Origin of the sequence: Streptomyces sp. NBC_00620, from assembly GCF_026341825.1 — a bacterium.
Lineage (GTDB): Bacteria > Actinomycetota > Actinomycetes > Streptomycetales > Streptomycetaceae > Streptomyces.
Genome location: NZ_JAPENY010000001.1, coordinates 1886730 through 2000979, shown reverse-complemented (window position 1 = coordinate 2000979; position 114250 = coordinate 1886730). Strand labels below are relative to the sequence as shown.

Here is a 114250-nt window from a genome sequence, read left to right as displayed (position 1 = left end):
CATCCGGGGACGGTCGCGTGACGGAGAACCGGGCCCGCGCCGCACCGGCGCGGGCCCGGCCCGGGCCGGGCCGCTCGTACGCGGGTCAGACGATGCCCAGCTGTCGCGCCGCGGTCACCCAGCCCGGGAACTGGGACAGCAGCCGGTCGTACAACTCCGGGTCCGGAAGGCCGGCGATGTCGTCGACGGCGAAGAACCCCACGTTGTCGACGCGCCTGCCCGGCAGCTCGTCGAACCGCTCCAGCACGCCGTAGTTGGACCGGCCCAAGCCCACGAACTGCCAGAAGACCGGCTCCTCCACCGCCTCCCGCAGCTCCTTCTCGATCTCCTTGTTGCGGTAGACACCGCCGTCGGAGAAGAACAGCACCAGTGTGGGATCGGCGGCCGGGTGCTCGCGGACGTACGCACGGACCTCGGCGATCACCTTCTGCTCCTCGTTCTGGATGCCGACCGCCCGCATGTCCACCTGCCCCGGCCGCAGACCCTTGCGTGGCTTCTTGCTCCGCCGGAACAGGGTCAGTTCACCGACCCGGACATGAAGCTCCAGCCACTCCGGCAGTTCCCCCGGGCTCAGATCCGGCAGCCGGGCGGCGTGGGACGCGAACGTCCATGCCTGCATCACCCCGTCGTCGTCCAACTCCGCGGCGACCGCGACCATCCGTTCCACTACGTCGGCCACGACGCCCTTGTAGTACAGCCCTGACATGGATCCGGAGGCGTCGAGGACCAGAATGACGCGCGCCCTGACCCCCGCCGCGCCGTGCTTCTTCAGACTGACCGCCACCTGCTCCTTGCGCAGGGAGAGCCGCTTGCGCATGTCCAGGGGCAGCTGCTCCTCGCCCTTGGTGAGGCGGGGGCTGCTCTGCGGAGGGGGTGCGGGGGCTGAGGGCGTTGGCGCAGGCGTGGGAGCCGGAGCGGCCGCCGGGGCGACGGTCGGCGAGGCTACGGCGGCCTCAGGCTCCTCGTCCACACTGATCCCGAAGTCGGTGGCCAGGCCCGCGAGTCCGGACGCATACCCCTGTCCGACCGCACGGAACTTCCACCGACCACCCCGCAGATACAGCTCACCACCGATGAACGCCGTCTCCGTCGTGGCCTCCATCTCGAAGTACGCGAGCTCGTCCCGCGTACCGGCATCGAGCAGCCGCAGCGTCAGCCCGGACAGCTCACCGAAGGTGCCCCCGTCGGCCGAGGCGCACAGGACGACCCTCTCGATGTCCGGCTCCAGGGCACGCAGGTCCACCTCGACCGTGTCCGTCGTGGCCCCGGCGTCCTGCCGCTTCCCGAGATGACGTACGGCACGGGAGGCGTGCTGCGCCTGGTTGTAGAAGACGAAGTCCCCGTCGTCCCGCACCCGTCCACCCGCACCGAGCAGCAGCGCGGAGGCATCGGCGTCCGGCGCACCGGACCCCCCGGACCAGCCGAGCACCACGTGTACGGCCCCGGCCTCGACGGGAAGATTGGCACCCTTGCTCATGGATGTGGATGTCATGCGCCCAGTCTGCCGAGAGAACCCGGCACCGGAGCCGTCCGATACACATACGCGCACAACTCCGCGCATCGGACGACCCCGGCCACCACACCCCTCGTACGCGCGACCTCAGTCCGCCAACGGCAGATAGACCCGATTGCCCGCGGCGGCGAACTCCTTGGACTTCTGAGCCATACCCTCCTCGATCTCCGTCTGCGTGCCTCCGTGCTCGCGTCGGATGTCGTGCGAGATCTTCATGGAGCAGAACTTCGGCCCGCACATGGAGCAGAAGTGGGCCGTCTTGGCCGGTTCGGCCGGCAGTGTCTCGTCGTGGAACTCCCGTGCCGTGTCCGGGTCGAGGGCCAGGTTGAACTGGTCCTCCCAGCGGAACTCGAAGCGGGCGTCGGACAGCGCGTCGTCCCATACCTGCGCACCTGGGTGCCCCTTGGCGAGGTCGGCTGCGTGGGCGGCGATCTTGTAGGTGATGACGCCGGTCTTGACGTCGTCACGGTTGGGCAGGCCCAGGTGCTCCTTGGGCGTGACGTAGCAGAGCATGGCCGTGCCCCACCAGGCGATCATCGCGGCACCGATGCCGGAGGTGATGTGGTCGTACGCAGGCGCGACGTCCGTCGTCAGCGGGCCGAGCGTATAGAACGGAGCTTCATCACAGATCTCCTGCTGAAGGTCGATGTTCTCCTTGATCTTGTGCATCGGGACATGTCCCGGGCCTTCGATCATGGTCTGAACATTGAAACGCTTCGCGATCGTGTTGAGTTCCCCGAGCGTCCTCAACTCCGCGAACTGCGCCGCGTCGTTGGCGTCCGCGATCGACCCGGGCCGCAGCCCGTCGCCGAGCGAGTAGGTGACGTCGTACGCCGCGAGGATCTCGCAGAGCTCCTCGAAGTTCTCGTAGAGGAAGCTCTCCTGGTGGTGCGCCAGGCACCAGGCCGCCATGATCGAGCCGCCGCGCGAGACGATGCCGGTCTTGCGGTTCGCGGTCAGCGGCACGAACGGCAGGCGCACGCCCGCGTGGACCGTCATGTAGTCCACGCCCTGCTCGGCCTGCTCGATGACCGTGTCCTTGTAGATGTCCCAGGTCAGCTCCTCGGCGCGGCCGTCCACCTTTTCCAGCGCCTGGTAGAGCGGAACCGTGCCGATGGGGACGGGGGAGTTGCGCAGCACCCACTCGCGGGTGGTGTGGATGTTGCGGCCGGTGGACAGGTCCATGACCGTGTCGGCGCCCCACTTCGTGGCCCAGGTCATCTTGTCCACCTCCTCCTCGATCGAGGAGGTGACCGCGGAGTTGCCGATGTTGGCGTTGACCTTCACCAGGAACCGCTTGCCGATGATCATCGGCTCGATCTCCGGGTGGTTGACGTTCACGGGCAGCACCGCGCGTCCTGCGGCGATCTCCTCGCGTACGACCTCGGCGTCCACGTTCTCGCGGACCGCCACGAACTCCATCTCGGGCGTGATCTCGCCGCGACGGGCGTACGCGAGCTGTGTCACAGCCAGTCCGGAGCGGCCCCGGCGCGGCTGGCGCGGCCGCCCCGGGAAGACCGCGTCGAGGTTGCGGAGACCTCCGCGCGGTGAGGTGTGCTTGATCCCGTCGTCCTCGGGGCGGAGCGGGCGGCCCGCGTACTCCTCGGTGTCGCCGCGGGCGATGATCCAGTTCTCGCGCAGCGGCGCCAGACCCCGGCGCACATCGGTGTCGACGGTCGGATCGGTGTACGGGCCGGAGGTGTCGTACAGCGTGACGGACTGCCCGTTGGTGAGGTGCACCTGACGGACCGGCACCCGCAGGTCGGGGCGCGAACCCCCGACATACGCCTTGTGCCAGCCGATGGACTGCCCGGCCTCGCCGTTCTGGGACGGTGCGGAAACCCCGTCCGTCTGGCTGGAGGCAGGCGTGCGTGCGTCCTTGTTGGTCATGAGACCTACTCCCTACGCCGGCATTACCCGGTAACAGGTTCGGCGGTCGACGCAGCGGCTTCCGTCTGCCGATGTTTCATGTGAAACATCGCTACGACGAAGGTCAGCGCCCTCTCAGCCCGGTGCTCCGAGCTCCCGCGTGTGCAAAGGTGCCTCCACGCTAGCGTCACATCGGGCGCGCTGAACAGTGGGCCCTGTCCGTTCTTGCGATGATCGGTCGGTGACCACGATGCAGCAGCCCCCGATTCCGCCGTCCGAGCCGCCCCACGGACATGGTCCCGGCGACGGCCACGGACACGGTCCGGGCGGCGGAGGACCCGGCGACGGTCAAAGGCCGGGCGGCGGGCAGGGGTCCGGTGGTGGGCACGGACCGGGCGACGGCCACGGACACTCGCACAGTCACAGCCATGGCCCCGCCGCTCCCGTCTCCAAGCATCTGCGCAAGGTCATCGGCGCGGTGCTGATCCCCTTCGCCGCCGCGGTCGTCGTGGGTCTCGTGGTGCTCTGGCCGGGCGGCGCCCCGGGGCACGAGCGCACCGGTGTCGGTTTCGACCGGCAGACCCAGCAGGCGACGGTCACCAAGGTCGACAAGGTGGACTGCGATTCCGTGAACGCCTCGGGGGAGACCCCGACCGGCGACACCTCCACCGCCGAGGGCTCCTCCGCGCAGCAGCAGGCGACGGGCGACTGCAAGAAGGCGACGATCCGGGTCGACACCGGCGACGACAAGGGCCGTACGTTCACCGAGATCGTCCAGCCGGACCAGTCACGCCAGTTGCACGAGGGCCAGAAGGTCGTGGTCGCGTACGAGCCCTCCGCGCCCAAGGACTTGCAGTACTCGGTCACCGATGTGAACCGCAGGATCCCGATGACGGTGCTCGCCGGGATCTTCGCGCTGGTCGTCGTGGTCGTGGGGCGGATGCGCGGCGTCATGGCGCTGATCGCGCTGGCCGTCAGCTTCATGATCCTGACGCTCTTCATCCTGCCCGCGATCCTGCAGGGCTCGAACCCGCTGGTCGTGGCGGTCGTCGGATCCAGCGCCATCATGCTGATCGCGCTCTACATGTGCCATGGCCTGTCGGCCCGGACCTCGGTGGCGGTGATCGGCACGCTGCTCTCGCTGCTGCTGATCGGGCTGCTCGGCTCCGGGTTCATCGACTGGGCGTCGCTCACCGGGAACACCGACGACAACACCGGTCTGATCCACGGCCTGTATCCGTCCATCGACATGAGCGGTCTGCTGCTCGCGGGCATCATCATCGGTTCGCTCGGTGTGCTCGACGACGTGACGGTGACGCAGACCTCCGCGGTCTGGGAACTGCACGAGGCGAACCCTTCGATGGGCTGGCGCGGGCTGTACCGCGCGGGCATCCGCATCGGCCGCGACCACATCGCCTCGGTCGTCAACACGCTCGTCCTGGCGTACGCGGGCGCGGCGCTGCCGCTGCTGCTGCTCTTCTCGATCGCGGAGAGCAGCGTGGGCACGGTCGCCAACAGCGAACTGGTCGCCGAGGAGATCGTGCGCACGCTGGTCGGCTCGATCGGCCTGGTCGCCGCGGTACCGGTCACCACCCTGCTGGCCGCCCTGGTGGTCTCGGCCGACCGCCCCGGGGCTCCGGCCGGCCGACCGGAGGCTCCCACCGCCCCTACTGAGCCGGTGGGGGCCAGGACGCCGGTACGGAGCGGGAAAGGTCGCCGCCGCAAGCACTGAAGTCGCCCGGCGCTCCGACGACTTGGCCCGGTCCCGCGGCCCGTCCGCTCGTGCCGAGTTCCGGTGGCCGAGACCGTGACCACTTGAGGAAGCGTTACTCCACATGGGGGCATCGAAGGCGCTTCAGCCCGCGCTCTGCTCCTCCGCCAGGATGCGGTCCAGCGCCTCGTCGAGATGTGTGTCGAAGTCCGCGAGGGAACGCTCCTGCCCGAGCGGCACGAGCTTGTCCGTACGGTCGAGGAACGCCACGAGCGGCGCCGCCCCGGACCGGAACAGCGCGTGATCGCCGCCCACTTGAAGCCGGATCAGCACCTCGCCGAACGCGTCCGGGTCGGCGGGCGCGATGTGCACATCACCGTCGCCACACGGCCGGCCCACGCCGTCGACCAGCAACTCCCGCCCGAACGCCCAGGTCACGGGCGCGTCACCGGGCAAATGAAAGGTCAGCCGCACGGCATACGGATCACAGGTCTCGTATCGCAGCTCCACCGGAATGCGGAAGGAAAGCTCCTCCGACACGAGGAAGCTCATCATGACCTCTGCCTGCACCGACTCGCGCATCGCCTACCCCGCCGTTTGCCGTCGACTGGCCAGGAATAGTCCCCCTGACACTGCTGAAATCTTGCTCAACGTACACGGCAGATCACAAGGAGTGAGTTTTCAGATACTGATAGAGATGGCGAGTGTCCCTAGCAGCCTGCCGATTTCGCCCTGCAACCGGCGCGCGGCGGGGAGCAGTCGGTCGGCCTGATGCGACGGTACGGAGATGGCCATGGTCGACGCGGTGGTACCGGCCGTGATGGGAATCGCAGCGCAGACCGTGCCCAGCGCGTACTCCTGCCGTTCGATCACGGGCTCCATCCGGCCGACGCGCTCCAGGCGCCGCAACAGGCTGTCGCTGTCGCGCACCGTGTACGGAGTGATCGACTGCACTGGATAGCGGTCGAGGTGATCCCTGCGGGCCTTCTCGTCCAGCTGCGACAACAGGCACTGCCCGATCGCGTGGGCGTGCCCGGTCTCACGGAAGTCGGCCCACTCCTCGACCGCGGGATTGCCCGGGCTGTCGGCGACGCACATGATCTCGATCTCGCCGTCGCGGTACGTCGCGTAGTACACCGGTACACCGATCGAATCGCGCCAGTGTGCGAGCGCGTCGCTCATCGTGCTGCGACGTTTCTGCTGGGCCCCGCTGCTGCTCAACCGCTCGGCGGCCTCGCCGAGGAAGAACAGCCCCTTCTCGCGGCGTAGATAGCCCTCGTGGGCCAGAGTGCGCAGCAGGTGGTACGCCGTCGGCAGCGCGAGTCCTGCCTCCCGGGCCAGTTGCTTGGCGGGCGCTCCGTGCTCGCGCGCCGAGACGGCCTCCAGAAGGCGCATCGCCCGCTGCACGGAGCCGATGAGGGTCGTGGGGTGCGGCTCCAGGGGCGCGGCCTCTGCCGGGGGCGTTCGTGACCCCGAGAGCAGGGCGTGTGCGGCCTCGGGCGGGGTCCGCGTCCCCGCTGGCGGAGTGTCTGCCTCGGCGGTCGGGGCCCCTGCGCCGTGCGCCTCTGCCGGCGAAGCCTGTGCCAGGTGCGCCTCTGCGGGCGATGTGCGTGGCTGGGCCGGCGGGACGCGTGACCCAGCGGGAGCGCCGGATCGCTGGACGGGTGCAGCGTGCGAGGTTGCGGGTGCGGTGTCAACCGTGGCCAAGGGGCACTCCCTGAGCGCGAGGGGAACCGCCCGTGCGGGGGGACACGGGAGGGAAGTGTGCGCTGCCCGCGGGGTCGACCCCGCGTCGAGCTTCCGGACTTTAACCGCCCGCCACCGCTCGCAGACGGCCCCGCCGGAAAACTTCCCTCGCCCGAGGGAACCTCGGCTTCCCTTTACGGGTTCACCCGTTACCGATCGCTCGCCCGCTCACGCGTCACTCACGCCTCACCAGTCGCTGCGCGACGACGAGCTCGTCGTGAATTTCCGCACGACGTAGATCAGTCCGCCGACCAGCGCGACGAAGATCAGCGCCTTGAAGAGCAGACCGATGACGAAGCCGACGACGGTCGCTATCAGGCCGCCGAACACCACGAGGGCGATGACCGGCACCGCGACCCACTTCACCCACCACGGCATCCCGTTGAAGATCTCTCGCATCGCCCTTGTCCTTGCCTCTCCGCCCGTCGCCCCAAGTCCGGGGCACTGATTCCGGGTTCTCTGATGTCTCGCACTCGATGCTAGGGCCGGGAGAGGCCCGGCGGAGGCCTCGCATCCCTTGTTCCTCCCTGACCGTTCCCCTAGGGAACCCTGAGACGGAGGTCAGCTCTCGGGCGGAGAGAACACCACCAGAACCCGCAGGTCCTCGGTGATGTGATGGAACTTGTGGGCGACCCCCGCGGGTACGTAGACGACGCTGCCGCGCGCCACCTGCGTGGTCTCCAGGCCGACCGTGATCGAGGCACGTCCGCTCACGATGAAGTACACCTCGTCCTGCTGGTGCGGCCGCTGCGGGTCCTGATCGCCCGCGTCGAGCGCGTAGAGGCCGACCGACATGTTCCGCTCGCGCAGAAACTGCAGGTAGGCGCCGTCGTTGGCGGCGCGTTCCGCCTCCAGTTCATCCAGCCGGAATGCCTTCATCGTCCTCGTCCGCTCTCGTACGCCGTCTGCTCTGTCCACAGCCGCGCTCGCCAGTCGATCTCTTCTGCCACGATCAGACACATGAAGAATTTCGTAGTCAAGACGATCGCCAACGCGGGGGCCCTCGCCATCGCCGTCTGGGTGCTGGACAAGATCACCCTGACCGGTGACAACACCTGGAAGAAGATCGGCACACTTCTGCTCGTGGCACTGGTGTTCGGCCTGGTGAACTTCCTGGTCAAGCCCCTCGTGAAGGTGCTGACCTTCCCGCTCTTCATCCTCACGCTCGGTCTGATCACCCTGGTGGTCAACGCCCTGATGCTGCTGCTCACCTCATGGCTGGCCGACAAGCTCGACCTGAGTTTCCACGTCGACGGCTTCTGGACCGCGGTCCTGGGCGGCCTGATCATCTCGATCGTGTCCTGGGCGCTCAACGTCGTCCTGCCCGACGGCAAGGACTGAGTACACCCCATGACCTATCGCGTCTGCTTCGTCTGCACAGGCAACATCTGCCGCTCCCCGATGGCCGAGTCCGTCTTCCGCGCCCGCATAACCGAGGCCGGGCTCGACGGCCTGGTCGAGGTCGACAGCGCGGGCACGGGCGGCTGGCACGAGGGCGACGGCGCCGACCCGCGCACCGTCGCCGTGCTGGAGGCGAACGGCTACGAGGGCGACCATACGGCCCGGCAGTTCCACGCCTCCTGGTTCGCCCGCCTCGACCTCGTCATCGCCCTCGACTCCGGCCATCTCAAGGCGCTGCGTCAGCTCGCGCCCACTCCCCAGGACGCGGAGAAGGTCCGGCTGCTGCGTTCCTACGACCCTGCCGCCGGCCCCGACCCGGACGTTCCCGATCCGTATTACGGACGTATGGACGGCTTCGAGGAGTGTCTTGAGATGGTGGAGGCGGCGAGCCTCGGGCTGCTCGCCACCGTGCAGGACCGAGTGGAAGGACGGGCGGCATGACGTCAGAGGATTTCGTCACGGGAAGCGGTGACGGCACCCGCGCGGTGCGGGCCGGGCTGCCCGAACCCGTCAAGTACGAGCCGACGCTCCCGGGCCCGGTCTTCGCCGCGCACTTCCATCTGCCGGGGGAGCCCACGGGCCCGTACACCTACGGCCGCGACGAGAACCCGACCTGGACACTCCTGGAACGCGCCATCGGCGAGCTGGAGGCCCCCGGTCAGGACGGCGTCGAGACGCTCGCCTTCCCCTCGGGCATGGCCGCCATCTCGGCAACGCTCTTCTCACAGCTGCGTGCCGGCGACATCGTGGTACTGCCCGACGACGGCTACCAGGTGCTGCCGCTGGTGCGCGAGCAGCTGACGGCGTACGGCATCGAGGTACGCACCGCCCCGACCGGCGGCGACGCCCAGCTCGACGTACTCGACGGCGCGAAACTGCTGTGGATCGAGACTCCGTCGAACCCGGGTCTCGACGTGTGCGACATACGGCGGCTCGTCGCGGCGGCACACGCGCAGGGCACCCTCGTCGCCGTCGACAACACCCTCGCCACTCCGCTCGGGCAGCGCCCGCTGGAGCTGGGCGCCGACTTCTCCGTGGCCAGCGGCACCAAGATGCTCACCGGGCACGGCGACATCCTCCTGGGATACGTCACCGCGCGCGACGCAGCTCTGATGGCTCCCGTACGGCGCTGGCGGAAGGTGGTCGGCGCGATCCCCGGGCCCATGGAGGCATGGCTCGCGCATCGCTCGCTCGCCACGCTCCAGCTGCGCGCCGACCGGCAGACCGCCAACGCCCTGACGATCGCCGAGGCGCTGCGGAACCGGTCCGAGGTGACCGGGCTGCGCTATCCGGGACTGCCCGACGACCCCTCGCACAAGATCGCCGCGCAGCAGATGCGACGCTTCGGGTGCGTGGTGTCCTTCACGCTGCCCACGCGCGCGCGTGCCGACCGTTTTCTCGACGCGCTGCGTCTGGTGGACGACGCGACGAGCTTCGGCGGAGTGCGGTCGACGGCCGAACGACGCGGGCGGTGGGGCGGCGACGCGGTGCCCGAGGGCTTCATCCGTTTCTCCGCCGGCGCGGAAGATCCCGAGGATTTGGTGGCGGACGTGCTGCGGGCGCTCGACGAGTCCGAGGACTGAGCTTCACCCGTCCGCGGACCGGACTCTTCCTGAGCAGCCGATAAGCAGCCGGTCCCGACCGTCCGGCCTGCCGGTCTTGGTGCGTCGCTACGTACAACGGACGGTCCGAGCCTCCCCCCTCGTGGCTCGGACCGTCCCGGTTCTGCGCGCGAAGAACCGCGCGAACAAGGCTAGTTGACTCTGTGTCAGTGTCCAATCACAGTAGCGACAGCGACCTATCGACTTATTTATAGTTAGGCCTCTGTCGGGGGTGGTGGGAGGGGAGGGGCACCATGGATCTGGCGCTGCTGCGCACGTTTGTGACCGTGCACCGGGCCGGTTCCTTCACCCGCGCCGCCGCGCTGCTCGGACTCTCGCAGCCGGCCGTCACCTCACAGATCCGCGCACTGGAGCGGCAGTTGGGGAGGCCCCTCTTCCTGCGTCAGGCCCGCGGGGTGACCCCCACGACCATCGGCGACGAGCTCGCCCACAAGGCCGCACCACATCTCGATGCCCTGGTGGAGATCGCCGAGACCGGGCTCGACGAGGACTCCTCCTTACGCACCCTGCACCTCGCCGGGCCACCGGAGTTCACCGCCGAACGGGCCCTGCCCGCGCTGACGGAGCTGACGGGCGACGACGGCCAGGGTTTCGCGCTACGCGCCTCCTTCGGCAACACCGAGGAGACCCTGGAGGGGCTCGCCGCCGGACACCATGATCTGGCCATCACCACAGCCCAACCGCGCGGCGCGCTGCTCACCGCGACTCCGCTCTGCGACGAGGAACACGTCCTGGTCGCCGCCCCGCGCTGGGCCGACCGCATCGGTCCGGGCAAGCTGCGCCGCAAGGGCGCCCATGCGCTGGAGAACTTCCCCGTCGTCGAGGTGCACGAGTCCCTGCCGCTCGTCGCCCGTTACTGGGCCTCCGTCTTCGACTGCCGTCCGGCTGCCTCAGGCACCGTCGTAGTGCCCGATCTCCGCGCGGTGCTCGCCTGCGCCGCCTCTGGTGCGGGCGTCACCGTGCTGCCCCGGTATCTGTGCGCCGCCGCCCTGGAGCGCGGCGATGTCGTGGCGCTCCTCGATCCGGCGGTGCCCCCGCTGCGTACGTACTTTCTGGTGGTCCGCACCGGCACCCTGGCCATGCCGCACATCGCCCGGGCGCATGAGTGGCTCCTTCGCGCCGCGGCCGACTGGTCGTGAGGCCCTTCCTTACGCCCTTCCTGGCGCCCTTCCTGAGCTCTCTCCTGACGCCTTCGCGGCTTCACGATGTTTCACGTGGAACCAACCGGGCCACATTCCTCCCATGACCGTCCGACCCGTGGTCAAGCGCACCGCCCGGGCCATCCTGCTCGATGGCGACGACCTGATCCTCATCAAGCGCACCAAGCCCGGCGTCGACCCCTACTGGCTCACACCGGGTGGCGGGGTCGAACCGGAGGACACGACTGTCGTCGACGCGCTCCACCGTGAAGTGCACGAGGAACTCGGCGCCAAGGTCATCGATGTGGTGCCCTGCTTCGTCGACACCGTCGAGCACATCGGCGACGACGGCGGCGCGACCGGCGTGAAAGTGCAGCACTTCTTCGTCTGCCGTCTGGAGTCCATGGATCCCGCGCTGCGGCACGGCCCCGAAATGGACGAGCCCTGCGGCGAGTACGAGATCGTGCGGGTTCCGTTCACCCGGGTCGGCATCGCGTCCGTCCACCTCGTACCGCTGTCCCTGCGGCACTATCTCGACGGGAACATCGAGGGTGTACGGGCGATGCACGCGCCAGATCTGGGCTGACACCCGGCCGATGCGGGCCCGGGGTCAGTCCCCGGCCGCGACGAGCTCCTCCACCGAGTCGTGACGTATGCGGTCCGACGGGATACCGACGTCCATGAGGGCGTCCACCCCGCTGCGGATCATCCCGGGCGGACCCGAGAGGTAGGCGTCGTACTCGTTCCAGGGCCCGTACTCACGTATGGCATCGGGCAGTTGCAGATGGGCCTGCTGGTCGACGACCGGGCGTACGGCGAGCCACGGGTGACTCTGCTGGAGCCGCAGCATCGTGTCGATGTCGTACAGATCGTGATCGGTGCGAGCGCCGTAGAAGACCTCGACCGGGCGCCGCTCCCCGTGTTCGGCGACATCCTCGACCAGCGCCTTGATGGGCGCTATGCCGGTGCCGCCGCCCACACAGAGCAGTCCGCTGTCGGTGGTGTGGTCGACGGTCATCGAACCGGTCGGCGGGCCGAGGCGGATGGTGTCGCCGGGCCGGGCGCGGTGCACCAGGGCGTTGGACACCCAGCCCGCCGGAACCGCCTTCACATGGAACGACAGCAGCCCGTCGGAGCGGGGCGCCGAGGCGAACGAGTAGTGGCGCCAGATCCTCGGCCACCACGGCGTCTCCAGGCTCGTGTACTGCCCGGCGAGGAAGGGGTACGGCTGGTCGGGCCGGACGGTGATGACCGCGACGTCCGGGGTTCTGAGATCGTGCGAGACCACTTCGGCGTACCACCAGGCCGGGGCTCGCAGTTCGTCCGTGGCCGCCGCGTCGATCATGACCTGGGAGATCGTCGTGTACGCGCGGACCCAGGCCGCCTCGGTCTCGGGGTCCCAGATCGCCGAGGCGAACCGGCTGAGCGAACCGATCAGGCACTCCCCGACGGCCGGGTAGTGCTCGGGCCGGGTGCCGTACTTGCGGTGTCCACGGCCGAGGTTCTGCAGATACGCGACAAGGACCTCGGTGTTGTCGATGTGCTCGGCGGCCGTCAGCAGCGCCTTGAGCAGCCGGTCCCGCTGGGTGTCCATCGCGGCGGGGAACAGCGACCGCAGTTCGGGGTGACGCACGAAGAGCAGCGCGTAGAAGTACGACGTGACCTTGTCGGCGACGGAGCCGACTTCGGCCATGGTCCGGCGGATCAGTACGGCGTCCGGTGACGCCTCAGGAGTGGGCACGGAACTCTGAGCGGGCACACGCGGCTCCGGCGCGAGGGCGGGCTCCTCCGGGACGGGTTGGGGCCGCGGAGAGCCGTGGCCGGCCTGCGCAGCGCCGTGGTCGGCCCGGGGAGAGCCGTGCCTGGGCTGCAGAGGGCCGGGTTCGGGCTGCGTGGGGGCTGCCTGCGGTCGTACGACTTCGAGCCGTGCAGGGGCCGTGTGCGGTCGTACGGCTTCGGGTTCGGGCTCCTGCTCGCGGTGCGCCGCCGCGACGGGTGGGGCCTCAGGGCGCGGGGCGTGAGCAGTCTGCGAGGGCTCGACGGTCCGTATTCGCTCCCGCGGGGGTGAGCTCTCGCCGGCTCCGGGACCACGCCCGGCACGACTCCCGTCCGTCGCCCTGCTCTCGGTCGGCCGCCCTACCGGCCGCAGCGCGGCCAGACGGCTCCCCTCCGGCTCCTGCTCACCGCCGGCAGGCGTCGGTGCCGGATCCTTGCGCGGCGTGAACCAGCCGCCCCCGCCGTTGCCGCCGGAAGTGCCGTTGTCGGCCGACGTGGTGGTCGGAGCGTCCATGGGTGTGCCTCGCCTCGAACATCTTTCGGTCGGTCTGCGCACCTCCGCGATCGGAAGATGCCTGCTTTCCCCCGCAGACGGCTAGCTTTCTTTCCCGGTTCAGTCCCCGTCGGTCAATGCGGCCACATTGAACCCGGATTCCCGCTCCGTACGGACAAGTAGGCGAGAATGTGACATTGACCGCAGTGCTCTCACCGCAGAGTCCCATCCCGAGCCAACGCCCGGCCGCATAACGGAAAATGCGGGTCTTCGATCTCTCCGTCCCGTTAGGCTGCATTGGCCTGCGTTCGTGCCGCCACGTGACATGCGTACATCACGGCGGACGCGAACCGGACTCGACCATACCGGCAGCCGCCCCGGGCACAAGTCCCCGCTTCCTTCAGCGCGAATTGACGGGGACAGAGCATCAATTGCCTCAATTACCGACGCGACGGACCAATTCATAGGCATCCCACAGATCCAGACCCACATAGGAGTGGGTGGCCAGCCCCGTCAGATGGAGATCCGCGTTGACCGCTACGGATACCGGTACGGCGCCGAACAGATCTCTGTCCGACAGTGAGTCGCCATAGGCCACACAGTCGGCCCGGCTCACCCCGAATTCTTCACAGAGCCGGTCCGCGATCTGCACTTTGGCCGCAGCACTGAGAATCCCCGCCGGATCCACCGGCTTTGTAAAGGGCACGTCAGGGAAGCGCGAGCCGTACGCCGCATGCGCTCCCCAGGCTGTAAGCCGTTCCACGAAGAAGGAGGGCGACAGCGAGATGACGGCGCAGTAGTCGCCGTCACCCCGGATCTCCGCCCAGACGTCCTCGATGCCGGACAACCACGGCGCGCTCTCGAAGGCCGCGGTCACATGTACGTCCGTGAGCTCCGTCCACAGAGCGTGCACGCGCGCCGCGTACTCGGGAGGGCCTATGCGCCCCGCGGAGATCTCCTGATCGAGCGCCACGGTCTCGGCCTCCAGCCCGAGCTGCCGTGAGATCTCCACCGGTGCGGAACTTCCGTACAGCAGGGTTCCGTCGAGGTCGAAAAGATGAAGTCGCGCCATGTCCGCCGAGGTTAGTCGTACCGCCCTCTCCCCACCGAGGCGAGCGTCTGCGGATCCCCCGCTGTTTCACGTGAAACATCTGTCCATACGCTGTGCGGTTGGGTACGGCATGGCCAAAAGCGCGTACGTCTACCCGCAAACAAGTGGACGTCACGGGTGCGGGTCGGACAGCCTGACCTGCGTGTCGACACCTTCCCTCGCCGCTCTGCCCATCCGTCGTCTGACGCCTCGCGATCTCACCGCCTGCGCCGACTTGTCCGAGGACCGGGGCTGGCCCCGTGAGGAACACAAGTGGCGCCTCCTCCTCACGGCCGGAACGGGATATGGCATCGACGACCCCGACGGCGGTCTTGTCACCGCCTGCGTCGTGACCGACTACGGACCGCGGGAGCGCCCCGATCTGAGCGCAATCGGCATGGTGCTCGTCGCCGAACGGCACGCCCGCCGGGGAGTCGGCCGGCGGCTGATGCGGCATGTCGTCGAGGAAATGGCCACCACTCCACTGACGCTGCACGCGACCCCGTACGGCCGTCCGCTCTACGAGGGGATGGGCTTCAAGACCATCGGCCGGGCCGAGATGGTCCGCGGGCACTTCACGGCCGGCGGGCCGAAGCCCAAGGTCTTCACACGCCCGGCCACGGCCGAGGACCTGAGCGCGATCCTCCGGCTCGACGAGGAGGTCTTCGGATGTGACCGCACCCATGTGATCACTCGGCTGCCCGCCTTCTCCGACCAGCTGCGCGTCGCCGAGGACGGCGACCGGATCAGCGGATACGCGGCCGCCTGGCCCAACATGGACAACCACGTCGTGGGCCCGCTGATCGCCCGTGACACGGAGACGGCGAAGGCGCTCATCGCCTCGCTGGCCGCCCACACCGACCGTCCCCTGCGCACCGACATCGACGTACGGCACGAAGAGCTGCTGTCCTGGGTGAAGGAGCAGGGTCTCGCGTCCGCCGGCTTCAACGCGGTGATGGCGTACGGGATCTCGGAGCTGCCCGGGGACTGGACACGACGGTTCGCTCCCCTGACGGTGGCTGCCGGTTAGCGGTCGGCGCCCTGGAAGCCGATAGGGGAAGCGCCGGTCCCCCGGAGATGTCGGGGACCGGCGCTTCTGCGTTGAGGCGCGATCAGGCGAGCGCCTCGACCGCGGCTGCGGCGAAGCCGTGGTCCTGGTCCGGCGCACCGCCGCCGACCCCGATCGCGCCGATCAGGCGGCCGTCGCGGTGGACCGGTACGCCGCCCGCGATGAACAGGAGCGGACGGTCCAGGGCGGTGGGCAGGGTGTGGAAGATGCCGCCGGGCTGGACCAACTCGACGAGGTCCGCGGTGGCGGAGTCCAGCTGGAGCGCCGTGTAGGCCTTGCGGGTGCTGGTCTCGCCGGAGATCAGCACGGCCCGGTCGTCGCGGCGGAAGGCCAGCAGGTGACCGCCCGCGTCAAGGACGGTGACGCTGACCCGGACTCCGGCGGCTTCGGCGGCACGGCGGGCCGCGGTGACGAGAATCTCGGCGTCCTCGATGGTCAGCGGGGCGACGGCAGTGGTGGTGCTCATGAGGGTGTTTCTCCTTGTAGCGGGTGCTGAGTCGAACCAGGTGGCTCTGAGTCGAGAGGGCGCGGGGACGGCCCTGGCCCCGCGCCCGGGCTCGACCCGGTCAGTGGTGGATGGCGGTCCGCTGTTCGGCGCGCGCGCCGCCGGCGATGACGGTGCTGCGGGCGCTAGCGCGGCGCTCCAGGGCGGCCGAGAGGACCGCGAGGACGAGCGCGCTCGCGGCGAGGACGGCGCCGACCCAGTTGGGGGCGGTGTAGCCCATGCCCGCGGCGATGACGATGCCGCCGAGCCAGGCCGAAAGAGCGTTGCCGAGGTTGAAGGCGCCGATGTTGACGGCCGAGGCCAGCGTGGGGGCGCCGTGCGCCTGGTCGAGGACGCGCTTCTGCAGCGGCGGCACGGTGGCGAAACCGAGGGCTCCGATCAGCGCGATCGTGACGGCCGCGAGGATCTTGTTGTGTGCGGTGAAGGTAAACAGGGCGAGCACCACGGCGAGGCCGCCCAGGGACACGTACAGCATCGGCATCAGAGCCCGGTCCGCGAACTTGCCGCCGATCAGGTTCCCGCCGACCATGCCGAGGCCGAAGAGGACCAGCAGCCAGGTGACGGAACCGTCGGCGAAGCCCGCGACGTGCGTCATCATCGGCGCGATGTAGGTGATGGCCGCGAAGACGCCGCCGAACCCGAGCACCGTCATCGCCATGGCCAGCAGGACCTGGACGTTCTTGAAGGCGGCCAGCTCGTGACGGAGGCGCACGCCTTCGGGCTTCGGCAGTTCGGGGACCAGCTTGGCGATACCCAGGAGCCCGATCACGCCAAGTGCTGCGACGCCCGCGAAGGTGACGCGCCAGCCGGCGGACTGCCCGATCATCGTGCCCAGCGGAACGCCGACCACGTTGGCGACGGTCAGACCGCTGAACATCATGGCGATCGCACCGGCCTTCTTCTCCGGGGCGACCAGTTCGGCGGCGACCACTGAGCCGATGCCGAAGAACGCACCGTGGGCGAGGGAGGCGACCACGCGGCCCACCAGCATCAGCCCGAAGGCCGGGGCGACGGCGGAGAGCAGGTTGCCGAGCACGAACAGCCCCATCAGCAGCATCAGCATCCGCTTGCGGGGCACCTTGGTGCCGAGCGCGGTCATGATCGGGGCACCGATCACCACGCCGAGGGCGTAGCCGGTCACCAGCAGTCCGGCGGTGGGGATGGAGACACCGAAGTCACCGGCGACCTCGGGCAGCACACCCATGATCACGAACTCGGTGGTTCCGATTCCGAAGGCCCCGATCGCGAGGGCCAGAAGCGCGAGAGGCATGGTGGGGTACACCTTCCCAGACGATTGCAGGAGCGCTTTACGTGCGCCAACAATAGTTGCAGACGCGGGCTACATGCAACAGCGGGCTATTGCGCTTGTGCTCTATCCTGGGTTTCAGCCGCTCCGGGACGGAGGAAAACGCCATGACAGCCACGGACCCCGCGCTCACCGCCCTCGCACAGGGCTGGTGCGCTCTCTCCCTGCTGCACGGGAGGATCGAGGCCCACATCGAGCGCGCCCTGCAGGTCAAGCACGGCCTGAGCGCGCGGGAGTACTCCCTGCTCGACGTGCTCAGCCGGCAGCACGACGGTGAGGGCGGTCATCTGCAGATGAAGCAGGTCGCGGATGCGGTCGTCCTCAGTCAGAGCGCCACCACCCGGCTCGTCACCCGGCTCGAGGACCGCGGCCTGCTCGCGCGCTACCTGTGCCCGACCGATCGCCGTGGCATCTACACGAACGTCAGCGAGGCAGGCCTCACACTCCTCGAAGAGGCGCGGCCCACCAATGACGCCGCCTTGCGCGAGGCGCTCGACGAGGCGGCCAGGAACCCCGAGCTGGCCCCACTGGTCCGGGTCGTGGAATCGGCGAGCGTGCCCGCGTAGGCGGTGCGCAGTCAGTGAGCCCGCGCTCGTAGAGTGCGGCCATGGGAGATCTTGAAATACGAGCTGCCGTCTCGGACGACGTCCCCGCCATCGTCGCGATGCTCGCGGACGACCCGCTGGGCGCCGAGCGGGAGTCACCGGACGACCTCACCCCGTATCTCGCCGCCCTGGCACGCCTCAGCGGCGACGCGAACCAGCACGTCGTCGTCGCGGTGCGCAGCGGTCGCGTCGTCGGCACGCTTCAGCTCACGGTGATTCCCGGGCTGTCCCGCAAGGGAGCGACCCGCTCGATCATCGAGGGCGTACGTGTCCACGCCGACGAACGTGGCGGCGGCCTCGGCACCCGGCTCATCGAGTGGGCGATCGACGAATCCCGGCGCCAGGACTGCCAGTTGGTCCAGCTGACCTCCGACGTCACGCGTACCGACGCACACCGCTTCTACGAGCGACTCGGCTTCACCGCCTCACACGTGGGCTTCAAACTGCCGCTCTGAGGCTCCGGTATACGCGAGAGGGGGTCTGTTTCACGTGAAACAGACCCCCTCTCGTCGCGACCGCCCCTACCGGAACCCTCGCCAGCCGTCGGGGTCCACCCCACCCGGCACAGGAGCCCCCTCGTCGTACGGCTGACGCGTGAAGGTGAACGACCCGAGGTCGAGGTGGCTCAGGGAGCCGTCAGGGCGTCGCAGGGCCCGTAGAAGCTCTCCGGCGTAGTAGCCGTCGAGTCCCGTCCAGGTACCGTCGCCGTTCGCCCGGAAGTGTGCGCCCCGCCCCGTGCCGGTCAACGGCTCGAGCGAAACACCCCCGTCGGCCACCAGCCGCAGCCCGAAGGCATAAGTCCCCCAGTACCACTGTCCCGCCAACTCCAGTACAACCCGGTCCACTTCGGGCAGCGGACGCCAGGGCTCAGGGATCCCGGGTTCGGCCTCCGCCACGATCCGTACAAGGTCTGTGGCAAGGGTCAACACGGGCAGTCCCGAGGTGCAGTTGGCCAGCACCACCGCCGCCACGTCGTCCTCCACCCCGAACATCAAACTGGCGAGGAAGCCCGGCAGGGAACCGGAATGTCCGGCAAGGGTCCGTCCGTCACGATGCACGATCTGCATACCCAGGCCGTACGCGGAACCTGCGGCCAGGTCCGCCGTCTCGGGCGGCGCGGCGGGCGTCCGCATCTCCCGTACGGACTCCGCACTCAGCACCCGGTCGTCACCCTGGACGAGGAAGACCGCGAAGCGCGCCAAGTCCCCAGTGGTGGACCAGAGTTGTCCGGCCGGCGCCATACGGCCAAGGTCCTCGGCCGGCTCCGGCAACATCACGTCCGCCCAGGGATGGACGGCCCACCCGCCCGCGTGCGGCGCCACCGGTCGCCCGCTGGTACGGCTGAGTCCGAGCGGCTCGAGCACCTCGCGCCGCAGCACCTCTTCCCAGGGGGCGCCCCGCAGCTCCTCGACCAGCGCTCCCAGCAGCGTGTAACCGGGGTTCGAGTAGTGGTGCCGTCGCCCGACCGGATGCCGGAAGGGCCGCTCGCCCAGCACGTCGGCCAGTTCGGGGCGCAGTGAGCCAGGCGTGCGCTCCCACCAGGGAGCGGGCGACTCGGCGGCCAACCCCGCCGTGTGCGCGAGCAGTTCGGCAATGGTGGCCTCCCCCGCGCCGGTGCCCGGCAGATGCTTCTCCAGGGGGTCGCCGAGATCCAGCACTCCCTCGTCACGCAGCCTCAGCACCAGTACGGCGGTGAAGGTCTTGGTGATGGAACCGATCCGGTACTGCACGTTCTCGTCCGGCCCATGCCCGTCCACCGAGGTCCGCGCTCCGGTCCAGACCGTCTCTCCGGCCCGGACCACCGAAGCAACCAGCGACGGCGCCCGTCCTTCGGCCTGAGCGACGGCGATACGGTGCAGCAGAGCCCGGCGCGTGGCGGGAAGCAACTCTTCCTGAGGTGTCGTCATGCCCCCAGTCCACCCGGCCCGGCATCGCACGTCGAGCACATTTATCCGACGCTCCGAGACCCAGCGAGGTATCGGAACCAGGTTGAGCCAGGTCGACGAGGGATCGGATCAGGTCTGCGCCATGTCCACGAAGCGCGAGTAGTGGCCCTGGAAGGCCACCGTGATCGTGGCCGTCGGCCCGTTACGGTGCTTGCCCACGATGATGTCCGCCTCGCCGGCGCGCGGTGACTCCTTCTCGTACGCGTCCTCACGGTGCAGCAGGATCACCATGTCCGCGTCCTGCTCGATCGATCCGGACTCGCGCAGGTCGGAGACCATGGGCTTCTTGTCAGTGCGCTGCTCGGGGCCACGGTTGAGCTGAGACAGCGCGATCACCGGCAGCTCCAGCTCCTTGGCCAGCAGCTTCAGGTTTCGCGACATGTCGGAGACCTCCTGCTGGCGGCTCTCGGATCTCTTGCCGCCCGACTGCATCAGCTGCAGATAGTCGATGACCACGAGCTTCAGATCGGCGCGCTGCTTGAGGCGTCGGCACTTGGCGCGGATCTCCATCATCGACAGGTTCGGCGAGTCGTCGATGTAGAGCGGGGCGGCGGAGACGTCCGGCATACGGCGTGCGAGCCGGGTCCAGTCCTCGTCGGTCATCGTGCCGGACCTCATGTGGTGCAGGGCCACACGCGCCTCGGCCGACAGCAGACGCATCGCGATCTCGTTACGGCCCATTTCGAGCGAGAAGATCACGCTGGGCATGTTGTGCTTGATCGAGCAGGCCCGCGCGAAGTCCAGGGCCAGCGTCGACTTACCCATGGCGGGACGGGCAGCGATGATGATCATCTGGCCAGGGTGAAGACCGTTGGTGAGCGAGTCGAGGTCGGTGAAGCCGGTCGGCACCCCGGTCATCTCCCCCGACCGGGACCCGATCGCCTCGATCTCGTCGAGCGCGCCCTCCATGATGTCGCCGAGCGGCAGATAGTCCTCGGTGGTGCGCTGCTCGGTGACCGCGTAGATCTCGGCCTGGGCGCTGTTGACGATCTCATCGACGTCGCCGTCCGCCGCGTATCCCATCTGCGTGATGCGCGTCCCCGCCTCGACCAGGCGGCGCAGGACCGCGCGCTCGTGCACGATCTCCGCGTAGTACTCGGCGTTCGCCGCGGTCGGGACCGTCTGCACCAGGGTGTGCAGATACGGTGCGCCGCCGACCTTGGTGATCTCACCCCGTTTGGTGAGCTCGGCCGCGACCGTGATGGGGTCGGCGGGCTCGCCCTTCGCATACAGGTCGAGAATCGCCTGGAAGATCGTTTCGTGCGCCGGGCGGTAGAAGTCGTGGCCCTTGAGAACCTCCACGACATCGGCGATGGCGTCCTTGGAGAGGAGCATGCCGCCGAGAACCGACTGCTCGGCGTCCAGATCCTGCGGCGGTACGCGCTCGAAGGCCGAACCTCCGCCTTCCCATGAACCGCTGTCCCGGTCGCGGTCGTGCTGCTCGTCGCGGCTCCGGCCACCGTCTCGGCGCTGCCGGGAGGGGGGCAGACGATCACTGGGGCCGCTGTCGGCCGCCCACGGGTCGTCCAAGGGCTCGGAAATACTCACCGAGCCACCTCCTCCCGTCCGCTGAGCGGACCTAGCCGTGCCCTTCATTTCTACGGCACGGCACTGACAACCAAGAGGCCCAACTCCGGTTCTGACGCGTCGGTTTTGTGAGGTTTCCGAGGACGGAGGAGAGAGTGGGCGCCGCCCCACGTTAGGCCCGCGGGCACCGTCAGCCAATCTGGTTATCCACAGGCCATGTGGACGACGGCCCGGATGCTGTGGAGAACCCCACAAAACCTGTGCACGACCCGGTGGACAGGCCTGTGAACAAGCCCTCAGCTCTCCAAAGGAACCCGCCCTGACCTGCATCTTTCCCGTCCACTGGCTGTGCAGAAGAAAAACTTTCCCGGTCGGACCAAGATCGTTGCAAACGGCGTACGACGGCGCGCCGCACCAGCCGACAAGTAAGGGTCATTTCGAGATTGCATCTCTTACCTGTGGAAGATTAGATTGGTGCTCATGACACAGGCTCCCGCGGCGTCCAAGGCCGCCCGGCGTCGGCACGACCGAGAGATCGTCGCACTGGCTGTTCCGGCCTTCGGCTCACTCGTCGCCGAGCCACTCTTCCTGATGGCCGACACCGCGATCGTCGGCCATCTCGGCACCGCGCAACTGGCCGGCCTAGGCATCGCCTCAGCCCTCCTCATGACGGCCGTCGGCGTCTTCGTCTTCCTCGCCTACGCCACCACGGCCGCCGTCGCCCGCCGCGTCGGCGCGGGCGATCTACGCGCCGCGATCCGCCAAGGCATGGACGGCATCTGGCTCGCTCTGCTGATCGGCGCAGCCGTCATCGCCGTCGCCCTGCCCACGGCGCCCGCCCTGATGGAACTCTTCGGCGCCTCTGACACCGCCGCCCCGTACGCCATCACCTATCTGCGCATCTCGTCGCTCGGTATCCCGGCCATGCTCGTCGTGCTCGCCGCCACCGGCGTCCTGCGTGGTCTGCAGGACACAAAGACCCCGCTGTACGTCGCCGTCGGGGGCTTCGTCGCCAACGGCGCCCTCAACGTCGGTCTTGTGTACGGTGCCGACCTCGGCATCGCAGGCTCGGCCTGGGGCACCGTCATCGCCCAGTGCGGTATGGCCGCTGCCTATCTGTACGTCGTCATCCGCGGCGCCCGTAAGCACGGCGCCTCACTGCGGCCCGACTCCGCCGGGATACGGGCCTGTGCCCAGGCCGGTGCACCCCTGCTCGTGCGCACGCTGTCGCTACGGGCGATTCTCATGATCGCCACCGCGGTGGCCGCGCGTCTCGGAGACGCCGACATAGCCGCTCACCAGATCATCCTGTCGCTGTGGAGTCTGCTCGCCTTCGCACTCGACGCGATCGCCATCGCCGGACAGGCCATCATCGGACGCTATCTCGGAGCAGGCGATGCCCAGGGCGCCCGCGAGGCCTGCCGCCGCATGGTCCAGTGGGGAATCGCCGCGGGAGTCGTACTCGGCTTGTTGGTCATCGCCGCCCGCCCCCTGTTCCTCCCCCTGTTCACCAGCGACTCGGTCGTCCAGAACACGGCGTTGCCCGCCCTGCTGCTGGTCGCCGTGTCCCAGCCCATCAGCGGGATCGTCTTCGTACTGGACGGAGTCCTCATGGGCGCAGGGGACGGGCCGTATCTTGCGTGGGCAATGCTGCTCACGCTGCTGGTCTTCGCTCCCGTGGCACTGCTCGTACCCGTACTCGGTGGCGGCCTGACCGCGCTCTGGGGAGCGATGACGCTGATGATGACGATCCGGATGATGACCTTGTGGCTGCGTTCCCGCTCGGGGCGCTGGATCGTCACGGGCGCCACGCGCTGAACGTTTCACGTGAAACGTCCGCCAGCGCGACGGCGCCCTCGTTTCACGTGAAACCAAGAGGCGTCGCATCTGAGCGAAACCAAACCGCGCTCTCGCGGAACGAAGAAGGGCCGCACCCCGTTGGGGTGCGGCCCTTCTCTCAGCTATGCCGAGCGCAGCGGTCAGGCCGCGACGACCTCGATGTTGACCTTGGCGGCAACCTCGGGGTGCAGACGCACGGACGTCGCGTGGGCGCCCAGGGTCTTGATCGGCGCGCCCAGCTCGATGCGGCGCTTGTCGACCTCGGGGCCACCGGAAGCCTTGATCGCCGAGGCGATGTCGGCCGGGGTGACGGAACCGAAGAGACGGCCGGCGTCGCCGGAGCGAACGGCCAGACGGACCTTCACGCCTTCGAGGCGGGCCTTGATCTCGTTGGCCTGCTCGATGGTCGCGATCTCGTGGATCTTGCGAGCACGACGAATCTGCTCGACGTCCTTCTCGCCGCCCTTGGTCCAGCGGATCGCAAAGTTCCGCGGGATCAGGTAGTTGCGAGCGTAACCGTCCTTGACGTCAACGACGTCGCCCGCGGCACCGAGGCCAGAGACCTCGTGGGTGAGGATGATCTTCATATGTCAGTCACCCTTCCCTTATCGCGCGGTGGAGGTGTAGGGCAGCAGCGCCATCTCACGGCTGTTCTTCACAGCCGTGGCGACGTCACGCTGGTGCTGCGTGCAGTTGCCGGTCACGCGGCGGGCACGGATCTTGCCGCGGTCGGAAATGAACTTCCGCAGCATGTTCGTGTCCTTGTAGTCCACGTACGTGACCTTGTCCTTGCAGAATGCGCAGACCTTCTTCTTAGGCTTGCGCACAGGCGGCTTCGCCATGGTGTTTCTCCTGTGTGATCAAGAAGTTGGGGTGCGAGCCCGCCCCTTAGAAGGGGGGCTCGTCCGAGTAGCCGCCGCCGGAGCCGCTGGAGCCGGTCGCGCCGCCGGAGCTTCCGCCCCAGCCGCCACCACCGCCACCGCCGCCCTGGCTGCCACCGGCAGGAGCGCTGGTCGCCCAGGGGTCTTCGGCGGGAGCGCCGCCACCCTGAGGCTGACCGCCGCCGGAGCTTCCGCCCCAGCCGCCGCCCTGCTGGCCGCCGCCACCGCCGCCGCCGCCGTAACCGCCCTGGCCGCCGCGACCCGTGGTCTTGGTGACCTTGGCCGTGGCGTTCTTCAGGCTGGCGCCGACTTCCTCGACGTCCAGTTCGTAGACCGTGCGCTTGACGCCCTCACGGTCCTCGTAGGACCGCTGCTTCAGCCGGCCCTGCACGATGACGCGCATGCCTCGCTGAAGCGATTCGGCGACGTTCTCAGCCGCCTGACGCCAGACCGAGCAGGTCAGGAACAGGCTTTCGCCGTCCTTCCACTCATTGGTCTGACGGTCAAAGGTGCGGGGGGTGGACGCGACACGGAACTTCGCGACCGCCGCACCGGAAGGGGTGAAGCGCAGCTCGGGGTCGTCGACAAGATTGCCGACGACCGTGATGACGGTCTCGCCTGCCATGGGGGTACCTCTCGGCGGGTTTGCTGCTGGCTGCTAGTGCTGCTACTCGATGCCCGAGATCAGCTGAGCTGGAGAGCTCAGTGGGTCTCGGGACGGAGGACCTTGGTCCGGAGGACCGACTCGTTCAGGTTCATCTGTCGGTCGAGCTCCTTGACGACCGCAGGCTCGGCCTGCAGGTCGATGACCGAGTAGATGCCCTCAGGCTTCTTCTTGATCTCGTAGGACAGACGACGACGGCCCCAGGTGTCGACCTTCTCGACCTTTCCGTTGCCCTCACGGACGACGGAGAGGAAGTTCTCGATCAGCGGAGAGACAGCGCGCTCTTCGAGATCGGGGTCGAGGATGACCATCACTTCGTAGTGACGCATGTGGAACCCACCTCCTTTGGACTCAGCGGCCACGGTCGTTCCGTGGCAGGAGGGTTGTGATGCGTACGCAACGGTATCGGCCGCCACTGACAATCGGGCTCCCATCGGCGAACCGAGCGGGATTCCCTGTCGTGACCTGGCCTTGGCCTGGGCAGACACCGGTGCAGAGAGTACAGAGTACCCGCACACGGGCTTCCGGTTGAAATCCGACCGGGTTGAGCGTCAATCTGTACACATCGGGTGTGTATGGCGCTACGATGCGCCGCCTTCCGCAGGAGGTGCCTTATGGCACAGACATTGCGACCCAACACCGTCGGTTCCCTGCTCGCCACCGACCACAAGCCCCATCCCCTCCAGGACACTCTGGTCGGGCTGACCCTGGTGCTCGGGGCGACGGCCTTCATCACGGCCCAGTTCCACAGCCTGCATCTGATCAGCTCCTGGACAGGGCTGCTGGGCATCCTCACCGGCGCCGGCGGACAGTTCATCTCGGAGACGACACGGGAGCGCTTCGGGCTGATCCTGGGTCTCGGTGCCGCGGCCGTCGGCTTCTTCCTTGGCATGGCACACGGCGGCCTCTTCGGCGGCGTCATCGGCTGACGGCCCGCCAGACAGCCGAACAAGCCCTCAGGACGTCCTGGCCGCGTATCGGTCAGGGCGCAGGTTCCATACGGCCAGACGGGGCGCTCACAGGGCGCAGTAGGCTTCGGCGCGAGAGCCGGAGCCCCTGTACCCATGGGGACACACCAGCCCGAGGAGCGCCCCGAATGAGCCTGACCCTGAGGACCATCAGCCGTGAGCAGCATCTGGCGTACATCCAGAGTCTGCCCGCGGCCAGCCACATGCAGGTCCCGGCCTGGGCAGACGTCAAGGCGGAGTGGCGCTCCGAGAGCCTCGGGTGGTTCGACGACAGGACCGGCGAGATGGTCGGGGCGGGTCTTGTGCTGTACCGCCAGCTGCCCAAGATCAAGCGTTATCTCGCCTACCTGCCCGAGGGTCCGGTCATCAACTGGTTCGCCCCGAACCTCGGCGACTGGCTGCAGCCGATGCTCGCGCATCTCAAGCAGCAGGGTGCCTTCTCCGTGAAGATGGGCCCGCCGGTGATCATCCGGCGCTGGGAGGCCGCGTCCATCAAGGGCGGCATCCAGAACCCGGACGTGAAGCGACTGCGCGACATCGAGGCCGACTTCATCGAACCGCGCGCCTTCGAGGTCGCCGACAAACTGCGCCGCATGGGCTGGCAGCAGGGTGAGGACGGCGGCGCCGGCTTCGGCGACGTACAACCGCGGTACGTCTTCCAGGTGCCGCTCGCCAACCGCTCCCTGGAAGAGGTCCACAAGAACTTCAACCAGCTGTGGCGCCGCAACATCAAGAAGGCCGAGAAGGCGGGCGTCGAGGTCGTCCAGGGCGGTTACCAGGACCTGGAGGAGTGGCAGCGGCTGTACGAGATCACGGCCGTCCGCGATCACTTCCGGCCCCGCCCTCTGTCGTACTTCCAGCGCATGTGGACGGCCCTCAACACCGAGGACCCCAACCGCATGCGGCTCTACTTCGCCCGGCACGACGGCGTGAACCTGTCCGCAGCGACGATGCTGGTCGTCGGCGGACACGTCTGGTACTCGTACGGCGCCTCGGACAACATCGGGCGGGAGGTCCGGCCCTCGAACGCGATGCAGTGGCGCATGCTGCGCGACTCGTACGCGCTTGGGGCGACCGTTTATGACCTGCGCGGCATCTCCGACTCGCTGGACGAGACCGACCACCTCTTCGGCCTGATCCAGTTCAAGGTGGGCACGGGCGGGGAGGCCGCCGAGTACCTCGGCGAATGGGACTTCCCGCTCAACAAGCTGCTCCACAAGGCGCTCGACATCTACATGTCGCGCCGCTGACCCGGCCCGATCCGCATGCCGTGCCCCTGACCCGGCCCGGCATCGCTCCGTCGGTCCGGCGAAGCCGCCACAATTTCCCTTCATACCTCTGATACACCGCAGCCACGAGAAAGGTTCCGGGACCGGCCATGGCGCTCACGCTCTACGTCGACACCGCGCGCTGGCGGGCACACCACAAGCAGGTGTCCGAGCAGTTTCCGGGGCTGGTCCCCGTCTGCAAGGGCAACGGGTACGGCTTCGGCCACGAGCGCCTCGCTGACGAGGCCACCCGCCTGGGCTCGGACGTCCTCGCCGTCGGCACCACGTACGAAGCCGCCCGGATCAAGGACTGGTTCGGCGGTGACCTGCTGGTCCTGACGCCTTTCAGGCGAGGCGAGGAGCCGGTACCGCTGCCCGACCGTGTGATCCGCTCCGTGTCGTCCATCGACGGCGTGTACGGCCTTGTGGGCGCCCGCGTCGTCATCGAGGTGATGTCCTCGATGAAGCGGCACGGAGTCAGCGAGCAGGACCTGCCGCATCTGCACTCCGCCATAGAGAACGTCCGGCTGGAGGGCTTCGCCATCCACCTGCCGCTGGACCGCACCGACGGCTCGGACGCCGTCGAGGAGGTCATCGGCTGGATGGACCGCCTGCGTGCTGCCCGTCTGCCGCTGCACACGATGTTCGTCAGCCACCTCAAGGCCGAGGAACTCGCCCGCCTCCAGCAGCAGTTCCCGCAGACCCGCTTCCGCGCCCGCATCGGCACGCGGCTGTGGCTGGGGGACCACGAGGCGACCGAGTACCGCGGGGCCGTCCTGGACGTCACGCGCGTCTCCAAGGGCGACCGCTTCGGCTACCGCCAGCAGAAGGCCGCCTCCGACGGATGGCTGGTGGTCGTCGCGGGCGGTACGTCGCACGGTGTGGGCCTGGAGGCTCCGAAGGCGCTGCACGGTGTCATGCCGCGCGCCAAGGGCGTCGCCCGCGCCGGCCTCGCGACGGTCAACCGGAACCTTTCCCCGTTCGTCTGGGCGGGCAAGCAGCGCTGGTTCGCGGAACCCCCGCACATGCAGGTGTCCATCCTTTTCGTACCTTCCGACGCCACGGAGCCGAAGGTCGGCGACGAACTCGTGGCCCATCTGCGGCACACCACCACGCAGTTCGACCGCATCGTCGAAGGCTGACCCTGGGGCCGCGATCCTCTGGGCCAGCCAAAAGGCCGTACACGGTGTCCGTGTACGGCCTTCTGCGTGGCTTCCCCGCGTCCTGTTCGCTCAGGGCGAACGGTCTCCAGCGGTCGCGCTTCCACTGCCCCACTCCACCTGGGGCCCCTCGAAGTGCGCGGCGTGCCGCGGCGGATGGGCCGCGGCCCCGAACACGAAGACGTCCTCCGCACCGTCCAGCACCCCGCCCGACGGATCGTCGTCACCGGCGCGGCGCACCATGTCCCGCTCGGGCATGAAGATGTCGCGCACGACCACGGCGCACAGGTACAGCGTCCCCAACAGGTGGACAGCGATGGCGACTTGGTAGCCCTCGGTCGGCAGACCCTTGTGAGCGTCCCCGCTGGTCGTGTAGGCGAGGTACATCCAGATCCCCAGGAAGTACGCGACCTCGCACGCCTGCCAGATCAGGAAGTCCCGCCAGCGCGGCCGGGCCAGCGCGGCGAGGGGGACCAGCCACAGCACGTACTGCGGTGAGTAGACCTTGTTGGTGAGGATGAAGGCCGCGACGATCAGGAAGGCGAGCTGAGCGAAGCGGGGGCGGCGCGGGGCGGTGAGCGTGACCGCGGTCAGGCCCACGCAGACGAGCAGCATCATGATCAGCGCCCACGTGTTCGCCGTGTCGGCGGTGATCGTGATCTTCAACCAGTTCGAGAGGAACAGGAAGATCGAACCGAAGTCGACGCCCCGTTCCTGACTGAAGCTGTAGAACTTCGCCCACCCGTCCGGCGCGAGATACATCACCGGAAGATTCACGACGAGCCAGGCTCCGACCGCGCCGAGCAGCGCGGTCCCGAACTCTCGCCATTTACCCGCTCGCCAGCACAGCAGGAACAACGGTCCGAGCAGCAGGAACGGATAGAACTTGGCGGCCGTGGCGAGCCCGATGAGCACACCGAACGCCAGAACACGGCCTCGCGACCACATGAGCATCGCGGCGGCCAGGAGGGCCACAGCGAGGAGATCCCAATTGATGGTGGCCGTGAGCGCGAAAGCGGGCGCCAGGGCGACCAGAAGGCCGTCCCAGGGCCGCCTACGGTGGGTGCGCGCGGTGCATACGGCGATGACCGCCGCGCACACCATCAGCATCCCGGCGTTGACCATCCAGTAGATCTGCTCCTGGTCCTGGATGCTGCCGCTGCCCGGAGTGAGCCAGGACGCGACCTCCATGAACACGCCGGTCAGCACCGGGTACTCGAGGTACTCCATGTCGCCGGGGAGCCTGTCGAAGTACGGCACAAGGCCGTCGGCGAAGCCGCGCCCCTGATAAAGGTGCGGGATGTCCGAGTAGCACGCGTGCGTGTACTGGGAGCTGGCCCCGAAGAACCATGCGCCGTCGTAGCACGGCAGCTTCTGCACCATGCCAAGGGCGAACACACCAATCGCCACGAGTGCGACGACCCGTACGGGGGTCCACCAGGACGTCCCGAGAAGGGCCCGTCGTCCGATGGGGCCGCCGATCAGCTCACTGCCGGTCGCGGCGACCTCGTCTTCCCTGGTCGGCCGTACCGGCTCCGGCTCGCGGACGCTCGCTCGCGTCGTCTCTGCACTGGGCATGCCGCACATCCTGCCGTACGCACCTAGGAATGCGGCGAGGGCCGCCACACCTGGTCGGTGCGACGGCCCTCGTTTCACGTGAAACGGTGTGTTTCACGTGAAACACACACGGAGGCGGCTATCCGCTCGATCCTCCGAAGAGCCCTCCGTTGCCGTTCCCATTGCTGTTGCCGTTACTGCTGCTGGTGGACTCCGATGGCGTGGCCGACACCCCTCCGTCCGTGCCGCCGGTGTCTGTCCCGCCGGTGTCCGTCCCACCGGTTTCGGAGCAGTTCCAGTCGAAGTTGCCGCAGGTCTCGCTCGTCGTGGGCGTGGGAGACGTCGTGGTCAGGGTGGGCGTCGGAGTCGGCGTCGCGCTCTCCACCTCGCTCTCGGTGGGCGAGGGGGTCACGCTCGGGCTCGGGGTGTCGTTGATGACCTCACCGATGTCCTCGGGCTCCGGGAAGTCCACCGCCTTCTCGCCCTTGAGCGCCTGCTCCATGTAGTCGTGCCAGATCTGGGCCGGGAACGAGGCACCGTGGATCTTCTTCTCGCCACCCGTGCCGTACATCTCCAGGAACTCGCGATCCTTCTTGGTCTCGTCGTCGTCCATGCGGTACATGCCGATCGCGGTCGACAGCTGCGGGGTGTACCCGACGAACCAGGCGGACTTGTTGCCGTCGGTGGTACCGGTCTTACCGGCCACATCCCGGCCCGTCAGCTGGGCGGCGGTACCGGTTCCCTTCTCGACCACGGTCTTGAGGACGTCGGTGACGTTGTCGGCGACCTTCGCGGTGAAGGCGTCCTTGGCAGTGCCCTCGTGCTGGAAGACGGTGCCGTCCTGGTCGGTGACCTTCTCGACCGAATACGGATCGTTCTGCTTGCCGCTGGCCGCGAAGGTGGCGTACGCACCAGCCATACGGATGGCACTCGGGTCGGAGGTACCGAGGGAGAACGACGGGAAGCTGGCGCTGGCAAGGCTCGACTCCAGGACGCCCGCATCCACAGCGGCCTCCTTGACCTTGTCCAGGCCGACATCCATGCCCAGCTGGACGTAGGCGGAGTTGACGGAGTTGCGCATCGCCTCGCGGAGGTCGATGTCGTAGCTCGGCGCGTTGTACGACTCACCGCCGTCGTTCGTCTGCAGCCACTCCTTGTCGTCCTTGTCCGTCCAGACGGTGCCGTCGTAGTCCTGGATCTTCAGCTTGTTCTTGCCGCTGTAGAGACTGTCGGGGGAAACGACGGTGCGCTCGTCCTGCGCCTGGACCGCGTCACCATCCTTGTCTCGTACACCCCAGGACATGGCGGCCGCCAGCACGAACGGCTTGAACGTCGAACCGACCTGGGCACCAGTCGCATCGGCGTTGTCGGTGAAGTGCTTGGTCGCGTCCACGCCACCGTAGATGGCCTTGATCGCGCCGCTCTCCGGGTCCACGGAGGCCCCGCCGAACTGGACGTAGGTGTCCGTGTCCGGGCGCTTCTTGGGATCGATGTTCTTGTCCTGGACTTCCTTCACGGAAGCTTCGAGCGCGGCGACCTTCTTCTTCTCGAAGGTCGTATGGATCTCGTAGCCGCCCTGCTGAAGCTGGTCCTGAGTGATCCCGGTCTTGTTGTTGATGAGGTACGAGTTGGCCAGGTCGACGAGGTAACCGATCTGGCCGCTCAGCTGGGCGTTCGACCGCGGACTCTGGTACTTGGGGAAGGTCTTGTACTTGGCCCGCTCGGTGGCGGTCAGGTGCCCGTCCTTGACCTCTTCGTCGAGAATCCACTTCCACCGGTACTCGGCGCGCGCGCGGTTGGCCTTGGGAGTGGCGGACGGGTCGATCGACACGGCACCCGCGGGGTCGTAGTACGTGGCGCCCTTGAGCATCGCCGCCAGGAAGGCGCACTCGCTCGCGTTCAGGTCCGTGGCGTCCTTGTCGAAGTAGGCGCGCGCCGCCGCCTGGATGCCGTAGGCGTTGCGCCCGTAGTACGCCGAGTTCAGGTAGCCGGCCATGATGTCCTCCTTGTCCATGGAGGCACCGACCTTTATGGAGACGAACAGCTCCTTGAACTTGCGGGAGACCGTCTGCGACTGGTCGTCCAGCATCGCGTTCTTCACGAACTGCTGGGTGATGGTGGAGCCACCCTGCGTCTGGCCGCCCTTGGCCATGTTGACGAAGGCTCGGGCGATACCCATCGGGTCGACGCCGCTGTCGGTCTCGAACGTCTTGTTCTCGGCCGACATCACCGCGTACCGCATCTCCTTGGGGATCTGCGCGTAGCTGATGATCTGGCGGTTCGTCTCACCACCTGTGGCGACCATCTGGCTGCCGTCGGCCCAGTAGTAGACGTTGTTCTGTGCCTCGGCGGTCTTGGCGACGTCCGGGACGCCCACCAGGGCGTACGCGACGCCTGCAACCGCCACCAGGCTGCCGCAGAAGCCGATGAACAGCCCCGAGACCAGCTTCCAGGACGGAATCCAGCGCGCCGCGCCGTACTTATCCGCGCGCGGATAGTCGATGATGCGCTTCTTCACGGGCCCGGATGCACGGCCGCGGCCACGCCCGGGCCCGGTCGGGCCCCCGGGGCCGCCACGTCGGCCTCCGCCTCCGGGGCCGCCGTTTCCGGCGCCGTCGGCTCCTCTGCGTCGGCTGCCGCTGCTTCTCTGCGCCGCACGGCGGGCCTCGGCACGGCCACCGTACGAGCGCTCCTCTTCACCCCCCGACCCATAGGAGTCGGAAGGAGACCCGGTGGCGCTGCGCGGTGCCCCGCGGCGGCCAGAGGTCGAGCCGGACTGGCCGCGTCGGGCCGCGGCACGTCCGCCTTCCTGCGACTGCGGCAGTTTGCGACGGTGCTCGCTCATCGAACGATTACTCCTCGGGCAGGCGCACCCATGCGCGCCTGGAAGCGGCTGCGGCTGGTTTCCGGTCCCCCCGAAGTACGGATGCGGTCGTAATCGCATTCACCCGTACTGCACCGAGGACGGTGACGTCCTCAGACGTCACTTGGTTCCCCGTGGTGTGCATGCCGCACAGACTACGCACCGTCAAAACCCGCCTAGGGCCGAAGTTCACCCCAAATCAGGCAACTTGCTTCGTATGAATCGGTGATGTGACGCCGTTCACCGTGACCCCTCTTGCCGCATCCGAGTGGCCGTTCTATCGTGTCGATGTATCGAGTCGATACATCAGCGCGGCATAAAGACCGTGCCGAGGAGACAGCGACAGGGAGGAGGCGACATGAGCCGGCGTTCCGGGATCCTCGAGTTCGCCGTACTCGGCCTGCTCCGCGAGTCTCCAATGCACGGCTATGAGCTGCGCAAACGACTCAACACGTCACTGGGTGTGTTCCGTGCCTTCAGCTACGGCACGCTCTACCCCTGCCTCAAGACGCTGGTCGCCAACGGCTGGTTGATCGAGGAGCCGGGGGCCACACCCGAGGACGCCCTCGCCGCTCCACTTGCGGGGCGTCGCGCCAAGATCGTCTATCGATTGACGGCGGAAGGTAAGGAGCACTTCGAGGAGCTGCTCTCCCAGACGGGTCCCGACGCGTACGAGGACGAGCACTTCGCGGCTCGCTTCGCTTTCTTCGGGCAGACGTCACGCGATGTACGCATGCGCGTACTGGAGGGCCGCCGCAGCCGCCTCGAGGAGCGCCTGGAGAAGATGCGCGCCTCTCTGGCGCGCACCCGGGAGCGCCTCGACGACTACACGCTTGAGCTCCAGCGCCACGGAATGGAGTCCGTGGAGCGCGAAGTGCGCTGGCTGAACGAGCTCATCGAGAGCGAGCGAGCGGGGCGGGACGTCAAGAGTTCCGCCTCCGAGGGCTCAGCTCAGCACGACAGCACATCTGGCGAGGCGGGCGGCCTGCCCCGGCACCGGGACAGCTCCCGGCCGGATCCGTCCGACGACACCACCACGTGAGACCCGGTCGGGGTTTCACCAGTACATACAGGGAGCAATCGGAATGGGTTCGGTTCGCGTAGCCATTGTCGGCGTGGGCAACTGTGCCGCCTCGCTGGTGCAGGGCGTCGAGTACTACAAGGACGCCGACCCGGCGGCCAAGGTGCCCGGCCTGATGCACGTCCAGTTCGGCGAGTACCACGTCCGTGACATCGAGTTCGTCGCCGCCTTCGACGTCGACGCGAAGAAGGTCGGCCTCGACCTCTCCGACGCCATCGGTGCCAGCGAGAACAACACCATCAAGATCTGCGACGTCCCGAACAAGGGCGTCACGGTCCAGCGCGGTCACACCCTCGACGGTCTCGGCAAGTACTACCGCATGACCATCGAGGAGTCCGCCGAGGAGCCGGTCGACGTCGTCCAGATCCTCAAGGACCGCCAGGTCGACGTCCTCATCTGCTACCTGCCCGTCGGTTCCGAGGACGCGGCGAAGTTCTACGCCCAGTGCGCCATCGACGCCAAGGTCGCCTTCGTCAACGCCCTCCCGGTCTTCATCGCCGGCACCAAGGAGTGGGCGGACAAGTTCACCGAGGCGGGCGTCCCGATCGTCGGCGACGACATCAAGTCGCAGGTCGGCGCCACCATCACGCACCGTGTGATGGCGAAGCTGTTCGAGGACCGCGGTGTCCGTCTTGAGCGCACCATGCAGCTCAACGTCGGCGGCAACATGGACTTCAAGAACATGCTGGAGCGCGACCGCCTCGAGTCCAAGAAGATCTCGAAGACGCAGGCCGTCACCTCGCAGATCCCCGACCGCGACCTGGGCGAGAAGAACGTCCACATCGGCCCGTCGGACTACGTCCAGTGGCTGGACGACCGCAAGTGGGCGTACGTCCGCCTCGAGGGCCGCGCCTTCGGCGACGTCCCGCTGAGCCTGGAGTACAAGCTCGAGGTCTGGGACTCCCCGAACTCCGCGGGTGTCATCATCGACGCCCTGCGCGCCGCGAAGATCGCCAAGGACCGCGGCATCGGCGGCCCGATCCTCTCCGCGTCGAGCTACTTCATGAAGTCCCCGCCGGTGCAGTACTTCGACGACGAGGCCTACGCCAACGTCGAGAAGTTCATCAAGGGCGAGGTCGAGCGCTAAAGCCCGTCTCGTTGATGGCTGTTGAGGGTCCCCGGGCATTCCGCCCGGGGACCCTCCTCGTATGTGAGGCTGTGCTCCATGGCTGTCGTACGTGACCTGCGCGTACTCCTGCGCTTCCAGGGGTTCAGGCGTCTGCTCGGCGTACGACTGCTGTCCCAGGGCGCCGACGGGGTCTACCAGGTCGCGCTCGCCACGTACGTCGTCTTCTCACCGGAGAAGCAGACCTCGGCCGGCTCGATCGCCTCCGCCATGGCGGTACTGCTGCTCCCGTACTCCCTCATCGGCCCCTTCGCGGGCGTCCTGCTGGACCGCTGGCGGCGCCGCCAGGTCTTTCTGTACGGCAACCTGCTGCGGGCGGCACTGGCGTGTGTGACGGCCGTCCTGATGCTGAGCCATGTCCCCGACTGGCTCTTCTACGTCTCCGCTCTGTGCGTCACCGCGGTCAACCGCTTTGTCCTGTCCGGCCTTTCGGCCGCGCTGCCCCGCGTCGTCGACTCCGAGCGGCTGGTGATGGCCAACTCCCTGTCGCCCACCGCCGGGACGCTCGCCGCGACCACGGGCGGTGGGCTTGCCTTCGTCGTCCGGCTGGTCGGCTCGGACTCCGACGCGGCGGTCGTCCTCGTCGGGGCAGCCCTGTATCTGTGCTCGGCCCTCGCATCTCTGCGTCTTGCCCCGGAACTGCTTGGACCCGACCGGGAGTTGGTGCCGTCAAGGCTGTCCACGGCCCTCGCCGGCACCGCGCACGGCCTCGCGGCGGGCGTGCGCCATCTGGCCGAGCCCGCACGACGACAGGCGGCCTGGGCGCTCATGGCGATGACGGTGATGCGCTTCTGCTACGGCGCCCTGACCGTCATGGTGCTGATGCTGTGCCGGTACGCCTGGACGTCCGGCTCGGATGACGACGGGCTGGCACTGCTGGGGCTGGCATTGGGTATTTCGGGGGCGGGATTCTTCGCCGCGGCCGTGGTGACACCCTGGGCAGCCGGACGGCTGGGCCCCGGCGGCTGGATCGTCGCCTCCGCCGGCGCTGCCGCCGTCCTGGAGCCCGCACTCGGCCTGCCGTTCGCCGCCGCTCCCATGCTGGTCGCCGCCTTCGTCCTGGGTCTGACCACACAGGGCGCGAAGATCGCCACGGACACGATCGTGCAGTCCTCGGTCGACGACGGCTTCCGCGGCCGGATCTTCTCCGTCTACGACGTCCTGTTCAACGTCGCCTTCGTCGGCGCGGCCGCAGTGGCCGCACTGGTGCTGCCTCCCGACGGACGCTCGGTTTCGCTTGTCGTCACCGTGGCGGTGCTCTACGCGGCGGTGGCTGCCGCGTTGGCTCGCTTCGAGCTCCGGTGGGCGGCGCCTTAGCCGCAAAGCAAGGAGCGGTGTTTCACGTGAAACACCGCCCGTTCCTGGAGCCCGGGTCGATGTTTCACGTGAAACATCGACCCGATCCAAGAGCCTCAGCTCTGCTCGGCCCACCACTCCTTCAGCGCCGACACGGCCGCGTCACGCTCCATGGGCCCGTTCTCCAGCCGAAGCTCCAGCAGGAACTTGTACGCCTGGCCGATGGCCGGTCCGGGGCCGATGCCCAGGATCTCCATGATCTCGTTGCCGTCGAGGTCGGGACGGATCGAGTCCAACTCTTCCTGCTCCTGGAGTTGCGCGATGCGTTCCTCCAGGCCGTCGTACGCGCGGGAGAGCGCGGTCGCCCTCCGCTTGTTGCGGGTGGTGCAGTCGGAACGGGTCAACTTGTGGAGCCGGCCAAGGAGCGGGCCCGCGTCGCGTACATAGCGGCGAACCGCGGAGTCCGTCCACTCTCCGGTGCCGTACCCGTGGAAGCGCAGGTGGAGTTCGACCAGACGCGAGACGTCCTTCACGAGGTCGTTCGAGTACTTCAGCGCCGTCATCCGCTTCTTGGTCATCTTGGCGCCCACCACCTCATGGTGGTGGAAGGAGACCCGCCCGTCTTTCTCGAAGCGACGCGTCCTCGGCTTGCCGATGTCGTGCAGCAGCGCGGCGAGCCGGAGGATCAGGTCGGGGCCGTCCTCCTCCAGCTCCATCGCCTGTTCCAGGACGATCAGCGTGTGCTCGTAGACGTCCTTGTGCCGGTGGTGCTCGTCACGCTCCAGGCGCAGCGCGGGAAGTTCAGGCAGCACGTGGTCGGAGAGCCCGGTGTCGACGAGCAGCGTCAGGCCCTTGCGCGGGTGCGCGGAAAGGATCAGCTTGTTCAGCTCGTCCCGCACCCGTTCAGCCGAGACGATCTCGATGCGCCCCGCCATGTCCGTCATCGCGGCCACCACCTCAGGGGCAACCTCGAAGTCGAGCTGCGCGGCGAACCGCGCGGCCCGCATCATCCGCAGCGGATCGTCGGAGAAGGACGCCTCAGGGGTACCCGGCGTGCGCAGGATGCGACCGGACAGGTCGTCCAGGCCCCCGTGCGGGTCGATGAACTCCTTCTCCGGCAGCGCGACGGCCATCGCGTTCACGGTGAAGTCACGGCGCACGAGATCTTCCTCGATGGAGTCGCCGTAGGACACCTCGGGCTTGCGTGAGGTCCGGTCGTACGCCTCGGAGCGGTACGTAGTGATCTCGATCTGGAACGACTGCTGTACGTCGCCCACCCGGGCGTCCTTCTGCGCGCCGACTGTGCCGAAGGCGATCCCCACCTCCCACACGGCATCCGCCCAGGGCCGCACGATCTTCAGTACGTCCTCGGGGCGAGCGTCGGTCGTGAAGTCCAGGTCGTTGCCGAGCCGGCCAAGGAGCGCGTCCCGGACCGAGCCGCCCACCAGCGCGAGTGAGAACCCGGCCTCCTGGAATCGGCGGGCGAGCTCGTCGGCGACAGGGGACACCCGCAGCAGTTCACTCACTGCGCGGCGCTGCACCTGACTCAGGGCACTGGGGTTGTCTTCGTTGGCGTTCGGCACAACAGAAAAGGGTACGTGGCCGGGGCCCCCGCGGGCGCCTCCATAAAACGTGCACAGCCGACCCCTCCCTGTACGACGGCCAATACGCACACATACAGGACACTCGGCCCGGTCCCCCGATCTTGTGGCACAGTCCGCGGCACTTCCCCTCAGCGCGCATCGTTACCATGCGTGGACGCACATTCCGACGACCACTGACGACGACGAGGGACGGGCGAGCGCGTGGCCGAGGCGGCAGACTTCCAGGGGATGAGTCCCTCACCTGCCCGCCGGTGGCTCCGGCGCAGCGGCGCACTGCTCGCCGGTGTGCCCTTGCTGGCCGGGCTGCTCCAGCTGCCCCTCGGTACGTCCGCGTACGCCGCCGAGAAGACCACTGTGGCCGACGCCACCGGGTCCAGCACGGTCGATGTCTCCATCGACTCGCTCAGTCCCAGTGCCCCTACGGCAGGCGACACCATCACGGTCTCCGGCACGGTCACCAACAAGGGCAAGCAGACGGTCACAGACGCCCATGTGGGCGTGCGGGTGGGTCCGTCTCTCAACAGCCGCTCCGCGATCGACAGCGCCGCGAAGCGCACCGGGTTCCAGTTGGGTCTCGACGGCTCCGAGGTCGGCGGCACGTACGTCGCGAAGTTCTCCGAGCTCGTCGTCGGCGTCTCGCAGTCCTTCAGCATCTCGGTGCCCGTCGATGAGCTGGATCTCGGCGCCGACGGGGTCTACCAGCTCGGCGTGTCCCTCACGGGCCGGACCGCCGCCCAGTCGTGGGACCAGATCCTCGGCATCCAGCGGACGTTCCTGCCCTGGCAGGAGGATGCGGCGGACACGAAGACGAAGACGACGTACCTCTGGCCACTGATCTCCACGGTCCACCTCACGGCGGAGACCGGGTCGGACGCGCAGCAGACCCCCGTCTTCGAGAACGATGACCTGGCCAAGGAGATCTCCCCGGGCGGCCGGCTGGACCAGCTGCTGTCCTTGGGCAGCAGTCTGGACGTCACCTGGGTGCTCGACCCGGACCTGCTGGCTTCCGTCGACGCCATGACGCGCAGCTACCAGGTCCAGGACGGCGACACCACCACGGCAGGCAAGAACCAGGCGATCGCCAAGCAGTGGCTCGCCGAGCTGGAGAAGACGGTCGAGGACAAGGAAGTCGTCGCCCTCCCCTTCGCCGACCCCGACCTGGCGTCTCTGGCGCACAACGGCACGAACGTCACCGGCTCCCTGAGTCACCTCAAGGACGCCACGGACGTGGCCGCCAGCACGGTGGACACGATCCTCCACGTCACGCCGAACACCGACTTCGCCTGGCCCGCGGACGGCGCCCTCGACCCGTCGATCGTCAAGGTCGCCACCTCCGCCGGCGCCGACAAGGTGATCGCCCGCAGCGACAGCCTGCGCGAGACGGGCGGGCTGTCGTACACGCCGAGCGCCGCCCGCCCCATCGGCGCCGGGACGACCGCGGTGGTCGCGGACGCCCGGCTGTCGACCGCATTCCAGGGCGACATGACGAAGGCCGACAGCTCCACGCTCGCCGTGCAGAAGTTCCTGGCCCAGAGCCTGGCGATCAACCTGCAGGAGCCGGAGAAGCAGCGCACCATCCTGGTCGCCCCGCAGCGCATGCCGTCCGCGAGCCAGGCCCAGTCGATGGCGCAGGCACTGACGGCGCTCCAGGGCGGGAACTGGTCGGAGTCCCAGAGCCTGTCCGCGGCCGCCAAGGCCAAGCCGGACCCGGGTGCCACCACGAAGGTGCCCGCCGAGTCCTCGTATCCCTCCTCGCTGCGCAAGCAGGAGCTGCCTCAGTCGGCCTTCGAGTGGATCCGGGACACGCAGACGAGTCTCGACAACTTCAAGGTCATCCTCACCGACGAGTCCCGTGTGGTCACTCCGTTCGGCAGGGCGATGGACCGGGGGATGTCCACGTCCTGGCGCGGCCGGCCCGTTCCGGCGGCTACCTTCCGCGCAAGCGTTTCGTCGTACCTCAACGAACTCACCGGCCTGGTCAGACTGATCGAGAAGTCCGACGCGAAGCTCTCCGGTCGCAGCGCCACGATCCCCGTGACCGTGCAGAACAACCTCGTGCAGGGCGTCGACCATCTGGTCCTGCGCCTCACCTCGCAGCAGCCCACCCGCCTCAAGATCGGCGACGGCCCCTACGACGAGCAGCCGATCACCGTCGCGGGCGAGCACAGCCAGTCGGTGAAGTTCGACACCTCGATCAAGGCCAACGGCCCAGTGAAGGTGGTCGCCCAGCTGTACACACAGGACGGCCAGGAATACGGCGACCCCGTCACCTTCGAGGTGAAGGTCACCGAGATCACCTCGACGGTCATGCTGGTCATCGGCGGCGGCTTCCTGCTGCTCGTGCTCGCCGGATTCCGGATGTACACGCAGCGCAAGCGCGCGGCCGCCCGGCAGGCCGAGGAGGACGCTCGCAGGGACGAGAGCGCGGACGAAGACGCGGACGCCACCGAGGACACCGAGGACTCCCAGGACCACCCCGCGGGCGAGTCCGGCACGGAGTCCGGGGCAGACGACCCGGAGCACCCGAGTGACCCGACACCGGACACCGCACCGGAAAGCGCGGACCCGTCCGGCACGGGTGAGAGAGTGGACCGTTGAGCGATGTCGTGGCCGGTGGGCCCGGGGACGATGAGGTGGGGTAACCATGAACGCGCCGTACGAGGGTGACCGCGGTCAGGGCGCGGGCAGCTCGGGCTACCCCGAGGGCTACCCGGACCAGGGCACCGGGAACTCCGGCTACCCCGAGGGCTATCCCGAGGGCCCGCCGCCCGAGCCCGGGCAGCTGCCGCAGGGGCCCCCCGCGGACATGTACTTCCAGGATGCCTACACCCAGGACCCCTACCGGGCACAGGACCTCTCCGCCCAGGACCCGGTGACCGAGGCGCTCTACGACCGCGCCTCGCACCCTCCGCCGCCCCCCGGCACGTATCACCCGCAGCCTCCGCTCTACGCCCAGCCGCCCACGCCGCAGCACGCCCCCGATCCGCGCATCTGGGCCCAGACGCCCCCGCCGGAGCCCGCGGGCCCGACCCGGCACCTTCCGTACGGCGACAACGCGTCCACCACCCAGTTCGTGGGCGTCGACGACCTGGTCACCCAGGCCGGCGAGCAGCACCACGAGCCCGACGCCTTCGCCCACCTCTTCCGCGACCAGGGACAGGGCGCCGGCCGTCCCTACGCCGGTCCGCCCGGCGTACCGTCACCGGCCCCCGAACCAGCTCCGGCCGCCGCACAGGCTCCGCCCCCCGCGGCCGCGTCCGCTCCGAAGAAGTCCGGAGGGCGTGTTTCGGGGATGCTGCAGTCGAGCGCGGTGATGGCGGCGGGGACACTGGTGTCCCGGCTCACCGGTTTCGTACGCACCATGATCATCACGGCCGCTCTCGGTGCCGCGACACTCGGCGACACCTGGACCGTGGCCTACACCCTGCCGACGATGATCTACATCCTCACCGTCGGCGGAGGACTCAACTCGGTCTTCGTGCCCCAGCTGGTGCGATCCATGAAGGACGACGAGGACGGCGGCGAGGCCTACGCCAACCGCCTGCTGACCCTCGTCATGGTCGCCCTCGCCGTGATCGTCGCTGCCGCTGTCTTCGCGGCACCGCTGCTGATCCAGCTGATGTCGAACTCCGTCGCGAGCAATCCGGAGTCGAACAACGTCGCCGTCTCCTTCGCCCGCTACTGCCTGCCCACGATCTTCTTCATGGGTGTCCATGTGGTCATGGGCCAGATCCTGAACGCCCGCGGGAAGTTCGGCGCGATGATGTGGACTCCGGTCCTCAACAACATCGTCATGATCTTCACCTTCGGCATGTTCCTCTGGGTGTACGGGACCGCAGCGGACTCCGGCATGACGGTGAGCAACATCCCGCCGGAGGGCATCCGCCTGCTCGGCATCGGCACCCTGCTTGGCCTGGTCGTGCAGGCCCTGGCGATGATCCCGTATCTGCGCGAGACCGGTTTCCGGTTCCGCCCGCGCTTCGACTGGAAGGGCCACGGCCTCGGCAAGGCGGTCCAGCTTGCCAAGTGGACCGTGCTCTTCGTCCTCGCCAACCAGGCGGGCGTCCTCGTCGTCACCCAGCTGGCCACCGCGGCGGGCAAGGCGTCCGGCAAGAGCGGCGCGGGCATCATGGCCTACTCCAACGCCCAGCTGATCTGGGGCATGCCGCAGGCGATCATCACGGTCTCCGTCATGGCGGCCATGCTGCCGAGGATCTCGCGAGCCGCCCACGACGGCGATCCCGGTGCCGTCCGCGACGACATCTCCCAGGGCCTGCGCACCTCGGCCGTCGCGATCGTCCCGGTCGCCTTCATGTTCGTCGCCCTGGGCATCCCGATGTGCACCCTGCTCTTCGGCTCCAGCAGCATCCCGGCCGCCCAGTCCATGGGGTACGTCCTCATGGCGTTCGGCCTCGGCCTGATCCCGTTCTCGGTGCAGTACGTGGTCCTGCGCGGCTTCTACGCCTACGAGGACACCCGCACGCCCTTCTACAACACGGTCATCGTGGCCGCGGTGAACGCCGCCGCCTCGGCCCTCTGCTACGTGGTTCTGCCCGCTCAATGGGCGGTCGTCGGCATGGCCGGCTCGTACGGCCTGGCGTACATGGTCGGCGTCGGAGTCGCCTGGCAGAGGCTGCGCAGACGGCTGGACGGCGACCTGGACGGCGCCCGTGTCCTGCGGACGTACGCACGGCTCTGCCTGGCATGCATCCCGGGTGCTCTGGCAGGTGGCGCGGTCGGGTTCGCGATCACCAGGGCGCTCGGTCACGGAGTCCTCGGATCGATCGCGGCACTCGTCGCGGGATCGATCGCCCTCCTCGGCGTCTTCTACGTCGCGGCGCGGAAGATGCGCATCGAAGAACTCAACTCAATGGTCGGAATGGTCCGCGGGCGCCTGGGGCGCTGAGGCGGGGGTACGCGCACAACCATCGTCCGCCGCCGCGTGTCGTGCATAGCGGCGGACTGTGGGCACAATTGGTTTCTGCGTCGGAGCACGCAATGGATGGGGAGGCGGGAACGACGGTGGCGGAACGGAGCACGGCTGCCGTCGACGTGGCAGACAACAGCGGTGACGAGCCGCTGACCGCCAAGGCGGACCAGTCCACGGCCGACGGGGTGGCCCAGAAGCGGGAGCGGGACACGGAGAGCGAAGAGGCACAGGGGAGCGGCGGGACCGAGCGTCCCGGAAAGGCCTCACCGCCCGAACTGCACAGTGGTCACAAGCTCGCCAGACGCTATCGCCTCGAGGAGTGCGTCACCCGTCTGGACGGTTTCAGCAGTTGGCGTGCGGTGGACGAGAAACTCCGCCGCGCCGTCGGTGTGCATCTGCTGCCCGCCGACCATTCGCGGGCCCGCTCAGTACTGGCGGCGGCCCGGTCCTCCGCCCTGCTCGGCGATCCCCGCTTCGTCCAGGTCCTGGACGCGGTCGAGGAGAACGACCTCGTCTATGTGGTGCACGAGTGGCTTCCGGACGCCACGGAGCTGACGACGCGCCTGGCCGCGGGCCCGCTCGAAGTGCACGACGCGTACCAGATGGTCAGCCAGGTCTCCCAGGCCATGGCTGCCGCGCACCGCGAGGGCCTGGCGCACCTGAGACTGACCCCGGGCGCCGTACTGCGCACCTCGTCCGGCCAATGGCGCATCCGCGGGCTCGCGGTGAATGCCGCGCTGCGCGGCATCAGCTCCGACACCCCGCAGCGCACCGACACGGAGGCGATCGGCGCGCTCCTGTACGCCGCGCTGACTCAGCGCTGGCCGTACGACACCGATGCGTACGGTCTGTCGGGGCTGCCCAAGGGTGTCGGTCTCATCGCTCCCGACCAGGTGCGGGCAGGCGTTCACCGGGGCCTGTCCGAGCTCACCATGCGCGCGCTGGCCAACGACGGCGCGACCGCCTCCCGCCACGAAACTCCGTGCACCACGCCGGAGGAACTGGTGAAGGCGATCAACGAGATGCCCCGCATCCGCCCGCCGGAGCCGGCGTTCACCGCCCCGCCGGAGTACCAGCGCACGTCGTACCAGCAGGGCACCTACGGCCGCCAAGCACCACGCCCGGGCGCGACGCAACCCATTCCGGCCCCGCCGTCCCCGCTGCAGAGCCGCACCGGCAAGGCCCTCAAGTGGGCCGTGTCGGCTCTGCTCATCGCCGCGCTGGGCCTCGGCAGCTGGCAGCTCGCGGACGCGCTCATGGACCAGGGCAAGTCCGAGGACACGAACCAGACTCAGCCGACGGACGGCAACGACAAGTCGAGCGACAAGGCCAAGCCGGTCGAGCCGATCACCATCAAGGGCGCGCAGGAATACGTCGCGAGCGGCGAGGCCCAGGCGGCCGGCGATGTCGGCCTGACGTACGACGGCGACAGCACGACATTCTGGCGCACCAAGAAGTACAACGAGGGTCCGAAATTGGCGCCCTACAAGCCCGGCGTGGGAATCGTCTACGACCTCGGCTCGGCCCAGGAGATCTCGGCCGCCTCCATAGGGCTGCGCTATCCGGGAGACCACACGACGATCCACTTGTACTCCACGGACTCACTGTCTCCCTCGACGTCCGTCGAGGGAATGACGGAGATCGGGACCGTCACCACGAGCGGCACGACCGCGAAAGTGACGGCTACGAAGTCCATGAAAACGCGGTACGTGCTGCTGTGGATCACCGATGTGCCGAGTGCTCCTGCCGACGGCTACAGCAGCGCCGGCTACAAGCAAGCCATCACGGACGTGAAGTTCACCGGCTGACGCTCGTCGACAAAGGGGAGGGGGTCCGATGGCCGATGAAGCCGCATATCGCGAAGCCAGCGATCAGGACCTCCTCGCTCGCCATGTCGAGGGCGACCCCGACGCCTTCGGCGAGCTCGTGCGGCGTCACCGCGACCGGCTCTGGGCGGTGGCCCTGCGAACACTGGGAGACCGCGAGGAGGCCGCTGACGCGGTCCAGGACGCCCTGGTCTCCGCCTACCGCGCCGCCCACACCTTCCGCGGCCAGTCGGCCGTCACCACCTGGCTGCACCGCATCACGGTGAACGCCTGCCTGGATCGCGCCCGCAAGGCCGCTTCCAGGAAGACCTCTCCCGTCGATGACACCGAACGCCTGGAACAGCTCCTCGAGCCGCACGAGTCCGCCTCCGCTCCGGCCGAGCGCAACGATCTGCATCGAGAACTCCTCAAGGCGTTGTCCACCCTCCCGCCCGACCAGCGCGCCGCCCTGGTTCTGGTGGACATGCAGGGCTACCCCGTGGCGGAGGCAGCCCGCATCCTCGACGTGCCGATCGGCACGGTGAAGAGCCGCTGCGCTCGCGGCAGAGCCAGACTGCTCCCGCTGCTCACCCATCTCCGTACGGAGAACGGAAGCGGCGAGGACAGCAAGAAGGCGGGCGGCGGACGGAACCGGACGCAGGGGACATCCGTCCCACCCGCAGCGGGACCACACGATGCAGGGCCAAGCGATCCAGCTGCTGTGAAGGGCGGAGGTGGGAGAGCGTGACATCCACGACGGATATGGCCGGGCACCCGGACGTCGCGGAGATCTCCGACCTCACCGAAGGTCTCCTCCCTCCCACCCGTACCGAGGACGTGCGACGGCATCTCGAGGACTGCCCGCTCTGTGCCGACGTGTACGACTCGCTGGAGGAGATCCGAGGTCTGCTCGGCACCCTGCCGGGCCCGGCACGCATGTCCGCCGATGTGGCCGGCCGCATTGATGCCGCTCTGGCTGCGGAAGCTCTGCTGAGTGCCACGGCACCCGAGCACGACTCCGATGCGGAAGACGACCGCGCGAGTGTTTCACGTGAAACATCGGCCGTTGACGTCCTCGTCCCGTCTCCCGACTCGGGCTCCCCTTCCTCGGCAGACCGCCCCCTGGGCCACCCTCGCGCGGCCACCGGCCCCGGCCGTGCCCACCGAGTGCGTCATGGGCGCCGTAGGGCCGCCGTCATCGGCACGGTCTTTACGGCCGCAGCACTGGGGCTGGGCGCGATCCTCCTGCAGACGATGGGCGATGACAGCCCGGGCAAGAGTTCTCAGGCAGAGGCACCACAGGAGTCGGGTTCGACGGTCACCTTCTCCGAGGGGACGTTGGAGAGCCAGGTCTCCGATCTCCTCACGAAGAACAAGAACACGGAGAATCGCTCCGGCGGAGTGGAACCCTGGGGAGTCGAGTCCCCTGACGCCGGTTCCGGGTCTCCAGGAATCGGCACCTTGAACACGCCCTCCGTGACCGTCCCTGAATGCGTCCAGGAGGGAACGGGGAACAGCGGGGCCGTTCTCGCCGCGGAGCCAGGCACGTACAAGGGCACGAGCGTCTATCTCCTCGTGCAGCCCGACGCTTCCGACAGCACGAAGGTCGCGGCCTATATCGTCGACGCCGCCTGCATCAAGAAGGACTCGGCATCCCCGGGAAAGCTCCTGCTGACGCAGTCCTACACCCCGTCCTGAGGTCCTCAGAGCCGAACGAGCTCCTGCCCAGACGCCCCATGGCCTCTCTCTGAGGTCCCGCGTCTCCGTGTGCCCGGACACAGCGGGAATGCTGGCCCCTTAGGATCCGTTGGGTGGGGTGAGAGTTCTGAGAGAGGCTCCCACCGGCAGTACGCAGCAGTCTCCAGAGACGAGGAATCAAGCCGTGACCGACGTCCGTAACGTGATCATCATCGGCTCCGGGCCCGCCGGCTACACGGCGGCGCTCTACACCGCGCGCGCGTCGCTGAAGCCGCTGGTCTTCGAGGGCGCCGTCACCGCAGGCGGCGCGCTGATGAACACCACCGAGGTGGAGAACTTCCCCGGCTTCCAGGACGGCATCATGGGCCCCGAGCTCATGGACAACATGCGTGCCCAGGCCGAGCGCTTCGGTGCCGAGCTCGTTCCGGACGACGTCGTCGCCGTCGACCTGGCGGGCGAGATCAAGACCGTCACGGACACTGCGGGCACCGTCCACCGCGCCAAGGCCGTCATCGTCACGACCGGCTCCCAGCACCGCAAGCTCGGCCTGCCCAATGAGGACGCCCTCTCCGGACGCGGCGTCTCCTGGTGTGCCACCTGTGACGGCTTCTTCTTCAAGGACCACGACATCGCCGTGATCGGCGGCGGGGACACCGCGATGGAGGAGGCTACCTTCCTCTCCCGCTTCGCCAAGTCCGTGACGATCGTCCACCGCCGGGACACCCTGCGCGCCTCCAAGGCGATGCAGGAGCGCGCCTTCGCCGACCCGAAGATCAAGTTCATCTGGGACAGCGAAATCGCCGAGATCGAGGGTGACCCGAAGCTTTCCGGTCTGAAGCTGCGGAACCTCAAGACGAGCGAGATCTCTGAGCTGCCGGTGACCGGTCTGTTCATCGCGATCGGCCACGACCCGCGCACCGAGCTCTTCAAGGGCCAGCTCGACCTGGACGGCGAGGGCTACCTGAAGGTCGAGGCGCCTTCGACCCGGACGAACCTGACCGGTGTCTTCGGCGCCGGTGACGTCGTCGACCACACGTACCGCCAGGCGATCACCGCGGCCGGCACTGGCTGCTCCGCCGCTCTCGACGCCGAGCGTTACCTCGCCGCCCTCGCGGACAACGAGGCCGCTACCGCGGCCGCCACTGTCTGACCCCCATCCGCCCCACCGCACAAACGAGTTAAGGAGCCCGCCGTGGCCGGCACCCTCAAGAACGTGACCGACGACTCCTTCGAGCAGGACGTCCTCAAGAGCGACAAGCCCGTCCTGGTGGACTTCTGGGCCGCCTGGTGCGGTCCGTGCCGCCAGATCGCGCCGTCGCTCGAGGCGATCGCAGCCGAGTACGGCGACAAGATCGAGGTCGTCAAGCTCAACATCGACGAGAACCCGGGGATCGCCGCCAAGTACGGCGTCATGTCGATCCCGACCCTGAACGTCTACCAGGGTGGCGAGGTCGCCAAGACCATCGTCGGTGCGAAGCCGAAGGCTGCGATCGTGCGTGACCTTGAGGACTTCATCGCCTAGTAATCGGTGAGCTGCCGCGCGCGAGCGGCGCGTGTTTCACGTGAAACACGAGTGGGCCAGCCCTTCCGGGCTGGCCCACTCGTGTTTGAAAGGTCAGAACGCCCCCTGCAAGGCCAGAGCGCCAGCTACAGGGGGCGGAGCGCCGGTTCCTTCTGCACGGCTCCCAGAAGGCGGTCCAGGGCCAGTTCCACGTCTTCCTTCCACGAGAGCGTCGTACGCAGCTCAAGCCTCAGTCGCGGATAGGTGGGGTGCGGCCGGACCGTCTTGAAGCCCACGGCCAGCAGATGGTCCGCAGGTAGCACACAGGCCGGCTCCTTCCACCGCGCGTCCCCGAATGCCTCGATCGCTTTGAAGCCGCGACGCAGCAGATCCTTGGCGACTGTCTGCACGATGACCCGGCCAAGTCCCTGCCCCTGGTAGCCCGGCAGGATGAAGGCGGTCATCAGCTGAACCGCATCCGGTGACACCGGACTCGTGGGGAAAGCCGTGGCGCGGGGAACATAGGCCGGAGGGGCGTACAGCACGAACCCCACCGGTACGTCGTCCACGTAGACAACGCGGCCGCAGGATCCCCACTCCAGTAGGACGGCGGAGATCCATGCCTCCTTCTCCAGTTCAGGTGTGCCGGCCTTTACCGCGGCCTGACCGCTGACTGGGTCCAGCTCCCAGAAGACACACGAGCGACAGCGGTTGGGAAGGTCCTGAAGGTTGTCCAGCGTGAGCGGTACGAGCCGACGCCCCATGAAGGATGTTCCTCACTTCCTTCGCCCGCAGCGTCACGGGCGGCTGCCAGAGCGCTCCGCTCCTTGAGCAGACTGCCGACGAAACCGCCGACCGCTCCCAGTCCCAGGCCCGCGGTCAGCAGTCCGGTACGGGTCATGGATTGCACGGCCCCCGCCTCCCCAATGAAGGTGCTGCCAGGTGGATGCGCCATACCCGAACGCATCGTATCCACGATGCGATTCCATCGATACCGCCAGAAAGCAAAAGAGCGGGCCGTGTCCGGTACACACCGGACACGGCCCGTTCTGGTGGGTCCCCCGATCAAAGACCGTCCCGCCACCGGAGGACTCAGGCCTCCGAGTCCTCGGAGTCGTCGTCCAGAAGACTCTTCTGAAGAACCGGTCCCTCGCCCGGCGCGAGTGAACCGAGGATGCGCTCAAGGTCGTCCATCGAGGCGAACTCGACGGTGATCTTGCCCTTCTTCTGCCCCAGATCGACCTTCACCCGCGTCTCGAAACGGTCCGAGAGACGCGACGCCAGATCGCTGAGCGCCGGGGAGAGCCGAGCACCGGCCCGCGGCCCCTTGGAGCGCGGCGCGGTCTGCGGCCGCGATCCCATGAGGGTGACGATCTCCTCGACGGCCCGCACCGAAAGCCCCTCGGCCACGATCCGGTGGGCCAGCCGGTCCTGCTCCTCCGAGTCGTCGACGGAGAGCAGCGCCCGTGCGTGTCCGGCAGAGAGGACCCCCGCCGCAACACGGCGCTGAACCGCGGGAGAGAGCTTCAGCAGACGCAGGGTGTTGGAGACCTGCGGACGCGACCGCCCAATGCGATCCGCCAGCTGGTCGTGCGTGCAGTTGAAGTCCTTGAGCAGCTGGTCGTAGGCCGCGGCCTCTTCCAGCGGGTTCAGCTGCGCGCGGTGCAGGTTCTCCAGCAGCGCGTCCAGGAGGAGCTTGTCGTCATCCGTGGCCCGCACGATCGCCGGAATGGCCTCGAGCCCGGCTTCACGGCAGGCCCGGAAGCGCCGCTCGCCCATGATGAGCTCGTAGCGCGTAGGACCGACCTGACGTACGACGACGGGCTGGAGGAGCCCGACCTCCTTGATGGAGGTGACGAGCTCGGCAAGAGCGTCCTCGTCGAAAACCTCGCGGGGCTGGCGCGGGTTCGGGGTGATGAAGTCGAGAGGCAGCTCGGCGAAGTGAGCACCTACAGGCGCCGGGGGCGCCTCCAGAGCTCCGTTCGACGACAGCTCCTCCGTTTCATGTGAAACAGGCGGCAGCATGGCCACCTTCGCCGCCGCCACCCCGCGCTCCGCGGTGAGTACGGGCACGGCCGTCGGCGAAGCGGACGTGCCGCCTACCGCCGAGGAAGCCGACTTCTCCCCTGTCGGGGCCGCAGGGATCAGTGCGCCGAGGCCACGCCCCAGTCCCCGTCGTCGCTCGCTCACTGGATCCCCTCCACCATGTTCTGACCGTTCTGTGCGCCCATGTGGGCAGGTTCCGCGTCGTACGCCACACCGACTCCTCGGAGGGCGATTTCTCGTGCTGCCTCAAGATACGAGAGGGCACCGCTCGACCCCGGATCGTAGGTCAGCACCGTCTGCCCATAGCTCGGGGCCTCGGAGATACGGACCGAGCGAGGAATGCTCGTCCGCAGCACCTCCTCACCGAAGTGACTGCGCACCTCGTCCGCGACCTGCGACGCCAGTCGCGTCCGGCCGTCGTACATGGTGAGCAGAATCGTCGAGACATGGAGGTTGGGGTTGAGGTGCCCCCGCACCAGGTCCACGTTGCGCAGGAGCTGTCCCAGGCCTTCCAGCGCGTAGTACTCGCACTGGATGGGGATGAGGACCTCCGCACCGGCCACCAGCGCGTTCACCGTCAGAAGACCGAGCGACGGCGGGCAGTCGATGAGGATGTAGTCCAGCGGCTGCTCGTATGCCTGGATCGCTCGTTCCAGCCGGCTCTCCCGTGCCACCAGGGACACAAGCTCGATCTCCGCACCGGCGAGATCGATCGTGGCAGGCGCGCAGAAAAGACCCTCGACATCGGGGACCGGTTGGACGACTTCGGAGAGTGGCTTGCTGTCGATCAACACGTCGTAGATCGATGGAACTTCGGCGTGATGGTCAATGCCCAGCGCGGTGGAGGCGTTGCCCTGAGGGTCGAGGTCGATCACCAGGACACGGCCACCGTGCAGAGCGAGTGAGGCAGCAAGATTGACCGTGGTCGTGGTCTTACCCACCCCGCCCTTCTGATTGGCAACGACCATGACCCTGGTCTGCTCGGGCCGTGGCAGGCCCTCACCGGCGCGACCTAGCGCCTCCACTGCCAGTTGGGCAGCACGACCGATGGGAGTGTCGTCCATCGGGGGCGGTGTTTCACGTGAAACATCCTCCCCCATCGACTCGGTACGGGGACCGGGGACCGGATCGGTCATCGGTCCCGCGATGTTGGCGTCGGACCGCAAGGATTCACTCTCCTCGACTTCAGGCTCGCAATGAACAGAGCCTCCCATGCCTTCGGGGTCGTGAACCAGCGAGGCCCGTTCTTCTGTGGAGAAATCCACCTCTGTGGACAACTCCGCACCCCCTCTGAGGGAACCGAGAGGTCTCCGGTCGCGGGGTTCGGCCGCGGCCCGGCCGCGACTGATGATTCCGTGCAACAGTGAGCGACGTTTCACGTGAAACACGATGCATAGCGTTCACGGCCATCGCGGCGCGACACTCCGAGATGCGTAGGTTTGGCAGCTTGTGTGGAGTACCGCTCGTCGTCAGGACGGATCAGCGGGAGTGACGAAGAACTCCCGGCTCCACGGAGAGGAGCCGGGAGTTCAGGGTCCATCGAGCCTCTCAGGCTCAGCGTCGGCGTCGCGTTCGCCCGGTGCGGGCCGCCTTCGCCCGCTTGGCCGCGAAGCGCACACCTCCAGGACTCTCCCCGACCTCGACACGGACGACGGTGGAGAGCGGATCCACCACTCCCTCTCCGACCTGGAGGACGGAAGTCTGGACGGCACCGAGCTTGCTGAGCGCCGTTGCAGCACTCTTCAGCTCCTCCTCGGCGGTGTCACCCTTGAGGGCGAGCATCTCGCCGTAGGGACGCAGCAGTGGGATGCCCCAAGCGGCCAGGCGGTCCAGAGGCGCCACGGCGCGCGCGGTCACCACGTGAACGGGCTGAAGCTTGCCCATGACCTCCTCAGCACGACCACGGACGACCGTCACATGGTCGAGGCCCAGCAGTTCCACGACCTCGGTCAAGAAGGTCGTGCGCCGCAGCAATGGCTCAAGCAGTGTGATCTTGAGGTCCTCACGGACGAGCGCCAGTGGAATGCCAGGGAGCCCGGCGCCCGAGCCGACATCGCACACCGTCACTCCTTCGGGTACGACCTCGGAGAGCACCGCGCAGTTCAACAGGTGCCGCTCCCACAGGCGGGGCACTTCGCGCGGGCCGATCAGCCCCCGCTGCACACCCGCCTCGGCCAAGAGTTCCGCGTACCGGACCGCGTCCGCGAAGCGATTGCCGAATACCTCGCGCGCCTGCTCGGGCGCGGGAGGGAGCTCCGCTGCCTCCGTCACGGGGACCGTCCTTCCGTACCGCATAAGCGCATTGGGCGCTGACCACCAGGACCATCAGGGACTACCAAGGAGCAACCAGGTACTACCGGGGACTACCAGGCTGACAAAGATCGGCCCCGCCTGCGCAACAGACGGGGCCGATGGAACGTACGTACCGATCAGGCGGGAAGCACGACGACGAAGCGCTGCGGCTCCTCGCCCTCGGACTCGCTGCGCAGGCCCGCGACCTTGACGGCGTCGTGCACCACCTTGCGCTCGAAGGGCGTCATCGGGTTCATCTTCACGGGCTCGCCGGAGCTCTTGACCTCGGCCGCGGCCTTGGCGCCCAGCTCGGAGAGCTCCTCACGCTTCTTCGCGCGGTAGCCCGCGATGTCCAGCATGAGGCGGCTGCGGTCCCCGGTCTCCCGGTGTACCGCCAGGCGCGTGAGCTCCTGCAGGGCCTCCAGCACCTCGCCGTCCCGGCCGACCAGCTTGTTCAGATCGCGGCCGCCGGCTTCGCTGATGATCGAGACAGCGGCGCGGTCGGCCTCGACGTCCATGTCGATGTCGCCGTCGAGGTCAGCGATGTCGAGCAGACCCTCGAGGTAGTCCGCCGCGATCTCGCCCTCCTGCTCCAAGCGGGTCAGGGTGTCGCCCTCGGCGGCAGCGGAGGTGGTGCCTTCCGTCACGGGATGGACTCCTTCTTACTTCTTGGACGGCGACTTGGGCCGCTGAGGACCCTTGCGCTGTCCGGACTGGGCTTTGCTGCGGGTACCGGAGCCGGGGTTGTTGCCGCTCGCCGCCGGCTTGGCTGCGTTCGGCTTGGCGTCCTGCGGCTCGTCGGACTTGGTCAGCGAGGTCTTCGGCTCGGACTCGCCCGCCGCCTTGGCCGCACCCGACTGACGCTGGGACTTGGACTGCCGCTTCGGCTGCTGCCGCTTGGGGGCGCCGCCGGTGGTCGTCGGGGTGCCGTCCTCGGCCTCGGTCACGGCGTCGCTCACGCCCTTCACCACGGTGCCGTCGGCCTGGGCCGCCAGGCCCGCCTTGGTCAAGGTGTTGATGAACTTGCGCTCGTGCTCGTTGCGGTCACGGCCCTTGGCGACGATCGCCTTGACGATGGCCTTCTCGCCGCGGCCACGCGTCTTCTCGTGGTGCGTGACGTGCTTCTGCAGGCGCTCCAGGTAAGCGGCCTGTGCCTTGCTGCCCGGGGTCGGGTTGTTGCGGATGACGTACATCTGCTGGCCCATGGTCCACAGGTTGGTGGTCAGCCAGTAGACGAGGACACCGACCGGGAAGTTGATACCGAAGACGGCGAACATGACCGGGAAGACGTACATCAGCATCTTCTGCTGCTGCATGAAGGGCGTCTTCACCGTGGTGTCGACGTTCTTCGTCATCAGCTGACGCTGCGTGTAGAACTGCGACGCCGACATCAGGACGATCATGACCGCGGTGACGACACGGACATCGGTCAGCGTGGCACCGAGAGAGGCGACCTTGTCGGCGCCGTCGGTGAACTTCGCCGCGAGCGGGGCACCGAAGATGTGCGCCTTACGGGCGCTGGTCAGCAGCGAGTCGTCGATGAAGCCCATCGTCTTGCCGGTCGCGATGCTGTTCAGCACGTGGTACAGAGCGAAGAAGAACGGCGACTGCGCCAGGATGGGAAGGCACGAGGAGAGCGGGTTGGTACCCGTCTCCTTGTACAGCTTCATCATCTCTTCGGACTGGCGCTGCTTGTCGTTCTTGTAGCGCTCCTGGATCTTCTTCATCTCGGGCTGCAGCGTCTGCATCGCCCGCGTCGACTTGATCTGCTTCACGAAGAGCGGGATGAGGCAGATACGGATCAGGATCACCAGGGACACGATGGACAAGCCCCAGGCCCAGCCCGTATCGGGACCGAAGATCTTCCCGTACACGGAGTGGAACTGGACGATGACCCAGGAAACGGGTGTCGTGATGAAGCTGAAAAGACTGGCAATCGTGTCCACTAATCAGGCTCCTTGAGCATGGGACGGGGTCTCGGCGGCCGGGCTCGAGGGGTGGTCGGACATACCGTGCCCTTCGATGGCCGGTTCGGCGGCGGAGGTCCCGCCCTTGCGTGCACGCCAGGCGTTGCGCAGCATTTCGTGCCACCGCGGACGCTTACGCGGCGGAACATGGTCCACACCGCCCAGCGACCACGGATTGCACCGGAGGATGCGCCAGGCGGTGAGTGCCGTTCCCTTGATCGCACCATGCCGGTCGATGGCCTGGTAGCCGTAGTGGGAGCACGACGGGTAGTACTTGCACACCGGCCCCAGCAGCGGGCTGATCGTCCACTGGTACAGCTTGATAAGAGCCAGCAGCGGGTACTTCATCGCGCGCCCCCTCCCAGCAGCCGCTGAAGGGCGGCATCCAGGTCTCGGGCCAGCTGTTCATGGTCGGCGTCACCCGCACCGGGCAACGCTCGTACGACTACCAGGCTACCGGGGGGCAGCAGGGCCACTCGGTCACGCATCAGATGGCGAAGCCTTCGCTTCACCTTGTTGCGTACGACGGCCCCACCCACGGCTTTGCTCACGACGAAACCCGCACGCGTCGGGGGAGCGCTCTCCCCAGGCGCGTGCGGGTCCGTTGCACCGCTACGTAGATGGACGACGAGGAGCGGGCGTCCGGCCCGGCGTCCTCGGCGTACCGCGGTCGCGAAGTCCTCGCGCCGCCTCAGCCGATGCTCGGTAGGCAGCACGACGTCATGACCTGTTGGTTATCAGGCGGACAGGCTGGCGCGACCCTTGCCACGACGGTTCGCGAGAATCGCGCGGCCGGCACGGGTGCGCATCCGCAGGCGGAAGCCGTGGGTCTTGGCGCGACGACGGTTGTTCGGCTGGAAGGTGCGCTTGCTCACTCGGGGGCTCCAGAAAGAATCGGTGGTGGCGGGGTGCCGTCCTGGCTGTCACCGTGCGCCCACGAGTAGCTCGTATACGCCCGAGTGCACCGCTTCCCGATCACTCGAAGTGACCTGTGCCCATCGGAGGCAGGCGGCAGCAGCCATCGACAACTCGACCTGGTTACGGTACGCGCGGCTACGCCATCCGGTCAAACCAGCATCTGCCAGGAGACACTATCCACAGGCTGGGGACAACAACTTGAACCGCAGCGGTCGCCCTGACTACCGTGGCCAAACTCCGATTCGTTCCCTTCTCACCGCCCCAGCGGCTTTGTCCCCACCGCACCACCCGACTGACTTCCCAACCTGTTCCCAGAACCACACGTTCGTGGGACCCATGAGAGAGCGTGCCCTGTGGCTGACGTACCTGCCGATCTTGCCGCAGTGTGGCCACGAGTACTGGAACAACTTCTCGGTGAGGGCCGTGGTCAGGGCGTCGAGGCGAAGGACGAGCACTGGATCAAGCGCTGCCAGCCTCTCGCGCTGGTCGCGGACACTGCGCTCCTCGCGGTCCCGAACGAGTTTGCGAAGGGCGTACTCGAAGGCCGTCTCGCGCCGATCGTCAGCGAGACCCTGAGCCGCGAGTGCGGCCGCCCGATCCGCATCGCGATCACCGTCGACGACTCCGCCGGCGAACCCTCGACGCCCACCCAGCCCCGGTACGAGGAGCCCGAGCCCCCCTCAGGACAGGGCCAGGGCCGCGACACCTATGACGGCCAGGCACGCGAGGACCGGAACCCGTACGACAGCCAGGCGCGCGACGAGCGACCCTCGTACGACAGCCAGGGCCGTGACGAGCGGAACGGCTACGACGCCCAGGGCCGCGACGAGCGGAACCCCTACGACAGTCAGCGCCGCGACGGATACGAGGGGTACGGCCGCCACCGCGCCGACGACCACAGGTCCGGCCGATCCGACCAGCTCCCCGGGGCCCCCGGCGACCAGCTGCCGTCCGGCCGCCCGGACCAGCTCCCGAACGCCCGCCCCGCCTACCCCGACTACCAGCGCCCCGAGCCGGGCGCCTGGCCGCGGCACCAGGACGACTACGGCTGGCAGCAGCAGCGCCTCGGCTTCCCGGAACGCGACCCGTACGCCTCGCCCCCGCAGGACTACCGGCCGCAGTCCATGGACCGGCCGCCCTACGAGCAGCAGCGCCCGGACTACGACCAGCAGCGCTCCGACTACGACCAGCGCCCCGACCGCCGCGATCTCCAGGAGCCGCCCTCCGGAAGCGGCCACATGCACCGTGGCGGCCCCTCGCTGCCCTCGTCCAGCGGCGCCCCCGGCCCGCTGGCCGCGCAGCCCGCGCCGGCGAGCGGCCCTGGCGAGCCCACCGCACGCCTCAACCCGAAGTACCTCTTCGACACCTTCGTCATCGGTGCCTCGAACCGCTTCGCGCACGCCGCCGCGGTCGCCGTCGCCGAGGCGCCCGCCAAGGCGTACAACCCGCTCTTCATCTACGGGGAGTCCGGCCTCGGCAAGACGCACCTGCTGCACGCGATCGGGCACTACGCCCGCAGCCTCTACCCCGGCACGCGGGTGCGGTACGTGAGCTCCGAGGAGTTCACCAACGAGTTCATCAACTCCATCCGCGACGGGAAGGGCGACAGCTTCCGCAAGCGGTACCGCGAGATGGACATCCTTCTCGTCGACGACATCCAGTTCCTGGCGGACAAGGAGTCGACGCAGGAGGAGTTCTTCCACACCTTCAACACGCTCCACAACGCGAACAAGCAGATCGTGCTCTCCAGTGACCGGCCGCCCAGGCAGCTGGTGACCCTGGAGGACCGACTGCGGAACCGTTTCGAGTGGGGTCTGACCACGGACGTCCAGCCGCCCGAGCTGGAGACCCGTATCGCCATCCTTCGTAAGAAGGCGGTGCAGGAGCAGCTCAACGCCCCGCCGGAGGTCCTGGAGTTCATCGCCTCCCGCATCTCGCGCAACATCCGCGAGCTGGAGGGCGCGCTGATCCGGGTGACCGCGTTCGCGTCGCTCAACCGGCAGCCGGTGGACCTCGGTCTGACGGAGGTCGTCCTCAAGGACCTGATCCCCGGCGGCGAGGACTCGTCCCCGGAGATCACCGCGCCGGCCATCATGGCGGCCACCGCCGACTACTTCGGCCTCACCGTGGACGACCTGTGCGGCTCCTCGCGCAGCCGTGTCCTGGTGACGGCACGCCAGATCGCGATGTACCTGTGCCGCGAGCTGACCGACCTCTCCCTGCCGAAGATCGGCGCGCAGTTCGGCGGCCGCGACCACACGACCGTGATGCACGCCGACCGCAAGATCCGCGCGCTGATGGCCGAGCGCCGCTCGATCTACAACCAGGTCACCGAGCTCACGAACCGCATCAAGAACGGCTGAGTAGGACGGCATCGGAGACGGCGGCACAGACCGTCGTACGTCACTGAGGGCGCCCCGGGACGAGTTCCCGAGGGCGCCTTTCGCCGTTCTCGTACGTCTGCTGAGGGCGTTCGGCGCCGGTCCCGTACGTCTGCTGAAGGCGCTCGGCGCCGATCTCATACGTCTCTGAAGACGCTCGCGGACGTTCTCACGCGCCTGCCGAGGGCTCGCGGCGACGTTTTCAGCGCCTGTCGACGGCTCGCCTCGATGCTCGGCCGTCATCCTCTGTTCGATTACGGGCCGGGTTACGGCCACTCTCCACAGATTTGGTGACTTTCTGGCGTCCACACCCTGGGGACTGGGAAGTTGTCCAGATCGTGTCCACAGGGGGCACTGTTGAAAGACCATCAGACCAGGTCACCTGCTTGTGGATTGGTGGACGAACTCTCTCCACAGCCTGTGGACGAAGAAAAGATCCACAGGGTGTGCACGGAGTTGTCCACCGCCCACCCACAGGCTGGAGCCGGTTGTCCCCAGTGATCCCCAGCTTCTCCACACCTCTGTCCACTGTTCGGCAACGCGACGCGTGCTCTCACCGTGTCGAGTGAAAGGCGTCACACCAAGGTGCCTGGTTGGCCTGTGGGGAACGTGGGTAAACCTGGGGACGCCTCTGGGGAGAAGTGCCCTCAGGCTGTGCATGGAGTGTGCAGAACTTTTCGCCGTCCACAGAGGAGCGTGGTTTTCCACCGCTCCCACCCACAGGGTCGGTGGACAAAAAATCCCCTCTGACCTGCGAAAACAGGGTTATCCACGGTTTCCACAGGGCCTACTACTAAGACCAACTAGAGAGAGGCTGGGAATCGATTCGAAGCGGGGGCTGTGCACAACTTGCCCTCGGAGCCTCTGGTGCCGCTCGCAACGACTTGACCCCGAGGGGCACCGACTGTCAGTGCGGTGCGTCAGACTGGTCCCCGGTGTCCTGCCCATCCCTGGGCCGAGCGACACCGAGTCAGACGACGAAGGCCAGCAGGGCGAGAGCGCCGGCAACAGACGGAGGCGGCAACGGTGAAGATCCGGGTGGAACGCGACGTACTCGCGGAGGCAGTGGCCTGGGCGGCACGCAGCCTCCCGGCCCGTCCGCCGGCGCCTGTGCTCGCCGGCCTTCTTCTGAAGGCCGAGGAGGGCGCTCTGAGCCTCTCCAGCTTCGACTACGAGGTTTCGGCACGGGTCTCGGTGGACGCCGAGGTCGACGAGGAGGGCACGGTGCTCGTCTCCGGCCGCCTGCTCGCCGACATCTGCCGCGCTCTCCCCAACCGGCCGGTGGAGATTTCCACAGACGGTGCACGGGCGACCGTGGTCTGCGGCTCCTCACGATTCACACTCCACACCCTGCCTGTGGAGGAGTACCCGGCGCTGCCGCAGATGCCGTCGGCGACCGGCACCGTGCCCGGTGAGGTCTTCGCCTCGGCGGCGGCCCAGGTGGCCATCGCGGCCGGCCGCGACGACACCCTGCCCGTCCTGACCGGCGTCCGTATCGAGATCGAGGGCGACACGGTCACCCTCGCCTCCACCGACCGCTATCGCTTCGCGGTCCGTGAGTTCCTGTGGAAGCCGGAGGACCCCGAGGCGTCCGCGGTGGCCCTGGTGCCCGCCAAGACGCTCCTGGACACCGCCAAGGCCCTTACGAGCGGCGACAGCGTGATCCTGGCGCTGTCCGGCTCGGGTGCCGGCGAGGGTCTGATCGGCTTCGAGGGCGCGGGGCGGCGTACGACCACCCGTCTGCTCGAAGGCGACCTCCCGAAGTACCGCTCGCTGTTCCCGACGGAGTTCAACTCGATCGCCGTGATCGAGACCGCCCCCTTCGTGGAGGCCGTCAAGCGTGTGGCCCTGGTCGCCGAGCGGAACACCCCGGTGCGGCTGAGCTTCGAGCAGGGTGTGCTGATCCTGGAAGCCGGTTCCAGCGACGACGCACAGGCTGTGGAGAGGGTCGACGCCCAGCTGGAGGGCGATGACGTCTCGATCGCCTTCAACCCGACTTTCCTGCTCGACGGCCTGAGCGCCATCGACTCGCCGGTCGCCCAGCTCTCCTTCACGACGTCCACGAAGCCCGCGCTGCTCAGCGGCAAGCCCGCCGTGGACGCCGAGGCGGACGAGGCCTACAAGTACCTGATCATGCCGGTGCGCCTCAGCGGCTGACGCGTGGCGGTCCGACACACCCGGCCGACGAAGCCGCAGGTGGGGCGTACGTTTGAGCGCGTATGCCCACAGGTGTGCGTGAGCGTCCGGGTTTAGGCTCGGACGCAGGTACGAAAGTGCCGTCACGCCACGTCGCAAACCTAAGGAACAACTGATGGAGCTCGGTCTCGTCGGCCTCGGCAAGATGGGCGGCAACATGCGCGAGCGGATTCGCCGCGCAGGCCACACCGTCCTCGGATACGACCGCAACCCGGACCTCGCCGATGTCCACAGCCTGGAAGAGCTTGTGGGCAAACTCAAGGGCCCGCGTGTGGTGTGGGTGATGGTGCCGGCGGGTGCCGCGACCCAGTCCACCATCGACGAGCTGGCCGTGCTCCTGGAGCCCGGCGACGTCGTGGTGGACGGCGGGAACTCCCGCTGGACCGACGACGAGAAGCACGCCGTCGAACTCGGCATCAAGGGCATCGGCTTCGTCGACGCCGGCGTCTCCGGCGGCGTCTGGGGCCTGGAGAACGGCTACGCCCTGATGGTCGGCGGCGACGCCGAGAACATCGCCAAGGTCCAGCCGGTCTTCGACGCGCTCAAGCCCGAGGGCGACTTCGGCTTCGTCCACGCCGGCAAGGTCGGCGCGGGCCACTTCTCCAAGATGGTCCACAACGGCATCGAGTACGCCATGATGCAGGCCTACGCCGAGGGCTGGGAGCTCCTGGAGAAGGTCGGCTCCGTCACCGACGTACGCGAGGTCTTCCGCTCCTGGCAGGAAGGCACCGTGATCCGCTCCTGGCTCCTGGACCTCGCCGTCAACGCCCTCAACGAGGACGAGCACCTCGACAAGCTCCGCGGCTACGCGGAGGACTCGGGAGAGGGCCGCTGGACCGTCGAAGCGGCCATCGACAATTCGGTGCCGCTGCCCGCGATCACCGCCTCGCTGTTCGCGCGGTTCGCCTCACGGCAGGACGACTTGCCGCAGATGAAGATGGTCGCCGCCCTGCGCAACCAGTTCGGCGGCCACGCCGTCGAGAAGAAGTAATCCACAGATCCACAGGCCAAAAGCCCGCGGATCCACAACCCTGGGGGAGGTCGGCGAACGACCATGCACGTCACGCATCTGTCGCTGGCCGACTTCCGCTCCTACGCCCGGGTCGAGGTCCCGCTCGACCCGGGCGTCACCGCGTTCGTGGGCCCCAATGGACAGGGCAAGACGAACCTCGTCGAGGCGGTCGGCTATCTCGCGACCCTCGGCAGCCACCGCGTCTCCTCCGATGCGCCGCTGGTGCGCATGGGCGCGGACCGGGCGATCATCCGGGCCAATGTGCGGCAGGGCGAGCGTCAGCAGCTGATCGAGCTGGAGCTGAACCCCGGCAAGGCCAACCGTGCCCGCATCAACAGGTCCTCGCAGGTCAGACCCCGCGACGTGCTCGGCATCGTCCGTACCGTCCTGTTCGCTCCCGAGGACCTCGCCCTGGTCAAGGGCGACCCCGGCGAGCGGCGCCGCTTCCTCGACGAGCTGATCACCGCACGCTCCCCGCGGATGGCGGGCGTCCGCTCCGACTACGACCGGGTGCTCAGGCAGCGCAACACGCTCCTCAAGTCGGCCGCGCTGGCCCGGCGCCACGGTGGCCGCACCATGGACCTCTCCACGCTCGACGTCTGGGACCAGCACCTCGCGCGCGTGGGCGCCGAGCTGCTCGCCCAGCGGCTCGACCTGGTCTCCGCGATCCAGCCGCTGTCCGACAAGGCGTACGAACAGCTGGCGCCCGGCGGTGGCCCGATCGCGCTGGAGTACAAGCCCTCGTCGCCCGAAATCGTCGGCCACGCGCGCGAGGAGCTGTACGAGCAGCTCATGGCCGCCCTCCTGGAGTCCCGCAAGCAGGAGATCGAGCGGGGCGTCACCCTGGTGGGCCCCCACCGGGACGAACTGCTGCTCAAGCTCGGCCAGCTGCCCGCGAAGGGATATGCGTCACACGGCGAGTCCTGGTCGTACGCGCTGGCGCTGCGCCTGGCCTCGTACGACCTGCTCAGGTCCGAGGGCAATGAGCCGGTTCTGGTGCTGGACGACGTATTTGCCGAGCTGGACACCCGTAGGAGGGAACGGCTCGCGGAACTGGTCGCTCCCGGCGAGCAGGTGCTGGTGACCGCCGCGGTCGACGACGACGTACCGGGCGTACTGGCGGGGACGCGGTTCGCCGTGTCCGAGGGCGGGGTGGAACGCGTATGACGGAGAACACACCTGACCCGGCAGCGAGCCCCAAGGCCCCCGAACCGTCCGGCGTCGACCTCGCGCGCGTGGCCCTGCGCGCCGCGAAAGAACAGGCACGCGCGCGTGGGGACGCGGCGCAGCAGAAGAAGCAGGCGCGGCGCGGCGGTGGCCTGCGCTCCGGCGCGCGCGCCGACGGGCGCGACCCGATGGCGCTCGGTGCCGCCATCAACCGGCTGCTCACCGAGCGCGGCTGGGAGACGCCTGCCGCGGTGGGCGGCGTGATGGGCCGCTGGCCGGAGATCGTCGGCGACGCGATCGCCACGCACTGCAAGCCGGAGCGATATGACGAGGAAGCGCGAGAGCTGACCGTCCGTTGCGACTCAACGGCGTGGGCCACCGAAATCAGGCTGCGTGCCCCGCAGTTGGTCGCGCGACTGAATGAGGACCTGGGGCACGGCTCGGTGCGCCTGATCAAGGTGCAGGGTCCCGGTGGTCCCCCCCGCCGCTTCGGTCCCCTGCGCGCCCCCGGAAGCAAGGGTCCCGGCGACACCTACGGGTGATCGGGACAGGCCGGAACCGTCGGCCGCGGTTGCCCGCGTGCGGTTGCGAACACCGACCTGACTCGGCAGTAGCCAAGGGTTGACACCCGGAAGCGCTGAGTGCCGCTGTGAGCCTCTTTGGGCCCGGGTCCGCATATGGGGAGTCGGCCGAGACCGGTTCAGGGCGGCACATGCGGACTCAGGTACCGGCAAACCCCCATCGCAGTCGGCGCTACCGGTAGACTGGAAGCTAATCCCGCCCCACTTGTGGGACGCACCGAGCAACGCTGACTAGGGCTTACCAACGCAACACGCCGCAGCCGCTCCGGCCACCCGTCAGGAGCTTGGCTTGTGCTGTGCCAGAAAGGGCGCTTCGTGGCCGATTCCGGCAACCCCAACGAGAACATCCCGTCCACCGACGCCGGCGTCAACGCCGAGGCCATTACCTCGCACGGCGAGGTCACAGCCTCGTACGACGCCAGCGCCATCACCGTCCTCGAGGGTCTGGACGCGGTCCGCAAGCGACCCGGTATGTACATCGGCTCGACAGGCGAGCGCGGACTGCACCACCTCGTGCAGGAGGTCGTCGACAACTCCGTCGACGAGGCGCTGGCCGGCCACGCGGACACCATCGACGTCACGATCCTGGCCGACGGCGGCGTGCGCGTGATCGACAACGGTCGTGGCATCCCGGTGGGCATCGTCCCCTCCGAGGGCAAGCCGGCCGTCGAGGTCGTGCTCACGGTGCTGCACGCGGGCGGCAAGTTCGGCGGTGGCGGTTACGCCGTGTCCGGCGGTCTGCACGGCGTGGGTGTGTCCGTCGTCAATGCCCTGTCGACGAAGGTCGCCGTCGAGGTCAAGACCGACGGGTACCGCTGGACGCAGGACTACAAGACGGGCGTCCCGACCGCCCCGCTGGCCAAGCACGAGGCCACGGACGAGACCGGCACCTCCGTCACCTTCTGGGCCGACGGCGACATCTTCGAGACCACCGAGTACTCCTTCGAGACGCTCTCGCGGCGCTTCCAGGAGATGGCGTTCCTCAACAAGGGCCTGACCATCAAGCTCACCGACGAGCGCGACTCGGCCAAGGCGACCGCCGGGGCGGACGAGGCGGGCGCCGATGAGAAGGACGAAGTCAAGACCGTCACGTACCACTACGCGGGCGGCATCGTCGACTTCGTGAAGTACCTGAACTCCCGCAAGGGAGACGTCGTCCACGACACCGTGATCGACATCGAGGCCGAGGACAAGGAGCGCCTGCTCTCCCTCGAGGTCGCGATGCAGTGGAACAGTGGCTACAGCGAGGGTGTGTACTCCTTCGCCAACACCATCCACACGCACGAGGGCGGCACCCACGAAGAGGGCTTCCGGGCCGCTCTGACGGGTCTGATCAACCGGTACGCGCGCGACAAGAAGCTGCTGCGCGAGAAGGACGACAACCTCACGGGTGACGACATCCGCGAGGGTCTGACCGCGATCATCTCGGTCAAGCTCGGCGAGCCGCAGTTCGAGGGCCAGACCAAGACCAAGCTGGGCAACACGGAGGCGAAGACCTTCGTGCAGAAGGTCGTGCACGAGCGCCTGACGGACTGGCTGGACCGCAACCCGAACGAGGCTTCGGACATCATCCGCAAGTCCATCCAGGCGGCCACCGCGCGCGTGGCGGCGCGCAAGGCGCGTGACCTCACCCGCCGCAAGGGCCTGCTGGAGTCGGCGTCCCTGCCGGGCAAGCTCTCGGACTGCCAGTCGAACGACCCCACCAAGTGCGAGATCTTCATCGTCGAGGGTGACTCCGCCGGCGGCTCGGCCAAGTCCGGGCGCAACCCGCAGTACCAGGCGATCCTCCCGATCCGAGGAAAGATCCTCAACGTCGAGAAGTCGCGGATCGACAAGATCCTGCAGAACCAGGAGATCCAGGCGCTGATCTCGGCCTTCGGCACCGGAGTCCACGAGGACTTCGACATCGAGAAGCTCCGCTATCACAAGATCATCCTGATGGCGGACGCCGACGTCGACGGCCAGCACATCAACACCCTGCTGCTGACGTTCCTGTTCCGCTTCATGCGGCCGCTGGTCGAGGCCGGGCACGTGTTCCTGTCGCGTCCCCCGCTGTACAAGATCAAGTGGGGTCGCGACGACTTCGAGTACGCGTACTCCGACCGTGAGCGCGACGCGCTGATCGAGCTGGGCAAGCAGGCCGGCAAGCGCATCCGCGAGGACTCGGTCCAGCGGTTCAAGGGTCTCGGCGAGATGAACGCCGAGGAGCTGCGCATCACGACCATGGACCAGGAGCACCGCGTTCTCGGTCAGGTCACCCTCGACGACGCCGCCCAGGCCGACGACCTGTTCTCGGTCCTCATGGGCGAGGACGTCGAGGCGCGCCGCGCGTTCATCCAGCGCAACGCCAAGGACGTCCGCTTCCTCGACATCTGAGTCGGTCTCAGCTGACCGCACCAGAAAGGATCTTCACCAGCAATGGCCGACGAGAACACTCCCAGTACGCCTGAAGAGGGCGTCATCGCCCAGCGCGTCGAGCCCGTCGGGCTCGAGACGGAGATGCAGCGCTCGTATCTCGACTACGCGATGTCCGTCATCGTGTCGCGTGCGCTGCCCGACGTCCGGGACGGCCTCAAGCCCGTCCACCGCCGCGTCCTGTACGCCATGTACGACGGCGGCTACCGGCCCGAGAAGGGCTTCTACAAGTGCGCCCGCGTCGTCGGCGACGTCATGGGCAACTACCACCCGCACGGCGACTCCTCGATCTACGACGCGCTGGTCCGCCTCGCGCAGCCGTGGTCGATGCGGATGCCGCTCGTGGACTCCAACGGCAACTTCGGTTCCCCGGGCAACGACCCGGCCGCCGCCATGCGGTACACCGAGTGCAAGCTGATGCCGCTGTCCATGGAGATGGTCCGTGACATCGACGAGGAGACCGTCGACTTCACGGACAACTACGACGGCCGCTCCCAGGAGCCGACCGTTCTGCCGGCCCGCTTCCCGAACCTGCTGATCAACGGCTCGGCGGGCATCGCGGTCGGTATGGCGACCAACATCCCGCCGCACAACCTGCGTGAGGTCGCGGCCGGCGCCCAGTGGTACCTGGAACACCCCGAGGCCTCGCACGAGGAGCTCCTGGACGCGCTGATCGAGCGCATCAAGGGCCCCGATTTCCCCAGCGGTGCCCTAGTAGTGGGCCGAAAAGGCATCGAGGAGGCGTACCGCACGGGCCGTGGCTCCATCACGATGCGCGCGGTCATCGAGGTCGAGGAGATCCAGAACCGCCAGTGCCTGGTGGTCACGGAACTCCCCTACCAGGTCAACCCGGACAACCTCGCGCAGAAGATCGCCGACCTGGTGAAGGACGGCAAGGTCGGCGGCATCGCCGACGTCCGCGACGAGACGTCCTCGCGCACCGGCCAGCGCCTGGTCATCGTGCTGAAGCGCGACGCGGTCGCCAAGGTGGTCCTGAACAACCTCTACAAGCACACCGATCTGCAGTCGAACTTCAGCGCCAACATGCTGGCGCTGGTCGACGGCGTCCCGCGCACGCTGTCGCTCGACGCGTTCATCCGTCACTGGGTGAGCCACCAGGTCGAGGTCATCGTCCGCCGTACGCGCTTCAGGCTGCGCAAGGCCGAGGAGCGCGCGCACATCCTGCGTGGCCTCCTGAAGGCCCTGGACGCCATCGACGAGGTCATCGCGCTGATCCGGCGCAGTGACACCGTGGAGATCGCGCGCGAGGGCCTGATGGGCCTCCTGGAGATCGACGAGATCCAGGCGAACGCCATCCTCGAGATGCAGCTGCGCCGACTGGCAGCCCTGGAGCGTCAGAAGATCGTCCAGGAGCACGACGAACTCCAGGCGAAGATCACCGAGTACAACGCGATCCTTGCTTCGCCGGTGCGTCAGCGGCAGATCATCAGCGAGGAACTGACCGCGATCGTCGACAAGTTCGGCGACGACCGTCGCTCCAAGCTGGTCCCCTTCGACGGCGACATGTCCATGGAGGACCTGATCGCCGAAGAGGACATCGTCGTCACCATCACGCGCGGTGGCTACATCAAGCGCACCAAGACCGAGGACTACCGCTCGCAGAAGCGCGGCGGCAAGGGCGTACGCGGCACGAAGCTGAAGCAGGACGACATCGTCGACCACTTCTTCGTGTCTACGACGCACCACTGGCTGCTGTTCTTCACGAACAAGGGCCGCGTCTACCGCGCCAAGGCGTACGAGCTTCCGGACGCCGGCCGTGACGCGCGCGGCCAGCACGTAGCCAACCTGCTGGCCTTCCAGCCGGACGAGCAGATCGCACAGATCCTCGCGATCCGTGACTACGCGGCGGCGCCCTATCTGATCCTGGCCACCAAGGGCGGCCTGGTTAAGAAGACGCCTCTTAAGGATTACGATTCCCCGCGCTCGGGCGGCGTCATCGCGATCAATCTCCGTGAAACGGAGGACGGTTCCGATGACGAACTGATCGGAGCCGAACTCGTTTCTGCCGAGGACGATCTGCTTCTGATCAGCAAGAAGGCACAGTCGATCAGGTTCACGGCGACGGACGACGCACTGCGTCCGATGGGCCGCGCCACCTCGGGCGTCAAGGGCATGAGCTTCCGCGAGGGAGACCAGCTGCTCTCGATGAATGTTGTTCGACCCGGTACGTTCGTGTTCACTGCTACAGACGGTGGGTACGCGAAGCGGACCAACGTCGACGAGTACCGCGTCCAGGGTCGCGGTGGCCTGGGCATCAAGGCCGCCAAGATCGTCGAGGACCGTGGCTCTCTGGTGGGCGCGCTGGTGGTCGAGGAGACCGATGAGATCCTTGCCATCACGCTGTCCGGTGGTGTGATTCGTACGCGAGTCAACGAGGTCAGGGAGACGGGCCGTGACACCATGGGCGTCCAACTGATCAACCTGGGCAAGCGCGATGCCGTCGTCGGTATCGCTCGTAACGCCGAGGCCGGTCGTGAGGCGGAGGAAGTCGACGGCGAGGACGCCGTGGACGAGACCGTCGAAAGCGTCGAGGCCGTCGGTACGGAAGAGGGCGAGCCGTCCTCGGCCGAGTAGCGCGAGGAGTGAGGCAGCGTGAGCGGAGCCACGGGCGCCGGATCGACCGGTACGGAAACGGACGGCGGCCGTGGCCCCGCCATGGATGCGACTGACTCCCATGACTCTCATGGATCCCAGGGGGGAACTGTGACGGACACCCGAGGCCCGCAGGCCCAGCAGTACGTGGGCGGGGAGGCCCCGGCAGGACCGCCTCCGCCGCCCGGTTCGCCGGTGGCAGGGACGCCGCACCAGGGTTCGCCCCTGCCCGGTTCCCCGTTGCCTGCTTCGCCTTTGCCCGGTTCGCCGTTGCCGGGCGAGCGGCAGCCGTCGCAGCCCGCGCAGCCGTATCACCCGCCGCAGGCGTACCCGGCGCAGCCGCCGTCTGGCGCGGTCCGCCGGCCGCGCACCGGCGCGCGCACGATGCCGCGGACGCGCAAGGCGCGGCTGCGGGTCGCCAAGGCCGACCCGTGGTCGGTGATGAAGGTCAGCTTCCTGCTCTCCATCGCTCTCGGCATCTGCACGATCGTCGCGGCCGCGGTGCTGTGGATGGTCATGGACGCGATGGGCGTCTTCTCGACGGTCGGCGGCACCATCTCGGAGGCCACGGGCTCGAACGAGTCGAACGGCTTCGACCTGCAGTCGTTCCTCTCCCTGCCGCACGTCCTGATGTTCACGTCGGTCATCGCGGTCATCGACGTCGTCCTCGCCACCGCGCTCGCCACGCTCGGCGCGTTCATCTACAACCTCTCCGCCGGCTTCGTCGGCGGCATCGAGCTGACGCTCGCAGAGGACGAATAAGCACGAGCGAGCGGCCTCTCAAACGTCCGCCGACTATCGATTTTGGGACTGGCCGCGTCGTGCGCTAATCTTCAGAGGTCAGCGCGCGGGACGAACACCGCAAAGCGCGGCGGGGCTATAGCTCAGTTGGTTAGAGCGCATCCCTGATAAGGATGAGGCCACAGGTTCAAATCCTGTTAGCCCCACCAGCATGAAGACCCCCAACCGATTGTGGTTGGGGGTCTTTGTCATGGTGCGGACCCGGCCGGCCGCACAGTGGCCCATGGCCATTGACGAGCCCGGCGGATCGGACGATCCGCCGGGCTCGTGTGTTCCGGTCGACGTGCCTCCCGAGCCTGCCGACCGGAGTGCGGGGAGCGCAGGCAGGGTTCTGTCAGGCGCGGCGGCGCAGTTCCTCGACGACCGTCGCCACGCCCTCTTCCAGGGCCAGTAGGCGTGTGTGCCGGCGGAGGTGCGCGTACTTCGCCTCCGTCTCACGGTCGTCCGCACGCGCGCGTGCGTTCACCGGCTCGACGGTCTCCACGTGGTGCGTGTGGCGGAACAGGGGGATGTCCCTGGGCGCGACGAGCCAGGACATCTGCCTGCCCCCGGCCACCAAGTGCAGGACGTGCCGGCCGTCCCCGCCGGTGCTGCATCCGGCGAGGACCGAGGTCGCCGGATGCAGCACCGCGAGCCAGGCGAGGAGATGCGCCCGTTCCCGCTCGAGACTCTCGCACTGCTGCTCGTAGGCGTCGGCGTGCTGCTGCCAGCGAGTCACCTCCGACACCTCCCGGCCGGGCGCCTGCGGGTCGGCAGGCGGGGGCTGGGCGGGGACACCGGCTTGTTCCCGCGTCGAACGGCGCCGGAAGGCCGCTTCGAGGAAGCCCTGGAACCGGCCGGCGGCACCGTGGCGTCGTGGGCCGGATCGCGGCCGGTCAGCCGGTTCCGGGGGCGAGGGCGTGACGGATGTGGACATGGGTTGCTCCGGGTTGCGATCCAGGACGAGGCTCACTGGGGCGGGGTCCGCGTTCCGCACCCACTGTCTACGGGCGGTTCGGTGGGCCGGGGTCGGATCGGCGCCCAGCGCCACGAGCTGGACCGGCCGTGCTGTTCGCCGGGCGGCGGCCGGCCGGCGGAGCGCAACGTCGACCCGGTACGCCGGTAAATGCTGGCGCCACGGGCGTTGGCGGCCCGACAGGCGTCGTCGGGCGGCTCCCCCTTGCGTACGTGCCGCTGGTAGGCCGCACGGGTTCCGCACGGCGCGATTTCCTCGCGCGGGGGAGCCACCCGGGCGGGTGGAGCCGACGGCACCTCGGCCCGTCGGGTGCGCCGCTTGTCCAGCTCGTGGCGCTGGGCGCCGGTGAGGCCCGCGGCGATGCCCGCGCGGTCGGACGCGGGGAGTCCGGCCTCACGGTGCAGCACGGCCACACGGCACTCCTGAAGAACCAGGCAGGAGTTGCAGATGGCGATGGCGGTCGCCCGCGTCCTGTCGGAGAACCACAGCTCGGGATCCTCGTTCCGGCACGTGGCACTCAGCCCCCAGTCCGGTGCGCCGCAGTCCGCTTCCGCGTCACGCGCAGCCGTCCGTTGCCACGACTCGCCGGTGCCAGGGACGACGGCCTCGGCGGACTCCGCGGGACGCTTTCCGGCCGCCGACGCCCGGAATCTGTCGCCGTAGGCCCTCACCGAGCCTGCTCGCTCGGTGTCGCGGTCACGGTCGTGGCGTCCTGTACGGCCGGTTCGCTCATCTCGAGCTCACCGGCCGCGTCGGCGACAACCGACCGTAACGGATCCTGTGCGGGAGTCAACGGGCCCAGATGCGCTGCCACGTTGGGGAGCGAGCACCGCTCCGGACGGCCGTCCAGCGACAGCAAGGGCATGCCGTCGTGGCCGCGCCAGCCCTGGAAGTACCAGACCTGCCCGTGCGCATCGCACTGAGGAACCGTCAGGTCGTACACCCGCCCGCCGAACTCGAACGCCCGCGCCGCCTCCGGGCTCCTCGGGTTGGGCGACGGCGGCGGGAGCTCGTACGCCACCACCGATACTCGTACTCCTTCGTGGAGGCACTCACCGATCACCGCATCGGGCAGCAGCCGCTCGCCGTCGTGCGTGATGCCGAAGTGCGAGCGCCACCGCTTCCACTGGTCCTGATGGCTGACCAGGAGTACGACGCGCACCTGGTCGCCGTTCGCCTGGACGCTCTGGAAGTCCTGGTGCCGGCCGATGCGCTGCTCGATGGCGGCCGCGACGAGACGGGCATGCCGACAGGACGTGTCCCAGGCGTGCGCCTGCCGTTCCAGTTCCGTCATCTGCCGAGGCCCGCGCGACCAACCCCCGGTCGCGGTGCGGTGCAGCACGATGCCGTAGGACTTCTCCGGGTCGACCAGGAGCTGTTCGCCGTCGAGGGCATGGGCCGCGGCCGTGACCGGATCGGTGCCACCGGCCTCCATGACCGTGCGGATCACCCGTGCGGCGTGCGGAAGGTTCCTGTTCACGCGGCGCTCGCCTCCGTGGCCGTACGCAGCTTCTGCATCGCCCGGAAGGTCAGTCCCCTGACCGCGCCGATGCTGCGCCCCATGGTGTGTGCGGTCTCGGCGGACGACATCTCGCCGATGTAGCGCAGCTCCAGGCACTGCCGCTGCTGCGGGCTGAGCGTGTGCAGCGCGCTCCGTACAGCGGTGAGTGCCTCGACCGCCTCCAACTCGCGCAGCGCGGTGGACTCGGCGCTGCGGTCGTGTACGTCGGTGTCCTCGAGTTCGGGGACCAGTGTCTCCAGCCGGGTGCGGCTCGTCCGTACCTCGTCGAGATGCAGGTTCCTGGCGATGGCGAGCAGCCAGGCGGTGAACGCCGCCCCCTGCCATGTGTACGAGGTGATGCGGCGCAGCGCCCGTGCGAAGACCTCCTGGGTGAGGTCCTCGGCCAGGTGCCGGTTCCGCGTCCGGAAGAGGAGGTAGCGGAACACGAAGCGCTGGTGCTGGACATACAGGGCGGCGAACGCCTCGCGGTCGCCCGCGCGGGCCCGGGCCACCAATTCGGGCTCCGCTGCTCGCGGCGTCCCGGTGTCACGTCTGATCTGTGCGGACACGAACTGTGTGCTCCTTTGTCACAGAGGCTTGTGGACTCGTCTTAAGGACGGGTGGGTCGAGGTGATCGAGGTGATCGAGGTGATCGAGGTGGTGGCGGTGGTCGCGGTGATCGCTTCAGGAGGCGCGGCCTTCGTCATCCATATCCAATCTTCATGTAGATGTAGATTCTTGAGGTAAGGGACGCGTGTGGCGGCAGCTGTCGCGCACGGCACGCTCAGGTGATTCGGTGACGCGTGGGCGTCGATGGGATGTAGGGAGGTCGAGTGGCCCACAGTGTCTACACTATTCATGTAGATGTAGATTTAGTCAAGAGGGAAAGCCCATGTGGGCCGAGGGTCTCAGGGGCATGCTGTAGCACGCGGGTAGAGCTGAATGCTTCCTGTTCCCGGAAAACCGCATGTCGATCTGCGATCTACTTGCGCATGTGGATGTTGTTGGTTGATGCTCGGAAACGTGACCAAAGGCCCTCATCCATCCGGCGAACTCGGCTCCGGCGAGGACTTCGCCCACAGGGGTGAAGACCTGGCTGCCCTGCTGGAACGCCTTCTTGCCCAAGCGCAGGGCCGGACGCAGAAGGATCTGGCCGAGCAGGCCGGCATCTCGTACCCGACGCTCAACGCGTGGGTGAACCGGACCCGTGGAACGTCCCGCATCGACCCCGACAAACTGCGGGCGATGGTGGAGGTGTTCCGTCGCTGGGGTGTGAAGACCACGCCGCGGGAGTTCTTCGCCTCCGTCGGACGACCGGTACCCGGTCCCAGTGGCGATGAACGGGAGGCTCAGCTGCTGCGGCTCTACCGGCAGCTGCCCGAGTCCAGGCAGCGTGACCTGGTCAAGAACGCCGAGGCGATGCTCCAGCTCAGCCGCGCCATCTGAAGGACACTGGCACAGCTCCGACTTGGGTGATTTGTCTCCACGTTCTCCCCGGTGTGGCACATCTCTGTGGAATATCCCGAGAGCGGATATATGGCGCACGGGCCGCGAGTACGATCGGTAGTCCGCTGGCCTCCCGGAGCGGGATCACTTCATGCTTTTGTGCACCCCTGGGGAGGTAGCTGTGTGCATCCTGATTTGCGTGGCGGACGACCTGCCGAAGATCGCCATCTGGGACCCCGACGAAATGAGCATCCTGGTCGCGCGGGGCAGCGAGACAGCCGAACTGTTCCGGGAACTACAGGAGATCCTCACGATCGACCTGGGCGCACCGGCCACCGCCGAGGCGGCGCTGTTCTGCTTCTGCGGCACACGCGTCGAACTGCCTGGCGAACTCGCGCTACAAGGTTCCGGCAGATCTGCTGACGCCCTCTGACGTACAGGCCGGCACATGCTGGTCATCGGGCGCCGGCGGGGCAGTCGACCGTGCTGGTGGATCCGGTTTCCGTCGTCGAGCCTGCTGTGACGGAAGAGTCGGTCGTCGCGGCCTCGGTTGCGTCCAGCGTCTCGGCAGCGGTCGCGTCCAGCGGCGGGCGATGGCGGCAGGACGGGGACGAACCGTGGGCCTCGGCTCGGATGCGCTGCTTCATTGTCGGGGGCAGGCCCCGATCATGTGCTCCGGACCAGACGGGCGCCGCCGGAACCATCACGGCCGGGGTACCGGCGTTGCGGACGGTCCCTGACTGAGGTACGGCCGCGGCTGCGGTCGTAGTGACGAATCCGGCCGCCGTGAACACGGCGAGGAGGAGCGTGACGATGGCGGTCCACAGCTTCATGACCTGATTCCTGGCCATGGTCCCTCACTTTCGGGTTGGGTGATTTGCGTACTTTCCTCATGATGTGTATAGGGGTCGCCAAGTGGTGGACCACGCCCGGCGTGTGTCGATCTTCCGATGAACAGTCACTCGGACGGGCGTATGAGGCCCGAAATCTGGAGAAGAGGGAGCCGAAGCGGGCGCGGTCACCTTCCGAAGGGAGGCGATCACCCTTTGATCGGAGCGGTTCCCTGCGCCCCTAATGCGCTGTCCTGGTGGCGAGTTGGCCGCCGACGCAGGTCACCGATCGATATCGGTCGGTGTGTATAGTCGGGCGCCAGAGGTCCCCTACGTCAAGGAAAGACGAGGTCGCGCGGTGAAGAAGCTCCTCCTGGTCGCACTGGCCGCCATCGGCGGGCTCCTCGTGTACCGCCAGATCCAGGCGGATCGCGCCGAGCAGGATCTGTGGACGGAGGCGACTGACTCCGTGCCCACGGGTTCGTGAGTATCGACAACAGTCGAGACAGCAGTCTCAGAGCAGACCCCGGCCGCCTCGCGGTCGGGGTTTTGTGTTGCTCTGGAAGCCCTCGCTTCACGTGAGCAAATAAATTCATCGCGCTGGCAAATTCGAGTGCTACGGAGAGGGCTCTTTCGGCCGCTCGTCCGAATAGCGCGGATAGCGAGGCGCCGGGCGGGGCAGGATGGGCCACGATCCGGGGCCACGGATACCTGTACCGGGGCTGGGCGTACGGCCCGGACATGCCTATGGACATGCCTACAGACATGGCTACGGACATGCCTACGGATACGTATAGGGACAGGCATAGGGGACAGGCCTGCTACGAGGGGTGGCGCGTGATGGGGCGGCGCACGGTGCGGTGGCGCGCGATGTCGATGCACGGCCGGGCGCTCGCGGCCACGACAGCGACGATGATCGCGCTGGCGGTAGCGGTTGCCGTAGCGGCAATGTGCGTGACCGTCACACTGCCGGGCCAGGCTGCCGCTGCCGGTTCACAGGTGGGGAACGCCGGTACGCCGAAGCCGTACGCCTTCGCCGAGGACGCCATCCCGGTCGAAGGCACCGCGGACACCACCAACTCCGTACGCCTGGACCCGGGAAAGGCGTACAAGAGCTCCATACCGAGGGACGGCAAGCTCTACTACCGCCTCCAACTCGACGCCACGTCCAACGCGTACGTCTCAGCCACCGCCATCCCCAGGGCGGGCGAGACGGTCTCCTACGCGGACGCCGTCAAGGTGTCGGTGCAGGACGGCAACAGCCGCAACTGCTCCTTCTCCGAGACCGCGCACTTCGGTGCCACTCAGAGCTCCCGCCCGATCGCCGCCTGGGCCTCACGCGAGACAGACGGCGACCGCTACGCCTGCCAGACGGCGGGGACGTACTACGTGGTCGTCGAGCGCAGTGGTACGACAGGTTCCTCCTCCGGGGACTGGGACCTGGAGCTCGGCTTCGTGTCGGAGCCCAGCCTTAAGAAGGCCGGTTCGACGACCGCACCCGAGACCTGGAACTCCGCGTCGCCCAACGCCCTTGCGGGAGAACCGCAGCCCCGACTGGGTGGTGCGGGCTTCACCAAGGCGACCGCCCTGAAGCAGGGAGTCTGGCAGGACACGATCAGCCCCGGCCAGACCCTCTTCTACAAGGTGCCGGTCGACTGGGGACAACAGCTCTACACCACCGCCGAACTGGGCAGTTCGAACAGCAGCGGCAACGGCTATGTGGGCACGGCCCTGGCCATGTCCCTGTACAACCCCGTTCGCGGTTTCGTCGACGACGTCGGCTCCGGATACGACGGCAGCCAGCGCTCGTCCGCGATTGATCCGCTGCCTCCCGTCGCCTACGACAACCGCTACGCCCTCAGCGACCGCGTGACCGCGATGCGGTTCCCCGGCTCGTACTACCTCGTCGTCCATCTCGCCTCGCAGGTCGCCGACAAGTTCGGTGACGGACCGTTCGGGCTGACACTGCGCGTGCGCGTGGACGGCACCGCGCAGACGGGGCCGGCGTACGCGGGGCAGGCACAGCCCCGGGACGCGTTCGACGTTCCGTCGGGGGACATCGAGGACGCGGTGGGTGGCGCGGGCGGGCCCGGCGGCGGTAGTGCTGGCGAGAGCGATAGCGGAACGATGAAACTGATTGCCGCGGGTGGGATCGGCGCGGGGAGTGTCCTGGTGCTGACGCTCGGGATGTGGACCGTCGTTGCGCGGCGACGGGCAGGGACGGCGGCGGGCGCGGGGTCGGCGGTGGTGGAGGAGGCGGATACGGTTCCGGCTCCTCCGGCTTCGGCTCCGAGGGAGCATGGGGCGCCGCGGTACCCGTAGGACCGTGGAACCGGCTGCGGGGCCGCTGACTTGGGACGCTCCGATCAGATCTGGGTCAACGCCCAGAAACCCACCGCGAAGCAGGCCAGCGCGAGAAGCAGGACCGGCACGGCCACCTTCGCGGGAGGCCCTGGGCGCGGCCGCGCCCGCCTGGCGCGATGCTCCGCGATTGCTCCCACCGGATGCGGAACCTGCGGGGACCGAGCGGTGTATGAACCAGTAGAGGCGTACGCGTGCTGCGGCATCGCGGCGGACGGGGACACGGGCTGATGGGGGGAGGCCACTTGCGTGGGGGTTGGAGTGGGGGTCGGTTCGAAAGGCGGAGCGTAGAGGGGAGTTGGAGCCGGGAGCGCGACCGAGGTGGGGGGAGTGGGCGGCTGCTCAGGCTGGTGCGGCATTTGGTGGGGGGCGCGGTATTGCTGCGTCTCGTGCCATGCCTGCTGGGGCTGGGGCTGCCCCTGGTGCTGCGGCTGTGTGTGAGGGGCGGCCGCATGGGGTGGCGGCAGGTGGAAACTTCCGGTTTCGGACATCGCGGACGGCTGTGGGGGGACGGGGTCGGGACTGGGGTGGGGTGCGGGGGCCGAGGGGGGAGCACTGGGATCAGGATTCGGTCGTACGTTGCTGGGGACAGACCCTGGCTGTACGTCATCGTCGGCGAACTCGGGCCGTACGCCCTCGGTGACGGACCCTGGCCATGTGGCACCGGAGACGGGTCCCTGAGACAGGGTGCCCGAGCCGCGCTGCCATGGCTCGGAGCCGGAGCCCGTACCAGACCCATGGCCGGAGCCAGTCGCAAGGCCAGCGGCAGGGTTGGCCCCCGGCGGATCCTCCCCTGGGCCGAATTGTGTCGCTGTGGAGGCCGAATGTGGCCGGGGCGGTATCCCAGCCGCACGCACCCCCGGTGTGGCCCTCAGCGGTCCCTCCGGGCCGAACCCCTCCGGGAGCGGCCCGAGTTGGTCGAAGACGTCGACCAGCTCGTCGTCAGGGCTCGGTTCCGGCAGCAGCTCGGCGGCCGAGGCGAGCGCCTTGCGCGCCCCCGTGGCGGTACGGAACCGCGCCTGCGGGTCGGGCTGCACCAACGTGGCCACGACCTGCCACAGCGGCTCGGGAATGCCTCGTGGAGCCGCAGGCGTGCCGTTCGCCGCGAAGTACTCGATCAGGGCCTTGGCATCGGGTTTGGCGCCCTCCAACAGATACAGGGCGACGAGACCTACAGCGAACAGATCCGCGGGGAAGTCCGGATCGGCGCCCAGCATCTGCTCGGGCGCGAAGTAACCGGGCGTCCCCACCACGTAGTTGGTCTCCGTGAGCCGTGGCTCTCCCAGCCGCATCGCGATGCCGAAGTCGGACAGCCGCAGCCGTGGCCGGGCTCTGCCGGTGGCCTCCAGCAGGATGTTGGCGGGCTTGATGTCGCGGTGTACGACCCCCTCGGCGTGCACTGCGGTGAGCCCGGCCAGCAACTGGTCGAGCAGGGTGCAGACGAAAGACGGCGGCAGGGGACCGTAGTCCGCGACGAGATGGACCAGCGAACCGCCGGCGACCAGGTCCATGGTGAACAGAACCTTGTCGTCGTCGGCGGCCCAGCTGGCGGGAGCAAGGACATGCGGATGGTCGATCCGGAGCGCCTGCTCCCGCACGAAGCGCAGCAGCGCGTGCGCGTCGCTCTGCTGCAGCACCTTGGCGGCGACATACCGGCGCCGCCGATGATCCCAGGCGCGCCAGACGGCACCGACTCCCCCACGCCCGATCGGGTCGACCAGCTCGTACCGACCCGCGAAGACCTCACCCATGGTCGTGCGTCGCCCCCCTACGGCGGTCGGTCCGGTGACCTCTTCCGACGTGCACGGACGCCTGGACCTCTGTGAAGTGCCGGACGACCGGTACTTCGCGGAAGCGCCCGGCCGCGTGGACCTCGATGAGGTGCCCGGCTGCCTGACGTGCGGTGTCCGGAGGCGTCGCGAGCCTCCAGGCGCCGAGTGTGCAGCGGCCGGGCCTCCGTTCAGCTCTGGTGCGACTGGTAGTGCGCGACCGCGTCCGAGGTGCGGCCGGCGCCGTACACCCGGAGGAACTCTGCCAGTTCCGGGTGGGTCGGGGCGAGAGTGTCCGCCGCGTCGATGATGTCCCCCGCGGCTGCCACCGAGCGCAGCAGTGACTGGATCTCGCGGACCACCCGCTTGACCGTGGGCGCACCCGAACTGCTCGTCGACTGTGTGGTGTTGCTGAGCACGGAGCCCCCCTGAGACTTCTTGATCTCGTCCATACGCTCGGTTGCCTCCGCGGCGCTGACGCTGCCGTCCACGACCTGCCCCGCCAGGTCCTGCAACAGCTGCACCCGCTGCACCACCGCGGGATTGCCGATCTTGGCGCGCTGACCGCTCATCAGCTGCGACAACATGGGCGCGGACAGGCCCAGCACCCCGGCAAGACGCGCCTGGTTGAGTCCCAGATCGTCTATGAGCCTACGGAAGAGCGCCCCCAACGGCTCCCCGTACCAGTTCCGCTGCAGCTCCCGGGCTCTCGCGGTTGCTTCCTGCTGTGCGGCGTCCATTTGCGTCTCCCCATCGCTTCCCCAAATACCGCGGTTCGCTGTAGCGAACCACGTCGAGCATCTTACGGAGAGTGGTCGTCCACGGGGACCCCCAATCTTTTTGCGAGATCCCGGGGGTGACCCGGTACTCTGGTCCCCGGCGCCAGTCGAAAGGGGTACTTTCGGCCGGACGCTCCTCTTCCGGGGCCTTAGCTCAGTTGGTAGAGCGCTGTCTTTGCATGGCAGATGTCAGGGGTTCGACTCCCCTAGGCTCCACATCCGGAAAGCCCCTCCGACCTGCGGAAACGCAGGTCGGAGGGGCTTTTGCATGGCAAGGCGCAGCGTGGGTGAGTGGGTGGGTGGGGCGGCCCGGGGGCATTGGTCTCATTGCCCGCAGACGACCAAGCCCCCTTCGTCACTCATCGCATTACTCCTTCTCGGCGCGACGGCGCGACGGCGCGACGCTCGCGGGCTCACGGCACTGCCCGCTCGCCGGTTCCACGTGAAACATCGTCGCCCACATGTGAAACTCGCCCCGGTTCCACGTGAAACATCGCTGTGGGGCAGGAGACCCTCAAGTCTCCTGCCCCACAGCGATGTTGAGATCAGAATCCGAACCCAGGACGGAAGGTCAGTGGCGGTCGTCGCGCTCCGCCGCTTCCTCCTCGGCCTCCTTGGCCTGGACCTCGGGGTCCAGGTCGGACTGGCCGCTGCCGTCGACCGACGTCAGGTGAGCCGCCTCGGGCACCTCCGTCGCGGCCGGCGGCTCGACGAGCCAGTCGGGGTTGGCCTGCTTGTCCCACCACTTCCAGGCAGCGAATGCGCCGCCCGCCAGAATGCCCAGGACGGCCAGACCCTTGGCGAGACGGCCGACCCTCGCCCGCCGTTCCTGCTTGCGGACCAGCTTCTGGATCTCCTTCGGCGAGACCTGACCACGCAGCGCGGCGAGTGCCGCCACACCACGTGACGCGGCCTCCTCCCGAACGGGCTGGGCCGCGGCCACCGCCTGCTCGATCCTCGGCTTGGAATAGTCGGCGGCCTGACGAGCCGCCTTGCGGGTACGGACGGCGGCTTCGTGAGCTGCCTGGTCGACCTTCGGCGGCACATGCGTACGAGCCTGCTCAACGCGTGGGGCGAGATGGGCGTCGTACTGGACGCGGGCCTGTTCGGCAGCCAGAGACACCTTGGGCGCGAGACGTACACGCGCCTCGTGCGCATAGTGCGAGGCCTTGTCCTTGGCTGTGTCGGCGTAAGGCGCCACCACTTCCGCGGCGTGCAGCACGCTGTCCTTCGCCGAGCCGCTCGCGGCGCGCACGCTGTCGATGCGGGTCACGGGTTTCCTCCTCCTCGGTGGCGTACGTCGGGGGTTCTGAGTACCCCCAATGACACACAGTTCACCTTTCCACCCTTATCCGGATCATGCCCGTCCGAGGGGGCCGTGGCATGTGAGGGCGGGCATCCGGGTCATGGGCGGAGACTCCGGGCGAACTAAGAGCGAGAGCCGCTCACGTGTCGATCAAGTCCAATAGCGGATTAATACGGGGCAACGGGAGCTTGTCGTCGACAATGCCACGGATCGCCGCGACGCGCCCCGGTACGGAGAGGACTCGGCCGGATTTCTGCAAGCCCTGCACGCGGTTGCTCGCCCGGAGGTGGTGGCCGGGCGACGCGTGGGCCGGTCCGTGCGAGGATCGGAGAGTCAAAAGAAGGCAACGGAAGGCAGATCGTGGCTGAGCAGCTTTACGCCACCCTGAAGACCAACAACGGCGACATCGAAATCCGGCTTCTGCCGAACCACGCGCCCAAGACGGTCCGGAACTTCGTCGAACTCGCCACGGGCGAGCGCGAGTGGGTCAACCCGGAGACGGGGGCCAAGTCCAAGGACAAGCTCTATGACGGCACGGTCTTCCACCGGGTGATCAGCGGATTCATGATCCAGGGCGGTGACCCGCTGGGCAACGGCACCGGCGGCCCCGGCTACCAGTTCGAGGACGAGTTCCACCCGGACCTCGCCTTCGACAAGCCCTACCTGCTGGCCATGGCCAACGCCGGCCCCGGCACCAACGGCTCGCAGTTCTTCATCACCGTCTCCCCGACGGCGTGGCTGACCCGCAAGCACACCATCTTCGGCGAGGTTGCCGACAAGGTCAGCCAGAAGGTCGTCGACGACATCGCCGGCGCCAAGACCAACCCGCGCACCGACCGCCCGGTCAACGACGTCGTCATCGAATCGGTCGTCGTCGAGACCCGCGAGGCCTGAGCCCCGACCTGAGCCCTGAGGGCTGAGCATCGAGGACTGAGCCCCGGGGGATCGTCCGGGTGCGCACGGCAGAGTCCGTTCGCTCCCGCAGGGAACCAAACGCCCCGTTCATCCGTAAGGATGGACGGGGCGGTGCATTGCGTACGACAGAGTGAGGGGACCCCCATGGACCAGGCGCCAGGCAGCCCCCAGGACCCACAGGGCCCGGGGGATCAGGGACCGCAGGACGCCCGGAGCCTGCCCACCTGCTACCGGCACCCGGACCGCGAGACCGGCATCCGCTGCACCCGCTGCGAGCGCCCGATCTGCCCCGAGTGCAGTGTCGACGCCCCCGTCGGTTTCCAGTGCCCCGACTGCATCCGCAGCGGCTCCGGCACCGGTCACCCCGCGGCGGCCGCCCAGCCCCGTACTCTCGCGGGCGGCAAGATCGCCGCCGACCCCCGGCTCGTCACCAAAGTCCTGATCGGGATCAACCTCGCCGCGTTTCTGGTCCAGCAGTCGGTCGGCGACCGCTTCACCGACAGCTTCGACCTGTTCGGGCAGGCATGGCTCTCCGGCGAGATGCAGGGCGTCGCGGAGGGGCAGTGGTACCGGCTGCTGACGGCGATGTTCCTGCACGGCAGCTACATCCACATCATGTTCAACATGCTCAGCCTGTGGTGGATCGGCGGCCCCCTGGAGGCGGCCCTCGGCCGTGCCCGCTACCTTGCCCTGTACTTCGTCTCGGGCCTCGCGGGCAGCGCGCTCACGTACCTCATCGCCGCCCCGACCCAGCCGTCGCTCGGCGCCTCCGGCGCCATCTTCGGCCTCTTCGGCGCGACCGCCGTCCTCATGCGCCGGCTCAACTACGACATGCGCCCGGTCATCGCCCTGCTGGTGATCAACCTGATCTTCACCTTCGGGTGGAGCAACATCGCCTGGCAGGCACACATCGGCGGCCTCGTCGCCGGTGTCGTCATCGGCTACGCCATGGTCCACGCGCCGCGCGAGCGGAGGGCCCTCATCCAGTACGGGGTGTCTGCCCTGGTGCTGGTCGCAGTTGTGGTTACCACGCTGGTGAGGACCGTTCAGCTCACCTGAGAAGCCGGTGTTGTCCACAGACCGTGGCGGATCTTGTGCATATTGTGCGGGAACAGATGTGCCCCCTGTCGCTCACCTGGGTTTTCCCAGGTCGGACAGGGGGCGAACATGCTTCCGGATACCGGTAGGTCAGTCACACCGGCGTCAACACTGGATGAGTTATCCACAGATCGTCGTTCTTTTTCCACCTGCTGTGGACAACCGAACAGCGACTGTGGATAACTCAGGGGATAGCCCTGGGCAGAGCTGCCTCCGGCAGTGCTACTTCCACTGCGTGGAGACGCCGAAGCCCGCGGCGATGAAGCCGAAGCCGACCACGATGTTCCAGTTGTCGAGCGCGTCGACGGGCAGCGAACCGTCCGTGACGTAGAAGACGACGATCCAGGCCAGGCCGATGAGGAACATGGCCAGCATGACCGGTGCGACCCAGCTGCGGCTGGTCAGCTTGATGTTGGTTGCCTGCTTCGCCGCGGGCGGCGTGTAGTCGGCCTTCTTGCGGATACGTGACTTCGGCACGAGGGTCTCTCCTGTCGATGCGCTGCGTGGCCGCGCAGGGAACTTGGGCGGGCTCCGGGGCAGCGTACAAGGGGACACTGAGCGCTCCCCCGGGCGTCCGTTAGCGTAGTGCTTCCGCGGCGCCGAAGGAGATAAGGGTACGTTGAGCAATTCTGCCGACTCCCCCGGGACAGGTTCCAGTCCTGCCGGTAAGCGCCGTTTCCGGCCCGTTCGCGTACTCACCGCAGCGGTCTTCGCCCTCGCTGGCCTCATTTTTTTCACTAGTTTCAATACGGCCAAGGGCACCAACATCCGCACGGACGCCTCGCTGCTGAAGCTCTCCGACCTGATCCAGGAGCGCAGCCACAAGAACGGACTGCTGGACGAGTCCAACGGCGTCCTGCGTGACGACGTCGACACCCTGGCCGGGCGGGAGGACGGGAGTACGGCGGCCGAGGACGCCAAGCTCGCGGCGCTGGAGAAGAACGCGGGCACCCAGAAGCTGAAGGGCGAGGCCGTCACGGTCACGCTCAACGACGCCCCGCCGAACGCGACGGCCAAGCTGCCCGGCTACCCCGAGCCGCAGCCCGACTACCTGGTCATCCACCAGCAGGACCTCCAGGCGGTCGTGAACGCCATGTGGCAGGGCGGTGCCCAGGGCATCAGGGTGATGGATCAGCGGCTGATCTCCACGAGCGCCGTCCGCTGCGTCGGCAACACCCTGATCCTCCAGGGCCGCGTCTACTCGCCTCCGTACAAGATCACCGCGATCGGTGACCCGGACAAGCTCCAGGAGGCGCTCGCCGCCTCCCCGGCGATCCAGAACTACATGGTGTACGTCAACGTCTACGGGCTCGGCTGGAAAGTCGACGAGGACGGGGCGGTGACTCTTCCCGGCTACTCGGGCACAGTGGATCTCCACTACGCCAAGCCTGTGGAGTAGCCCGAAGAGGCTCGGAGTAGTGCCTGATTAGTTGCTGCCGCTGGGGGACCCTGTGTCGGTGCGAGTGGTCGTCAGGACGATCAGTGAACTGTGCATCACCGTCGGTACCGTGATCGTGCTCTTCGTGGTCTATGTGCTGTTCTGGACGGGCGTGAAGGCCGACAGCGCGATGGACCGGCAGATCGACCAGCTCCAGGAGCAGTGGTCGAAGGGGAGCGTGAATCCGCCGGCCGCGCCACAGAGCTCCAGCTCGCCGGGTCCCGGAGAGAGCCCCGACGCGGCTCCGGAGCCGCCGGCCTCGTACACGTATGACAAGCCCTTCGCCGTGATGTACATCCCGCGGCTTGGTTTCACGTGGAACAAGCCCGTGCTCGAAGGCACCGGCACCGATGTCCTCAAGAAGGGGCTGGGCCACTACAGGGGCACGGCCCAGCTCGGGCAGACGGGGAACTTCTCCGTCGCCGGCCACCGCCGTACGTACGGCGACCCCTTCAAGGACTTTCCCGAGCTCCGCAAGGGTGACGCGGTGGTGCTGACGGACGGGACGACCTGGTTCACGTATCGGATCGACAAAGGCCCGTACAAAACGCTGCCCGCCGACATTGAGGTGATCGATCCTGTGCCGCGTAAGTCCGGGTACACGCGTTCGGGCCGCTATCTCACGCTGACCACGTGCGACCCGGAGTGGGGGCACAGTCATCGGCTGATCGTCTGGGCGCATCTGGATTCCACACAGCCTGTGGAGGCTGGGAAACCGGCGGCGCTGCGCCGTTAGTCTGGTGCGGTACGGCGACGGAAGGGACGGCATGTACGGCTGGATCTGGCGGCATCTGCCGGGGAACGCGTGGGTGAGGGCACTGATCTCACTCGTGCTGACCCTCGCAGTGGTCTACGTGCTGTTCCAGTACGTCTTCCCCTGGGCCGAACCGCTGCTTCCCTTCAACGATGTGACGGTGGACAACCAGTGAGCGCGCGGATTCTCGTCGTCGACAACTACGACAGCTTCGTCTTCAACCTGGTCCAGTACCTGTATCAGCTGGGCGCCGAGTGCGAGGTCCTGCGCAACGACGAGGTGTCGACCGCGCACGCCCAGGACGGCTTCGATGGAGTGCTCCTGTCACCTGGCCCGGGCGCTCCCGAGCAGGCCGGGGTCTGCATCGAGATGGTCCGGCACTGTGCCGCGACCGGCGTCCCGGTCTTCGGCGTCTGCCTCGGCATGCAGTCGATGCAGGTGGCGTACGGCGGTGTGGTGGACCGTGCGCCCGAACTGCTGCACGGCAAGACCTCGCTCGTGGAACACGAGGGACAGGGCGTCTTCGCGGGCCTTCCGTCTCCCTTCACGGCGACCCGCTACCACTCGCTCGCGGCCGAGCCGGAGACCGTGCCGGCCGAGCTGGAGGTCACGGCCCGTACCCACGACGGGATCATCATGGGGCTGCGGCACCGTGAACTCCCGGTCGAGGGCGTGCAGTTCCACCCCGAGTCGGTGCTGACCGAGCACGGGCACCGCATGCTCGCCAACTGGCTGGTGGCGTGCGGCGACCAGGGGGCCGTGGCGAGGTCGGCGGGGCTCGCCCCGGTGGTGGGCAGGGCCACGGCGTGACCGCGCTGCGCCCCGAGCGCGAGAGCTCCTCCTACGGCGGCGAGGCCGCGTACGGGGGCGCCGAAGCGTTCGAGGGCGCCGAGGCACTCGCGAGCGCGGAAGCGATTGCGGGCGCGCAAGCCTTTGAAGCGGCGGTCGAGCAACTGGCCGACCCGCTGACGGATCCGTTGCCGGGGCAGCGGCAGCAGGCCACCGGTCAGCAGCCGGCGACCGGTCAGCAGCGGATTCCTCCGCAGCAGCCCGCCCCTCTGCAGCAGACCCCTCTGCAGCAGACCTCTCCGCAGCAGCCCGCCCCTGTGCCGGGGACTCCTCAGCAGCAGGAGTGGTACGACCCGGAGGGGTACGCGCACGAGTGGTACGCGGCCCCCGAGCCGACGCGGCCCCGGCAGCCTGCGTACGAGGAACCGGTCGCCGCGCCGTACGTCGAGCCGGTCGCCCCGCCGTACCGGGGTCCGGGCCCCATGCCGTACGAGCAACCGCGCGCGACGCCCGCGCCGTTGGACGACGAGACGGTGGCGCTGCGGGTTCCGGAGTCGATTCCGGTCCCGCCCCGAATAGCAGGAACCACTGCCGGGACCACTGCCGGAAGCGCCGCCGTGCCCGCGCCCGGAGGCCGCGCCGCCCGGCGCAAGGCTGCCCGGCGCCACGGGCGGCACGGAGGCCCTCAGGAGCCCCTGGAGTCCCCCGAGTCCCAGGAGACCCTGGAGTCGGCGGAGAGGGCCGCTGAGGCCCCTCTGACGCGTATGGAGGCCCGACGGGCGGAGCGGGCGCGGAAGCCCGGCGCGGCTGTCATCGTGAGCCGGATGATCGGTGAGGTGTTCATCACCACCGGCGTCCTGATGCTGCTGTTCGTGACCTACCAGCTGTGGTGGTCGAACGTTCGGGCGCACCAGCAGGCGGACAGCGCCGCGAACAACCTCCAGCAGGACTGGGCGACCGGCAAGGGGAACCCGGGGACGTTCGAGCCGGGGCAGGGCTTCGCCATCCTGCACATTCCGAAGCTGGACGTCGTCACGCCGATCGCCGAGGGCACGAGCAAGTCGAAGGTGCTCGACCGCGGAATGGTCGGCCACTACGCCGAGGGCAGCCTGAAGACGGCGATGCCGGACGCCAAGACGGGCAACTTCGCGCTCGCGGGGCACCGGAACACGCACGGGGAGCCGTTCCGGTACATCAACAAGCTCGAGCCGGGCGACGAGATCGTCGTCGAGACGCAGGACGACTACTTCGTCTACAAGATGACGTCGATCCTGCCGGTGACGAGCCCGAGCAACACGGCCGTGATCGACCCGGTGCCGAAGGGCTCGGGTTTCACCGGGCCGGGCCGCTACATCACACTCACCACCTGCACGCCGGAATTCACCAGCAAGTACCGGATGATCGTGTGGGGCAAGATGGTCGAGGACCGGCCGCGCAGCGAGGGAAAGCCGGAAGCGCTCGTCCAGTAAGAGCGGCCGGCGGCAGTACTCAGAAGCACTCGGTAGAAGCACATGGGACAACCCGAGACAGACCAGACGGGGCAGATGCACAGTGGCAGCGAGGACCGACCACGACGAGCGCACGGACGTCGAGGAACCGGCGCCCGCACCGCGACGGCGCGGCTCCGGCCGCCTGGCGATGGCGGTCAGCGTCTTCGGTGAACTCCTCATCACCACGGGTCTGGTGCTGGGCCTGTTCGTCGTCTACTCCCTGTGGTGGACGAACGTGGTCGCGGACCGCGCGGCGGACAAGCAGGGCGACAAGGTCCGCGACAACTGGGAGGCGGCGGACACGGGTCCGGGCGCCCTGGACACCAAGAACGGCGTCGGCTTCCTGCACGTCCCGGCGATGAAGAACGGCGAGGTCCTGGTCGAGAAGGGCACGTCGTCCAAGGTGCTCAACGACGGCGTCGCCGGCTACTACACGGACCCCGTCAAGTCCCCCCTGCCGACGAGCGACAAGAACGGCAACTTCACGCTCGCCGCCCACCGCGACGGCCACGGCGCCAAGTTCCACAACATCGACAAGCTCAAAAAGGGCGACTCGATCGTCTACGAGACCAAGGACAACTGGTACGTCTACAAGGTCTACGCCATCCTCCCGGAGACCTCGAAGTACAACGTCAAGGTCCTCCAGTCCGTCCCCAAGCAGTCCGGCAAGACGAAGCCGGGCCACTACATCACGCTGACGACCTGCACGCCGGTGTACACGTCGCGATACCGGTACGTGGTGTGGGGCGAGCTGGAGCGGGTGGACAAGGTCGACAGCGACCGGACGCCGCCGAAGGAACTGCGCTAGACGCGAGCTCTTCTCTGCACAAACGCAGACGACGCATGACGACGCAAGAAGACGCATGAAGACGCATGAAGACCCAGACGACTGAGTCCCGGCCACCCTCTACAGGTGGCCGGGACTCAGTCGTCGTACCGGGCGGTGTCAGTTCTCCGGGCGGGCCACCTATCCGGTGGAGCCGCCGAAGAAGCCGCCGTTGTTGCCGCCGTTGTTGCCGTTGACGCTGACGGTCGTGAGCGTGACCGTCGTGTTGTCGGGATCGTCGACCGGGGTGTTCGCGACCGGGTCCTGAGCGGTGACGATCGCGTTGTCGCTCTCGTCGCTGCCGTCGGCGAACTCGATGTCGTTGAAGCCGGCCGCCTGAAGCGTCTGCTTCGCCTGCTGCACGGTCTGGGTGACCACGCTCGGCACGGCGGTCTGGGTCTTGGCCTTGCCGATCTGGATCTGCACGTTGGATCCGGGGTCGGCCTGCGCGTTGGCTGCCGGGACCGTCTGGATGACCTTGTTGACCAGGTTGCCGTCGTCGGTCTCCACCTCGACGCACGTGCCGACCAGGTTGTTGGTCGTCATCTGTTGCTTGGCCTCGTCACAGCTCTTGCCTGTGACGTCCGGGACCGTGGACTTCTTCTTCTCGATGGCCACGGTCAGGGTGATCGTCGTTCCCTTTTCCTGCTCCGTGTCGCCCTTGGGGTCCTGAGCCGTCACGACGCCCGCCGGCCGGTCGGACTCCTCTTCCTTCTTCTCGACCTTGAAGCCCTTGTCGGTGAGCTGGGACTCCGCCTTGTCGAAGGTGAGGCCCGTGACGTCCGGAACCGTGACCTTCGGCGCCCCCGTCGACACCACCAGATTGACGGTGCTGCTCTTGTCGACCTTGGTATCGGCGACCGGGTCCTGCGAGCAGATGTTGCCCTTGGGCTGGTCCTCGCAGGCCTGCTCCGTGACTGTTCCCACCACGAGGTCGCTGTTGGTCAACAGCTTCGTGGCGTCCGCTTTGGTCTCGCCGACGAGGGCGGGCACCTTCACGTTCGTGTCGGCCGCGTTGTCCCCGGGGAACACGTACTTGCCGATCAGGATCGCGCCGACCAGGACGAGGACTCCCGCAAGGACCAGCAGGATCGTCGAGGTGTTCGACTTCTTCTGGCGGCGGCGGTCGGGGCGGTCGTCGTAGCCGTAGCTGCCGTCGTCCGGGTTCATCGGGGGAAGCATGGAGGTGGCGCCGGCGTCCGCGGAGCGCAGGGCCGTGGTGGGCTGGTCGGCGCCGTAGCCGCCGTAACCCACGGAGCCCATGGCCGCGGTGGCGGCGACGGGCTGGCCGTCGAGGCAGGCCTCGATGTCGGCGCGCATCTCGTCGGCGGACTGGTAGCGGTAGTCCGGGTCCTTGACGAGCGCCCGCAGCACGATCGCGTCCATCTCGGGCGTGAGCTCGGGGTCGAAGACGCTCGGGGGCTGCGGTTCCTCGCGTACGTGCTGGTAGGCGACCGCGACCGGGGAGTCGCCGATGAACGGCGGGCGGACGGTCAGCAGCTCGTAGAGCAGGCAGCCCGTCGAGTACAGGTCGGAGCGCGCGTCGACCTGCTCGCCCTTCGCCTGCTCCGGCGAGAGGTACTGCGCCGTGCCTATGACGGCGGACGTCTGCGTCATCGTCATGCCGGAGTCGCCCATGGCGCGGGCGATGCCGAAGTCCATGACCTTGACCTGGCCGTTGCGCGTGAGCATGACGTTGGCGGGCTTGATGTCACGGTGGACGATGCCGGCGCGGTGGGAGTACTCCAGGGCCTGGAGGATCCCGATGGTCATCTCCAGGGTGCGCTCGGGCAGCAGCCTGCGCCCCGAGTGCAGCAGCTCGCGCAGCGTGGACCCGTCGACGTACTCCATCACGATGTACGGGATGGACGTGCCGTCGATGTAGTCCTCACCCGTGTCGTACACGGCGACGATCGCGGGATGGTTGAGCGAGGCGGCCGACTGGGCCTCCCGGCGGAACCGGGCCTGGAACGACGGGTCGCGCGCGAGGTCGGCTCGCAGCGTCTTCACCGCCACCTGGCGCCCGAGCCGGGTGTCATGCGCGAGGTAGACCTCCGCCATGCCACCACGGCCGAGCACTTGGCCCAGCTCGTACCGGCCGCCGAGGCGACGCGGCTCTTCCATAGCTACCTACCAGCCCTCTCCGTCGGTCCCGACCGCCGTTGTGTGGTCGGGCGGTGTGCTGTCCGGGCATACCGTACCCGGCTCGCCTTCTGTGACCTGGCCACTATCGTCACCCGATACAGGACCGGTATCCCAACGTGCACCGATGTGAAGGAGACGTGACGGGGGTCACTTGTTGCTGTTGATGACTGCCTGCATCACACTCTTCGCGATGGGGGCCGCGAGGCCGCCACCAGAGATGTCGTCACGATTGGCGCTCTCGTCCTCGACCACCACGGCGATGGCGACCGGTGTGCTGCCGTCGCTGAGCTTGGCATACGAGATGAACCACGCGTACGGGTTCTCGCTGTTGTCGACGCCGTGCTGGGCGGTGCCGGTCTTGCCGCCGACCGTGACGCCGTCCTCGTTGATCTGAGCGTTCTTGCCGGTGCCGTCCTTGACGACCGTCTCCATCATCGACTGCAGGATCCCGGCGTTCTCCGAGGACAGCGGCTCGCTCATCTTCTCGGGCTCGGTCTGCTCGATGACGTCGAGGCCCGGAGCCTGCAGCTTGTCGACCATGTACGGCTTCATGAGCGTGCCGTTGTTGGCGACGGCCGAGGCCACCATGGCCATCTGCAGCGGGGTCGTGGCGGTCTCGAACTGGCCGATCGAGCTGAGCGCGGTCTGCGGCTTGTCCATCTTCTCGGGGAAGACCGAGGCGCTGGAGCGGACCGGCGTGAACTGCTCGGAGTTGAAGCCGAACTTCTCGGCCTCCGCCAGCATCTTGTCCTTGCCGAGGTCGGCACCGATCTTGCCGAAGACGGTGTTGCAGGAGACGCGGAGCGCTTCGCGCAGAGTCGCGTCCTTGCAGGGGATGTTCCCCTCGTTCTTCAGCTCGGTCGTGGTGTCCGGCAGGGTGTACGGCAGCGGGGAGTCGGTCTTCTGGTCCGCGGACGTGTACAGGCCGTTCTCCAGGGCCGCGGCCGCGGTCACCACCTTGAAGGTGGATCCCGGCGGGTAGACCTCGCGCAGCGCCCGGTTGAGCATCGGGTCGTTGGCGTCGTTCTTCTTCTGGAGCGCCGTCCAGGCCTTGCCGTCGACGCTCGTCGAGTTCCCGGCGAACGTGGAGGGGTCGTACGAGGGGGTGGAGGCGAGGGCCAGGATCGCGCCGGTCTCCGGGTTGATCGCGGCGACGGCGCCCTTGCCCTGCTTGAGGAGACCGTCGTACGCGGCCTTCTGCGCGGCGGCGTTGAGGGTGGTGACGACGTTGCCGCCCTGCTTCGACTCGCCGGTGATCATGTCGAGGGTGTTGCGGAAGAAGAGCCGGTCGTCGTTGCCGGTGAGGATGCCGTCCTCGATGGACTCCAGCTGGGTGGCGCCGAAGGCCTGGGAGGCGTACCCGGTGACGGGCGCCCACATGGCGCCGTCCTTGTAGGTGCGCTTGTACTCGAAGTCGTTGTAGCTGTCGCCGCTGGTCTTGGCGGATCCGGTGATCGGGTTTCCGTCGACGATGATGTTGCCGCGCGGGGTGGCGTAACGCTCGATCGCGACGCGGCGGTTCTTCGGGTCGGACCTCAGAGTGTCCGCCTGGACGTACTGGATCCAGTTGTCGCGGATGAGCAGGGCGAGGACCAGGAGGCCGCAGAAGATCGCGATCCGGCGAAGGGGCTTGTTCACGGGCGGACCACCTGGGTCATTTCGGCGTCGGGGTTCGGAGCGGGGGCCGGTGCCGGGCGGCGGGCGGTGTCGCTGATTCTGATCAGGATGCCGATGAGGGCCCAGTTGGCGATGACGGAGGATCCTCCGGATGCCAGGAAGGGCATCGTCATACCGGTCAGCGGGATCAGGCCCATGACGCCGCCGGCGACGACGAAGACCTGGAGGGCGAAGGCGCCGGAGAGGCCCACGGCGAGGAGCTTGCCGAACGGGTCGCGGGCGGCGAGGGAGGTGCGTACGCCGCGCTCCACGATCAGGCCGTAGAGCACCAGGATCGCCATGACTCCGGCCAGGCCCAGTTCCTCGCCGAAGGTGGCGAGGATGAAGTCGGAGTTGGCGGCGAAGCCGATGAGGTCGGAATTGCCCTGGCCGAGTCCGGTGCCGAGGGTGCCGCCGGAGCCGAAGGCCCACAGGGCCTGCATGGACTGCTCGGTGTGCCCGAACACGCCATCCTGGCTGAGGGTGTACTCGCGCATGGGGTCGAGCCAGGCCTGGACGCGCTGCTGGACGTGTGTCTCGAAGGAAGCCACGCCTACCGCGCCGGCCGCCGACATCAGCAGACCGAAGACGATCCAACTGGTCCGCTCGGTGGCGACGTACAGCATGACGATGAACATTCCGAAGAACAGCAGCGACGTACCGAGGTCGGTCTCGAAGACCAGGATCAGGATCGAGATCACCCAGACGACCAGGATCGGGCCGAGGTCCCGTCCGCGTGGCAGGTAGAGACCCATGACGCGGCGGCTGGCCAGGGCCAGGGCGTCTCTCTTCACCATGAGGTAACCGGCGAAGAAGATCGCCAGGATGATCTTCGCGAACTCACCCGGCTGGATACTGAATCCGGCGACCGAGATCCAGATCTTGGCGCCGTAGATGTCCTCGCCGAGCCCCGGGACCAGCGGAAGGACCAGCAGGACCAGCGCGCCGAACATGGAGATGTAGGTGTAGCGCTGCAGGACGCGGTGGTCCTTGAGGAAGATCAGTACAGCCACGAACAGGGCGACGCCCATCGCGGAGTACAGCAGTTGGCGAGGGGCCGCCTGGACGAAGGAGTCGCTCGCCTGGAGCCGCTTCGACTGATCCAGGCGCCAGATGACGACCAGGCCGATGCCGTTCAGGAGCGTCGCCAGCGGCAGCAGCAGTGGGTCCGCGTACGGCGCGAACTTGCGTACGACGAGGTGGCCGACGCCCGCGAGGAGGCCGAGGCCGAGGCCGTAGCTCAGCAGGCCGGGCGGCACCGAGTCGTTGATGGCGAGGCCTACGTTGGCGTAGGCGAACACCGGGATGACGACGGCGAACGCCAGCAGCGCCAGCTCGGTGTTGCGTCGGCTAGGTGTGCCGATCGAGCCGATGGTGGAGGTGTGGTGCGTCGGCGAGTTCGTACTGCTGCTCATGGTGTGACAGGGCCCCTCACGGCTGCTTACTGCTTACCGCACAGCGAGACCAGCTTCTGCTCTTCGTCGGAGAGGCTGGGGCCGGGTGTGGGAGTGGGTGCGGTCGTGGACGTGGACGAGGACGCCGAGGGGGTCGGCGTCGGTGTGGCCTTGGACGTCAGGGAGGTCTTTGTGGTTCCCGTGGTCCCGCCGGCCTCGCCCTCACCGGTCTTGGCGTTGTTCTCGGCTTCGGCGGCGCGGCGCTCGGAGTCCTTCTTGCATGCGGAGGCCTGCAGGGCGAGCTCGTCGATCTTCGACTTGGCGTCGCTCAGGCCGCCTTCGGCGATGGTCGCCTTGACCTGCTCCTGCATGTACGGCGGCAGGTACTTGAGTTCGATCTCGGGGTGGTCCTTCTCCACCTTCGAGAGCGAGACCCAGGCCAGGTCCTGGCTGATGCCCTGGTACAGCGCGACGTGCTCGTCCTTGGTGCCGACGTAGTACTGCGTCTGCGTCCAGCGGTAGCCGCCGTAGAGGCCGCCGCCGACGACGGCGAGCGCGAGCACGATGTAGAAGGATCTCTTCAGCCACTTGCGGCCGGTGCGCGGCTTGACGAAGTCCTCGTCGGAGTAGCCGCCGAAGCCGCTCGTGTCCACGTAACCCGTGGTGTCGCCGCTGCCGGGCGGACCGAACTCGCCGCCGCCCTGTCCGGGCACGGGCCGGCCGAGGCTGGAGGCGCGCCCTGCGGGCGTCTGCATCGCGTCGTTGTCGTGCATCTGGTGCTGATGCTGGTTCTCGGCGACCGCGCCCACGACGACCGGGGTGTCGGAGAGCTGTGCGGCGAGGGTGTCGCCCCCGTCGATGTCGAGGACGTCGGCGATGATGACCGTGATGTTGTCCGGGCCGCCGCCGCGCAGCGCGAGCTCGATGAGCTGCTGCACGGTCTCCTGCGGGCCCTGGTAGCTGGCGAGGGTGTCTTCCATCGTCTGATGGGAGACGACCCCGGAAAGTCCGTCGGAGCAGATCAAGTAGCGGTCGCCGGCGCGGACTTCACGGATGGAGAGGTCCGGCTCGACGTGGTCGCCGCTGCCCAGCGCGCGCATGAGGAGCGACCTCTGCGGGTGCGTGGTGGCCTCTTCCTCGGTGATGCGTCCCTCGTCGACGAGGCGCTGCACCCAGGTGTGGTCCTGCGTGATCTGCGTCAGTACGCCGTCCCGCAGCAGGTACGCGCGGGAGTCGCCGACGTGCACCAGACCGAGCCGCTGACCGGTCCACAGGAGGGCCGTGAGGGTCGTCCCCATGCCTTCCAGCTGGGGATCCTCCTCGACCATCATCCGCAGCTGGTCGTTGGCCCGCTGCACGGCGGTGCCGAGCGAGGTGAGGATGTCGGAGCCGGGCACGTCGTCGTCGAGCGCGACGATCGTGGAGATCACCTCGGAGCTGGCGACCTCACCGGCGGCCTGGCCGCCCATCCCGTCGGCGATCGCGAGCAGACGGGGACCGGCGTAGCCGGAGTCCTCGTTCCCCTCGCGGATCATGCCTTTGTGCGATCCGGCGGCGAAGCGCAGTGACAGACTCATGCGCACCTCGCCCGTCGGCTCCGGGTACATCCGCACGGTGCCCACCCTCCGGTCGGGAGCGCGCGGGCGTCCAAGGCGTGGACCGCCGCTGCGTGCTCGCTCCGCTCGCTCATTGTCGTACTACTTCCGCAGCTCGATGACGGTCTTGCCGATGCGGATCGGCGCGCCCAGCGGAATCGGTGTGGGGGTCGTCAATCGGTTCCGGTCGAGATACGTGCCGTTGGTGGAGCCGAGGTCCTCGACGATCCACTGGCCGTCCCGGTCCGGGTAGATCCTGGCATGGCGGCTGGACGCGTAGTCGTCGTCCAGCACGATGGTGCTGTCGTGCGCGCGGCCCAGCGAGATGGTCTGCCCCTGCAAGGCGACCGTCGTGCCCGTGAGGGTGCCCTCCGAGACGACGAGCTTGGTGGGGGCACCGCGACGCTGGCGGCTGCCGCCGCTGGGCGCCGCGGCCTGCTGGCGTTGCGGCGGTGGCGCGGCCTGGCGCGCGGCCGACTGCTGCCTGTTGGCGTCCCGTCGCGATCCGCGCTGTGTGACACGCGTTCCGAACAGGTCGCTGCGGATGACCTGCACGGCCACGATCACGAACAGCCACAGAACGGCCAGGAAACCCAGCCGCATGACCGTGAGGGTCAGCTCTGACATTGCCCCCGCTTCACCCTTCGGCTTGCCGGTAAATGATGGTGGTGCTGCCCACGACGATCCGCGAGCCGTCGCGGAGCGTAGCGCGGGTGGTGTGCTGCCCGTCCACCACGATGCCGTTGGTGGACCCGAGATCCTGGACAGTAGAGGGCGTTCCGGTCCGGATCTCACAGTGCCGGCGCGAGACGCCGGGGTCGTCGATCCGCACGTCGGCTTCGGTGCTGCGGCCCAGCACCAGCGTCGGGCGGGAGATCTGATGGCGTGCGCCGTTGACCTCGATCCAGTGCCGCATCCGGCCGCCGGGCTGCACGCCCGGTGCCGCGGTGGGCCGCTGGCCCATGGGCGCGGGTCCGCCGCGGACGCCGGGCGGCGGGGCGGCCGGCATGGGCGGAGCTGCTGCGGGCTGGGCGGCCGGAGGATAGCCGTAGGCGCCGGGCCTGCCCGGGGCGGGCGCCGCGGGGGCGCGCTCCGGGGCCTGCTGGTTGGTGGAGGAGGCGAGCGTACGGCTGCGCACCCGGTACAGACCGGTGTCGAGGTCGTCGGCCTTCTCCAGATGGACCTTGATGGGGCCCATGAACGCGTAGCGCTGCTGCTTCGCGTAGTCACGCACCATGCCGGCGAGCTCGTCGCCGAGCTGCCCCGAGTAGGGGCTGAGGCGCTCGAAGTCCGGCGTGCTCAGCTCGACGATGAAGTCGTTGGGTACGACGGTCCGGTCGCGGTTCCAGATCGTGGCGTTGTTGTCGCACTCGCGCTGGAGCGCTCCGGCGATCTCCACGGGCTGGACCTCGGACTTGAACACCTTGGCGAAGGTGCCGTTGACCAGACCTTCGAGACGTTGCTCGAACTTCTTCAGGACTCCCATGGGGCACCTCCTCCTTCGTAGCCGTCCTGGTACAGCTTGCTGTCGTCATCCTGGTGCTGCGGGTCTTGCTCGTGCTGCGGGTGCTGCTCGTAGCGCTGGTCGTGCTCGTACTGCTTACTGATCGTATCCACGCGTCGGGAAATCGGCTGGTTCCCCCTGTCGGCCCGGTCGACGGGTGTCGACGGCTTCCGGAGTCCCTTCCCGAGTTCCCTGCGCGGTGCCGTTTCGAACTCCTGCGGGCGCTACTCCTGCCAAGGATCGTAGAGGCGGTCCGCGACCAGTGTCCCGCACCTGACTGTGCGGGCTGTCCTGCTCCTGGGTAGATGCCCAGGACCGGTACGAGGTTGATACGTGAACCGGTTCTGCTTGAAACGTGCGGCCGTCGCTGTACCCGGTGCGGGGGAGGTGGCCTGGGCGGGAGCCCCTGTCCGGGAGGGGTGCGGACGTCGTCTCGCGGGGGTGCGGGCGCGGTCCGCACGGGGGCGCGGGCCCCGGGAAAGGGATGTGAATCCACCCCGATCAGCGTGCTAATCTTCTCGATGTCGGCAGGCGCTCACACCACTTGGTGGGAGACGGACGACACAGAGAATGCGCGAGTGGCGGAATGGCAGACGCGCTGGATTCAGGTTCCAGTGCCCGCAAGGGCGTGGGGGTTCAACTCCCCCCTCGCGCACCAGGAGAAACCGACGAAACGGGTTCTCACCAGTGACGAAAGTCCTGGTGGGGCCCGTTTCTCGTTGTTGCGGTGGGTCGAGGTGTGGACGGTGACGTGGCAGGGCCCCGGCGGTGAGGTTTCTCACGGTCGGGGCCCTGCTCTTTGTGCTGCTGATTGTTCTCCGGGGTGCTGCTGGGGTGGTGCCGGCGGGCTCAGGCGGCCGGCACTAGATGGCCGGTGGGTGTCCAGCCGCCGGGCTCTTTGTTCTTCCGCCTCTGGTGGGTTCGGCGGCGGGGGCGTTCGCCGCCGAGCGCCAGCGTCTCAAGCCACTTCTTGATCTTTCGGCGGTTGGCGTGGGCCAGCTGGAAGGCCAGCAGGATCGTTTGCGCCGCGATGCCGCGGATACGGCGTGAACCAGCGGCTTCGATGCCCTCGGCCAGTGGATTCTTTGCGTAGCCGTTGTATCCCTCGACGCTGTTGCGGAGCCGGAAGTAGATCTTCTGCCATTCCGGGCCGCCGTACTCCAGGGCCTGCCAGTGTTTCGCGCCGGCTTCTGGACTGACTGTGATGGCACGCTGGCGGCAGACCTTGACCGACCCCGCTGGCGTGGGCTGCGGATCGACGAGCGGGAGCTGGGTGCCGCGGCCCATCGTGTGGGGCTTGTTCGGGCACTGGGCCTTGCCCGCTTCGGCGGGGCACATCATCCGCTGGTAGCCATCGGCGTCGGCGTTCTGTTTCGGCATGATGCGGTAGCCGCGGCGGGCGGCGATCAGCCGGACCCACGTTTCCCGGTCGATGCGCTCGGCGTACAGGTCGATGGTGGCGTTGATGAGGGGCTTTGGCATGGACGGGCAGTACCAGCGGCCCTCGACGAGGATCGCGCCCTGCGTTCCGGCCTGCCTCCCGAGCTGGTCAGCCCGGTAGTCGTAGACGGGCTTGAAACCCATGGCGCGGACGGGGAGCTGCCAGTCCTCGGGCTCGGAGTTGTTGTAGGCGCGGTCGCCGGCAAGGTAGCCGGGTTTGTATCCCCGCTCGTGGAGCCGGTTGAGGACCTTCACGCCGTTGTACGCGGGGCGCTGGCCGGGCTTGTCGAGGGCGACGCCGAGGACGAGGACCGGGAGGACTTCGGGGTTCGGGGTGCCGTCGTCGAGGAGCACGGCGTCGTGTTCGGCGTCACGGGTCACAATGAGGTGGGCGTCGTAGCCGAAGAGATACTTCTTCTTGAGCGACGTCTTCTTCTTGCCCGGGGGAGTCTTGGCTTTGCCCTTCTTGGCGGGCGACGGAAGCGGGCGCATGGCGTCGGACACCGGCGCGTCCGGGTCTCGGTGGTCGCCGTCGCGTACGTACCAGCCGGCGTCGGGGGCGGTGGCGAGCTCGGGCCCCTGCGTACGACGACCGCGGGAGAACGTGCGGACGGGGGTGGCGTCCACGCCCAGGGAGACCTCTGCCAGTTCCCCCAGCAGATCGTGGAGTGGGCGCACGGAGGCGTCCAGCACGAACTCGGTGAACAGTGCCAACCGTCGCTCCCGCTCCCCCAGGTCGTCGACGTCAGCCGCCGCCGCCAGTGCGTTGGCCTTCTCGCGTGGGAGGTGCCCGTTGGGTGGCAGCGGGGAGGGGTTCATCGCATCCTTCATCGAGTGAAAGAGACGTCGGACAACGGCGTAGGCCGCCTCGAATCCCCGGTCGTGGTCTTCATACTCGGGTATGTCGAGCCGGGCGCGCAGTTGTGGGCTGATACGGAAGTACAGGATGTCGGTGACCCGTTCCAGGACGATCTTGCCGACGGTGTCCTGGGTGCAGAGGTAGAGGCCGATCAGGAGGCTTCTGAGATGCAGGGTGCGGCGGCGGCCGCGCGGGAGGTGGACGAACTCCTCCAGCAGCGGGACGAGTTGGCTGCTGTCGACTTCCCCGATCGCCGTCTCGACGTCGGCGTCGTCAATGCATCTGCGCTCGGCGCGCATCGCCAGCAGGCGCTCGTGGCGATCGCTGGACAGACTGCGTGGCGCTGTCATTGGCTGCCTCGGAGCAAGCGGGCGGCTTCTTCGGCAGGGACGGCGCTCAGAAACGGCAGGATGCGGGAGAGGCCGTGGAGGGTGTCGACGCCGGCCGCCGCCACGATGACGGTGATGGGAAGCCGCTCTTCGAAGAGTTCGACCAACCACGTCGACCTGAGACGGCCCATGACCAGGCGAGGGACGTTCGGGCTGGGCTGGGCTGGGCGCGGGCCAGGAAGTTCGTGACGGTGTTGGTGCCGCGGCTGTGGCAGTTGGGGCGGAACAGATACTGGGCGGCACCCCTGGTGTCGAGACGGTCGGCGGCGGAGGCCAGGACGCCTTCCCAAGGGCGGCGGCAGAGGATCTCCCGTTTCCGGGGGCCGCGAGTGACCACGACGACCGGGCCGCCACCTCCTGGGGCTCTGCGGACGTCGTGGACGCGCACCCGGATGACCTCCGGGGAATCGAGGCCGACACCGAGCCCGAGTGCCATGAGCGTCTTGCAGCCCCACCGCAGCTCCTCGGTGGGCTGACCACTCAGTCAGCCCCACAAGTCCGCGAGCTCGGTCCGGCTGTAAGGCTGTTGGGAACAGAGGCCGACAAGTTCGCCGACCACGACGTCTACCGCGACCAGGTCCGCGCCCGCGGCATCGTTCCCACCATCGCCCGACGCGGAACCCTGCACGGGACCGGCCTGGGCACCTACCGGTGGGTGGTCGAGCGAACCATCGCCTGGCTACACGGATTCCGCCAGCTCCGCATCCGCTGGGAAAGACGAGCCGACATCCACGAAGCCTTCCTCAAGCTCGCCTGCTGCCTGATCACCCACTGAGAACTCAGGTCATTGTGTGAGCCGCCGATAGCCGGCTAAGAACTTCGTTGGGGTGAAGCTCCAGCCGACCAGGCGCGGCCCGCTCCAGTTGATGCCGATCACGAGTCCATCCCGGGCGGCATCGAGCAGTACGCGATCGCACCAGGTGTCCAAGGGCATGGACTCAACGCGGAGCCCATGCCCCCAGATCTTTGCTGCCCTCTGGGCGCGGGGCGAGGTCGACCAGAAGGGAAGACTTCGCGTGCCGTCCGCAGAGAGGTGAGTCGGACTTCCGTCGTCGTCCCGGACAAGCCAGACCACGCTGCTTTGGCGGACGTCTCGGAAGAATGCCGCCGCTTGCGAACCGCTCTGACTCATGCCCACCGAGCCTACCGTTCTCCAACACTCATTTCGTTAGGAGTTCTAAGGAGCCAAGTAACGTTCACCCGGGCGTCCCTCCACCCTGGACCCCAGGGCTGTTCCAAAGTCCTTTGATCTCCGTGTAGTTGCTGGTCATGGGGCCAGGCCGAGGAGGTCGAGGGGGCGGGTGAAGGGCTGGTAGGACATCTCGCGGAGTCCGGCGGCGATGCTGGTGTGGCCGTGCTCGCGGAGCTTGTTGATGGCGAGGTTGCGCAGGGTGGCCATGTTCTCCGGGCCGTATCCGGTGCGGACTTGGGAGCGGTCCTCGTCGAAGGTGACATCGCGGACGAAGTGCAGCCGGTTTTCGATCACTCACTGCACTCTGGCGAGCCGGGCGATCTTCTCCGCCACGGCCGACGCGGCGATCAGCAGCACCGCCACGAACGGGTGACGCCGGCCCCGACGGCACCGCGGATCCGGGAGCCTGACCAGCCACTCAGCCAGCAACAGTCCCGAACGCCCAGTCAGCACAGGCGACTTGACGAGACAGACACGGGCAGACTGACGGCACATCGAGGCTCCGGTTCTGGACGACGACTTGTCAGGGTCATCCGTCCACAACGGGAGCCTCGATCCCTTCGTACCGGCCCCGTACGCATCGTCATCATGCCGTGACCAGCAACTTCACTTGATCAAACCGGACTTTGAAACAGCCCTGAGTTACCAGGCCAACCTCACCGAGGAACTGGCTGCACGGAAGGTCTCCACCGGTAGCGGGAATTGTCACATCTCGTCATGAGCCGGTTTACCATGGCTTCTGGTTCCAGCCCGCCTGAGGAAATTGGCGCTTGTGGAACTCGGAGGCTCGACGATCGTACTCCTTTTGTTCCAAAACCTGCATTTGATTCGAGGCTAATGATTCATTCGAATTAAAGAATGGAACGCCCATATTGAGATGCAAGAGTATCTGAGCAAAGCCGAGAGCTAGATAGCTTGCGAAGAAGAAGATGGGCCACAGAAACACAAGGGCGGCGTAGGTGGACCATCGTGAAGTGCTCTCCTGGGTATGAGGCGCATAGACAATCAGGGAATCAAGAAAAAAGGCGCCTCCCACGGATAGGATGGCTTTCACTTTTCGTGAGGTCCGAAGCCCGTGCCAAGCCCAGTTCAAGCCCATAATCGGCCTTCTCGGTACGGCTGGCCAGCCCTTGCTGACTACGACACGTGCATTAAGGGTCAGCAGGGGGCGTACTTTTCTAAGATAGAAGATACCTGTCGCGAGGCCGATGGGAAATATGATTGTCACCAGTGGTGCAAAGATCAAAAATATTCGGAACTTCTGGCTCGATCCTGTTCGCATCCAGTCATAGGGGTGCCGTGTGATCACGTCGACGGCAACGCCGATGCAGAGAAGGAATCCAACGATGTAGGTAGTGAGAAGGAGAGCAGGTAGGACGCCGGTCATGAGGTCGATACCCTCCGCTGCCGTACAGGGTGATCCAGTTATGTGGCGGAGTGGTCAGGGTATGCGTGCCGGGCCCGAATCCGCATCCCCCTTTTAGCGCATTTTCATGATTATCCCTACGTCATGGTAATTTTGGTGCGCCTGTGAGTTATGAATCGAATGCTCGGGCGAGAATTCTGTGAGCCTATCTCGCAGAGGCCATGAGGTTTGGGCTGCCGGGACGTGCCTCAGGGCTGTTTCAAAGTCCGGTTTGATCAAGTGAAGTTGCTGGTCACGGCATGATGACGATGCGTACGGGGCCGGTACGAAGGGATCGAGGCTCCCCTTGTGGACGGATGACCCTGACAAGTCGTCGTCCAGAACCGGAGCCTCGATGTGCCGTCAGTCTGCCCGTGTCTGTCTCGTCAAGTCGCCTGTGCTGACTGGGCGTTCGGGACTGTTGCTGGCTGAGTGGCTGGTCAGGCTCCCGGATCCGCGGTGCCGTCGGGGCCGGCGTCACCCGTTCGTGGCGGTGCTGCTGATCGCCGCGTCGGCCGTGGCGGCGGGTGCTCTGTCGTACGCGGCGATCGGGCAGTGGGCCCGCAGCGCCCCGCAGCAGACGCTGGCCCGATGTGGTGCGCGCCCGCTGACCTCACTGAACGTGCGGATCGCGCCCAGCAGATCGACGATCCGCCGGATCGTGTCCACCGTCTGCCCGGGAGGGCTGGCCGATCTGACCGGACAGGATCCGGCGGGGGTGGAGTCGCTGGCGGCGGACGGCAAGAGCGCCCGCGGATCGCGCCACGACGGGGCACCAGCCGCGCACCTGCTCGCCGCGATGACCAGTACCGGCCTACCGTCACCCAGCTGCGAGTGCCGGACAAGACGAATGAGAGCACCTGCTTCGCGGCCCTGTTGGCGCCGTTCGACCTGACGGGTGTCGTGGTGACCGCCGATGGTCTGCACACCCAGCGCGACCACGCAGTCTTCCTGGTCGAGGAGAAGGAGGCGCACTACGCGCTCACCGTGAAGAAGAACCGGCCCACGCTCCACGAGCACCTGCGCACCCTGCCCTGGAAGCAGGCCACCGCGAACTACTACGACCGCACCGTGGGCCACGGCCGCAAGGAGACCCGGGTCGTGCAGGCGCTGACCGCCGATGAGCTGGACTTCCCGCACGCCGCGCAGGTCGCGAGGATCACCCGGCACCGGACCAGCTTGAAGACTGGGAAGCGGACCCGCGAGGCCGTCTACGTGATCACCGATCTCACCAGCCGCCAGGCGTCCCCGGAGAAGATCGCCCGGCTCGCCAGAGCGCAGTGAGTGATCGAAAACCGGCTGCACTTCGTCCGCGATGTCACCTTCGACGAGGACCGCTCCCAAGTCCGCACCGGATACGGCCCGGAGAACATGGCCACCCTGCGCAACCTCGCCATCAACAAGCTCCGCGAGCACGGCCACACCAGCATCGCCGCCGGACTCCGCGAGATGTCCTACCAGCCCTTCACCCGCCCCCTCGACCTCCTCGGCCTGGCCCCATGACCAGCAACTACACGGAGATCAAAGGACTTTGGAACAGCCCTGCCCTGGACCCCCATCTCGACCACCTGCAACAACGCTTGGACTAGGGCGAACACAGTGCCAAGAATCTTTACCAGGAACTCCTTGGCAAGGGATATCTCGACCACTATCAGCGCGTGAAGGTGGCCGTCGCACCCCTGCTACGCGGGTTGCCCCTGGATCAGCCCCGCGAGCGCCCGGCTTCTCCGCGCGAGGCCGAACGCTGGATCACCACCCACCCGGACCACCGCGGCCTTCATGTCTCCCACCGCCTGCACCGGCTCCTCGGGCACTGTCCGGAACCCAAGCTCACCTACGACCTGGTTCGCTGGCATACTCGAAGGCCGCGACGCCTCATGCCTGCCGTTCTGGCTTGACGAGCTCTCCCACAGCGGACTGGCGCCCCCCGCCGCTAACCGTTGCCCAAGGGATTGCCACCACCTACAACTCCGGCGCCAACGAAGGCCGCATCACCGACGTCAAACTCCAGAAGCGTCTGATGGCAGGACGCTCCGGTGTCCCCTTCCTCCGCCACCGAGTCGTCCTGATCGCCCACCTCCACCGCCTCTATGCGGACCGGTCGACCACCGGATCGGGATGATCTACGCCTACGAAAATCTTGCCGGAGCCCCTTCCGGCCTGGGGGAGAGACGGTGTGGGCGGAGTGCCTGCTGCCGTCTACGCCTACCGCTCCTTCCTGACATCAAGACGGAGGCGATCCATGAATGTTGACCATCTGTCACTGCTAGGCTGCGCCGTGTCGAACGCACGCCGGGCCGTTGACTCACCACCTCGAAGAGGATCAATGCGAGATATCGTCAATACGGACGACGAGGTCATTGGACAAGCCGAGAAGAGCGAGATCGAAGAAAAAGGGCTGATCTGTCGTGTCGCGTTTGTGATGCTGCACAATGCTCGCGGGGAGCTGCTGCTGCATCAGCGCGCTGCCACGAAACGCGCCTACCCCTTGTACTGGTCGGGGGCGGCGGCCGGCCATGTAAATGCGGGCGAGACCTACGAGGAGGCCGCGCACCGGGAACTCCACGAAGAGCTCGGTATCGAAACAAAGTGCCAACGAGTGGGAAACTTCTATTCAGAGGCTGACCGTGAGATGGTTGGAGTCTTCCTCGGCTCGTACGACGGCCCCATCAAGATTGAAGAGGCCGAAGTCGCGCGTGTGGAGCACTTTAGTCTCGACCGGCTCAGCCGGGAGCGAGATGCGATGCTGGTGACGAGTTTCGTCGACCGATCGCTTCCCATGGTTGCCGAGGCGTTGAAAGCCGTTCAGGATCCATCATGAGCGGCTCGCCTCGAACGGCTTCTCCGCGATCATCTTGATGAAGCTGTGGGCGTGTTCGCCCATATCGTGATGACTGGCTTCCTGTTTGTTTCTCTCCAGATAGAGCAGGACCTTCCGCCATGGACTGTATGCGCCCACGACGGCACCCTGCTCGTCATCGGGAAAAGTCGGGACCACTTGGTGTGGCTGGGGAACGGGACTGAACGTACTCCATAGCGACACGGCGTTCATGCCACCTGACGTTGTCATGTCCTGCATCTGCTTGCACACTGCGGACTTGTCCTTGATGTAGTGCAGGACGCCGTTGCACACGACGAGGTCGAAGGAGTGGGCAGGTGTGAAATCGCGAATGTCGGCGTGGTGCATCGTCACCTCGACCCCGACCTCACGCATGAAGCGGCGGACTTTGGTGGCCCCAACGCGACTCAGTTCCACAGCCTCGACCTGCCATCCGAGGAGGGCGAGTCTGATGGCGTCGGTGCCTTCCCCGCTACCGATGTCGAGGGCACGCCCGGGTGGCCTCTGACGCGCCCAGCGCAGTATCGACTGGGTCATGAGCGATGCAGGGTGGTCGTCGGGATCGGTTGAATACCGGTGGGCTTGCCGCCACCAGTATCTTTCGGAGTTGCCATAAGAGGCATCGAAAAATTCCCTTATTTCCGGCACTCGGCCTCCCTATCGCTATACTTCCAGAGGAAGAGATTCCATGAATTCGCGGTTGTCGTAGGTTTCGGCTAGCTCCGCAAGTGCATTCCCTCTCGATGCGTCGGCATGGATCGCGGACAGTAGATCGTGGGCGCCAGGTATTCCTATGCGCTCGTAAGTCGGTACCAGATGCGTGAAGAATGCTCGATACTGCAGTCCTGCGATTCCAGTGATGTAGATCGTCTTTTGTGCTGAGCGTCTGGAACGCTTGGTCTGTTCCTGGGCGGCGGAGAACCGTGCGAGCAGTTCGTCGGACACCCTTGGCCCGCTCATCTCTCTGGCAAGGGATTCTGCGGCATCGTGTCTCCCATGGAGACGCAGATTCAGGCAGAGAACGTGGACGACGGCGTCGCGCTGAGTGGATTCCAGTGACTCGTTCCTGCAGACCGACAGAACGTTGGAGTACACCTGGTGTTCCCTGATGGTCACTAGATCGTCCATCCTCCATGGGAGCATCTGTGATTCAGCGGTATATCTCGCTTCGTTGGGGAGTTGCTGCTCGAACAGGTAGAAGAATAGGTTCTCCTTGTCTGGGTAATAGAAATTGAGGGCATCGACCAGTTCGGCCCGATTGGCGCACTCCGAGATTCCGAAGTCCTGCAGGAGTTCCCGATCGAGAGCCGTCCGGGCCGCCACTTCGGAGACGAGGAATACTGAGTTATCCGACGGCGTTTCGGCGACTGACTCGGGGGTAGCGCAATCCCGTTGATTGATGTACCCGCTCACATGGGATATCTTCCCCATCTCTCGGGTCGACGTGCGCGGAGTGTTGATTTGCAGCAGCGGCTCGACACCGGATCTGCCCCTCCTCCACGTGATCGCGACCAGGGCCGCCAGCCAGTCTCCGCTTTCCTGGCCGTCTACCAATACGCTGCGTCTGAACCGCGCTCCACTGCATCGAAACTCGCGCGTACTGGGCGAGGGCTCTCCGACGAGCACAATCTCATGCTCCTCGCGACTTGACTCGACCACTTCCCGGAAAGCCTGCTCGAAGTAGTGGTCCACTCGGTCAACGAAATTTACCTGCAAGTTTTCGGCGGATTCGAGCTTGGGTCGGGAAATGGAGAGCTGTACGCTCTGCCTACCGTCGGGCATCGAGAACAACGCCCCGATGAAGGGCGGGGCGAAAGGGTAGAGCGAAATTGCCCAATGACCCAGCCGACCGTAACGTAACAACAACGACATGAGGCGCCGACGCACTTGCCAAACACGGTACTTGCGCTCCACGAGAGCAGCATTTCGATCGGGGAAGCTTGCGCTGAGGCCGTCATTGATGAATGGCAGCACGGAATTATCGGGGAAAACCACGTGCAGGTGATCCCAGAATCCCTCGGCGGTCCGCGCCTTCCGGAACGCTGCTTCCTCTATGAGATCCGGCAGCGCGTCGTCGGACACGGTGATAACCGTGACCGATCGGGCCTCGATCAAATGTTCGACAAATCGACGCTGATCCGGGCCGCGATGTGTGGTGACAAGAGGGACCTCGGCCTCTGGTGACGCACCGAAGCGGAGTGACGACTCCCCATTCTCTTTGTCCTGCGCACGGGGGCGCTGCCCGGGGGCCAGATTTTCCAGCATGGTGACAAGGTCACGGCCCAGCGCCGTGATGCGCGCAGCAAAATGTGGGTCGTGAGGTTCGATACCGGTCAGGTCCACACACTGCCGTGTCTGGGCTTCCTTGATTCTTCGGGCGGCATCCGGCCCGGGCGCTGATACAAGCCCCGTGGAAATGTAACGGACCGGGAACACAAGGGATTCGTAAGGTAGTAGCTCGTACTCGAACCTACGCTCCTTCTCCAAGGTGAGAAAGGTGTCCCACTCCCGTGCGCACCATGTGGAGGTGGTGTATGAGGGCGATTGAATGGCGATGAACGTCGCACTGCGCTGCAGAGCGTGGAGAATCTGTGTTTCCCATAATGATGAGACTGGAATTTGAACGGTATCGATAAAAATCCTCAGCGGCCGACCGGTCAACGAGTGAAAAGTCTCGCATAAAACAGTGGTGAAGGCCGTCAGGAAACCGCGCGTCTGTTCGTCGAATCGCGCGTAGCTGATAAAGGCGTCGTACTCCCACGAATCAGTTGCGTTGGTCATGTACCGCCCCCTTCGGTCACATGGGATCTAGCGTACTGGCAGAGGCCTCTCGGCGGTATGGGACAAAGCCGGGTAGTTCCCCGTCGTATCGGCTTGTCAGAGGCCAGCTATACGGTTGGACCCGGGGATCCGTCGTTCTCGCGATCGGCCGGAATGGTCACGTGAGTCCGAGGGCGGCTGGCGGCCTGGTCGTGTCCCGCCCTTGATGACGCAAGCCCTCGGTGGTGTTGTAATTCCCGGCCAAGCGGAGTGGGCTGATGGCCAGATTCCGCAGTGACATGGTGCTCACGATTCTCGATGGTCCAGTGCCCGCGAACGCGTTTCGCCAGGTCAGCAGCGTTCACCTGGTGCGCTGTCAGGCTCATGATCGTGTAGACGCGTTCGATTGGCACCTTCCCGGTGCGGATGGTGCGCAGTCGGCAGACGATCTGCGGTGCTGGCCGGCGCACAGGAACGGCAGCCCGGGCACCGGTGTATCTCGTTACGGCCGTGAGTGGTGGCCGGGGTGCGGCCCATCAGCAGCACCTCCTTCTGTGACAGGTTCTTCACCAGCGCGTGCAGGCTCGGATAGTTGCCCTTGAGCGCGGCGATGTAGTGCGTGTCTTTCTCCTCGACCAGGTATTTCGCGCGGTCGGTGTGGGTCAGCAGCGCGTCGAAGTTCACCATCGCGCCGGTCCGGTCCAGCCGCTCCAGCAGTGGAACGCGGGGATCTCGCTGCTCTTGGTGTCGATCTCACGCTGGGCGAGCACTATGCCGTCGTCGCGCAGAGCGGAGATTAGGTGGAAGCGGCGGCCGTCGGCGCGGATCGCGCCAGGCAGGAATTTGCCGTCTACTGCGACCGCTGTCGGCACCGGGCGAGTCAGCGGTCGCAGCCGTCCTGGCCAGCGGTGCGGGAGACGGCGGCACGATCGGTGAGCCACTCCACCCCGCTCAGCACGCCCGTCGCGGAGTGCTTGGGCGGTCGCCGGTCTTGCGATGTCTCATGAAGCGAAACACCGCGGCAGTCTGGCCGTCGACGAGGGTGAAGAAGGTGGGCGGGCTATAGCTATCGAGGAGGGCATCTCCGCCTTCGTCCCCGTCTATGCCTCCGAGTGCAACTACCTGTCGAGTATCCGTCGCCTGGATCTGGAGTTGCTCCACACGACCAAGCGCATGGTGGCGTATTTAGAAGTCAGCGCGCTCCGTAGTGCTGATTGGGAGAGACGATCTTCACGGGCTATTAGGTCTGGCGTCAGCTCAACGAGGTGCGTGGCGGAGTAGTCAAACCTGACATGAGCCGTCAGTTCCTTGTCGTCATCTGCCGCGGCCAGCGGCCATCGCACCCTCTGGCCAGGACTCTGGGAAATGATCTATAAGATCGTGGGAAATGATCTTAGGTCTCCCAGGGTCGTCCCTGCCCAGCGCATTCCGTCGGTTCCCCACCAGCTGAAAGCCCCGCAGGTCTTGGACCTGCGGGGCTTTTGCGTTGTCCGGTTCTTGCAGCTCCGGGGTCTCAAGCGCGGCGCCCCGTGTGATTGTCCTGTTGATCGTTCTGCGTGAGGACAATCACACGGGGCGTGCGGTGGTGCGGTCGCGCTCTTGAGGGTTACGAACGGTTCCGCGGGGTTACGCGGCGAGGCGCTCGGCGAGTTCCTTGGCCTTGGTGGCCGCGTCGTCGAGGGCCTTCGTGCGCGAGGCCTCGAAGAGGGGGATCAGCTCGGCCATCGCCGGGTTGTGCGGGGCCATCGTGAGCTCCGGGACGATGAAATCGAGGTCCAGGGCGAGGGTGTCGCGCAGGACCGCCTCCAGGTAGTTCCGCACGTACTCGTAGGGCTCGCGCGGGGTGCCGGGCGCGTAGGAGCCGCCGCGGCTGGCGACGACCGTGACCGGGGTGCCCTTCACCTTCGAGTCCTCCGTCATGGCGGTGCGGCCCATGAGGACGATGTTGTCCAGCCACGCCTTGAGGGTCGACGGGATCGCGTAGTTGTACATCGGGGCGCCGATCAGGATCGCGTCGGCCTGCTCCAGCTCCTCTATGAGCGTCACGCGCTCCGCGAAGGCGGCGGCCTGCTCGGGGGTGTGCGCGTCCGGGGCGGCGAAACCGGCGGAGTGGGCGTCGGCGGTGATGTGCGGCACCGGGTTCGCGGCGAGGTCGCGGTAGATCACGGTGCCTTCGGGGTGCTGCTCCTCCCATGCCTTGCGGAAGGCGTCCGTCACCGTGCGGGAGGCGGAGGCGGAGCCCGGGAACACGGACGAGTCGATGAGAAGGAGGGTGGCCATGGGGATCTCCAAGGGGGCTGGGGGGAGTCGTCGGCGCGTGGTCGACGTGCTCGGCGTGGTCGGCCGAGAAAGTGAGAAGCCGAGCCTGGCGAGCGGGCTTCTTTTTCGTACTCGACTATAGATAACACAGCTACTTACTTTTTTTCATCCCCTTGTGTGGGCGCAGTACTCTGGAGCCATGCCAGAACCGGGATTCCGCGAGGACACAGGGCCGTGCCAGAAGGTCGACGACGGCATGACCCGGGTGTTCCAGCTGCTCGGAAAGCGCTGGACGGGCCTGGTCGTCTCCGTGCTGCTGCAACGGCCCGTCCACTTCGCCGACCTCCGCAGGGCGATCCCCGGCATCAGCGAACGGATGCTCTCGGACCGGCTCACCGAACTGGGCGCGGCGGGACTGGTCGTGCGCGAGGTCGACGAAGGCCCCCCGCTGCGGGTCTCCTACCGGCTGACGGAGTCGGGCGCCGCACTGGAACCCGCGCTCAAGGAACTCGGGTCCTGGGCGGAAAGGCATCTGCCGGAAAGCGGGCCGTGCCCGCGGTGACGTGGGCGGTACGCCGCTGATCTCCCGGAGCCTGTGGAGTTGTCCACAGGCTCCGAGTTGTCCACAGGGTCTGACGCCTTTCCATGACCGGCTGTACGGTCATGACGAGTTGATGTTCATGCACGGGGGAGGCGGTCGGAGTGACCGAGCCAGGTACAGCGGGTCCGGCGCAGGAAGCGCAGCGGCCGCAGCAGGTGTCCAGGGCTTTTGCGGTACGTGGATTCGCGGCATCGCCCCATCAGGGCTCGCCGAAGGAAGAGGGCAAGGCCCTGCGCGGCCCCGTGCCCCGCGCCGCGCACGCGGAGCTCACGACGGACGCCGGCCGGCCCGACGCCGTGAGCGCGGTGGAGGAGTCCAACCGCGGCCGGATCCCCGGGCTCACCCCGATACGCGTCGGCAGGATGGCGGCCACGCCCTTCGCCTTCCTGCGCGGTTCGGCGGGCCTCATGGCTTACGACCTCGCGCGCACCCCCATGACCGGGATCAGCGCCCAGATATGCGGCGACGCGCACGCGGCGAACTTCGGCCTCTACGGGGACGCGCGCGGCGGCCTCGTCATGGACCTGAACGACTTCGACGAGACGGTGCACGGCCCCTGGGAGTGGGACCTCAAGCGCCTCGCCACCTCGCTGGTGCTCGCGGGCCGGGAAGCCGGGGCGGACGAAAACACCTGCCGCAAGGCGGCACACGACGTGGTCGGCGCCTACCGGCGCACCCTGCGGCTGCTCGCGAAGCTCCCGGTGCTGGACGCGTGGAACGCCATCGCGGACGAAGAACTCGTCTCGCACACCGACGCCCACGATCTCCTCGGCACGCTGGAACGGGTCTCCGAGAAGGCGCGGGGCAACACCAGCGGGCGGTTCGCGGCGAAGTCGACGGAGGCCGTGGAAGGCGGTGGCCGACGCTTCGTGGACGCGCCGCCGGTGCTGCGCCGCATACCCGACGCGGAGGCGGCGGCGGTGGCCGCGTCACTGGAGGAGTACCTCACGACGCTGTCGCAGGACCGGCTTCCCCTCCTCGCCCGGTACGCCGTGCACGACGTCGCTTTCCGTGTCGTCGGCACCGGCAGTGTGGGCACCCGGTCCTACGTCGTCCTGCTCCTGGACCACCGCGGCGAACCCCTCGTCCTCCAGGTGAAGGAGGCACGCGCCTCGGCGCTGCTCCCGCACCTGGTGACGGCCGGCCACGCGATACCCGACGTGCCGCACGAGGGCCGCCGCATGGTCCTCGGCCAGAAGCGCATGCAGGTCGTCAGCGACATTCTGCTCGGCTGGACCTCGGTCGACGGACTCCCCTTCCAAGTACGCCAGTTCCGCAACCGCAAGGGCAGCGTCGACCCCGCCGCCCTCGCCGCCGACCAGATAGACGACTACGCCCGCATGACCGGCGCCCTCCTCGCCCGCGCCCACTCCCACAGCGCCGACCCGCGCCTCATCGCCGGGTACTGCGGCAAGAGCGAGGAGCTGGACGAGGCAGTCGCTTCGTTCGCGGTGGCGTACGCGGACCGTACCGAGGCGGATCACGCGGAGCTGGTGGGGGCTGTGCGGGCGGGGCGGATTGAGGCTGAGTTGGGGGTTTGAGGGGTGGGGGAAGGGGTGGGGGCGGGGAGGGGGAGGCCCCCCAAGCAGTCGTCCCGAGTAGTCCCGACGCAGTGGTCCCGAGTAACCCCGACGCCCCGTGGCCTACGCTGGTCGGGTGACGACGCCGGAAGCCGAGCAGAGCCAGTCCGAGCCCATCGACGAGGGGGCGCGGGAGCAGTCCGGTGCCCTGGAGAGCGCGGCGGACGGGTCCGCCGTGGCGGGGTCCCACGAGGCGCAGCCCGGGGGCGGGTCGTCCTCGCAGGCGGAGCCCGGAGGCGAGCCGTCCCAGCAGGTCGGCGCCGAGGGTGAGGCGTCTTCGCAGGCGGAGCCCGATGGCGAGACGCTTCAGCAGGCCGGCACCGACGGTGGGACGTCGGAGCAGGGGACCTCGGAGCAGACGGGAACCGAGGGTGTGGCGCGGCCCGAGGAGCGGTTGGAGCGGGCCGTGCGGGCGGCCGAGCAGGCGCTGATCGAGTTCGAGATCGCCGTGGAGACCTTCCGGGTCGAGGTCGACAACTTCTCGCGGCTGCATCACCAGAAGCTCGGGCCGATGTACTCCAGGCTCGACGAGCTGGAGGCGCTGATCGCCGAGGCGCGGGCCGCGCGCACCGGAGACCCGGAGGACCTCCGCAAGGCGGACGAGGCGCGGGCGCGGGTCATGCCGATGCCGGGCGTCGAGGAGCTGTTCCACGGCTGGATGGACTCCGAGGGACTGTTCCCGGAGGCTGTGGCGATGCTGACGGATCAGCCGGTGCGGCCTCCGCAGCGGGTGCGCCCCAGTGACGAGGCCCGCAAGCTCTTCCGTGAGCTCGTCCGCAAGGCCCACCCCGACCTGGCGCAGGACGAGGACGAGCGCAAGCGGCGTGACGAGTTCATCACCCGGGTCAATGCCGCGTACGCGCGGGGCGACGAGGCGCTGCTGCGGGAGCTCTCCGCGGAGTGGGCCGCGGGTCCCGTGCCCGAGGAGTGGAAGCCGAGCCGCAGCGAGGAGCTCTACGCCCGGCTCGAGTGGCTCTCCCAGCGCAAGGAGATGCTCACGTTCGTCGCCCGCGAGCTGGAGGAGAGCGCCATCGGCGCGATGCTCAAGATGGCTCCGGAGGATCCCGACCGGCTCCTGGAGGAGATCGCCGAACAGCTGCTGACCCAGGTCGGCGAGCGCGAGAGGGAGCTGGCCGAGTTGACGGGGCAGACTTCCTGAAGCCGACGAGCGACTCCCTGAAGCGGTCGAGCCGACCCCTGAAGCCGGTTGATCGGGCTCGCTGGAGCTGATCGGCCGGGATGCCCGCGGGGGACCGGGCTGTCTGTGGGGTCAGGTAGCGTCGGAGGTATGAGTTTCGGAGCTGGTGTGCCCACGGTCGAGGTCGGGGATCTCGCGGACGGAGACTTCCTGCTGGACGTCCGGGAGGACGACGAGTGGGAGGCAGGTCACGCCGAGCGGGCGCTGCACATCCCCATGAGCGAATTCGTCGCGCGTTACGGCGAGTTGACCGAGGCGGCCCCGCAGGACGGCAAGGTCCACGTGATCTGCCGCTCCGGTGGCCGTTCGGCGCAGGTCACGATGTATCTGGTCCAGCAGGGCATCGACGCGGTGAACGTCGACGGCGGCATGCAGTTCTGGGCAGCCACCGGCCGCCCGGTGGTGGACGACAAGGGCCAGCCGGGTTTCGTGGTCTGAAGCGACTGAAGCAACTGAAACGGCTGAAACGACCGCACCCGTACCGGGGGAGGCGTCGGCTGCCTGCCCCGGCACGAGCGTGAGCCCAGGTGGCCGCCCGGATGGGCGGCGGGCGTGCGGTCAGCCCAGCGGATGGGCGGCCAGCAGATCGCCCAGTGCCTCCTCGTGCGCCGCCGCCGGCCCGAGCGCCAGCTCAAGCTGCTTGGCCCAGGCGTGGTACCGGTGCAGCGGATAGTCGGTGTCGGCGCCGAATCCTCCGTGCAGATGCTGCGCGGTCTGCACGACCCGCCGTACCCCTTCCGATGCCCAGATCTTGGCGACGGCCACGTCTCCGGACGCCGGAAGCGCACCCGTCGCCCCGGTACTGATCCGCCATGCGGCCTGCCAGAGCGTCACTTCCATCGCGCGCAGGTCGATATAGCGGTCGGCGGCCTGTACGGCGACCGCCTGGAACGTGGCGACCGGGAACCCGAACTGCTCCCGCTTGCTGGTGTATTCGCTCGTCATCCCGAGCACGCCCTCCCCGAGCCCGAGCGCCAGCGCGCACGTCCCGGTGGTCAGCAGCTCGCGCAACCACTCCCACGCGCCGTCCGCGTCGATGACATCCTGGGCGGCGATCCGTACCGACTCCAGGCGCAGTTCGCCGAGCCGCTCGCCACTGGTGGAGATCTGCTCGGCGAGTACGGCTCCTTCGTGGACGCGGGGCACGAGGGCGAGGACGGTCCTGTCTGCAGCCGTGTGCGCGGGTACGAGGGTGAAGTCGGCGTTCTGCGCCCAGGGAACGGCGGTCTGTACCCCGTCGAGCACCCACGCCTCACCGTCCTGCCGTGCGGTCACGGCGAGTTCGGCCCCGTCATGGCCGCTGCGGCCGTTCGCGGCGACGGTCAGCACCAGTTCGCCGCGGCCCGCCCGCGTGAGCACCTCCGCCTTCAGCTCCTCGCCGCCGTACCTCTGCACGGCCACCGCTGCCGCGCTGCTCTCCAGCAACGGCACCCGTGCGAGCACCCGCGCCGACTCACGCAGCACCAGGCACAGCGCGACGGCGTCGAGACCTGCCCCGCCGTACTCCGCGTCGAGGAGCAGGCTCAGCAGGTCCGCGTCGGCGAGCTTCGCCCACAGTGCCCGGTCGAAGTCCTCGGCCACGGCGCCTGCGGTGAGTGCGGGGCTGGGCACCCCGTCCGGCGCGACCCCCGCGAACACCGCCTTCGCCGCCTCGACCGCCGCCTGGTGTTCCTCGGTGAAGGTGAAGTCCACGGTCCCGTCCTCCCATGCACCGGCCAACCGGCCAACAGACCAGGCAGGCACCTGATCTGACGGAGCGTCAAGATAGAACAGGTTCTACGAGAAGGGAACCGAAGGGGGGCGGCCGGTCACGGCTGCGTCACCCCCGACTGGCATCGGCCATGGCTCTACCCGGGCAGACCGATCGTTCGGTCTGTCCGGATTCAATGGTGAGACGAGTCGCCGTAAGGTGTCAACCGCTGTGGATAACCTCTTGGCGGCTGATGTGGCCGCTGTGGCTCCTGGGGCTGTGCCGGGCGATCTGGCCTGAGTACCGTTCCCGTGCGAACGCCGCAGCGTGGGGCTCGCGGGCGGTACGACGACGCCGCGCGGCCTCGGTGGTGGGGAGTGTGACCGGATCGGGATAGGGGCGGAATGGACGCGTACGACGAGGGCTCGAACGGCCGGCAAGCGCCGGACGCGCCGCCCGACGGGCCCGCGCCTGCCAGGCGCGACACTCCCGGCGCACCTGATATCCCCTCCACGCCCGACACCCGCGAGGTGTCCACCGCCACTGATCTGCCCAACGCTCCGGACGCGTCCAACGTGCCCGGCGGACTCACCGAAGGCGAACCCACGGTCCCCGCCGGAACCGCGCCAGGCGACCCACCCGCCCCCACCGGCATAGCCGCCCTCTCCCCCGGCTACCAGATCGCCGCCGCCCTCGCCCTCGCGGTCGTCGCGGTCACGGCCTGTGTGCATCTCGGCATGGTGTTCCTGCACCTCGCGCCCTCGAACACCGTCACCAAGCAGCACGGCACGGCGATCGAGGAGTGGATCTACCCCGAGTTCGAGCAGAACTGGAAGCTGTTCGCGCCGAACCCCCTGCAGCAGAACATCGCCGTCCAGGTGCGCGCCCAGGTCCGTACGCCGGACGGCACCAGCCGTGAGACCGGGTGGTACGACCTGTCGGCGCTCGACGGCGCGGCCATCGACGGCAACCTGCTGCCGAGCCACACCGATCAGAACGAACTGCGCCGGTCCTGGGACTTCTACGTCAGTTCGCACGACGCCGAGAACCGCCCCTCGGGCATGCGCGGTGACCTCTCCGAGCGCTATCTGCGCCGGGTCGTCGTGCTGCGCCTGGACCGCCTGCAGGCCGGCGGCAAGGACGCCGTCGTCGAAAGCGTCCAGGTCCGTTCCCGTACGACCAACGTGACGCCCCCCGAGTGGAGCCAGGAGCAGGTGTCCGACAAGCCGATGCTCCGCGAACTGCCCTGGTGGTCCGTCGCCGAGGGCGACCGGCAGCAGGAGACGGCGGAGGCGAGCGCCCGATGAACCGTTACGCCCTGTCGCTCTCGCGCGGCATCAGCCGGGTCACCGGGGCGGCCCTCGGCCCCTACCAGAGCGCCGTGATCCGTATCGGATTCTCCGTCACCTGGCTGCTGTTCCTGCTGCGCGAGTATCCGCACCGCCAGGAGATGTACGGGCCCGACGGGCCGTGGAGCTGGGACATCGCCCAGCAGCTCATCGCGAACAACCACGCCTTCACGGCCCTGATGTGGTCCGA

At 67.6% G+C, this 114250-nt stretch carries 109 protein-coding genes, 3 tRNA genes, 2 pseudogenes and 1 riboswitch (1 of these 115 running past the window's edge); of the genes and pseudogenes, 59 read left to right on the top strand and 55 right to left on the bottom strand.

Annotated elements, in window-relative coordinates; translation table 11 throughout:
• Window positions 1–85 precede the first annotated feature (85 nt).
• Together OG246_RS09185 and thiC are read right to left on the bottom strand one after the other, a co-directional pair.
• Window positions 86–1492 (bottom strand): VWA domain-containing protein, encoded by a 1407-nt coding sequence (locus OG246_RS09185; RefSeq protein ID WP_266458546.1) that lies wholly within the window; start codon window positions 1490–1492, stop codon window positions 86–88.
• A gap of 108 nt (window positions 1493–1600) precedes the next feature.
• Window positions 1601–3403, bottom strand: a complete 1803-nt coding sequence (gene thiC, locus OG246_RS09180) for a phosphomethylpyrimidine synthase ThiC (RefSeq protein ID WP_266458543.1) — start codon at window positions 3401–3403, stop codon at window positions 1601–1603.
• A riboswitch (TPP riboswitch) is annotated at window positions 3396–3552 on the bottom strand. (Overlaps the previous gene by 8 nt.)
• Before the next feature lie 71 nt (window positions 3553–3623).
• On the opposite strand from thiC, the gene OG246_RS09175 reads away from it, so the two are divergent.
• Window positions 3624–5114: a YibE/F family protein gene (locus tag OG246_RS09175; RefSeq protein ID WP_266458540.1), complete on the top strand. Its 1491-nt coding sequence runs from the start codon at window positions 3624–3626 to the stop codon at window positions 5112–5114.
• Between the two features lie 123 nt (window positions 5115–5237).
• Here OG246_RS09175 and OG246_RS09170 read toward each other — a convergent pair whose 3' ends face one another.
• The 4 genes from OG246_RS09170 to OG246_RS09155 all read right to left on the bottom strand — a co-directional run bounded on the left by OG246_RS09170 (window position 5238) and on the right by OG246_RS09155 (window position 7718).
• Window positions 5238–5675 carry an SsgA family sporulation/cell division regulator gene (locus OG246_RS09170; protein WP_266458537.1) on the bottom strand — a complete coding sequence of 146 codons (438 nt, stop codon included), beginning with the start codon at window positions 5673–5675 and terminating at the stop codon, window positions 5238–5240.
• 99 nt (window positions 5676–5774) lie between these two features.
• Window positions 5775–6575, bottom strand: a complete 801-nt coding sequence (locus OG246_RS09165) for an IclR family transcriptional regulator (protein ID WP_266463993.1) — start codon at window positions 6573–6575, stop codon at window positions 5775–5777.
• Between the two features lie 450 nt (window positions 6576–7025).
• Window positions 7026–7238, bottom strand: coding sequence for a DUF5326 family protein (locus tag OG246_RS09160; protein WP_266458534.1), 213 nt, complete (start codon window positions 7236–7238; stop codon window positions 7026–7028).
• A 162-nt stretch (window positions 7239–7400) separates the two neighbouring features.
• Complete coding sequence (locus OG246_RS09155; RefSeq protein WP_266458532.1) at window positions 7401–7718, bottom strand: cupin domain-containing protein; 318 nt, start codon at window positions 7716–7718, stop codon at window positions 7401–7403.
• 81 nt (window positions 7719–7799) lie between these two features.
• Between OG246_RS09155 and OG246_RS09150 the strand changes: the two genes are divergently transcribed.
• The 5 genes from OG246_RS09150 (at window position 7800) to OG246_RS09130 (ending at window position 11587) form a co-directional block, all read left to right on the top strand.
• Entirely contained in the window at window positions 7800–8180 is a 381-nt protein-coding gene (locus OG246_RS09150; protein WP_266458529.1) for a phage holin family protein, read from the top strand.
• A 9-nt stretch (window positions 8181–8189) separates the two neighbouring features.
• The gene (locus OG246_RS09145) at window positions 8190–8681 is read left to right on the top strand and encodes a low molecular weight protein-tyrosine-phosphatase (protein ID WP_266458526.1); all 492 of its coding nucleotides are present in this window, start codon (window positions 8190–8192) and stop codon (window positions 8679–8681) included.
• Complete coding sequence (locus OG246_RS09140; protein WP_266458522.1) at window positions 8678–9823, top strand: cystathionine gamma-lyase; 1146 nt, start codon at window positions 8678–8680, stop codon at window positions 9821–9823. Before OG246_RS09145 ends, OG246_RS09140 begins: the two co-directional genes overlap by 4 nt.
• A gap of 272 nt (window positions 9824–10095) precedes the next feature.
• On the top strand, window positions 10096–11001 hold the full coding sequence (locus OG246_RS09135; protein WP_266458520.1) for a LysR family transcriptional regulator: 906 nt from the start codon (window positions 10096–10098) through the stop codon (window positions 10999–11001).
• A gap of 103 nt (window positions 11002–11104) precedes the next feature.
• Window positions 11105–11587 carry an NUDIX domain-containing protein gene (locus tag OG246_RS09130; protein WP_266458517.1) on the top strand — a complete coding sequence of 161 codons (483 nt, stop codon included), beginning with the start codon at window positions 11105–11107 and terminating at the stop codon, window positions 11585–11587.
• 24 nt (window positions 11588–11611) lie between these two features.
• Here the strand turns inward: OG246_RS09130 and OG246_RS09125 are convergent, their stop codons facing one another.
• Both OG246_RS09125 and OG246_RS09120 read right to left on the bottom strand, forming a co-directional pair.
• The gene (locus tag OG246_RS09125) at window positions 11612–13291 is read right to left on the bottom strand and encodes a globin domain-containing protein (RefSeq protein WP_266458505.1); all 1680 of its coding nucleotides are present in this window, start codon (window positions 13289–13291) and stop codon (window positions 11612–11614) included.
• A gap of 415 nt (window positions 13292–13706) precedes the next feature.
• A complete protein-coding gene (locus OG246_RS09120; RefSeq protein ID WP_266458502.1) occupies window positions 13707–14342 on the bottom strand; it encodes an HAD family phosphatase in 636 nt (211 codons plus the stop codon).
• A gap of 181 nt (window positions 14343–14523) precedes the next feature.
• Here OG246_RS09120 and OG246_RS09115 point away from each other — a divergent pair, with 181 nt between their 5' ends.
• Window positions 14524–15390 carry a GNAT family N-acetyltransferase gene (locus tag OG246_RS09115; protein WP_266458500.1) on the top strand — a complete coding sequence of 289 codons (867 nt, stop codon included), beginning with the start codon at window positions 14524–14526 and terminating at the stop codon, window positions 15388–15390.
• 82 nt (window positions 15391–15472) lie between these two features.
• Here the strand turns inward: OG246_RS09115 and OG246_RS09110 are convergent, their stop codons facing one another.
• Together OG246_RS09110 and OG246_RS09105 are read right to left on the bottom strand one after the other, a co-directional pair.
• On the bottom strand, window positions 15473–15895 hold the full coding sequence (locus tag OG246_RS09110) for a heme-binding protein (protein ID WP_266458497.1): 423 nt from the start codon (window positions 15893–15895) through the stop codon (window positions 15473–15475).
• Window positions 15896–15995: 100 nt separating this feature from the next.
• On the bottom strand, window positions 15996–17204 hold the full coding sequence (locus OG246_RS09105) for an MFS transporter (RefSeq protein ID WP_266458494.1): 1209 nt from the start codon (window positions 17202–17204) through the stop codon (window positions 15996–15998).
• A gap of 143 nt (window positions 17205–17347) precedes the next feature.
• Here OG246_RS09105 and OG246_RS09100 point away from each other — a divergent pair, with 143 nt between their 5' ends.
• Together OG246_RS09100 and OG246_RS09095 are read left to right on the top strand one after the other, a co-directional pair.
• On the top strand, window positions 17348–17806 hold the full coding sequence (locus OG246_RS09100) for a MarR family winged helix-turn-helix transcriptional regulator (RefSeq protein ID WP_266458491.1): 459 nt from the start codon (window positions 17348–17350) through the stop codon (window positions 17804–17806).
• A gap of 41 nt (window positions 17807–17847) precedes the next feature.
• Window positions 17848–18300, top strand: a complete 453-nt coding sequence (locus tag OG246_RS09095) for a GNAT family N-acetyltransferase (RefSeq protein ID WP_266458488.1) — start codon at window positions 17848–17850, stop codon at window positions 18298–18300.
• Window positions 18301–18366: 66 nt separating this feature from the next.
• Here the strand turns inward: OG246_RS09095 and OG246_RS09090 are convergent, their stop codons facing one another.
• A complete protein-coding gene (locus OG246_RS09090; protein WP_266458485.1) occupies window positions 18367–19752 on the bottom strand; it encodes a serine hydrolase in 1386 nt (461 codons plus the stop codon).
• Window positions 19753–19860: 108 nt separating this feature from the next.
• Window positions 19861–21339 carry a replicative DNA helicase gene (gene dnaB, locus OG246_RS09085; protein WP_266458483.1) on the bottom strand — a complete coding sequence of 493 codons (1479 nt, stop codon included), beginning with the start codon at window positions 21337–21339 and terminating at the stop codon, window positions 19861–19863.
• A gap of 459 nt (window positions 21340–21798) precedes the next feature.
• On the opposite strand from dnaB, the gene OG246_RS09080 reads away from it, so the two are divergent.
• Window positions 21799–23136 (top strand): MATE family efflux transporter, encoded by a 1338-nt coding sequence (locus tag OG246_RS09080; RefSeq protein WP_266458480.1) that lies wholly within the window; start codon window positions 21799–21801, stop codon window positions 23134–23136.
• 161 nt (window positions 23137–23297) lie between these two features.
• Here OG246_RS09080 and rplI read toward each other — a convergent pair whose 3' ends face one another.
• The 4 genes from rplI to rpsF all read right to left on the bottom strand — a co-directional run bounded on the left by rplI (window position 23298) and on the right by rpsF (window position 25031).
• Window positions 23298–23744, bottom strand: a complete 447-nt coding sequence (gene rplI / locus OG246_RS09075) for a 50S ribosomal protein L9 (protein WP_266458477.1) — start codon at window positions 23742–23744, stop codon at window positions 23298–23300.
• Between the two features lie 18 nt (window positions 23745–23762).
• Window positions 23763–23999: a 30S ribosomal protein S18 gene (gene rpsR, locus OG246_RS09070; protein WP_003949403.1), complete on the bottom strand. Its 237-nt coding sequence runs from the start codon at window positions 23997–23999 to the stop codon at window positions 23763–23765.
• Window positions 24000–24045: 46 nt separating this feature from the next.
• Window positions 24046–24663, bottom strand: coding sequence for a single-stranded DNA-binding protein (locus OG246_RS09065; protein ID WP_266458474.1), 618 nt, complete (start codon window positions 24661–24663; stop codon window positions 24046–24048).
• A 77-nt stretch (window positions 24664–24740) separates the two neighbouring features.
• Window positions 24741–25031, bottom strand: coding sequence for a 30S ribosomal protein S6 (gene rpsF / locus OG246_RS09060; protein ID WP_006604399.1), 291 nt, complete (start codon window positions 25029–25031; stop codon window positions 24741–24743).
• A gap of 285 nt (window positions 25032–25316) precedes the next feature.
• Here rpsF and OG246_RS09055 point away from each other — a divergent pair, with 285 nt between their 5' ends.
• The 3 genes from OG246_RS09055 (at window position 25317) to OG246_RS09045 (ending at window position 28080) form a co-directional block, all read left to right on the top strand.
• Window positions 25317–25631, top strand: a complete 315-nt coding sequence (locus OG246_RS09055; RefSeq protein ID WP_266458455.1) for a hypothetical protein — start codon at window positions 25317–25319, stop codon at window positions 25629–25631.
• 167 nt (window positions 25632–25798) lie between these two features.
• Window positions 25799–26920 carry a peptidoglycan bridge formation glycyltransferase FemX gene (femX, locus tag OG246_RS09050; protein WP_266458452.1) on the top strand — a complete coding sequence of 374 codons (1122 nt, stop codon included), beginning with the start codon at window positions 25799–25801 and terminating at the stop codon, window positions 26918–26920.
• A gap of 128 nt (window positions 26921–27048) precedes the next feature.
• Window positions 27049–28080 (top strand): alanine racemase, encoded by a 1032-nt coding sequence (locus OG246_RS09045; protein WP_266458449.1) that lies wholly within the window; start codon window positions 27049–27051, stop codon window positions 28078–28080.
• A gap of 90 nt (window positions 28081–28170) precedes the next feature.
• Here OG246_RS09045 and OG246_RS09040 read toward each other — a convergent pair whose 3' ends face one another.
• Both OG246_RS09040 and OG246_RS09035 read right to left on the bottom strand, forming a co-directional pair.
• Complete coding sequence (locus OG246_RS09040; protein WP_266458447.1) at window positions 28171–29676, bottom strand: glycosyltransferase family 87 protein; 1506 nt, start codon at window positions 29674–29676, stop codon at window positions 28171–28173.
• 118 nt (window positions 29677–29794) lie between these two features.
• Entirely contained in the window at window positions 29795–32500 is a 2706-nt protein-coding gene (locus tag OG246_RS09035; protein WP_266458444.1) for a transglycosylase domain-containing protein, read from the bottom strand.
• A gap of 376 nt (window positions 32501–32876) precedes the next feature.
• Here OG246_RS09035 and OG246_RS09030 point away from each other — a divergent pair, with 376 nt between their 5' ends.
• The 3 genes from OG246_RS09030 (at window position 32877) to OG246_RS09020 (ending at window position 36042) form a co-directional block, all read left to right on the top strand.
• On the top strand, window positions 32877–33560 hold the full coding sequence (locus OG246_RS09030) for a PadR family transcriptional regulator (protein ID WP_266458441.1): 684 nt from the start codon (window positions 32877–32879) through the stop codon (window positions 33558–33560).
• A gap of 43 nt (window positions 33561–33603) precedes the next feature.
• Window positions 33604–34686, top strand: a complete 1083-nt coding sequence (locus tag OG246_RS09025) for an inositol-3-phosphate synthase (RefSeq protein WP_266458438.1) — start codon at window positions 33604–33606, stop codon at window positions 34684–34686.
• A 78-nt stretch (window positions 34687–34764) separates the two neighbouring features.
• The gene (locus tag OG246_RS09020; RefSeq protein ID WP_266458435.1) at window positions 34765–36042 is read left to right on the top strand and encodes an MFS transporter; all 1278 of its coding nucleotides are present in this window, start codon (window positions 34765–34767) and stop codon (window positions 36040–36042) included.
• Window positions 36043–36137: 95 nt separating this feature from the next.
• Here the strand turns inward: OG246_RS09020 and OG246_RS09015 are convergent, their stop codons facing one another.
• Window positions 36138–37604, bottom strand: coding sequence for a CCA tRNA nucleotidyltransferase (locus tag OG246_RS09015; RefSeq protein ID WP_266458432.1), 1467 nt, complete (start codon window positions 37602–37604; stop codon window positions 36138–36140).
• A gap of 222 nt (window positions 37605–37826) precedes the next feature.
• Between OG246_RS09015 and OG246_RS09010 the strand changes: the two genes are divergently transcribed.
• From OG246_RS09010 to trxA, 7 genes are all read left to right on the top strand, one after another.
• On the top strand, window positions 37827–40223 hold the full coding sequence (locus tag OG246_RS09010; protein WP_266458429.1) for a DUF6049 family protein: 2397 nt from the start codon (window positions 37827–37829) through the stop codon (window positions 40221–40223).
• Between the two features lie 46 nt (window positions 40224–40269).
• Window positions 40270–42531 (top strand): murein biosynthesis integral membrane protein MurJ, encoded by a 2262-nt coding sequence (murJ, locus tag OG246_RS09005; protein ID WP_266458426.1) that lies wholly within the window; start codon window positions 40270–40272, stop codon window positions 42529–42531.
• Between the two features lie 116 nt (window positions 42532–42647).
• Window positions 42648–44363: a protein kinase family protein gene (locus tag OG246_RS09000; protein WP_266458423.1), complete on the top strand. Its 1716-nt coding sequence runs from the start codon at window positions 42648–42650 to the stop codon at window positions 44361–44363.
• 28 nt (window positions 44364–44391) lie between these two features.
• Entirely contained in the window at window positions 44392–45108 is a 717-nt protein-coding gene (gene sigM, locus OG246_RS08995; RefSeq protein ID WP_266458420.1) for an RNA polymerase sigma factor SigM, read from the top strand.
• The gene (locus tag OG246_RS08990) at window positions 45105–46058 is read left to right on the top strand and encodes an anti-sigma factor (protein ID WP_266458417.1); all 954 of its coding nucleotides are present in this window, start codon (window positions 45105–45107) and stop codon (window positions 46056–46058) included. Before sigM ends, OG246_RS08990 begins: the two co-directional genes overlap by 4 nt.
• Before the next feature lie 184 nt (window positions 46059–46242).
• On the top strand, window positions 46243–47208 hold the full coding sequence (gene trxB / locus OG246_RS08985; RefSeq protein ID WP_266458414.1) for a thioredoxin-disulfide reductase: 966 nt from the start codon (window positions 46243–46245) through the stop codon (window positions 47206–47208).
• 42 nt (window positions 47209–47250) lie between these two features.
• Complete coding sequence (gene trxA, locus OG246_RS08980) at window positions 47251–47580, top strand: thioredoxin (RefSeq protein ID WP_266458411.1); 330 nt, start codon at window positions 47251–47253, stop codon at window positions 47578–47580.
• Window positions 47581–47705: 125 nt separating this feature from the next.
• On the opposite strand, the gene OG246_RS08975 is transcribed toward trxA, so the two are convergent.
• From OG246_RS08975 to rpmH, 9 genes are all read right to left on the bottom strand, one after another.
• Complete coding sequence (locus OG246_RS08975; protein ID WP_266458407.1) at window positions 47706–48323, bottom strand: GNAT family N-acetyltransferase; 618 nt, start codon at window positions 48321–48323, stop codon at window positions 47706–47708.
• Window positions 48324–48651: 328 nt separating this feature from the next.
• A complete protein-coding gene (locus OG246_RS08970; RefSeq protein ID WP_266458405.1) occupies window positions 48652–49749 on the bottom strand; it encodes a ParB/RepB/Spo0J family partition protein in 1098 nt (365 codons plus the stop codon).
• Window positions 49746–50819, bottom strand: coding sequence for a ParA family protein (locus tag OG246_RS08965; RefSeq protein WP_323178313.1), 1074 nt, complete (start codon window positions 50817–50819; stop codon window positions 49746–49748). Before OG246_RS08965 ends, OG246_RS08970 begins: the two co-directional genes overlap by 4 nt.
• Before the next feature lie 340 nt (window positions 50820–51159).
• A complete protein-coding gene (rsmG, locus tag OG246_RS08960) occupies window positions 51160–51876 on the bottom strand; it encodes a 16S rRNA (guanine(527)-N(7))-methyltransferase RsmG (protein WP_266458402.1) in 717 nt (238 codons plus the stop codon).
• 158 nt (window positions 51877–52034) lie between these two features.
• Window positions 52035–52544, bottom strand: coding sequence for a R3H domain-containing nucleic acid-binding protein (locus tag OG246_RS08955; protein ID WP_266458399.1), 510 nt, complete (start codon window positions 52542–52544; stop codon window positions 52035–52037).
• 15 nt (window positions 52545–52559) lie between these two features.
• The gene (gene yidC / locus OG246_RS08950) at window positions 52560–53843 is read right to left on the bottom strand and encodes a membrane protein insertase YidC (protein WP_266458396.1); all 1284 of its coding nucleotides are present in this window, start codon (window positions 53841–53843) and stop codon (window positions 52560–52562) included.
• Window positions 53844–53846: 3 nt separating this feature from the next.
• Complete coding sequence (gene yidD / locus OG246_RS08945; protein WP_266458393.1) at window positions 53847–54212, bottom strand: membrane protein insertion efficiency factor YidD; 366 nt, start codon at window positions 54210–54212, stop codon at window positions 53847–53849.
• Window positions 54209–54580 (bottom strand): ribonuclease P protein component, encoded by a 372-nt coding sequence (gene rnpA / locus OG246_RS08940; protein ID WP_266458390.1) that lies wholly within the window; start codon window positions 54578–54580, stop codon window positions 54209–54211. The genes yidD and rnpA overlap by 4 nt, the downstream gene beginning before the upstream one ends.
• 21 nt (window positions 54581–54601) lie before the next feature.
• The gene (gene rpmH, locus OG246_RS08935) at window positions 54602–54739 is read right to left on the bottom strand and encodes a 50S ribosomal protein L34 (protein WP_006381191.1); all 138 of its coding nucleotides are present in this window, start codon (window positions 54737–54739) and stop codon (window positions 54602–54604) included.
• Between the two features lie 396 nt (window positions 54740–55135).
• Between rpmH and dnaA the strand changes: the two genes are divergently transcribed.
• The 9 genes from dnaA to OG246_RS08890 all read left to right on the top strand — a co-directional run bounded on the left by dnaA (window position 55136) and on the right by OG246_RS08890 (window position 68097).
• On the top strand, window positions 55136–57145 hold the full coding sequence (dnaA, locus tag OG246_RS08930; RefSeq protein WP_266458387.1) for a chromosomal replication initiator protein DnaA: 2010 nt from the start codon (window positions 55136–55138) through the stop codon (window positions 57143–57145).
• 1044 nt (window positions 57146–58189) lie between these two features.
• Entirely contained in the window at window positions 58190–59320 is a 1131-nt protein-coding gene (gene dnaN / locus OG246_RS08925) for a DNA polymerase III subunit beta (protein WP_266458384.1), read from the top strand.
• Window positions 59321–59474: 154 nt separating this feature from the next.
• Entirely contained in the window at window positions 59475–60350 is an 876-nt protein-coding gene (gene gnd / locus OG246_RS08920; RefSeq protein WP_266458379.1) for a phosphogluconate dehydrogenase (NAD(+)-dependent, decarboxylating), read from the top strand.
• 63 nt (window positions 60351–60413) lie between these two features.
• Window positions 60414–61538, top strand: coding sequence for a DNA replication/repair protein RecF (gene recF / locus OG246_RS08915; protein WP_266458376.1), 1125 nt, complete (start codon window positions 60414–60416; stop codon window positions 61536–61538).
• Window positions 61535–62080, top strand: a complete 546-nt coding sequence (locus OG246_RS08910; protein ID WP_266458368.1) for a DUF721 domain-containing protein — start codon at window positions 61535–61537, stop codon at window positions 62078–62080. The genes recF and OG246_RS08910 overlap by 4 nt, the downstream gene beginning before the upstream one ends.
• A 354-nt stretch (window positions 62081–62434) precedes the next feature.
• On the top strand, window positions 62435–64495 hold the full coding sequence (gyrB, locus tag OG246_RS08905) for a DNA topoisomerase (ATP-hydrolyzing) subunit B (RefSeq protein ID WP_266458365.1): 2061 nt from the start codon (window positions 62435–62437) through the stop codon (window positions 64493–64495).
• 42 nt (window positions 64496–64537) lie between these two features.
• Window positions 64538–67129: a DNA gyrase subunit A gene (gene gyrA / locus OG246_RS08900; RefSeq protein ID WP_266458362.1), complete on the top strand. Its 2592-nt coding sequence runs from the start codon at window positions 64538–64540 to the stop codon at window positions 67127–67129.
• A gap of 18 nt (window positions 67130–67147) precedes the next feature.
• A complete protein-coding gene (locus OG246_RS08895) occupies window positions 67148–67909 on the top strand; it encodes a DUF3566 domain-containing protein (protein ID WP_266458360.1) in 762 nt (253 codons plus the stop codon).
• A gap of 111 nt (window positions 67910–68020) precedes the next feature.
• A tRNA-Ile gene (locus OG246_RS08890) sits at window positions 68021–68097 on the top strand.
• A gap of 185 nt (window positions 68098–68282) precedes the next feature.
• On the opposite strand, the gene OG246_RS08885 is transcribed toward OG246_RS08890, so the two are convergent.
• From OG246_RS08885 to OG246_RS08870, 4 genes are read right to left on the bottom strand one after another with little or no spacing between them, the layout of a single operon-like run.
• Window positions 68283–68864, bottom strand: a complete 582-nt coding sequence (locus OG246_RS08885; RefSeq protein WP_266458357.1) for a hypothetical protein — start codon at window positions 68862–68864, stop codon at window positions 68283–68285.
• Between the two features lie 32 nt (window positions 68865–68896).
• A complete protein-coding gene (locus tag OG246_RS08880) occupies window positions 68897–69574 on the bottom strand; it encodes a WhiB family transcriptional regulator (RefSeq protein ID WP_266458354.1) in 678 nt (225 codons plus the stop codon).
• Window positions 69571–70383 carry a BN159_2729 family protein gene (locus OG246_RS08875; RefSeq protein ID WP_266458352.1) on the bottom strand — a complete coding sequence of 271 codons (813 nt, stop codon included), beginning with the start codon at window positions 70381–70383 and terminating at the stop codon, window positions 69571–69573. The genes OG246_RS08880 and OG246_RS08875 overlap by 4 nt, the downstream gene beginning before the upstream one ends.
• Entirely contained in the window at window positions 70380–70973 is a 594-nt protein-coding gene (locus tag OG246_RS08870; protein ID WP_266458351.1) for an RNA polymerase sigma factor, read from the bottom strand. Before OG246_RS08870 ends, OG246_RS08875 begins: the two co-directional genes overlap by 4 nt.
• 454 nt (window positions 70974–71427) lie before the next feature.
• Here OG246_RS08870 and OG246_RS08865 point away from each other — a divergent pair, with 454 nt between their 5' ends.
• Together OG246_RS08865 and OG246_RS08860 are read left to right on the top strand one after the other, a co-directional pair.
• The gene (locus OG246_RS08865) at window positions 71428–71850 is read left to right on the top strand and encodes a helix-turn-helix transcriptional regulator (protein ID WP_266458349.1); all 423 of its coding nucleotides are present in this window, start codon (window positions 71428–71430) and stop codon (window positions 71848–71850) included.
• Between the two features lie 199 nt (window positions 71851–72049).
• Window positions 72050–72283, top strand: coding sequence for a hypothetical protein (locus OG246_RS08860; protein ID WP_266458347.1), 234 nt, complete (start codon window positions 72050–72052; stop codon window positions 72281–72283).
• A 22-nt stretch (window positions 72284–72305) separates the two neighbouring features.
• Here OG246_RS08860 and OG246_RS08855 read toward each other — a convergent pair whose 3' ends face one another.
• Window positions 72306–72701: a DUF6344 domain-containing protein gene (locus tag OG246_RS08855; RefSeq protein ID WP_266458345.1), complete on the bottom strand. Its 396-nt coding sequence runs from the start codon at window positions 72699–72701 to the stop codon at window positions 72306–72308.
• A gap of 337 nt (window positions 72702–73038) precedes the next feature.
• Between OG246_RS08855 and OG246_RS08850 the strand changes: the two genes are divergently transcribed.
• Both OG246_RS08850 and OG246_RS08845 read left to right on the top strand, forming a co-directional pair.
• On the top strand, window positions 73039–73167 hold the full coding sequence (locus OG246_RS08850) for a DLW-39 family protein (RefSeq protein ID WP_003999697.1): 129 nt from the start codon (window positions 73039–73041) through the stop codon (window positions 73165–73167).
• Window positions 73168–73520: 353 nt separating this feature from the next.
• The gene (locus OG246_RS08845; protein ID WP_266458343.1) at window positions 73521–75002 is read left to right on the top strand and encodes a hypothetical protein; all 1482 of its coding nucleotides are present in this window, start codon (window positions 73521–73523) and stop codon (window positions 75000–75002) included.
• 44 nt (window positions 75003–75046) lie between these two features.
• On the opposite strand, the gene OG246_RS08840 is transcribed toward OG246_RS08845, so the two are convergent.
• Window positions 75047–76792, bottom strand: a complete 1746-nt coding sequence (locus tag OG246_RS08840; protein WP_266458341.1) for a serine/threonine-protein kinase — start codon at window positions 76790–76792, stop codon at window positions 75047–75049.
• A gap of 209 nt (window positions 76793–77001) precedes the next feature.
• Complete coding sequence (locus OG246_RS08835) at window positions 77002–77550, bottom strand: DNA-binding protein (RefSeq protein WP_266458338.1); 549 nt, start codon at window positions 77548–77550, stop codon at window positions 77002–77004.
• Between the two features lie 182 nt (window positions 77551–77732).
• Here OG246_RS08835 and OG246_RS08830 point away from each other — a divergent pair.
• Window positions 77733–77805, top strand: a tRNA-Ala gene (locus OG246_RS08830).
• Between the two features lie 355 nt (window positions 77806–78160).
• Here the strand turns inward: OG246_RS08830 and OG246_RS08825 are convergent.
• Complete coding sequence (locus OG246_RS08825; protein ID WP_266458335.1) at window positions 78161–78862, bottom strand: DUF5324 family protein; 702 nt, start codon at window positions 78860–78862, stop codon at window positions 78161–78163.
• A 393-nt stretch (window positions 78863–79255) separates the two neighbouring features.
• On the opposite strand from OG246_RS08825, the gene OG246_RS08820 reads away from it, so the two are divergent.
• Window positions 79256–79789 carry a peptidylprolyl isomerase gene (locus OG246_RS08820; protein WP_266458333.1) on the top strand — a complete coding sequence of 178 codons (534 nt, stop codon included), beginning with the start codon at window positions 79256–79258 and terminating at the stop codon, window positions 79787–79789.
• 165 nt (window positions 79790–79954) lie between these two features.
• Window positions 79955–80869 (top strand): rhomboid family intramembrane serine protease, encoded by a 915-nt coding sequence (locus tag OG246_RS08815; RefSeq protein ID WP_266458330.1) that lies wholly within the window; start codon window positions 79955–79957, stop codon window positions 80867–80869.
• 261 nt (window positions 80870–81130) lie between these two features.
• On the opposite strand, the gene crgA is transcribed toward OG246_RS08815, so the two are convergent.
• Entirely contained in the window at window positions 81131–81385 is a 255-nt protein-coding gene (crgA, locus tag OG246_RS08810) for a cell division protein CrgA (RefSeq protein WP_266458327.1), read from the bottom strand.
• Between the two features lie 142 nt (window positions 81386–81527).
• Between crgA and OG246_RS08805 the strand changes: the two genes are divergently transcribed.
• From OG246_RS08805 to OG246_RS08780, 6 genes are all read left to right on the top strand, one after another.
• A complete protein-coding gene (locus OG246_RS08805) occupies window positions 81528–82307 on the top strand; it encodes a DUF881 domain-containing protein (RefSeq protein ID WP_266458324.1) in 780 nt (259 codons plus the stop codon).
• A 58-nt stretch (window positions 82308–82365) separates the two neighbouring features.
• Window positions 82366–83082: a class E sortase gene (locus tag OG246_RS08800; RefSeq protein ID WP_266458321.1), complete on the top strand. Its 717-nt coding sequence runs from the start codon at window positions 82366–82368 to the stop codon at window positions 83080–83082.
• A 31-nt stretch (window positions 83083–83113) separates the two neighbouring features.
• Window positions 83114–83275 carry a hypothetical protein gene (locus OG246_RS08795; RefSeq protein WP_266458318.1) on the top strand — a complete coding sequence of 54 codons (162 nt, stop codon included), beginning with the start codon at window positions 83114–83116 and terminating at the stop codon, window positions 83273–83275.
• Window positions 83272–83910, top strand: coding sequence for an aminodeoxychorismate/anthranilate synthase component II (locus tag OG246_RS08790; protein ID WP_266458315.1), 639 nt, complete (start codon window positions 83272–83274; stop codon window positions 83908–83910). Before OG246_RS08795 ends, OG246_RS08790 begins: the two co-directional genes overlap by 4 nt.
• Window positions 83907–85358, top strand: a complete 1452-nt coding sequence (locus tag OG246_RS08785; protein ID WP_266458312.1) for a class E sortase — start codon at window positions 83907–83909, stop codon at window positions 85356–85358. The genes OG246_RS08790 and OG246_RS08785 overlap by 4 nt, the downstream gene beginning before the upstream one ends.
• 82 nt (window positions 85359–85440) lie before the next feature.
• Window positions 85441–86187, top strand: a complete 747-nt coding sequence (locus OG246_RS08780; RefSeq protein ID WP_266458311.1) for a class E sortase — start codon at window positions 85441–85443, stop codon at window positions 86185–86187.
• Between the two features lie 159 nt (window positions 86188–86346).
• On the opposite strand, the gene pknB is transcribed toward OG246_RS08780, so the two are convergent.
• The 7 genes from pknB to OG246_RS08745 all read right to left on the bottom strand — a co-directional run bounded on the left by pknB (window position 86347) and on the right by OG246_RS08745 (window position 94612).
• Window positions 86347–88329, bottom strand: a complete 1983-nt coding sequence (pknB, locus tag OG246_RS08775; RefSeq protein WP_266458310.1) for a Stk1 family PASTA domain-containing Ser/Thr kinase — start codon at window positions 88327–88329, stop codon at window positions 86347–86349.
• A gap of 168 nt (window positions 88330–88497) precedes the next feature.
• Window positions 88498–89988, bottom strand: coding sequence for a penicillin-binding protein 2 (locus OG246_RS08770; RefSeq protein ID WP_266458308.1), 1491 nt, complete (start codon window positions 89986–89988; stop codon window positions 88498–88500).
• The gene (locus tag OG246_RS08765) at window positions 89985–91421 is read right to left on the bottom strand and encodes an FtsW/RodA/SpoVE family cell cycle protein (protein ID WP_266458306.1); all 1437 of its coding nucleotides are present in this window, start codon (window positions 91419–91421) and stop codon (window positions 89985–89987) included. Before OG246_RS08765 ends, OG246_RS08770 begins: the two co-directional genes overlap by 4 nt.
• Window positions 91422–91447: 26 nt before the next feature.
• Complete coding sequence (locus OG246_RS08760; RefSeq protein WP_266458304.1) at window positions 91448–92977, bottom strand: Stp1/IreP family PP2C-type Ser/Thr phosphatase; 1530 nt, start codon at window positions 92975–92977, stop codon at window positions 91448–91450.
• Window positions 92978–93097: 120 nt separating this feature from the next.
• Complete coding sequence (locus OG246_RS08755) at window positions 93098–93622, bottom strand: FHA domain-containing protein (RefSeq protein WP_266458302.1); 525 nt, start codon at window positions 93620–93622, stop codon at window positions 93098–93100.
• 10 nt (window positions 93623–93632) lie between these two features.
• Complete coding sequence (locus tag OG246_RS08750) at window positions 93633–94481, bottom strand: DUF3662 and FHA domain-containing protein (RefSeq protein ID WP_266458299.1); 849 nt, start codon at window positions 94479–94481, stop codon at window positions 93633–93635.
• Complete coding sequence (locus tag OG246_RS08745) at window positions 94469–94612, bottom strand: hypothetical protein (protein ID WP_266458296.1); 144 nt, start codon at window positions 94610–94612, stop codon at window positions 94469–94471. The genes OG246_RS08750 and OG246_RS08745 overlap by 13 nt, the downstream gene beginning before the upstream one ends.
• Before the next feature lie 459 nt (window positions 94613–95071).
• On the opposite strand from OG246_RS08745, the gene OG246_RS08740 reads away from it, so the two are divergent.
• Window positions 95072–95157 (top strand) — tRNA-Leu (locus OG246_RS08740).
• A 191-nt stretch (window positions 95158–95348) separates the two neighbouring features.
• Here OG246_RS08740 and OG246_RS08735 read toward each other — a convergent pair.
• Together OG246_RS08735 and OG246_RS08730 are read right to left on the bottom strand one after the other, a co-directional pair.
• Entirely contained in the window at window positions 95349–97148 is a 1800-nt protein-coding gene (locus OG246_RS08735; RefSeq protein WP_266458293.1) for a hypothetical protein, read from the bottom strand.
• Window positions 97145–97294 (bottom strand): hypothetical protein, encoded by a 150-nt coding sequence (locus OG246_RS08730; protein ID WP_266458290.1) that lies wholly within the window; start codon window positions 97292–97294, stop codon window positions 97145–97147. The genes OG246_RS08735 and OG246_RS08730 overlap by 4 nt, the downstream gene beginning before the upstream one ends.
• A gap of 431 nt (window positions 97295–97725) precedes the next feature.
• Between OG246_RS08730 and OG246_RS08725 the strand changes: the two are divergent.
• Window positions 97726–97962: pseudogene (locus OG246_RS08725) on the top strand (transposase); the annotation flags it as partial.
• A gap of 9 nt (window positions 97963–97971) precedes the next feature.
• Here the strand turns inward: OG246_RS08725 and OG246_RS42875 are convergent.
• From OG246_RS42875 to OG246_RS08715, 3 genes and pseudogenes are all read right to left on the bottom strand, one after another.
• Window positions 97972–98319, bottom strand: a complete 348-nt coding sequence (locus OG246_RS42875) for a DUF2750 domain-containing protein (protein ID WP_353962473.1) — start codon at window positions 98317–98319, stop codon at window positions 97972–97974.
• Window positions 98320–98454: 135 nt separating this feature from the next.
• Window positions 98455–98670 (bottom strand): annotated as a pseudogene (locus OG246_RS08720) (ISAs1 family transposase); the annotation flags it as partial.
• Between the two features lie 436 nt (window positions 98671–99106).
• Window positions 99107–99766 carry a hypothetical protein gene (locus tag OG246_RS08715; protein ID WP_266458288.1) on the bottom strand — a complete coding sequence of 220 codons (660 nt, stop codon included), beginning with the start codon at window positions 99764–99766 and terminating at the stop codon, window positions 99107–99109.
• Between the two features lie 373 nt (window positions 99767–100139).
• On the opposite strand from OG246_RS08715, the gene OG246_RS42870 reads away from it, so the two are divergent.
• The 5 genes from OG246_RS42870 (at window position 100140) to OG246_RS08690 (ending at window position 102605) form a co-directional block, all read left to right on the top strand.
• On the top strand, window positions 100140–100679 hold the full coding sequence (locus OG246_RS42870; RefSeq protein ID WP_353962472.1) for a transposase family protein: 540 nt from the start codon (window positions 100140–100142) through the stop codon (window positions 100677–100679).
• Complete coding sequence (locus tag OG246_RS08705) at window positions 100619–101068, top strand: ISAs1 family transposase (RefSeq protein ID WP_266458284.1); 450 nt, start codon at window positions 100619–100621, stop codon at window positions 101066–101068. The genes OG246_RS42870 and OG246_RS08705 overlap by 61 nt, the downstream gene beginning before the upstream one ends.
• Complete coding sequence (locus OG246_RS08700) at window positions 101069–101287, top strand: hypothetical protein (protein ID WP_266458283.1); 219 nt, start codon at window positions 101069–101071, stop codon at window positions 101285–101287.
• A gap of 391 nt (window positions 101288–101678) precedes the next feature.
• Window positions 101679–101906 carry a hypothetical protein gene (locus OG246_RS08695; protein ID WP_266458280.1) on the top strand — a complete coding sequence of 76 codons (228 nt, stop codon included), beginning with the start codon at window positions 101679–101681 and terminating at the stop codon, window positions 101904–101906.
• A 204-nt stretch (window positions 101907–102110) separates the two neighbouring features.
• Entirely contained in the window at window positions 102111–102605 is a 495-nt protein-coding gene (locus OG246_RS08690) for an NUDIX domain-containing protein (protein ID WP_266458277.1), read from the top strand.
• Here OG246_RS08690 and OG246_RS08685 read toward each other — a convergent pair.
• The 4 genes from OG246_RS08685 to OG246_RS08670 form a co-directional block, all read right to left on the bottom strand.
• On the bottom strand, window positions 102600–103271 hold the full coding sequence (locus OG246_RS08685; protein WP_266458274.1) for a bifunctional 2-polyprenyl-6-hydroxyphenol methylase/3-demethylubiquinol 3-O-methyltransferase UbiG: 672 nt from the start codon (window positions 103269–103271) through the stop codon (window positions 102600–102602). The two genes, OG246_RS08690 and OG246_RS08685, sit on opposite strands and share 6 nt — an antisense overlap.
• Before the next feature lie 15 nt (window positions 103272–103286).
• A complete protein-coding gene (locus tag OG246_RS08680) occupies window positions 103287–105404 on the bottom strand; it encodes a toll/interleukin-1 receptor domain-containing protein (protein WP_266458271.1) in 2118 nt (705 codons plus the stop codon).
• Window positions 105405–105734: 330 nt separating this feature from the next.
• Complete coding sequence (locus OG246_RS08675) at window positions 105735–106070, bottom strand: hypothetical protein (RefSeq protein ID WP_266458268.1); 336 nt, start codon at window positions 106068–106070, stop codon at window positions 105735–105737.
• Window positions 106064–106255: a hypothetical protein gene (locus OG246_RS08670; RefSeq protein WP_266458266.1), complete on the bottom strand. Its 192-nt coding sequence runs from the start codon at window positions 106253–106255 to the stop codon at window positions 106064–106066. Before OG246_RS08670 ends, OG246_RS08675 begins: the two co-directional genes overlap by 7 nt.
• A 124-nt stretch (window positions 106256–106379) precedes the next feature.
• On the opposite strand from OG246_RS08670, the gene OG246_RS42865 reads away from it, so the two are divergent.
• Window positions 106380–106664, top strand: a complete 285-nt coding sequence (locus OG246_RS42865; RefSeq protein WP_353962471.1) for a hypothetical protein — start codon at window positions 106380–106382, stop codon at window positions 106662–106664.
• A 345-nt stretch (window positions 106665–107009) separates the two neighbouring features.
• On the opposite strand, the gene OG246_RS08665 is transcribed toward OG246_RS42865, so the two are convergent.
• Window positions 107010–107663 carry an FMN-dependent NADH-azoreductase gene (locus OG246_RS08665; RefSeq protein WP_266458263.1) on the bottom strand — a complete coding sequence of 218 codons (654 nt, stop codon included), beginning with the start codon at window positions 107661–107663 and terminating at the stop codon, window positions 107010–107012.
• Window positions 107664–107841: 178 nt separating this feature from the next.
• Here OG246_RS08665 and OG246_RS08660 point away from each other — a divergent pair, with 178 nt between their 5' ends.
• From OG246_RS08660 to OG246_RS08645, 4 genes are all read left to right on the top strand, one after another.
• On the top strand, window positions 107842–108204 hold the full coding sequence (locus OG246_RS08660) for a helix-turn-helix domain-containing protein (protein ID WP_266458260.1): 363 nt from the start codon (window positions 107842–107844) through the stop codon (window positions 108202–108204).
• A 194-nt stretch (window positions 108205–108398) separates the two neighbouring features.
• Entirely contained in the window at window positions 108399–109784 is a 1386-nt protein-coding gene (locus OG246_RS08655; RefSeq protein ID WP_266463986.1) for a DUF2252 domain-containing protein, read from the top strand.
• A gap of 412 nt (window positions 109785–110196) precedes the next feature.
• Window positions 110197–110982: a hypothetical protein gene (locus OG246_RS08650; protein WP_266463982.1), complete on the top strand. Its 786-nt coding sequence runs from the start codon at window positions 110197–110199 to the stop codon at window positions 110980–110982.
• A gap of 147 nt (window positions 110983–111129) precedes the next feature.
• Entirely contained in the window at window positions 111130–111459 is a 330-nt protein-coding gene (locus OG246_RS08645) for a rhodanese-like domain-containing protein (protein WP_266463979.1), read from the top strand.
• Between the two features lie 120 nt (window positions 111460–111579).
• On the opposite strand, the gene OG246_RS08640 is transcribed toward OG246_RS08645, so the two are convergent.
• The gene (locus OG246_RS08640; protein WP_266458257.1) at window positions 111580–112713 is read right to left on the bottom strand and encodes an acyl-CoA dehydrogenase family protein; all 1134 of its coding nucleotides are present in this window, start codon (window positions 112711–112713) and stop codon (window positions 111580–111582) included.
• Window positions 112714–113115: 402 nt separating this feature from the next.
• Here OG246_RS08640 and OG246_RS08635 point away from each other — a divergent pair, with 402 nt between their 5' ends.
• Both OG246_RS08635 and OG246_RS08630 read left to right on the top strand, forming a co-directional pair.
• Entirely contained in the window at window positions 113116–114018 is a 903-nt protein-coding gene (locus OG246_RS08635) for a DUF5819 family protein (RefSeq protein WP_266458254.1), read from the top strand.
• Window positions 114015–114250, top strand: the 5' end (the start) of a protein-coding gene (locus OG246_RS08630; RefSeq protein ID WP_266458251.1) for an HTTM domain-containing protein. The gene runs 988 nt beyond the window's last position; the window shows 236 of its 1224 coding nt (coding positions 1–236); it begins with the start codon at window positions 114015–114017; its stop codon lies off the right edge, out of view. The genes OG246_RS08635 and OG246_RS08630 overlap by 4 nt, the downstream gene beginning before the upstream one ends.

Coding starts and splice junctions, on each gene's coding strand:
- recF (WP_266458376.1), top strand. CDS start 60,414: ATGCACGTCACGCATCTGTCGCTGGCCGACTTCCGCTCCTACGCCCGG.
- thiC (WP_266458543.1), bottom strand. CDS start 3,403: ATGACCAACAAGGACGCACGCACGCCTGCCTCCAGCCAGACGGACGGG.
- OG246_RS09080 (WP_266458480.1), top strand. CDS start 21,799: ATGACACAGGCTCCCGCGGCGTCCAAGGCCGCCCGGCGTCGGCACGAC.
- OG246_RS08795 (WP_266458318.1), top strand. CDS start 83,114: ATGTACGGCTGGATCTGGCGGCATCTGCCGGGGAACGCGTGGGTGAGG.
- OG246_RS08965 (WP_323178313.1), bottom strand. CDS start 50,819: ATGGGAGGCTCTGTTCATTGCGAGCCTGAAGTCGAGGAGAGTGAATCC.
- OG246_RS09095 (WP_266458488.1), top strand. CDS start 17,848: ATGGGAGATCTTGAAATACGAGCTGCCGTCTCGGACGACGTCCCCGCC.
- OG246_RS09100 (WP_266458491.1), top strand. CDS start 17,348: ATGACAGCCACGGACCCCGCGCTCACCGCCCTCGCACAGGGCTGGTGC.
- OG246_RS08665 (WP_266458263.1), bottom strand. CDS start 107,663: ATGGCCACCCTCCTTCTCATCGACTCGTCCGTGTTCCCGGGCTCCGCC.
- OG246_RS08715 (WP_266458288.1), bottom strand. CDS start 99,766: ATGACCGGCGTCCTACCTGCTCTCCTTCTCACTACCTACATCGTTGGA.
- OG246_RS09065 (WP_266458474.1), bottom strand. CDS start 24,663: ATGGCAGGCGAGACCGTCATCACGGTCGTCGGCAATCTTGTCGACGAC.
- OG246_RS09025 (WP_266458438.1), top strand. CDS start 33,604: ATGGGTTCGGTTCGCGTAGCCATTGTCGGCGTGGGCAACTGTGCCGCC.
- OG246_RS09185 (WP_266458546.1), bottom strand. CDS start 1,492: ATGACATCCACATCCATGAGCAAGGGTGCCAATCTTCCCGTCGAGGCC.
- OG246_RS42870 (WP_353962472.1), top strand. CDS start 100,140: ATGTGCCGTCAGTCTGCCCGTGTCTGTCTCGTCAAGTCGCCTGTGCTG.
- OG246_RS09145 (WP_266458526.1), top strand. CDS start 8,190: ATGACCTATCGCGTCTGCTTCGTCTGCACAGGCAACATCTGCCGCTCC.
- OG246_RS42865 (WP_353962471.1), top strand. CDS start 106,380: ATGTCTCATGAAGCGAAACACCGCGGCAGTCTGGCCGTCGACGAGGGT.
- OG246_RS09105 (WP_266458494.1), bottom strand. CDS start 17,204: ATGCCTCTCGCGCTTCTGGCCCTCGCGATCGGGGCCTTCGGAATCGGA.
- OG246_RS42875 (WP_353962473.1), bottom strand. CDS start 98,319: ATGAGTCAGAGCGGTTCGCAAGCGGCGGCATTCTTCCGAGACGTCCGC.
- OG246_RS08835 (WP_266458338.1), bottom strand. CDS start 77,550: ATGGACGCCGCACAGCAGGAAGCAACCGCGAGAGCCCGGGAGCTGCAG.
- OG246_RS09130 (WP_266458517.1), top strand. CDS start 11,105: ATGACCGTCCGACCCGTGGTCAAGCGCACCGCCCGGGCCATCCTGCTC.
- rpsR (WP_003949403.1), bottom strand. CDS start 23,999: ATGGCGAAGCCGCCTGTGCGCAAGCCTAAGAAGAAGGTCTGCGCATTC.
- OG246_RS08975 (WP_266458407.1), bottom strand. CDS start 48,323: ATGGGGCGTCGGCTCGTACCGCTCACGCTGGACAACCTTCAGGACCTT.
- OG246_RS08815 (WP_266458330.1), top strand. CDS start 79,955: ATGGACCAGGCGCCAGGCAGCCCCCAGGACCCACAGGGCCCGGGGGAT.
- OG246_RS08750 (WP_266458299.1), bottom strand. CDS start 94,481: ATGGGAGTCCTGAAGAAGTTCGAGCAACGTCTCGAAGGTCTGGTCAAC.
- OG246_RS08755 (WP_266458302.1), bottom strand. CDS start 93,622: ATGTCAGAGCTGACCCTCACGGTCATGCGGCTGGGTTTCCTGGCCGTT.
- OG246_RS09110 (WP_266458497.1), bottom strand. CDS start 15,895: ATGAGCACCACCACTGCCGTCGCCCCGCTGACCATCGAGGACGCCGAG.
- pknB (WP_266458310.1), bottom strand. CDS start 88,329: ATGGAAGAGCCGCGTCGCCTCGGCGGCCGGTACGAGCTGGGCCAAGTG.
- OG246_RS09125 (WP_266458505.1), bottom strand. CDS start 13,291: ATGGACGCTCCGACCACCACGTCGGCCGACAACGGCACTTCCGGCGGC.
- sigM (WP_266458420.1), top strand. CDS start 44,392: ATGGCCGATGAAGCCGCATATCGCGAAGCCAGCGATCAGGACCTCCTC.
- rpsF (WP_006604399.1), bottom strand. CDS start 25,031: ATGCGTCACTACGAAGTGATGGTCATCCTCGACCCCGATCTCGAAGAG.
- OG246_RS09150 (WP_266458529.1), top strand. CDS start 7,800: ATGAAGAATTTCGTAGTCAAGACGATCGCCAACGCGGGGGCCCTCGCC.
- OG246_RS08675 (WP_266458268.1), bottom strand. CDS start 106,070: ATGGTGAACTTCGACGCGCTGCTGACCCACACCGACCGCGCGAAATAC.
- OG246_RS09020 (WP_266458435.1), top strand. CDS start 34,765: ATGGCTGTCGTACGTGACCTGCGCGTACTCCTGCGCTTCCAGGGGTTC.
- OG246_RS08735 (WP_266458293.1), bottom strand. CDS start 97,148: ATGACAGCGCCACGCAGTCTGTCCAGCGATCGCCACGAGCGCCTGCTG.
- yidD (WP_266458393.1), bottom strand. CDS start 54,212: ATGAAGTACCCGCTGCTGGCTCTTATCAAGCTGTACCAGTGGACGATC.
- OG246_RS08765 (WP_266458306.1), bottom strand. CDS start 91,421: ATGAGCAGCAGTACGAACTCGCCGACGCACCACACCTCCACCATCGGC.
- OG246_RS09055 (WP_266458455.1), top strand. CDS start 25,317: ATGGCACAGACATTGCGACCCAACACCGTCGGTTCCCTGCTCGCCACC.
- OG246_RS09035 (WP_266458444.1), bottom strand. CDS start 32,500: ATGAGCGAGCACCGTCGCAAACTGCCGCAGTCGCAGGAAGGCGGACGT.
- gyrA (WP_266458362.1), top strand. CDS start 64,538: ATGGCCGACGAGAACACTCCCAGTACGCCTGAAGAGGGCGTCATCGCC.
- femX (WP_266458452.1), top strand. CDS start 25,799: ATGAGCCTGACCCTGAGGACCATCAGCCGTGAGCAGCATCTGGCGTAC.
- OG246_RS08855 (WP_266458345.1), bottom strand. CDS start 72,701: ATGGCCAGGAATCAGGTCATGAAGCTGTGGACCGCCATCGTCACGCTC.
- murJ (WP_266458426.1), top strand. CDS start 40,270: ATGAACGCGCCGTACGAGGGTGACCGCGGTCAGGGCGCGGGCAGCTCG.
- gnd (WP_266458379.1), top strand. CDS start 59,475: ATGGAGCTCGGTCTCGTCGGCCTCGGCAAGATGGGCGGCAACATGCGC.
- OG246_RS09030 (WP_266458441.1), top strand. CDS start 32,877: ATGAGCCGGCGTTCCGGGATCCTCGAGTTCGCCGTACTCGGCCTGCTC.
- OG246_RS08760 (WP_266458304.1), bottom strand. CDS start 92,977: ATGAGTCTGTCACTGCGCTTCGCCGCCGGATCGCACAAAGGCATGATC.
- OG246_RS08680 (WP_266458271.1), bottom strand. CDS start 105,404: ATGACCAACGCAACTGATTCGTGGGAGTACGACGCCTTTATCAGCTAC.
- OG246_RS08690 (WP_266458277.1), top strand. CDS start 102,111: ATGCGAGATATCGTCAATACGGACGACGAGGTCATTGGACAAGCCGAG.
- OG246_RS08635 (WP_266458254.1), top strand. CDS start 113,116: ATGGACGCGTACGACGAGGGCTCGAACGGCCGGCAAGCGCCGGACGCG.
- OG246_RS09090 (WP_266458485.1), bottom strand. CDS start 19,752: ATGACGACACCTCAGGAAGAGTTGCTTCCCGCCACGCGCCGGGCTCTG.
- rplI (WP_266458477.1), bottom strand. CDS start 23,744: ATGAAGATCATCCTCACCCACGAGGTCTCTGGCCTCGGTGCCGCGGGC.
- OG246_RS08845 (WP_266458343.1), top strand. CDS start 73,521: ATGGGGCGGCGCACGGTGCGGTGGCGCGCGATGTCGATGCACGGCCGG.
- OG246_RS09160 (WP_266458534.1), bottom strand. CDS start 7,238: ATGCGAGAGATCTTCAACGGGATGCCGTGGTGGGTGAAGTGGGTCGCG.
- OG246_RS08885 (WP_266458357.1), bottom strand. CDS start 68,864: ATGTCCACATCCGTCACGCCCTCGCCCCCGGAACCGGCTGACCGGCCG.
- OG246_RS09040 (WP_266458447.1), bottom strand. CDS start 29,676: ATGCCCAGTGCAGAGACGACGCGAGCGAGCGTCCGCGAGCCGGAGCCG.
- OG246_RS09140 (WP_266458522.1), top strand. CDS start 8,678: ATGACGTCAGAGGATTTCGTCACGGGAAGCGGTGACGGCACCCGCGCG.
- OG246_RS09045 (WP_266458449.1), top strand. CDS start 27,049: ATGGCGCTCACGCTCTACGTCGACACCGCGCGCTGGCGGGCACACCAC.
- OG246_RS09120 (WP_266458502.1), bottom strand. CDS start 14,342: ATGGCGCGACTTCATCTTTTCGACCTCGACGGAACCCTGCTGTACGGA.
- OG246_RS09170 (WP_266458537.1), bottom strand. CDS start 5,675: ATGCGCGAGTCGGTGCAGGCAGAGGTCATGATGAGCTTCCTCGTGTCG.
- OG246_RS08910 (WP_266458368.1), top strand. CDS start 61,535: ATGACGGAGAACACACCTGACCCGGCAGCGAGCCCCAAGGCCCCCGAA.
- OG246_RS08660 (WP_266458260.1), top strand. CDS start 107,842: ATGCCAGAACCGGGATTCCGCGAGGACACAGGGCCGTGCCAGAAGGTC.
- OG246_RS09135 (WP_266458520.1), top strand. CDS start 10,096: ATGGATCTGGCGCTGCTGCGCACGTTTGTGACCGTGCACCGGGCCGGT.
- OG246_RS08840 (WP_266458341.1), bottom strand. CDS start 76,792: ATGGGTGAGGTCTTCGCGGGTCGGTACGAGCTGGTCGACCCGATCGGG.
- OG246_RS09155 (WP_266458532.1), bottom strand. CDS start 7,718: ATGAAGGCATTCCGGCTGGATGAACTGGAGGCGGAACGCGCCGCCAAC.